107 protein-coding genes and 1 pseudogene (1 of these 108 running past the window's edge) are annotated in these 111,852 nt (G+C 68.6%); 41 read left to right on the forward strand and 67 right to left on the reverse strand.

All coding sequences use genetic code 11. The features are described 5' to 3' along the window. Nucleotides 1-134 precede the first annotated feature (134 nt). Nucleotides 135-1,265 carry a PilT/PilU family type 4a pilus ATPase gene (locus ACFOM9_RS01825; RefSeq protein ID WP_386705617.1) on the forward strand — a complete coding sequence of 377 codons (1,131 nt, stop codon included), beginning with the start codon at nucleotides 135-137 and terminating at the stop codon, nucleotides 1,263-1,265. A 115-nt stretch (nucleotides 1,266-1,380) separates the two neighbouring features. Then, nucleotides 1,381-2,007: a superoxide dismutase gene (locus ACFOM9_RS01830; protein WP_386705619.1), complete on the forward strand. Its 627-nt coding sequence runs from the start codon at nucleotides 1,381-1,383 to the stop codon at nucleotides 2,005-2,007. Nucleotides 2,008-2,901: 894 nt separating this feature from the next. Here the strand turns inward: ACFOM9_RS01830 and ACFOM9_RS01835 are convergent. Next, entirely contained in the window at nucleotides 2,902-3,453 is a 552-nt protein-coding gene (locus ACFOM9_RS01835) for a DNA-3-methyladenine glycosylase I (protein WP_386705621.1), read from the reverse strand. A 102-nt stretch (nucleotides 3,454-3,555) separates the two neighbouring features. On the opposite strand from ACFOM9_RS01835, the gene ACFOM9_RS01840 reads away from it, so the two are divergent. The 4 genes from ACFOM9_RS01840 (at nucleotide 3,556) to ACFOM9_RS01855 (ending at nucleotide 6,161) form a co-directional block, all read left to right on the forward strand. Next, the gene (locus tag ACFOM9_RS01840) at nucleotides 3,556-4,014 is read left to right on the forward strand and encodes an FKBP-type peptidyl-prolyl cis-trans isomerase (protein ID WP_386705623.1); all 459 of its coding nucleotides are present in this window, start codon (nucleotides 3,556-3,558) and stop codon (nucleotides 4,012-4,014) included. A gap of 41 nt (nucleotides 4,015-4,055) precedes the next feature. Continuing rightward, nucleotides 4,056-4,622, forward strand: a complete 567-nt coding sequence (locus ACFOM9_RS01845; RefSeq protein ID WP_386705625.1) for a YqgE/AlgH family protein — start codon at nucleotides 4,056-4,058, stop codon at nucleotides 4,620-4,622. Next, nucleotides 4,619-5,086, forward strand: a complete 468-nt coding sequence (gene ruvX / locus ACFOM9_RS01850) for a Holliday junction resolvase RuvX (protein WP_386705627.1) — start codon at nucleotides 4,619-4,621, stop codon at nucleotides 5,084-5,086. The genes ACFOM9_RS01845 and ruvX overlap by 4 nt, the downstream gene beginning before the upstream one ends. 145 nt (nucleotides 5,087-5,231) lie before the next feature. Then, nucleotides 5,232-6,161: an aspartate carbamoyltransferase catalytic subunit gene (locus ACFOM9_RS01855; RefSeq protein WP_386705629.1), complete on the forward strand. Its 930-nt coding sequence runs from the start codon at nucleotides 5,232-5,234 to the stop codon at nucleotides 6,159-6,161. A 54-nt stretch (nucleotides 6,162-6,215) separates the two neighbouring features. On the opposite strand, the gene ACFOM9_RS01860 is transcribed toward ACFOM9_RS01855, so the two are convergent. From ACFOM9_RS01860 to ACFOM9_RS01945, 18 genes are all read right to left on the reverse strand, one after another. Then, complete coding sequence (locus ACFOM9_RS01860) at nucleotides 6,216-7,019, reverse strand: carboxylesterase family protein (protein WP_386705631.1); 804 nt, start codon at nucleotides 7,017-7,019, stop codon at nucleotides 6,216-6,218. Between the two features lie 4 nt (nucleotides 7,020-7,023). Then, nucleotides 7,024-7,482: a hypothetical protein gene (locus tag ACFOM9_RS01865; protein ID WP_386705633.1), complete on the reverse strand. Its 459-nt coding sequence runs from the start codon at nucleotides 7,480-7,482 to the stop codon at nucleotides 7,024-7,026. An 88-nt stretch (nucleotides 7,483-7,570) separates the two neighbouring features. After that, complete coding sequence (gene mgtE / locus ACFOM9_RS01870; RefSeq protein ID WP_386705635.1) at nucleotides 7,571-8,932, reverse strand: magnesium transporter; 1,362 nt, start codon at nucleotides 8,930-8,932, stop codon at nucleotides 7,571-7,573. Nucleotides 8,933-8,978: 46 nt separating this feature from the next. Then, entirely contained in the window at nucleotides 8,979-9,113 is a 135-nt protein-coding gene (locus ACFOM9_RS01875; protein WP_386705637.1) for a hypothetical protein, read from the reverse strand. Nucleotides 9,114-9,140: 27 nt separating this feature from the next. Continuing rightward, entirely contained in the window at nucleotides 9,141-10,865 is a 1,725-nt protein-coding gene (ptsP, locus tag ACFOM9_RS01880) for a phosphoenolpyruvate--protein phosphotransferase (RefSeq protein ID WP_386705639.1), read from the reverse strand. Then, entirely contained in the window at nucleotides 10,865-11,134 is a 270-nt protein-coding gene (locus ACFOM9_RS01885; RefSeq protein WP_386705641.1) for an HPr family phosphocarrier protein, read from the reverse strand. The genes ptsP and ACFOM9_RS01885 overlap by 1 nt, the downstream gene beginning before the upstream one ends. Nucleotides 11,135-11,233: 99 nt before the next feature. Further along, nucleotides 11,234-11,626, reverse strand: coding sequence for a PTS sugar transporter subunit IIA (locus tag ACFOM9_RS01890; RefSeq protein ID WP_386705643.1), 393 nt, complete (start codon nucleotides 11,624-11,626; stop codon nucleotides 11,234-11,236). Nucleotides 11,627-11,731: 105 nt separating this feature from the next. Further along, nucleotides 11,732-13,729 (reverse strand): S1 family peptidase, encoded by a 1,998-nt coding sequence (locus tag ACFOM9_RS01895; protein ID WP_386705645.1) that lies wholly within the window; start codon nucleotides 13,727-13,729, stop codon nucleotides 11,732-11,734. A 97-nt stretch (nucleotides 13,730-13,826) separates the two neighbouring features. Beyond that, nucleotides 13,827-14,759, reverse strand: a complete 933-nt coding sequence (gene rapZ, locus ACFOM9_RS01900; protein ID WP_386705647.1) for an RNase adapter RapZ — start codon at nucleotides 14,757-14,759, stop codon at nucleotides 13,827-13,829. Further along, complete coding sequence (gene hprK, locus ACFOM9_RS01905; RefSeq protein WP_386705650.1) at nucleotides 14,756-15,715, reverse strand: HPr(Ser) kinase/phosphatase; 960 nt, start codon at nucleotides 15,713-15,715, stop codon at nucleotides 14,756-14,758. The genes rapZ and hprK overlap by 4 nt, the downstream gene beginning before the upstream one ends. Next, entirely contained in the window at nucleotides 15,712-16,185 is a 474-nt protein-coding gene (locus ACFOM9_RS01910) for a PTS sugar transporter subunit IIA (protein ID WP_386705652.1), read from the reverse strand. The genes hprK and ACFOM9_RS01910 overlap by 4 nt, the downstream gene beginning before the upstream one ends. 19 nt (nucleotides 16,186-16,204) lie before the next feature. Continuing rightward, nucleotides 16,205-16,534, reverse strand: coding sequence for a ribosome hibernation-promoting factor, HPF/YfiA family (hpf, locus tag ACFOM9_RS01915; RefSeq protein WP_386705655.1), 330 nt, complete (start codon nucleotides 16,532-16,534; stop codon nucleotides 16,205-16,207). 128 nt (nucleotides 16,535-16,662) lie between these two features. Beyond that, nucleotides 16,663-18,084: an RNA polymerase factor sigma-54 gene (locus ACFOM9_RS01920; RefSeq protein ID WP_386705658.1), complete on the reverse strand. Its 1,422-nt coding sequence runs from the start codon at nucleotides 18,082-18,084 to the stop codon at nucleotides 16,663-16,665. Between the two features lie 42 nt (nucleotides 18,085-18,126). After that, a complete protein-coding gene (gene lptB, locus ACFOM9_RS01925; protein ID WP_386705660.1) occupies nucleotides 18,127-18,846 on the reverse strand; it encodes an LPS export ABC transporter ATP-binding protein in 720 nt (239 codons plus the stop codon). Next, nucleotides 18,846-19,436 carry a lipopolysaccharide transport periplasmic protein LptA gene (gene lptA, locus ACFOM9_RS01930; RefSeq protein WP_386705663.1) on the reverse strand — a complete coding sequence of 197 codons (591 nt, stop codon included), beginning with the start codon at nucleotides 19,434-19,436 and terminating at the stop codon, nucleotides 18,846-18,848. Before lptA ends, lptB begins: the two co-directional genes overlap by 1 nt. Continuing rightward, on the reverse strand, nucleotides 19,417-19,971 hold the full coding sequence (lptC, locus tag ACFOM9_RS01935; RefSeq protein WP_386705665.1) for an LPS export ABC transporter periplasmic protein LptC: 555 nt from the start codon (nucleotides 19,969-19,971) through the stop codon (nucleotides 19,417-19,419). The genes lptA and lptC overlap by 20 nt, the downstream gene beginning before the upstream one ends. Then, complete coding sequence (locus ACFOM9_RS01940; RefSeq protein WP_386705667.1) at nucleotides 19,968-20,510, reverse strand: KdsC family phosphatase; 543 nt, start codon at nucleotides 20,508-20,510, stop codon at nucleotides 19,968-19,970. The genes lptC and ACFOM9_RS01940 overlap by 4 nt, the downstream gene beginning before the upstream one ends. Nucleotides 20,511-20,629: 119 nt before the next feature. Next, nucleotides 20,630-21,640 (reverse strand): KpsF/GutQ family sugar-phosphate isomerase, encoded by a 1,011-nt coding sequence (locus ACFOM9_RS01945; RefSeq protein ID WP_386705669.1) that lies wholly within the window; start codon nucleotides 21,638-21,640, stop codon nucleotides 20,630-20,632. Between the two features lie 121 nt (nucleotides 21,641-21,761). Between ACFOM9_RS01945 and ACFOM9_RS01950 the strand changes: the two genes are divergently transcribed. The 3 genes from ACFOM9_RS01950 to ACFOM9_RS01960 all read left to right on the forward strand — a co-directional run bounded on the left by ACFOM9_RS01950 (nucleotide 21,762) and on the right by ACFOM9_RS01960 (nucleotide 23,687). Beyond that, the gene (locus tag ACFOM9_RS01950; RefSeq protein WP_386705671.1) at nucleotides 21,762-21,998 is read left to right on the forward strand and encodes a BolA family protein; all 237 of its coding nucleotides are present in this window, start codon (nucleotides 21,762-21,764) and stop codon (nucleotides 21,996-21,998) included. A 110-nt stretch (nucleotides 21,999-22,108) separates the two neighbouring features. Beyond that, the gene (gene murA / locus ACFOM9_RS01955; protein ID WP_386705673.1) at nucleotides 22,109-23,365 is read left to right on the forward strand and encodes a UDP-N-acetylglucosamine 1-carboxyvinyltransferase; all 1,257 of its coding nucleotides are present in this window, start codon (nucleotides 22,109-22,111) and stop codon (nucleotides 23,363-23,365) included. 1 nt (nucleotide 23,366) lies between these two features. Beyond that, entirely contained in the window at nucleotides 23,367-23,687 is a 321-nt protein-coding gene (locus ACFOM9_RS01960; protein WP_386705675.1) for an EF-hand domain-containing protein, read from the forward strand. 54 nt (nucleotides 23,688-23,741) lie between these two features. On the opposite strand, the gene ACFOM9_RS01965 is transcribed toward ACFOM9_RS01960, so the two are convergent. From ACFOM9_RS01965 to purM, 4 genes are read right to left on the reverse strand one after another with little or no spacing between them, the layout of a single operon-like run. After that, nucleotides 23,742-24,431 (reverse strand): DUF3108 domain-containing protein, encoded by a 690-nt coding sequence (locus ACFOM9_RS01965; protein WP_386705677.1) that lies wholly within the window; start codon nucleotides 24,429-24,431, stop codon nucleotides 23,742-23,744. Next, nucleotides 24,431-25,213, reverse strand: coding sequence for a DUF3108 domain-containing protein (locus ACFOM9_RS01970; protein WP_386705679.1), 783 nt, complete (start codon nucleotides 25,211-25,213; stop codon nucleotides 24,431-24,433). Before ACFOM9_RS01970 ends, ACFOM9_RS01965 begins: the two co-directional genes overlap by 1 nt. Before the next feature lie 10 nt (nucleotides 25,214-25,223). Further along, nucleotides 25,224-25,895 carry a phosphoribosylglycinamide formyltransferase gene (gene purN, locus ACFOM9_RS01975; protein WP_386707243.1) on the reverse strand — a complete coding sequence of 224 codons (672 nt, stop codon included), beginning with the start codon at nucleotides 25,893-25,895 and terminating at the stop codon, nucleotides 25,224-25,226. Nucleotides 25,896-25,914: 19 nt separating this feature from the next. Next, on the reverse strand, nucleotides 25,915-26,973 hold the full coding sequence (gene purM, locus ACFOM9_RS01980) for a phosphoribosylformylglycinamidine cyclo-ligase (RefSeq protein ID WP_386705681.1): 1,059 nt from the start codon (nucleotides 26,971-26,973) through the stop codon (nucleotides 25,915-25,917). Nucleotides 26,974-27,154: 181 nt separating this feature from the next. On the opposite strand from purM, the gene ACFOM9_RS01985 reads away from it, so the two are divergent. Genes ACFOM9_RS01985 through hda form a run of 3 tightly spaced genes read left to right on the forward strand, consistent with a single transcriptional unit; the run spans nucleotide 27,155 to nucleotide 30,218 of the window. Further along, nucleotides 27,155-28,291 carry a DUF2066 domain-containing protein gene (locus ACFOM9_RS01985; protein ID WP_386705683.1) on the forward strand — a complete coding sequence of 379 codons (1,137 nt, stop codon included), beginning with the start codon at nucleotides 27,155-27,157 and terminating at the stop codon, nucleotides 28,289-28,291. A gap of 11 nt (nucleotides 28,292-28,302) precedes the next feature. Then, entirely contained in the window at nucleotides 28,303-29,490 is a 1,188-nt protein-coding gene (locus tag ACFOM9_RS01990) for an AI-2E family transporter (protein WP_386705684.1), read from the forward strand. Then, entirely contained in the window at nucleotides 29,487-30,218 is a 732-nt protein-coding gene (gene hda / locus ACFOM9_RS01995) for a DnaA regulatory inactivator Hda (RefSeq protein WP_386705686.1), read from the forward strand. The genes ACFOM9_RS01990 and hda overlap by 4 nt, the downstream gene beginning before the upstream one ends. 60 nt (nucleotides 30,219-30,278) lie before the next feature. Here the strand turns inward: hda and ACFOM9_RS02000 are convergent, their stop codons facing one another. The 7 genes from ACFOM9_RS02000 to ACFOM9_RS02030 all read right to left on the reverse strand — a co-directional run bounded on the left by ACFOM9_RS02000 (nucleotide 30,279) and on the right by ACFOM9_RS02030 (nucleotide 35,657). After that, the gene (locus tag ACFOM9_RS02000; protein ID WP_386705688.1) at nucleotides 30,279-31,004 is read right to left on the reverse strand and encodes a sel1 repeat family protein; all 726 of its coding nucleotides are present in this window, start codon (nucleotides 31,002-31,004) and stop codon (nucleotides 30,279-30,281) included. Between the two features lie 169 nt (nucleotides 31,005-31,173). Next, on the reverse strand, nucleotides 31,174-31,929 hold the full coding sequence (locus tag ACFOM9_RS02005) for a hypothetical protein (protein ID WP_386705690.1): 756 nt from the start codon (nucleotides 31,927-31,929) through the stop codon (nucleotides 31,174-31,176). Between the two features lie 109 nt (nucleotides 31,930-32,038). Then, entirely contained in the window at nucleotides 32,039-32,917 is an 879-nt protein-coding gene (locus ACFOM9_RS02010) for a PDZ domain-containing protein (protein WP_386705692.1), read from the reverse strand. Nucleotides 32,918-32,931: 14 nt separating this feature from the next. Next, a complete protein-coding gene (locus tag ACFOM9_RS02015) occupies nucleotides 32,932-33,339 on the reverse strand; it encodes a hypothetical protein (protein ID WP_386705693.1) in 408 nt (135 codons plus the stop codon). After that, entirely contained in the window at nucleotides 33,329-33,874 is a 546-nt protein-coding gene (locus ACFOM9_RS02020) for an RNA polymerase sigma factor (protein WP_386705695.1), read from the reverse strand. Before ACFOM9_RS02020 ends, ACFOM9_RS02015 begins: the two co-directional genes overlap by 11 nt. Before the next feature lie 68 nt (nucleotides 33,875-33,942). Beyond that, the gene (gene murU / locus ACFOM9_RS02025; RefSeq protein ID WP_386705697.1) at nucleotides 33,943-34,650 is read right to left on the reverse strand and encodes an N-acetylmuramate alpha-1-phosphate uridylyltransferase MurU; all 708 of its coding nucleotides are present in this window, start codon (nucleotides 34,648-34,650) and stop codon (nucleotides 33,943-33,945) included. Beyond that, a complete protein-coding gene (locus ACFOM9_RS02030) occupies nucleotides 34,647-35,657 on the reverse strand; it encodes an aminoglycoside phosphotransferase family protein (protein WP_386705699.1) in 1,011 nt (336 codons plus the stop codon). The genes murU and ACFOM9_RS02030 overlap by 4 nt, the downstream gene beginning before the upstream one ends. A gap of 71 nt (nucleotides 35,658-35,728) precedes the next feature. Between ACFOM9_RS02030 and ACFOM9_RS02035 the strand changes: the two genes are divergently transcribed. The 3 genes from ACFOM9_RS02035 (at nucleotide 35,729) to cysC (ending at nucleotide 40,190) form a co-directional block, all read left to right on the forward strand. Further along, nucleotides 35,729-37,159: a mannose-1-phosphate guanylyltransferase/mannose-6-phosphate isomerase gene (locus ACFOM9_RS02035; protein WP_386705701.1), complete on the forward strand. Its 1,431-nt coding sequence runs from the start codon at nucleotides 35,729-35,731 to the stop codon at nucleotides 37,157-37,159. 164 nt (nucleotides 37,160-37,323) lie between these two features. Continuing rightward, on the forward strand, nucleotides 37,324-38,235 hold the full coding sequence (gene cysD / locus ACFOM9_RS02040) for a sulfate adenylyltransferase subunit CysD (RefSeq protein ID WP_386705703.1): 912 nt from the start codon (nucleotides 37,324-37,326) through the stop codon (nucleotides 38,233-38,235). A gap of 80 nt (nucleotides 38,236-38,315) precedes the next feature. Beyond that, on the forward strand, nucleotides 38,316-40,190 hold the full coding sequence (cysC, locus tag ACFOM9_RS02045; RefSeq protein WP_386707246.1) for an adenylyl-sulfate kinase: 1,875 nt from the start codon (nucleotides 38,316-38,318) through the stop codon (nucleotides 40,188-40,190). A 180-nt stretch (nucleotides 40,191-40,370) separates the two neighbouring features. Here the strand turns inward: cysC and ACFOM9_RS02050 are convergent, their stop codons facing one another. Both ACFOM9_RS02050 and ACFOM9_RS02055 read right to left on the reverse strand, forming a co-directional pair. Next, nucleotides 40,371-40,658 (reverse strand): GlsB/YeaQ/YmgE family stress response membrane protein, encoded by a 288-nt coding sequence (locus ACFOM9_RS02050; protein WP_386705705.1) that lies wholly within the window; start codon nucleotides 40,656-40,658, stop codon nucleotides 40,371-40,373. Nucleotides 40,659-40,727: 69 nt separating this feature from the next. Next, the gene (locus tag ACFOM9_RS02055) at nucleotides 40,728-42,245 is read right to left on the reverse strand and encodes a M20 family metallopeptidase (RefSeq protein WP_386705707.1); all 1,518 of its coding nucleotides are present in this window, start codon (nucleotides 42,243-42,245) and stop codon (nucleotides 40,728-40,730) included. A gap of 200 nt (nucleotides 42,246-42,445) precedes the next feature. Here ACFOM9_RS02055 and ACFOM9_RS02060 point away from each other — a divergent pair, with 200 nt between their 5' ends. Continuing rightward, a complete protein-coding gene (locus ACFOM9_RS02060) occupies nucleotides 42,446-42,778 on the forward strand; it encodes a ComEA family DNA-binding protein (protein WP_386705709.1) in 333 nt (110 codons plus the stop codon). Nucleotides 42,779-43,162: 384 nt separating this feature from the next. After that, entirely contained in the window at nucleotides 43,163-43,771 is a 609-nt protein-coding gene (locus tag ACFOM9_RS02065; RefSeq protein WP_386705711.1) for a HutD/Ves family protein, read from the forward strand. Between the two features lie 130 nt (nucleotides 43,772-43,901). Here ACFOM9_RS02065 and ACFOM9_RS02070 read toward each other — a convergent pair whose 3' ends face one another. The 16 genes from ACFOM9_RS02070 to ACFOM9_RS02145 form a co-directional block, all read right to left on the reverse strand. Continuing rightward, the gene (locus ACFOM9_RS02070) at nucleotides 43,902-45,536 is read right to left on the reverse strand and encodes a flavodoxin domain-containing protein (protein WP_386705713.1); all 1,635 of its coding nucleotides are present in this window, start codon (nucleotides 45,534-45,536) and stop codon (nucleotides 43,902-43,904) included. Then, the gene (locus tag ACFOM9_RS02075) at nucleotides 45,533-46,447 is read right to left on the reverse strand and encodes an FAD:protein FMN transferase (protein WP_386707249.1); all 915 of its coding nucleotides are present in this window, start codon (nucleotides 46,445-46,447) and stop codon (nucleotides 45,533-45,535) included. Before ACFOM9_RS02075 ends, ACFOM9_RS02070 begins: the two co-directional genes overlap by 4 nt. A 104-nt stretch (nucleotides 46,448-46,551) precedes the next feature. Next, the gene (locus ACFOM9_RS02080) at nucleotides 46,552-47,370 is read right to left on the reverse strand and encodes a DUF4198 domain-containing protein (RefSeq protein ID WP_386705715.1); all 819 of its coding nucleotides are present in this window, start codon (nucleotides 47,368-47,370) and stop codon (nucleotides 46,552-46,554) included. 41 nt (nucleotides 47,371-47,411) lie between these two features. After that, nucleotides 47,412-47,927, reverse strand: coding sequence for a DUF2271 domain-containing protein (locus ACFOM9_RS02085; protein ID WP_386705717.1), 516 nt, complete (start codon nucleotides 47,925-47,927; stop codon nucleotides 47,412-47,414). A 23-nt stretch (nucleotides 47,928-47,950) separates the two neighbouring features. Beyond that, entirely contained in the window at nucleotides 47,951-48,595 is a 645-nt protein-coding gene (locus tag ACFOM9_RS02090) for a PepSY-associated TM helix domain-containing protein (protein WP_386705719.1), read from the reverse strand. 136 nt (nucleotides 48,596-48,731) lie between these two features. Then, complete coding sequence (locus tag ACFOM9_RS02095; protein WP_386705721.1) at nucleotides 48,732-49,421, reverse strand: Fe2+-dependent dioxygenase; 690 nt, start codon at nucleotides 49,419-49,421, stop codon at nucleotides 48,732-48,734. A 23-nt stretch (nucleotides 49,422-49,444) separates the two neighbouring features. After that, complete coding sequence (locus ACFOM9_RS02100) at nucleotides 49,445-51,790, reverse strand: catecholate siderophore receptor Fiu (protein WP_386705723.1); 2,346 nt, start codon at nucleotides 51,788-51,790, stop codon at nucleotides 49,445-49,447. Between the two features lie 449 nt (nucleotides 51,791-52,239). After that, nucleotides 52,240-52,560: a non-heme iron oxygenase ferredoxin subunit gene (locus tag ACFOM9_RS02105; protein WP_386705725.1), complete on the reverse strand. Its 321-nt coding sequence runs from the start codon at nucleotides 52,558-52,560 to the stop codon at nucleotides 52,240-52,242. Between the two features lie 119 nt (nucleotides 52,561-52,679). Further along, nucleotides 52,680-53,228, reverse strand: a complete 549-nt coding sequence (locus tag ACFOM9_RS02110) for a GNAT family N-acetyltransferase (protein WP_386705727.1) — start codon at nucleotides 53,226-53,228, stop codon at nucleotides 52,680-52,682. 238 nt (nucleotides 53,229-53,466) lie between these two features. Beyond that, nucleotides 53,467-54,726: a cysteine desulfurase gene (locus tag ACFOM9_RS02115; protein ID WP_386705729.1), complete on the reverse strand. Its 1,260-nt coding sequence runs from the start codon at nucleotides 54,724-54,726 to the stop codon at nucleotides 53,467-53,469. Beyond that, nucleotides 54,723-55,979 (reverse strand): Fe-S cluster assembly protein SufD, encoded by a 1,257-nt coding sequence (sufD, locus tag ACFOM9_RS02120; RefSeq protein WP_386705731.1) that lies wholly within the window; start codon nucleotides 55,977-55,979, stop codon nucleotides 54,723-54,725. The genes ACFOM9_RS02115 and sufD overlap by 4 nt, the downstream gene beginning before the upstream one ends. Before the next feature lie 217 nt (nucleotides 55,980-56,196). Then, nucleotides 56,197-56,961, reverse strand: a complete 765-nt coding sequence (gene sufC / locus ACFOM9_RS02125) for a Fe-S cluster assembly ATPase SufC (RefSeq protein WP_386705733.1) — start codon at nucleotides 56,959-56,961, stop codon at nucleotides 56,197-56,199. Nucleotides 56,962-57,016: 55 nt separating this feature from the next. After that, complete coding sequence (locus tag ACFOM9_RS02130; RefSeq protein WP_386705735.1) at nucleotides 57,017-57,430, reverse strand: lysozyme inhibitor LprI family protein; 414 nt, start codon at nucleotides 57,428-57,430, stop codon at nucleotides 57,017-57,019. Beyond that, entirely contained in the window at nucleotides 57,427-58,866 is a 1,440-nt protein-coding gene (sufB, locus tag ACFOM9_RS02135; protein WP_386705737.1) for a Fe-S cluster assembly protein SufB, read from the reverse strand. Before sufB ends, ACFOM9_RS02130 begins: the two co-directional genes overlap by 4 nt. 30 nt (nucleotides 58,867-58,896) lie before the next feature. After that, on the reverse strand, nucleotides 58,897-59,364 hold the full coding sequence (locus tag ACFOM9_RS02140) for an SUF system Fe-S cluster assembly regulator (protein ID WP_386705739.1): 468 nt from the start codon (nucleotides 59,362-59,364) through the stop codon (nucleotides 58,897-58,899). Nucleotides 59,365-59,476: 112 nt separating this feature from the next. After that, entirely contained in the window at nucleotides 59,477-60,007 is a 531-nt protein-coding gene (locus ACFOM9_RS02145; RefSeq protein ID WP_386705741.1) for a cytochrome C, read from the reverse strand. Between the two features lie 133 nt (nucleotides 60,008-60,140). Here ACFOM9_RS02145 and ACFOM9_RS02150 point away from each other — a divergent pair, with 133 nt between their 5' ends. Both ACFOM9_RS02150 and ACFOM9_RS02155 read left to right on the forward strand, forming a co-directional pair. Then, a complete protein-coding gene (locus tag ACFOM9_RS02150) occupies nucleotides 60,141-60,611 on the forward strand; it encodes an SET domain-containing protein (protein WP_386705743.1) in 471 nt (156 codons plus the stop codon). A 198-nt stretch (nucleotides 60,612-60,809) separates the two neighbouring features. Then, nucleotides 60,810-63,038 (forward strand): DUF5916 domain-containing protein, encoded by a 2,229-nt coding sequence (locus ACFOM9_RS02155; RefSeq protein WP_386705745.1) that lies wholly within the window; start codon nucleotides 60,810-60,812, stop codon nucleotides 63,036-63,038. A 51-nt stretch (nucleotides 63,039-63,089) separates the two neighbouring features. On the opposite strand, the gene ACFOM9_RS02160 is transcribed toward ACFOM9_RS02155, so the two are convergent. The 7 genes and pseudogenes from ACFOM9_RS02160 to ACFOM9_RS02190 all read right to left on the reverse strand — a co-directional run bounded on the left by ACFOM9_RS02160 (nucleotide 63,090) and on the right by ACFOM9_RS02190 (nucleotide 67,422). Next, nucleotides 63,090-63,791 carry a hypothetical protein gene (locus tag ACFOM9_RS02160; protein WP_386705747.1) on the reverse strand — a complete coding sequence of 234 codons (702 nt, stop codon included), beginning with the start codon at nucleotides 63,789-63,791 and terminating at the stop codon, nucleotides 63,090-63,092. Between the two features lie 8 nt (nucleotides 63,792-63,799). Then, complete coding sequence (locus ACFOM9_RS02165; protein WP_386705749.1) at nucleotides 63,800-64,360, reverse strand: DUF1439 domain-containing protein; 561 nt, start codon at nucleotides 64,358-64,360, stop codon at nucleotides 63,800-63,802. Between the two features lie 185 nt (nucleotides 64,361-64,545). Then, the gene (locus ACFOM9_RS02170; protein WP_386705751.1) at nucleotides 64,546-64,977 is read right to left on the reverse strand and encodes a hypothetical protein; all 432 of its coding nucleotides are present in this window, start codon (nucleotides 64,975-64,977) and stop codon (nucleotides 64,546-64,548) included. A gap of 178 nt (nucleotides 64,978-65,155) precedes the next feature. Next, entirely contained in the window at nucleotides 65,156-65,788 is a 633-nt protein-coding gene (locus ACFOM9_RS02175; protein WP_386705753.1) for a M23 family metallopeptidase, read from the reverse strand. A gap of 50 nt (nucleotides 65,789-65,838) precedes the next feature. Next, on the reverse strand, nucleotides 65,839-66,132 hold the full coding sequence (locus tag ACFOM9_RS02180; protein WP_386705755.1) for a helix-hairpin-helix domain-containing protein: 294 nt from the start codon (nucleotides 66,130-66,132) through the stop codon (nucleotides 65,839-65,841). A gap of 1 nt (nucleotide 66,133) precedes the next feature. Beyond that, nucleotides 66,134-66,639: pseudogene (locus ACFOM9_RS02185) on the reverse strand (LysE family translocator). Between the two features lie 393 nt (nucleotides 66,640-67,032). Next, entirely contained in the window at nucleotides 67,033-67,422 is a 390-nt protein-coding gene (locus ACFOM9_RS02190; RefSeq protein WP_386705757.1) for an HU family DNA-binding protein, read from the reverse strand. A gap of 519 nt (nucleotides 67,423-67,941) precedes the next feature. Between ACFOM9_RS02190 and ACFOM9_RS02195 the strand changes: the two genes are divergently transcribed. Beyond that, nucleotides 67,942-68,406 (forward strand): type IV pilin protein, encoded by a 465-nt coding sequence (locus ACFOM9_RS02195; RefSeq protein ID WP_386705759.1) that lies wholly within the window; start codon nucleotides 67,942-67,944, stop codon nucleotides 68,404-68,406. Nucleotides 68,407-68,411: 5 nt separating this feature from the next. Beyond that, nucleotides 68,412-71,141 (forward strand): putative bifunctional diguanylate cyclase/phosphodiesterase, encoded by a 2,730-nt coding sequence (locus tag ACFOM9_RS02200; protein ID WP_386705761.1) that lies wholly within the window; start codon nucleotides 68,412-68,414, stop codon nucleotides 71,139-71,141. 193 nt (nucleotides 71,142-71,334) lie between these two features. On the opposite strand, the gene fusA is transcribed toward ACFOM9_RS02200, so the two are convergent. Further along, nucleotides 71,335-73,413, reverse strand: a complete 2,079-nt coding sequence (gene fusA, locus ACFOM9_RS02205; protein WP_386705763.1) for an elongation factor G — start codon at nucleotides 73,411-73,413, stop codon at nucleotides 71,335-71,337. A gap of 304 nt (nucleotides 73,414-73,717) precedes the next feature. Between fusA and ACFOM9_RS02210 the strand changes: the two genes are divergently transcribed. From ACFOM9_RS02210 to ACFOM9_RS02220, 3 genes are all read left to right on the forward strand, one after another. Further along, nucleotides 73,718-74,167, forward strand: a complete 450-nt coding sequence (locus tag ACFOM9_RS02210) for an OsmC family protein (protein ID WP_386705765.1) — start codon at nucleotides 73,718-73,720, stop codon at nucleotides 74,165-74,167. 167 nt (nucleotides 74,168-74,334) lie between these two features. Continuing rightward, nucleotides 74,335-75,105 carry a glycine zipper 2TM domain-containing protein gene (locus ACFOM9_RS02215; protein WP_386705767.1) on the forward strand — a complete coding sequence of 257 codons (771 nt, stop codon included), beginning with the start codon at nucleotides 74,335-74,337 and terminating at the stop codon, nucleotides 75,103-75,105. Between the two features lie 338 nt (nucleotides 75,106-75,443). Continuing rightward, nucleotides 75,444-77,132 (forward strand): amidohydrolase, encoded by a 1,689-nt coding sequence (locus ACFOM9_RS02220; protein WP_386705769.1) that lies wholly within the window; start codon nucleotides 75,444-75,446, stop codon nucleotides 77,130-77,132. Between the two features lie 296 nt (nucleotides 77,133-77,428). Here ACFOM9_RS02220 and ACFOM9_RS02225 read toward each other — a convergent pair whose 3' ends face one another. After that, nucleotides 77,429-78,304, reverse strand: a complete 876-nt coding sequence (locus ACFOM9_RS02225; RefSeq protein WP_386705771.1) for a PhzF family phenazine biosynthesis protein — start codon at nucleotides 78,302-78,304, stop codon at nucleotides 77,429-77,431. A 276-nt stretch (nucleotides 78,305-78,580) separates the two neighbouring features. Between ACFOM9_RS02225 and ACFOM9_RS02230 the strand changes: the two genes are divergently transcribed. From ACFOM9_RS02230 to ACFOM9_RS02250, 5 genes are all read left to right on the forward strand, one after another. After that, nucleotides 78,581-81,175, forward strand: a complete 2,595-nt coding sequence (locus ACFOM9_RS02230) for a bifunctional aspartate kinase/diaminopimelate decarboxylase (RefSeq protein ID WP_386705773.1) — start codon at nucleotides 78,581-78,583, stop codon at nucleotides 81,173-81,175. Continuing rightward, nucleotides 81,172-81,678, forward strand: a complete 507-nt coding sequence (locus ACFOM9_RS02235) for a hypothetical protein (RefSeq protein ID WP_386705775.1) — start codon at nucleotides 81,172-81,174, stop codon at nucleotides 81,676-81,678. The genes ACFOM9_RS02230 and ACFOM9_RS02235 overlap by 4 nt, the downstream gene beginning before the upstream one ends. Next, nucleotides 81,675-83,165, forward strand: coding sequence for a UDP-N-acetyl-alpha-D-muramoyl-L-alanyl-L-glutamate epimerase (gene murL / locus ACFOM9_RS02240; protein ID WP_386705777.1), 1,491 nt, complete (start codon nucleotides 81,675-81,677; stop codon nucleotides 83,163-83,165). The genes ACFOM9_RS02235 and murL overlap by 4 nt, the downstream gene beginning before the upstream one ends. After that, nucleotides 83,146-84,585, forward strand: a complete 1,440-nt coding sequence (gene murD, locus ACFOM9_RS02245) for a UDP-N-acetylmuramoyl-L-alanine--D-glutamate ligase (protein ID WP_386705779.1) — start codon at nucleotides 83,146-83,148, stop codon at nucleotides 84,583-84,585. The genes murL and murD overlap by 20 nt, the downstream gene beginning before the upstream one ends. A 243-nt stretch (nucleotides 84,586-84,828) precedes the next feature. Beyond that, nucleotides 84,829-85,635: a dienelactone hydrolase family protein gene (locus ACFOM9_RS02250; protein ID WP_386705781.1), complete on the forward strand. Its 807-nt coding sequence runs from the start codon at nucleotides 84,829-84,831 to the stop codon at nucleotides 85,633-85,635. Between the two features lie 225 nt (nucleotides 85,636-85,860). Here ACFOM9_RS02250 and ACFOM9_RS02255 read toward each other — a convergent pair whose 3' ends face one another. Next, on the reverse strand, nucleotides 85,861-86,856 hold the full coding sequence (locus ACFOM9_RS02255) for a polyprenyl synthetase family protein (RefSeq protein ID WP_386705783.1): 996 nt from the start codon (nucleotides 86,854-86,856) through the stop codon (nucleotides 85,861-85,863). 69 nt (nucleotides 86,857-86,925) lie between these two features. After that, entirely contained in the window at nucleotides 86,926-87,510 is a 585-nt protein-coding gene (mntP, locus tag ACFOM9_RS02260; protein WP_386705785.1) for a manganese efflux pump MntP, read from the reverse strand. A 397-nt stretch (nucleotides 87,511-87,907) separates the two neighbouring features. Between mntP and ssb the strand changes: the two genes are divergently transcribed. From ssb to ACFOM9_RS02290, 6 genes are all read left to right on the forward strand, one after another. Further along, nucleotides 87,908-88,384: a single-stranded DNA-binding protein gene (ssb, locus tag ACFOM9_RS02265; protein WP_386705787.1), complete on the forward strand. Its 477-nt coding sequence runs from the start codon at nucleotides 87,908-87,910 to the stop codon at nucleotides 88,382-88,384. A 164-nt stretch (nucleotides 88,385-88,548) separates the two neighbouring features. After that, nucleotides 88,549-89,604 carry a dTDP-glucose 4,6-dehydratase gene (gene rfbB, locus ACFOM9_RS02270; protein ID WP_386705789.1) on the forward strand — a complete coding sequence of 352 codons (1,056 nt, stop codon included), beginning with the start codon at nucleotides 88,549-88,551 and terminating at the stop codon, nucleotides 89,602-89,604. Then, nucleotides 89,601-90,488 (forward strand): glucose-1-phosphate thymidylyltransferase RfbA, encoded by an 888-nt coding sequence (gene rfbA, locus ACFOM9_RS02275; RefSeq protein ID WP_386705791.1) that lies wholly within the window; start codon nucleotides 89,601-89,603, stop codon nucleotides 90,486-90,488. The genes rfbB and rfbA overlap by 4 nt, the downstream gene beginning before the upstream one ends. Next, a complete protein-coding gene (gene rfbC / locus ACFOM9_RS02280; protein ID WP_386705793.1) occupies nucleotides 90,485-91,042 on the forward strand; it encodes a dTDP-4-dehydrorhamnose 3,5-epimerase in 558 nt (185 codons plus the stop codon). Before rfbA ends, rfbC begins: the two co-directional genes overlap by 4 nt. After that, nucleotides 91,039-91,947 carry a dTDP-4-dehydrorhamnose reductase gene (rfbD, locus tag ACFOM9_RS02285; RefSeq protein WP_386705795.1) on the forward strand — a complete coding sequence of 303 codons (909 nt, stop codon included), beginning with the start codon at nucleotides 91,039-91,041 and terminating at the stop codon, nucleotides 91,945-91,947. Before rfbC ends, rfbD begins: the two co-directional genes overlap by 4 nt. A gap of 217 nt (nucleotides 91,948-92,164) precedes the next feature. Beyond that, nucleotides 92,165-94,132 carry an alpha/beta hydrolase family protein gene (locus tag ACFOM9_RS02290; protein WP_386707252.1) on the forward strand — a complete coding sequence of 656 codons (1,968 nt, stop codon included), beginning with the start codon at nucleotides 92,165-92,167 and terminating at the stop codon, nucleotides 94,130-94,132. Nucleotides 94,133-94,173: 41 nt separating this feature from the next. Here the strand turns inward: ACFOM9_RS02290 and ACFOM9_RS02295 are convergent, their stop codons facing one another. Further along, nucleotides 94,174-95,940, reverse strand: coding sequence for a peptide MFS transporter (locus tag ACFOM9_RS02295; protein WP_386705797.1), 1,767 nt, complete (start codon nucleotides 95,938-95,940; stop codon nucleotides 94,174-94,176). A 98-nt stretch (nucleotides 95,941-96,038) separates the two neighbouring features. Between ACFOM9_RS02295 and ACFOM9_RS02300 the strand changes: the two genes are divergently transcribed. From ACFOM9_RS02300 to ACFOM9_RS02310, 3 genes are all read left to right on the forward strand, one after another. After that, nucleotides 96,039-97,994 (forward strand): OPT family oligopeptide transporter, encoded by a 1,956-nt coding sequence (locus ACFOM9_RS02300; protein WP_386705799.1) that lies wholly within the window; start codon nucleotides 96,039-96,041, stop codon nucleotides 97,992-97,994. Nucleotides 97,995-98,212: 218 nt separating this feature from the next. Next, nucleotides 98,213-100,306 carry a prolyl oligopeptidase family serine peptidase gene (locus ACFOM9_RS02305; RefSeq protein WP_386705800.1) on the forward strand — a complete coding sequence of 698 codons (2,094 nt, stop codon included), beginning with the start codon at nucleotides 98,213-98,215 and terminating at the stop codon, nucleotides 100,304-100,306. 172 nt (nucleotides 100,307-100,478) lie between these two features. Beyond that, the gene (locus ACFOM9_RS02310) at nucleotides 100,479-101,732 is read left to right on the forward strand and encodes a DUF819 family protein (protein WP_386705801.1); all 1,254 of its coding nucleotides are present in this window, start codon (nucleotides 100,479-100,481) and stop codon (nucleotides 101,730-101,732) included. Between the two features lie 96 nt (nucleotides 101,733-101,828). On the opposite strand, the gene ACFOM9_RS02315 is transcribed toward ACFOM9_RS02310, so the two are convergent. The 7 genes from ACFOM9_RS02315 to nirK all read right to left on the reverse strand — a co-directional run bounded on the left by ACFOM9_RS02315 (nucleotide 101,829) and on the right by nirK (nucleotide 109,668). Next, nucleotides 101,829-103,058: an XVIPCD domain-containing protein gene (locus tag ACFOM9_RS02315; RefSeq protein WP_386705802.1), complete on the reverse strand. Its 1,230-nt coding sequence runs from the start codon at nucleotides 103,056-103,058 to the stop codon at nucleotides 101,829-101,831. 75 nt (nucleotides 103,059-103,133) lie between these two features. Then, on the reverse strand, nucleotides 103,134-103,889 hold the full coding sequence (locus ACFOM9_RS02320; RefSeq protein WP_386705803.1) for an ankyrin repeat domain-containing protein: 756 nt from the start codon (nucleotides 103,887-103,889) through the stop codon (nucleotides 103,134-103,136). Between the two features lie 351 nt (nucleotides 103,890-104,240). After that, entirely contained in the window at nucleotides 104,241-104,465 is a 225-nt protein-coding gene (locus tag ACFOM9_RS02325) for a YbdD/YjiX family protein (RefSeq protein ID WP_386705804.1), read from the reverse strand. After that, on the reverse strand, nucleotides 104,465-106,543 hold the full coding sequence (locus ACFOM9_RS02330; RefSeq protein WP_386705805.1) for a carbon starvation CstA family protein: 2,079 nt from the start codon (nucleotides 106,541-106,543) through the stop codon (nucleotides 104,465-104,467). The genes ACFOM9_RS02325 and ACFOM9_RS02330 overlap by 1 nt, the downstream gene beginning before the upstream one ends. Before the next feature lie 245 nt (nucleotides 106,544-106,788). Further along, the gene (locus ACFOM9_RS02335; protein ID WP_386705806.1) at nucleotides 106,789-107,379 is read right to left on the reverse strand and encodes an SCO family protein; all 591 of its coding nucleotides are present in this window, start codon (nucleotides 107,377-107,379) and stop codon (nucleotides 106,789-106,791) included. Next, nucleotides 107,376-108,143, reverse strand: a complete 768-nt coding sequence (locus tag ACFOM9_RS02340) for a formylglycine-generating enzyme family protein (protein WP_386705808.1) — start codon at nucleotides 108,141-108,143, stop codon at nucleotides 107,376-107,378. Before ACFOM9_RS02340 ends, ACFOM9_RS02335 begins: the two co-directional genes overlap by 4 nt. 10 nt (nucleotides 108,144-108,153) lie before the next feature. Further along, complete coding sequence (nirK, locus tag ACFOM9_RS02345; RefSeq protein WP_386705810.1) at nucleotides 108,154-109,668, reverse strand: copper-containing nitrite reductase; 1,515 nt, start codon at nucleotides 109,666-109,668, stop codon at nucleotides 108,154-108,156. 370 nt (nucleotides 109,669-110,038) lie between these two features. On the opposite strand from nirK, the gene ACFOM9_RS02350 reads away from it, so the two are divergent. The 3 genes from ACFOM9_RS02350 to fabB all read left to right on the forward strand — a co-directional run. After that, the gene (locus ACFOM9_RS02350) at nucleotides 110,039-110,173 is read left to right on the forward strand and encodes a hypothetical protein (RefSeq protein ID WP_386705812.1); all 135 of its coding nucleotides are present in this window, start codon (nucleotides 110,039-110,041) and stop codon (nucleotides 110,171-110,173) included. 117 nt (nucleotides 110,174-110,290) lie between these two features. Beyond that, nucleotides 110,291-110,806, forward strand: coding sequence for a 3-hydroxyacyl-[acyl-carrier-protein] dehydratase FabA (gene fabA, locus ACFOM9_RS02355; protein WP_386705814.1), 516 nt, complete (start codon nucleotides 110,291-110,293; stop codon nucleotides 110,804-110,806). Next, nucleotides 110,806-111,852 carry the 5' portion of a beta-ketoacyl-ACP synthase I gene (gene fabB / locus ACFOM9_RS02360; protein ID WP_386705816.1) on the forward strand. 180 nt of this gene lie beyond the right edge of the window, so 1,047 of the gene's 1,227 nt are visible here — the first part of the coding sequence; the start codon lies at nucleotides 110,806-110,808; its stop codon lies off the right edge, out of view. The genes fabA and fabB overlap by 1 nt, the downstream gene beginning before the upstream one ends.

Consider the following 111,852-nt stretch of genomic DNA (forward strand, 5'->3'; position numbering starts at 1 on the left):
GCCAAGGACAAGCGCTTGTTCGAGTAAGAGCGTCATCCCCGGCGAGGCGAGGCATCTCGCCCTGCCGGGCATCCTCCGGGACAGGCGCCTCGCCGCGCCCGGAATGACACCTCCAGAGGTCGCCGGAGTTCCACATGAGCAGCATAGATTTCACCTCGTTCCTCAAGCTGATGGCGCACCAGAAGGCGTCGGACCTGTTCATCACCGCGGGCATGCCGCCGTCGATGAAGGTCAACGGCAAGATCTCGCCGATCACCCAGAACCCGCTGACGCCGCAGCAGGCGCGCGAGCTGGTGCTCAACGTGATGTCGCCGCCGCAGCGCGAGGAGTTCGAGCGCACCCACGAGTGCAACTTCGCCATCGGCGTGTCGGGCGTGGGCCGCTTCCGCGTCTCGTGCTTCTACCAGCGCAACCAGGTGGGCATGGTGCTGCGCCGGATCGAGACCCGGATCCCGACGATCGAGGAGCTCAACCTGCCGGCGATCATCAAGACGCTGGCGATGACCAAGCGCGGCATCATCATCTTCGTCGGCGCCACCGGCACGGGTAAATCCACCTCGCTGGCGTCGATGATCGGCTATCGCAACCAGAACTCGACCGGCCACATCATCACCATCGAGGACCCGATCGAATTCGTGCACAAGCACGAAGGCTGCATCATCACCCAGCGCGAGGTCGGCATCGACACCGACAGCTGGGACGCGGCGCTGAAGAACACCCTGCGCCAGGCGCCCGACGTGATCATGATCGGCGAGGTGCGCACGCGCGAGGGCATGGACCACGCCATCGCCTTTGCCGAAACCGGCCACCTGGTGCTGTGCACGCTGCACGCCAACAACGCCAACCAGGCGATGGACCGGATCATCAACTTCTTCCCCGAGGACCGTCGCGGCCAGCTGCTGATGGACCTGTCGCTCAACCTCAAGGGCGTGGTGGCGCAGCAGCTGATCCCGACGCCCGACGGCAAGAGCCGCCGCGTGGCGATGGAAATCATGCTCGGCACGCCGCTGGTGCAGGACTACATCCGCGACGGCGAGATCCACAAGCTCAAGGAAATCATGAAGGAGTCGACCAACCTCGGCATGAAAACCTTCGACCAGAGCCTGTTCGAGCTCTACCAGGCCGGCGAGATCAGCTACGAGGACGCCCTGCGCTACGCCGACTCGGCCAACGAGGTGCGGCTGCGGATCAAACTGGCGCAGGGCGGCGATGCGCGCACCCTGTCCCAGGGGCTGGACGGGGTCGAGGTGGCCGAGGCCAACTGAAACGCTGCGTTGTCGGCAACGCACGCGAAAGGGCGCTTCGGCGCCCTTTCCTTTTCGACTTCTTTACCCGCGTCGTAGGACAATGCCTGTTCAGCTTCCCAGACAGGAGATCGACGTGGCCCATACCCTTCCCCAGCTCCCCTACGCCTACGACGCGCTCGAGCCGCATATCGACGCGCAGACCATGGAGATCCACCACACCAAGCACCACCAGGCCTACATCAACAACCTGGACAAGGCGATCGAGGGCACCGAGTTCGCCGACAAGCCGGCCGAGGAGTTGATCCGCGACCTCGACGCGCTGCCCGAAAAGATCCGCGGCGCGGTGCGCAACAACGGTGGCGGCCACGCCAACCATTCGCTGTTCTGGACCGTCATGTCGCCCAAGGGCGGCGGCCAGCCGAACGGCGACGTCGCCAAGCACATCGACAGCGACCTGGGCGGCTTCGACAAGTTCAAGGAAGCCTTCACCCAGGCCGCACTGACCCGCTTCGGCAGCGGCTGGGCGTGGCTGAGCGTGGACAAGTCCGGCAAGCTCGCGGTGGAAAGCAGCGCCAACCAGGACAACCCGCTGATGAAGGGGATTGGCTCGGGCAACACCCCGATCCTGGGCCTGGACGTCTGGGAACACGCCTATTACCTGAAGTACCAGAACCGCCGCCCGGACTACATCGGCGCGTTCTACAACGTGGTCGACTGGAACGAAGTCGAGCGTCGCTACCAGGATGCCGTCAAGGGCTGAGCGCGACGCGGCCCGTCGGATCGGGCGGCGTAATGATTGGAAGAGGCCCGGCGAAAGCCGGGCTTTTTCGTTGGCGACTCGTGTCGCCCCGGGGCTGCCACCTTGCCGTTGCCGTTGCCGTTGCTGTTGCTGTTGCTGTTGCCGTTGCGGTCGTGTTTGCCTTGCCTTGCCTTGCCTCGCCCTGCCCTTGCCCTAGCCCTAGCCCTAGCCCTAGCCCTAGCCCTCGCCGCTGCCTTGCTAATAAATCACCGACATCGTGGGCAGACCCGAAGGGCGCCGCACAAGGATGTGCGGCGTTTTTCTATGAGGCAGGAGGCCGATTAGAAAAATCCCTGCGTTACTCAACGCCGCTGCGGGAGGTGTGTACGGGGAAAGCGTTTTCTTTGGTTCGTTTCTTTGGCGCTTATCAAAGAAATGAACTCGCCCGCTCAGCGGGCGAAACGCTCTTGATCCTTGCTCTCGCTCCGGGATGTACGCACATCGAAACCGGTGCTGAGGTCAATGGCAAAGTCAGAAGCTTCCGCCTTCGGCGGCTTCATTTCTTTTGATAAGCGTCACTGCGCACGCAGGAGCGGGCGCGAACAGCGAAGCTGGCCCCGAAGGGGCGAGCGCCATGGATGGCGCGAGTCAAAGAGACCGAAGCAAAGAAAAACCCTTTCCCGTACAGAGCTAACCGGGTGAGTCGCTGACGCAAGGATTTTTCTAATCGGCTTCCTGCCTCATAGAAAAAACGTCGCACATCAATGTGCGCCGCCCTCCGGGTCTGCGGAGTTGCGATGTGATTGGTTGTCTAAGCAAAGTCAAAGGGACTAGCAAAAGCACAAGAAAAAGCACAAGAAGCAGCCACCAGAACGAGCACAAGCAGGGGGCACCCATGGGCAGAATCGATGCGCGTCAGATGACGACCGCCTTGCGCGCCTCGGCAATGCCTTCGAGGGCAGGGCAGTCCGCACGGTGCGCGCCTGGCAGGTAGTCCAGGCTCATCAGGAACTCGCCGGTGATCTCGCCGCCGGTAAAACGGAAGGTGCGCTTGAAAAGTTTCACCCAGGACGCCTTGTCCCGCGGCGTGCCGCCTTCGCGCGCATGGGCGTCGAGCCATTGCGCGAAACCGCCGTGCGTGTCGCGCAGGCCGCGGATCACCCCGGCGTTGTGGATGGCCGCGTCGACCTTCAGCCGGTTGCGGATGATGCCGGCATCCGCGAGCAGGCGCAGGCGGTCGGGTTCGTCGTAATCGGCGACCGTGTCCACGTCGAAACCGTCGTACGCGCGGCGGAAACCCTCGCGCTTGCGCAGGATCGTTTCCCAGCTCAGGCCGGCCTGGTTGATCTCCAGCACCAGGCGCTCGAAGAGCACCTGCTCATCCCGCTGCGGGAAGCCGTATTCGTGGTCGTGGTAAGGCCCGTGCAGCGGATGGCCGGGTGCGATGTCGCAATAGCAGCTGCCCATGTTGGGAGTCTAGCGAATGAGTGTCGCAGCGGCCCGCCCGGGCTTGCGCCGGGATTCGCCGCTGCGCGACCATGCCGACATCCCCGAAACGACAGGTCCGCCATGGAAATCGCCGATCGGCGCGTCGCCACCGTCCACTTCACCCTGCTCGACCAGCAGGGCGGGCAGGTCACCACTACGCACGGCCATGACCCGCTGGTCTATGTGCACGGCACCGGCGGCATCGTGCGCGGGCTGGAGGAGGCGCTGTCGGGCAAGAAGGCGGGCGACCGGTTCGAGGTGGAAGTCGCGCCTGAACAGGGGTTCGGCAAGCGCCACGAGGGGCTGGTGCAGACGCTGCCGCGCAGCCTGCTGGGCGCGGACGGCCCGCTGCAGGTCGGGACACGGCTGAAGGCGCAGACCGAGCGCGGCCCGCTGGACGTGGTGGTGATCGCGGTCGACGCCGATACGATCACGGTCGACGGCAACCATCCGCTGGCCGGGCGCCCTTTCCGGGCCCAGGTCGAAGTCGTCGACGTCCGCCTGGCTTCACCCGAAGAGCTCCAGTTCGGCGTCGGCTGAGAAGCGGCACGCGCCCCGACCCGCCCCGGTAGAATGCGCCCATGCCTGCCACGTCCACACCGCTGGCCAACCAGCTCCTGATTGCGCTGCCCTCGCTGGCCGACCCGAATTTCGCGCGCTCGGTGGCGCTGATCTGCCAGCACGACGAGGATGGCGCGATGGGCGTGGTGGTGAACCGCCCCTCGGAATACACGCTCGGCGACGTGTTCGAGCAGATGGGAATCGAAACCGGCGACGCCGCACTGGTCGGACAGCCGGTGCTCGCCGGCGGGCCGGTCCATCCCGAACGCGGTTTCGTCCTGCACGACGGCAAACGCGAGTGGGATTCGAGTCTGGCGATCGGCGACGGCCTGTTCGTCACCACCTCGCGCGACGTGCTCGAAGCGATCGCCCGCGGGGAAGGGCCGGCACGCGCGACCGTTGCGCTCGGCTGCGCCGGCTGGGGCGCCGGCCAGCTCGAATACGAACTGACCGAGAACAGCTGGCTGACCGTGCCCGCCGACGCCGAACTGCTGTTCGCGACGCCGCTGGACGCGCGCTGGCAGGCGGCCGCCGGGCGCATCGGCGTCGACATGGCGCGGATGACCGACTACAGCGGTCACGCGTGAACGCGCCGGCGATCAGGACCGACGGCACGGTGCTTGGCTTCGACGTCGGCGTGCGCCGGATCGGGGTCGCGGTCGGCAGTACCTTCGGCCACGGCGCGCGCGCGCTTGCCGTGATCGACGTGCATTCCGGCCATATCGACTGGCCGGTGATCGATCGCCTGCACAAGGAATGGCGACCCGATGGCCTGGTGGTCGGCGACCCGATGACTCTCGATGGCGGCGACCAGCCGATCCGCGAGCGTGCCCATGCCTTCGCGCGCGAACTCCGGTCGCGCTACCAGCTTCCGGTGGTGCTGATGGACGAGCGTTCCAGCTCGGTCGAGGCGGCGCAGCGCTTCGCGCTCGACCGTTCCGCGGGCAGGCGGCGCCGTCGCGACGCCGCGGCGCTCGATGCGGTGGCGGCGGCGGTGATCGTCGAACGCTGGATCGCCGCACCCGGCGACGCCACGACCCTCCCGGCGTGATGTCCGGCATTTGTCTGCACGTGAGCTCCGTCTCGCAGCTGCGCGCGGCCGAACGCGATGCGGTGCGTGTCGCTGCGCTGCGCGAGGCACGAATTGAGTGGCAGCGGTCGGGACGCGCCCAAGAATCGATGCACACGGGAATCACATGACACCGCAACTCGACGCCAGCGACCGCCTGCGCCACCTGCTGACCCTCGAAGAGCTGCCCCGCGAACGGTTGGTCGCGCTGCTCGACCGCGCGCAGGCGTTCGCCGATGGCGCAGCCGGCCGGCCGCTCGCCGGCACCGCCGTGTGCACGCTGTTCTTCGAGCCATCGACGCGCACGCGGCTGAGCTTCCAGCGCGCCGCCCAGCGGCTCGGCGCCGACGTGCTCAACTTCGACGCCTCCACCTCGTCGACCAGCAAGGGCGAGACCGCGCTCGACACGATGAAAAACATCGAGGCAATGGGTGTGCGCGGGTTCGTCGTGCGCCATTCCGAGGATGGCGGCGTCGCCGCGCTGGCGGCGCGGGCGCAGCCAGGGACCGCGCTGCTCAACGCCGGCGACGGCCGCAGTGCGCATCCCACCCAGGGGCTGCTCGACATGCTCACCCTGCGCCAGGCCAAGGGCGTGGATTTTTCCCGGCTCAAGGTGCTGATCGTGGGTGACATCCGCCATTCGCGCGTCGCCCGCTCCGACCTGCAGGCACTGCGCACGCTCGGCGTGGGCGAGATCCGGATCTGCGGACCGCGATCGCTGCTGCCCGACGACGAGACGCTGGATGGCTGCCGGATCGAAGACGACTTCGACGCGGCGCTCGAGGGCGTCGACGCGGTGATGATGCTGCGTCTGCAGCGCGAACGCATGGCCGAAGGACTGGTGTCGTCGCTCGAGGACTATCACCGCGACTACGGCCTGACGGCGCAGCGTTTGCGCCTTGCCGCGCCCGATGCGGTGGTGATGCATCCCGGGCCCATGAACCGCGGCGTCGAGATCGACGACGACGTGGCCGACGGCCCGCAGTCTTTGGTGCTGCGGCAGGTCGCCAACGGCGTGGCGGTGCGGATGGCGGCGCTGGAGGCGCTGCTGGGCTGACGCTGCAGCGGTCGCAGGGCGGCGAGGGGATCGGAACCAGCGCGGAAGCCGTGCTCAGCGACGTTTCTGGGAGAACAGCCAGGGCCAGAGGTCCGGGGTGCGCGCGTAGGCCGGATCCCAGGCGTTGTGGTCCGCGTCCGGGAACTCGGTGTACCGGGCATCGCGTGCATCGACGCGGCGGAACGCCGCGATCAGCCGGCGGTCGTCGTCCGGCGGCACCACGTCGTCCTTTGCTCCGTGGAAGATCCACACCGGAACGTCGCGCAGCGCTTTGGCGATGGTGGCGTAAGGATCGGGATCGCCGGCGACCTGGGTGACGTACAGCGCGCGTTCGTCGCTGATCCGCCGGACGGCCCCACATACCGGCACCAGTGCGGCGAAGCGCTCCGACTGCGCCAGCGCCAGCTCCCAAGTGCCGTAGCCGCCCATCGACATGCCGGTGAGGTAGGTGCGATCGCGATCGCCGTTGAACTCGGCGGTTGCCGCGTCCAGCGCCGCGAAGGCGACGTCCGCGCTGGCGCCTTGCCACTCGCCGTTCTCCGGCACCTGCGGGAACACCACGATGGCCGGGAAACTGTCCGGGTTGGCGCGGACGTGGGGGCCGAGCCCGGCCAGCGTCGGCTTCACCCCGTCGTCGCCGCGCTCGCCCGAGCCGTGCAGGAACAGGATGACCGGCGGGGTCGCGCCGGCGGCGGACGAGGGCACGAAGACCTGGTAACGATGCGCCCGGCCATCGACGACGACCTCGCGCTGCGCGAACCCGGCCTCGCGTGGTGCCGTCTCGCCGGCGGGCGGCAGCGATCCGCACCCTGCCAGCCCGATCATTGCAACGGTGGCCAGCAGGGTCGGTCGCCGCATCGGCCTACTCCATGAAATGCCTGCGCACGAAGTCGATCGCGTCGGCTTCTTCGACGCAGGGCGTGCAGAATGTGCCGCGGCCGTCGATCGGGCCATCGTACTGCCACTGGAAGGTCTTGCTGTAGTTGCCTTTGCGGTCGCTGACCTGCAGCGCGTCGCCTTTTGGCACGATGTCCAGCACCAGGCCGTTGGGAAAGCGCACCGCGAAGCCCTGGCCGTCGGAGCCCGGGCCGATGTTGCGCAGGCGCACGCGATCGTGCTTGAGGCCGTACTCGTAGTTGATGACCTTGCCGTTGGGGCCGCTCCAGAACGACAGGCTTTCGAACCCGGCGGAACTGTAGTCGTGGCCGGGCAGGGCGAAGTTGGCGACCTTGCCGTCGGTGTACACGCTGGGGGCCCTGTCCTGCGCGTGGGCAACGCCCGCCATCGCGAGCAGGCCGGCCAGCACGCGGGCGGTTGTCATGGTCTTCATCCTTGCATCCTCCGATTCGCCCGCGCGCGGGCCCCGGGAAAATCTAGGTAAACGGCCATGAACCCCGGCTTCACGCGCCTCAGCGCAGCAGGATCAGCGTCGCGAGGCCCAGGAAACTCAGGAAGCCCATCACGTCGGTGATCGTGGTGAGGATCACGCCGCCGGCCAGCGCCGGATCGAAGCCCATGCGCTTGAGCGCGAGCGGCACCAGGACGCCGCCGAGCGCGGCCGACGCAAGGTTGATCGTCAGCGCCGAGGTGATCACCAGCGAAAGCTCGACGTCGCGGTACCAGACCCAGACGATCAGCCCGAGCAGGGTGCCCAGCGTGAGCCCGTTCATCAGCGCCACGCGCACTTCCTTCCACAGCAACGTGCGCGAGTTGGAGCTGCCGATCTGGCCGAGCGCCAGGCCGCGCACCATCAGCGTCAACACCTGGGTGCCGGCGTTGCCGCCCATGCCGGCAACAATGGGCATCAGGACCGCGAGCGCGACGATCTGCTGGATCGTGCCCTCGAAGCGGCCCACCACGCTGGCGGCGAGGAACGCGGTGCACAGGTTCACGCCCAGCCATACCACGCGGCGGCGAAACGCGCGCGGCACCGGGCTGAACATGTCCTCGTCCTCGTCGAGGCCGGCGGCGCTCAGCGCCTGGTGTTCGGCCTGGTCGCGGATGATGTCGACTACGTCGTCGATGGTGATGCGGCCGAGCAGGATGTTGCCGTCGTCGACCACCGGCGCGCTGATCCAGTCGTGGTCGGAGAACTTGCGCGCGACCTCGTCCCCGGATTCGACCACGTCGATCGCCGGTTGCTCGTCGTCGATCAGCTGGTTGATCGGCGTGTTGGCCTCATGCGTCAGCAGCACCTGCAGCGCGATCCGGCCCAGGTACTGGTGGCGTCGGCTGACGACGTAAAGATGATCGGTGTGTTCCGGCAGCTCGCCGCGCAGGCGCAGGTAGCGCAGCACAACGTCCACCGTGGTGTCGGCGCGCACCGTCACCACGTCCGGGTTCATCAGGCGGCCGGCGGTGTCTTCCTGGTAGGACAGCACCTGTTCGAGGCGCTCGCGGTTCTCGCGGTCCATCGACTTGAGCACTTCGTCGATGACCGTGTCCGGCAGGTCCTCGACCAGGTCGGCGAGGTCGTCGATGTCGAGGTCCTCGACCGCGGCGACGATCTCGTCAGGATCCATGTCCGCGAGCAGGCTCTCGCGCACCTCGTCGCCAACGTGGACCAGGACCTCGCCGTCGTCCTCGGGATCGACCAGTCCCCACACCACCTGGCGCTTGGCCGGCGGCAGCGATTCGAGCAGGTTGCCGATCTCGGCGGGCGCAAGGGTATTGACCAGCCGCCGCACGGGCCCGAGGCGACCGCTGTCGAGCGCGTCGGAAAGCAGACGCAGCTGGCGCGCGGTCTTGTCGTGGCGGACGGCTTCTGCCATGCGGTAACTTCCGAGGCTGCGTCGCGACGTGCTTGCGCGACAGGGATCAGGCGTTCATGCGCGCATTATCGCCCGCGCAGCCCGGCTCTGCCCACCCGTCGATCTTGTCTTCCGTGGGAGCGGCTTCAGCCGCGAGCTCTTCCACGAAAATCAGATGACCAGTCAAAAGCTCGCGGCTCAAGCCGCTCCCACAACAGCTGAGGGCGGCCTAGGTATCGGCCGGCGTGTTGGCGCGCAACCATTTCTCGATACCGGCGCGGTCGCGAGCGCGCAGCAGGGCGGGCGCCCGGGCGCGAAGGATTCCCAGGTCGCAGGCGCGGATCGCATGGCGCAGTTCCAGCAGCGTGCCCGGGTGCAGGCTGAACTCTTCCAGGCCCAGCGCCAGCAGCAGCGGCGCGAAACGGGCGTCGCCGGCCATCTCGCCGCACACGGCCACCGGCCTGCCGCGGCGCCTGGCGATGCGGATCACGCTTTCGAGCAGGCGCAGCAGCGCGGGATGCAGCGGGGTGTAGAGCTCGCCCAGGGCCTCGTTGTTGCGATCAGCGGCCAGCAGGTACTGGATCAGGTCGTTGGTGCCGACGGACAGGAAGTCGACCGCATCGATGAAGCCCGGTAGCGCGATCGCCGCCGCCGGCACCTCGATCATCGCCCCCAGCGGGATGTGCTCGGCGATCTCGTGGCCCTCGCTCACCAGGTCGCGGCGCACGCGCCTGAGCAGCGCGGCCACGGCGACGACCTCGTCGCGGCTGCTGACCATCGGGACCAGCACGCGGATCGGGCCGTAGCCAGAAGCACGCACGATCGCCCGCATCTGGGCTTCGAAGATGCCCGCGCGCGCCAGCGACAGGCGTACGCCGCGCAGGCCGAGGGCGGGGTTGGGTTCGTCGCTCAGCGCCAGGCCGGTGCGATCGGCCTTGTCGGCGCCGATGTCAAGCGTGCGGATCGTCACGGTGCGGCCGGTCATCCCGAGCGCCACGTCGCGGTAGGCGCGGAACTGGGCGTCCTCGTCCGGCAGTTGCGGACCCATGAACAGGAACTCGGTGCGGTACAGGCCGACGCCGGCCGCGCCCAGCGCGTGCGCCTCGGCGACGTCCGCGCGCGATTCGGCATTGGCATAGACGCGGATGTCGACGCCGTCGAGCGTGCGCGAGGGCTCGCGCCGCAGCCGATGCAGCTGCTTGCGTTCGCGCTTTTCCTCGCGCACGCGGGTCCGGTACGCGCGCAGGTCCGCCGCGCCGGGTTCGACCACCACCTGGCCGCCGCTGCCGTCGACCGCCAGCACGTCGCCGTCGTTCACCAGTTGCAGGGCCTGCGCCGCGCCCACCACCAGCGGCAGGTGCAGGCTGCGCGCGAGGATGGCGCTGTGCGAAAGCGCGCTGCCGCCGGTGGTGACGATCGCGACCACTCCCTGGGACTGCAGCTGCGCCAGCTCCGATGGCGCGACGTTGTCGGTGACCAGGACCTCGCCGGCGACGCCGCGCATGGCCACGTCGCGCTTGTGCAAGGCGGCGTGCAGCCGGCCGATGACGTGGTCGATGTCGTCGATGCGGTTGCGGAAATAGGCGTCGTCCATGTCCGCGAACAGGGTCGCAAGGCGATCGCGCTGCAGGCGCAGGGCGTAGTTGGCGCCGTACAGGCCCTTGCGGATCAGCTCCTCGATGCCGCGCAGCAGCTCGGGGTCGTCGAGCAGCAGCGTGTGCATGTCGATGAACTCGCCGACTTCATGCGCGAGCGCGCCGTGCAGGCGGTCGCGCAGGGCCAGCATCTCCGAGCGCACGGTGGCCACCGCCGCGTGCAGGCGCGCGAGTTCTGCATCCACCGCGGCCGCGTCGATCCGGTCTTCGGCCACGTCCAGCACGTGCGGCAGCCGCAGGCGGGCCTGACCCAGCGCATTGCCCTTGGAGGCGCCATGACCGGACAGGACCAGGCGCATCAGCTCTCCTCGTCGAACCGTCGCTCGAACAGCGCCGAGACGGCCTGTGCGGCGGCGGACTCGTCCTCGCCATCGACCCGCAGCACCACCGGCGTGCCGTGCCCGGCCGCCAGCAGCATCACCCCCATGATGCTCTTGGCGTTGACCTCGCGGCCCTTGGCGGTGAGGGTGGCGTTGCAGCGATACGGCGCCAGCGCCTGCACCAGCTTCGCGGTAGCGCGCGCGTGCAGGCCGAGCTTGTTGTCGACCAGGAGTTGGCGTTCGATCATCGTGATGTCTCCGCCTGCGCGTCGCATCGACGTGCAGGCGCGGGGAAGGGTGGGTATGGCAAGGCGGGGCGCGCGTCCGCCCCAACGGCGGCGCGGGACTCAGGCATCGTCGAGCACCACGCCGTTGCGGGCACCGGCGGTCGCCACCGCGGGCAGTTCGTCGAGCGCAAGCTCGGGATAGTTCAGCACCCGCAGCAGCATCGGCAGGTTCAGCGCCGACACGCGGCGCACCGGCGTGCCCAGGTGCGCAAGCTTCGCTGCCAGGTTGCTGGGGGTGGCGCCGTACAGGTCGGTGAGCACCAGCACGCCGGCGCCGGAATCGAGCCTGCGCAACGCCGCGCTGGCCTGGGGCAGCAGCGTCTCGGGATCGCCGTCGAAAGGCACCTCGAAGGCACCGACCTCGAGCGGCAGGTTGCGCAGCAGCGACGACGCCACCGCAACCAGCGCGCTGCCAATGCCGATGTGGGTGACGAGGAGGATGCCGACGGCCATGCCGGCAAACTTAGCAGACGCGGGCGACTGCCTGATAGCGCGTCGGCCGGCGCGGGCCGAAACCCGACGCCCGGCTTGCGCCGGCGCGTCCCCGGCCGACCCTGCTCAGTGCTCCCGGACCTCAAGCCCCTTGAGCAGCAGCTCGAGCTTTGCCTTCATCGCCTCCGGAGACTGCTTGCCTTCTTCGACGTAATGGGCCGTGTAGAGCACGGAAGGCGCCTGGTCCGCCGGCGCGCCGACCACCGCGGTGATCCGTGTGCGATCGTCGCCGTCGCGCGCAATGGCATCGTTGGGGTGGCGGCGGTGCAGGACGCGATCCCAGTCCTCGCGAACGTCGTCGTCCATGGAGGAAGTCGCGGCTTGGGCGCGGATCGCCATCACGTAGTTCTGGTCGTTCCGCGTGGCGGACAGCCACAGCTCGGCCACGTCCCACACCACCTTGTTGCCGTCAGGGAAGAACATGAAACCCAGCGTGAGCACGCTGTCGGGCTGGATTGACTGCAGCTCGGGCGTGAAGGATAGCTCCATCCGCTGCGAGGCATAGCGGAACCGCTTGCCGTAGTCGAATTCGATGTCCACCCCGGCGAGCGCGGACGGCCGCAGGTCCTTGCGCGCCAGGTAGTCGCGCCACTGCGCCAGGTTGCCATCGAGGTTGACGTAGGCGAAGTCGGTGAGCGCCTTCAGGTTGATCAGCTGGTCGTGCTCCTGCATCGCCATCGCGTAGCGCGAGATGCCGACGTAGCCATCGGGGACCGGCAGCGCCATCGTCATCAGCCTGGCATTGGCGTAGGGGATCGGCCATATCCAGACCTGCCAGCGACGGCCCCAGGCGTCGACGTGGACGGCATCCACCGTCGGCTTGCCGAGCGACTTGACGGTGACGTTCTCCGTGCCGACCGTGCGCTTGAGCGAGCCGGTTCGCAGCAGCAGGTCCATCGGCACCGTCGGATCGTCGTACAGCTTGTCGGCGGGTACGTCATCGGGCCTGCGGAGATGGAACAGCATGTTCTTGCCGAACGAGCCGGGCGTGATGTACCCGTTAGCCGACAACCGCGTGTCGTTTTCCTGCTTGCCGGCCAGCACCCAGGTGCCATTGCCGTCGCGCGCGACGATCCGCGGCAGGTCGCCCATGTCGGCGATCTCGTGCAGCAGCCGCTGCGAGCCCTCGCCGTTGGGAAACAGCCGCTCCGACTGGCCGTCCAGCAGCGCTTTGAGCTGGCCGTCGTAGAAGGCATTCAGGCGCGACATGTAAGTCGCGTAGAACGCGTCGAGTGCCAGCGGCAGCGCAAAGCGCTCGCGGAAGTTGCCGCTGACCGTGCTGTCGAACACGTCGAACTGGTAACCGCCGCGCACGTCGATGTCGGCCTGCCCCTCGGGTGCGTCGAGCAGCATGCGGATCGGCAGCGCGTAGTTGAGGTTCTCGTTGGGGGACTTGGCCAGGACCACGCCGACGACCTTGCCCTCCTGGTCCACCAGCGGACCGCCGCTGTTGCCCGGTGAGGCCGCGGCCGAGAAGCGCATCCATTTCCAGCGACCGTCCTGCTGTTCCGGCGTGTCGGAGGTATACAAGCCGTCGCGGATCACGACGCCGGTGCCGTAGGCATTGCCGACCGAGTACACGGCTTGGCCCGCCGCGGCCGAGGTGTTGACCGGCAGCGCGGATGCGCCCGGCTGCTGCTTCAGGGTGAAGACGGCGAAGTCCTGCTGCAACGAGAACTTCACGACCTTGTCGATCGCGTAGACCTTCCCGCCATTGTCGCGCAGCGCAGGTACTCCCCAGAGGCTGTCCGCGCCCGCCATCAGGACGTGCGCCGCGGTGGCGTAGCGCCCATCGCCGATCGCGAAGGCGGTGCCGATAGAGTAATAGGTGTCGTTGCGTTCCTGGAATGGCAGCAAGTCGAGCGGCAGCGGCTTCTCGTAAGTCAGCGGATCCTGCGCGGGCTTTGCGGCAACTACCTCGAAGGTCGTCGCCTGGATGGCCGGCAGTTGCTCGGGCGCCAGGCTCACGGCCCATGTCGTGGACGAGACCGTCAGGCAGGCAAGCGCGATCAGGCACTTCCAGCCGGTCCATCGGCCGGCCGGCCGGGAATTGCGATACGCCATGTGGTTCCCCTGTGGTTCTGTTGCGATGCCGCCCGGGCTTTCCCCTCCCGGCGTCGCAATCATGTTCGCACGCGACGCGTGCCAGCGGCGAGCTGCCTCAGTCCAGTTCGCGGTGGTAGGTCGCCACGTCGGGCCACCCCTGGGCGCGCGCATGTTCGGCCAGGGTTTCGGTCAGGTAGACCGAGCGGTGGCGCCCGCCGGTGCAGCCGATCGCGACGGTGACATAGCTGCGCGTGTCCGACCGCATCCGCGGCAGCCAGTGATCGAGGAAGCCGGTCACCTGGGCCACGTAGTCGCGTACGTCGTTCTGCGCGGCGAGGTATTCGGCCACTTCGCGGTCGCGGCCCGACAGCGGCCGCAACCTGGGATCCCAGTGCGGGTTGGGCAGCACCCGCGCATCGAACACGAAATCCGCATCCGACGGCACGCCGCGACGATAGGCGAACGATTCGAAAAGCAGCGACAGCGACGAATCCAGGCCGAGGTTGAGGTCGGTGGTGACCCGGCGCCGCAGCTGGTGGACGTTGAGGTCGCTGGTGTCGATGATCACATCTGCCAGCGCGCGCAGCGGCTTGAGCACCTGCCGCTCCAGCGCGATGGCGTCGGCGAGCGCGAGGCCGAGATGGCTCAGCGGATGGCGCCGGCGCGTGTCGGCGTAGCGCTTGAGCAGGACCTCGTCGCGGGTGTCGAAGAACACCAGCTTCGGATCGAGTCCCATCGCGCCCACTTCGGACAGCCACTGCGGCAGGCTGGCCAGATCACCGTGGCGGTTGCGCACGTCGATCCCGACCGCGAGCTTGCGCGGCGCGCTGTCGCCTTCGGTGACGCTGCGCACGAAGCTGGCCAACAGTTCGGCCGGCAGGTTGTCGACGCAGTAGAACTCGAGGTCCTCGAAGGTCTTGAGCGCGACCGACTTGCCGCTGCCCGACAGCCCGCTGACGACCAGCAGGACCGGCTTGTTGTCGCCCGCGATCGCGTCGCCCGCGGGGCCGCGGGATTGATTCGTGCCGTCGTTCGTATCGTCGTTCATGGCACGCCGCGCTCGAGGAAATGCGAATGCCGGGCCATGAACGCCGCCGCCGGATCGACGCCTTTTGCCCGCAGGATGTGCATGCGGGTGGCGGCCTCGGTCAGCACCGCGAGGTTCCGGCCCGGCATCACTTCGAGCGTGATCAGCGGCACGTCCAGGTCGAGCACGCGGCGCAGGCCGAGGTCGCCGGTGAGCCGCTCCATGCCGTCGCTGCTGCTGGGCCGCGGCTCCAGCTGCGGCCGGGTCAGGTGGACGACCAGGCGCAGGTACTTGTTCCGCTTGACCGCGGTGTCGCCGAACATCTCGCGGATGTTGAGCACGCCCAGGCCGCGCAGCTCCAGCAGGTCCTGCAGCAATTCCGGGCAGGTGCCGTCGAGCACGTCGGGGGCGATCTGGGTGAACTCGGGCGCGTCGTCCGCCACCAGGCGGTGGCCGCGCGAGAGCAGTTCGAGCGCGAGCTCGCTCTTGCCCGAGCCCGATTCGCCGGTGATCAGCACCCCGATCGAATAGATCTCCATGAACACCCCGTGCAGGGTGATCCGCGGCGCCAGCTTGCGGGCGAGGTGGTATTGCAGGTGGTTGAGCAGTTCATGGCCGCGCCGCGGCGAGCCCCACAGCGGGGTTTCCGATTCCTCGGCCGCCTCGGCCAGGTCGTCGGGGCAGCGCTGGTCCTTGCTGATCACCAGCGCCAGCGGCCGGTAGCGCATCAGCTTTTCGATGATCTCCCAGCGCAGCCGCGAATCCAGCGAATCGAGCCAGGCCAATTCCTCGGTGCCCAGGATCTGTACCTTGTTGGGATAGATCGTGTTGAGGTAGCCGGCGAGCGAAGGCCTGCGCGCGACGGTGTCGCCCGCTTCGAGGACGCGCGCCTCGCCGCTCTGGCCGGCGATCCAGTGCAGATCCAGGCGTTCGCGCATCTGTTCGAACAGGTCAGCGGCGGTGATGCTCGCGTTCAATGCATGATCGCCATGGTGGGCTGCGGCAGGCCGAGCAGCACGGCGTGGAGCGCGCGGACGTCGCGGGCATCGCGCAGCGCGTCGCGGAATCCCGCATCGGAGAAGCGCTCGGCCAGTTCGGCCAGGGTCGCGAGGTGCTCCTGCGAGGCATGTTCCGGCACGCTCATGGCGAACACGAGGTCGACCTTGGCGTGGTCGCGGGCGCCGAAGTCGACCGCGCGCGCGAGCCGCATGAAGGCGCCGCGCGCGACGCTGGATGCCTTGCTGCGGGCGTGCGGGATGGCCACGCCGTGGCCGATGGCCGTGCTGCCCAACGCCTCGCGTTCGCGCAGCGCGGCGCGGATGACCGGGGTCATGGCCGGCAAGGCGTCGGCCAGCAGCCGGGCGGCGGCATCGAGCACCTCGTCGCGATCGGCCGCCTCGGTCAGCACCACGATGCGTCCAGCGGTGAGCAGGTCGGCGATCGGCATGGGATGGGTGTCGGGCAGGTCAGGTGAATTCACCGCTGCGCGCGATGCTCTCGCCGCGGCGGTAGTTGTCCACCATCTTCTGCTTGTGCTTGAGCAGCAGGCGGTCGAGCTTGTCGGCCAGCAGATCGATCGCAGCGTACATGTCGATGGCGCTGGCGTCGGCGTGCAGGTTCTGGCCCGACAGGTTGATCGTGGCCTCGGCGCAGTGGTTGGGCTTGTCGAGGCTGAGCTGCGTGCGGATCTCGAAGGGTTGCTCGAAATGGCGCCCGAGGCGCTCGAACTTGCTTTCGACGTATTCGCGCAGCGCCGAGGTCACCTTGATCTCATGGCCGTGGATATCGATACGCATTCGCCACCTCCTGGTTTTCCGGCCGGACTGGCCGGGGATCCAGCATCGCCCGAAGCGGGCGCGCAAGGGATAAAAACAGGTTAACCCAGCGTGCCGGTGGCGGGAAGGTTCAGGCGCAGGCTGCGGGCTCACGCGACCCGGATGCGCTCGTGCGAGGACGGGATGTTGAGCAGTTCGCGGTACTTGGCCACGGTGCGCCGCGCCACGGGTACGCCGGTGGCCTTCAGCGTTTCGGCCAGGCGCGCGTCGGACAGCGGCTTGCGCGGGTTTTCCGCTTCGACCAGGCGTTTGATCATTTCCTGGATGGCGATGCTGGATGCCTCGCCGCCGCCCTCGGTGCCGATGCCGGACGCAAAGAAGGCCCGCAGCGGGATCGTGCCGCGCGGCGTGCGCACGTACTTGCGCGAGATCGAGCGTGAAATCGTCGATTCGTGCAGCCCGACTTCCGCCGCGACCTCGCGCAGCGTCAGCGGGCGCAAGGCCTGCGGGCCGAATTCGAGGAAGCCGGATTGCTCGCGCACCAGGCACTGCACCACCTTGAGCAGGGTCTCGCCGCGCTGCGCCAGGTTCTTCAGCAGCCAGCGCGCTTCTTGCAGGCGGCCGCGCAGGTAGCCGGCATCGCTGCTGCCGGCGTGCTGGATCATCTGCTCATAGCCGCGGTGGATGGTGAGGCGCGGCTGGCGCTCGTTGGCCAGCGTCACCCGCCACATGCCCTGCTGGCGGGTGATGACGCAATCGGGGGTGACGTAGGTATTGGCCGGCAGGTCGCCGATCTGCGCGCCAGGGCGGGGATCGAGCGAGCGCAGCAGCGCCAGCGCCTGCTCGGCCTCTTCCAGCTTGCAGCCCAGTTCGGCGGCCACGCCTTCGATGCCGATCCTGGGCAGGCGGTCGATCGGGCCCGTGGCGATGCGTCGCGCCAGTGCGCGGCCGGGCGTGTCCTCGGGCAGGTTGTCGAGCTGCAGCACCAGGCATTCGCCGAGGTCGCGCGCGCCCACGCCGACCGGATCGAGGCGCTGCACCTGGCGCAGCACCACCAGGATTTCGTCGGGCGTGCACTGGATCTCGGGCAGCAGCGATTGCGCGATCGCGTCCAGCGGTTCGCGCAGGTAGCCGTCGTCGTCGATCGCGTCGACCAGCATCAGCCCGATGCGCCGGTCGCGTTCGGACATCTGGCCCAGGTGCAGCTGCCAGGAGAGGTGGTCCTGCAGCGAATCGGTCTGCACGATGCGATCAGCCGGGTCGCCGTCGTCGTCGCCCTGCCAGCCGCGCGATTCCTGCCAGGCCTCGCCGGACTGGCCCCAGTCGTCGTCGCGGAATTCGTTCTTCGCGTCGCCGTCGCCCTTGGCCTCGGTCGATGGCGCGTCGCCGCGGTCGTCGCCCACGCGCAGCGGTTCGGACTCATCCCAGTCGAGCAGCGGGTTGCTCTCGACCGCGGCGTTGATCTCGGCCTCGAGCTCCAGCGCCGAAAGCTGCAACAGGTGCAGCGCCTGGCGCAGCTGCGGCGTCAGGACGAGGTGTTGCCCCAGCGATGTCTGGAGACGTGGTTTCATCTTCCCCTGCAAGCATTCCGCGCCGTTGGCGACGGCGCGCGGCTACAGGCGGAAGGATTCGCCCAGGTAGACGCGACGCACGTCCGGATTGGCCAGCAGCGCGTCCGGAGCCCCCTGCGCGAGCACGCTGCCTTCGCTGAGGATATACGCCCGGTCGCAAATGCCCAAGGTCTCGCGGACGTTGTGGTCGGTGATCAGCACCCCGATGCCGCGGTTCTTGAGATGGCGGACAATGCGCTGGATCTCGCCGACCGAAATCGGGTCGACGCCGGCGAAAGGCTCGTCGAGCAGCATCAGCCGCGGATTGGCGGCCAGCGCGCGCGCGATCTCGACCCGCCGCCGCTCGCCGCCGGAGAGGCTGGCGCCCGCCTGCTCGGCTACGTGGCCGACCTGGAGTTCGTCCATCAGGCTGGCCAGCTCGCGCTCGCGCGCGGCGCGGTCCAGGTCGTCGCGCAGCTCAAGCACCAGCCGGATGTTGTCGGCGACGCTGAGCTTGCGGAATACCGACGGCTCCTGCGGCAGGTAGCCGACGCCGAGGCGGGCGCGGGTGTACATTGGCTCGGCGGTGATGTCGCGGCCGTCGAGCACGATCTCGCCCTCGTCGGCCGGGACCAGGCCCACGATCATGTAGAAACAGGTGGTCTTGCCGGCGCCGTTGGGGCCAAGCAGGCCCACGACCTCGCCCGCGTCCAGGGTCAGGCCGAAGTCGCGCACGACCTCGCGCGACCGGTAACGCTTGCGCAGTCCCTTGGCGACGAGCACTAGTTCTCGTCCTGCTTCGGCGGCTCGGCCTTGGGCGCGGTGCCCGCGTCCTTGGCCGGGACCTTGTTCTTCGGTTCGAAGGTCATGTTGACCCGGCCGCCGGTGTCGCCGGCCGCCGCGCCGCTCTGCACCTGGCTGGTGCGCATGTTGTAGATGATGCGTTCGCCGGAAATGCTGCCGCGGCCAGGCTGGTTGACGACGGCGTTGCCGCTGAGCACCACCGTGTCCTTGGTCAGGTCGTAGTCGATCTGCGCCGCGCTCGCGTTCACCCAGCCGCCGTCGTCGTTCTGCTGCTTGAGCTTCACGGTGCCGCCGCTGAGCTTGACGCTCTGGATCTCGCCATTGGCACGGCGCAGGTCCGCCTTGCCGGCGCTGATGTCCAGCGTGCCCTGGTTGATGCGCACGTCGCCGGAGAAGATGCAGGGGCCGGAATCCTCGAGCGAGCAATCATTGCTGGCAGCGCTGATCCTGGTCTGCTGGTTGCGGTCCGAGGTCTTGGCCGACGCGGTGCCGGGCGCGAGCCAGGACACCAGCGCGACGGCGAGAATCGCGATGGAACTGCTCTTGAAACTAGCGGCGTTTGGGGTCATGGGTCATCCGTGCCTTTGAAAGTTGGATGCGCTTGCTCGCCAGATCGGCATGCATGGTATCGCCGTTCATTGTAGAACCCGGCGTGGTTACGACCACGGGGACAGGCGAGACGGCCTTGTTCGTGTCGGGGAATACGTTCAGTTGCGCGGTCTTCATCGTCGCCGGGGTGCCGGCAGGCGGGCTGGTTGCCTTCACGTCGCCGCGCAGCCGGATCTCGCTGTTGTCGGCGGCCACCCAGCCGGTCTTCGAACGCACTTCCCAGCGCTGGCCTTCCCTGTCGGGGATCAGGAACAGCGGGGTGGCGATCGTCAGGGTGCGGTCGTCGGGATTGCGCGACAGCTCGGGGGCGCGCAGCAGGAAGGCTTCCTTGCCCTGTTTGTCCAGCGCGATCAGCTCGAAATCGTGCAGGACGTAGTCGGGCCGCGCGTCGGCAACCGCCGCCACCGGCTCGGCCGCGCGCTGGCGCCACACCGCCCAGCCGGTCGCCAGGGCAGCGACCAGCAGGACAAGGGTGAGTACGCCCCGCCAGCTCACGGCGTGTCCACCGCTGCCAGCAGCGCTTCCACGCGATGCTGGGCCGTGAGCAGCAGGTCGCACAGTTCGCGCGCCGCGCCTTCGCCGCCACGCGCGGAGGTGCACCAGTGCGCGCGCTCTCGGGTCCAGGCGTGGGCGCTGGCCGGGGCCACGGACAGGCCGACGGCGCGCATGATCCGGATGTCCGGCAGGTCGTCGCCCATGAACGACACCTGTTCCAGCGCAATGCCCAGCTCGCTGGCGAGTCCTTCGACGCAGGCGAACTTGTCGCCGACGCCCACGCACGAGCGAACGCCCAGGTCGCGGGCGCGGTGCGCCGCGGCCGCGCTGTTGCGCGCGGTGACGAACGCGACCTCTATGCCGGACTTGCGCAGCAGTGCCAGGCCCTGGCCGTCGAGCACGCTGAAGGCCTTGGATTCGCGCCCGTCGGCATCGAACCACAGCCGGCCGTCAGTCAGTGTGCCGTCGACGTCAAAGCACGCCAGACGGATGTTCGCCGCGCGCTGCTGGATGTCGACGGGGACTGCTAGGTTGGGCATTGGGGGTCCAGGAAACGAGGGAGCGTATCGCGTGCCCGCAATACGGGGCATGAAAGCGAGCTGAGGGACGCCGGGTTGAAGTTGCGCGTGCAGCAGTGACGGACCGGCAGTGCCGGCCCTTAAACCACCCGCGCCCGCAACAGGTCGTGAATATTCAGCGCACCGACCACGCGGCGCCCCGAGTCGAGCACCACCAGCATCGTGATCTTGCGATCTTCCATGAGGCGGGCGGCTTCGCTGGCCAGGGCATCGGCATCGATCGCCACCGGCGAGCGCGTCATCACATCGGCGATCCGCGCGCGATGCACGTCGATGGCCGGATCGGCCAGCGTGCGGCGCAGGTCGCCGTCCGTGTACATGCCGAGCAGGCGGCCATCGGCATCGACGATCGCGGTCATGCCCAGGCGCTTGCGGCTCATCTCCATCAGCGCGTCGGCCAGCGAGGCCTCTGCGGAAACCATCGGCACTTCGTCGTCGGCGTGCATCACGTCGCGGATATGCAGCAGCAGGCGTCGGCCGAGCGCGCCGGCCGGATGCGAGCGGGCGAAGTCGTCGGCGGTGAACCCGCGCGCCTCCAGCAGCGCCACCGCCAGCGCGTCGCCCATCGCCATCGACGCCGTGGTGCTGGATGTCGGCGCCAGGTGCAGCGGGCACGCTTCGGCGGGGACGCTCACGTCCAGGTGCACGTCGGCTTCCCGCGCGAGCGTCGATTGCGTGCGGCCGGTCATCGCCAGCAGCGGGTTTCCCTGGCGCTTGAGCACGGGCAGCAGCGTGAGGATCTCGTCGGACTCGCCCGAATAAGACAGCGCCAGCACCGCGTCGGCGTCGGTGATCATGCCCAGGTCCCCGTGGCCCGCCTCGCCGGGGTGGACATAGAACGCCGGCGTGCCGGTGGAGGCGAGGGTGGCGGCGATCTTGCGCGCCACGTGCCCGGACTTGCCCATTCCGATGCAGACCACGCGGCCGCGGCAGGCCAGCAACAGCCGGCACGCGCGGGAAAAGTCGCCGTTGATCCGGTCGCTGACCGCCTCCAGCCCGCGGGCCTCGGTGGCGAGGACCCGCCGGCCGCTGGCAGCCAGCGTTGCATCGTCGATGGACGGTGTTGCGGGGAACGCCGTGTTGTCGGCCATATCGAAGCCGGGGCCTTTCCGTTAGGCTAATCGGTTCATTTTATGCGCTTCGCGGCCCAAAAGCCCGCTTGCCCGGCTGCGGAACGCGTCCTGCTCATGCGGGCTTCACGAGGATCCCAGCTTGGACACGAACACCATTCGCCAGTTGATCGAACAGGGCCTGCCCGGAGCGCAAGTCGCGGTGCAGGGCGACGACGGCGTGCACTTCGAGGCGCTGGTGGTGTCCGACGCGTTCCAGGGCAAGCTCCCGCTGGCGCGGCACCGCCTGGTCTATGCCACGCTCGGCACGCTGATGGGCGGGGAGATCCACGCCCTGGCGCTGCGTACGATGACTCCGGCCGAGCACGCGGCGCAGTAGCCGGGCGGCTGCGCGACTGCGCCGCCACACGTCCACGCATACACTTTCCCACTTCCTGTCGCGCGCGCCCCGGCGCCGCCGCGGCCGTCAACGAGCCAGCAGGCCCCCGAATGCAGAAGATCATCGTCAGCGGCGGCATCGCGCTCAACGGCGAGGTGGCCATCTCGGGCGCCAAGAACGCCGTGCTGCCGATCCTGTGCGCCACCTTGCTGGCCGACGAGCCGGTCTCGATCGGCAACGTGCCCGACCTGCACGACGTCAAGACCACGCTGCGCCTGCTGGCCGAACTGGGCGCCGGCGTGATCGTCCAGGACGGCGCCGACCTGCAGATCGATCCGCGCACCGTGCGCAGCCACGTCGCCCCGTACGAGCTGGTCAAGACCATGCGCGCCTCGGTGCTGGTGCTCGGCCCGCTGCTGGCGAAGCACGGCGCGGCGGAAGTCTCGCTGCCCGGCGGCTGCGCGATCGGCTCGCGGCCGGTCGACCTGCACATCAAGGCGCTGGAGGCGCTCGGCGCGCGGATCACGCTCGAACACGGTTTCATCAAGGCCAGCGCCGCGCGGCTGCGTGGCGGCAAGGTGGCGTTCGACATCGTCAGCGTGGGCGCGACCGAGAACGTGCTGATGGCCGCGACGCTCGCCGATGGCACCACGGTGATCGACAACGCGGCGAAGGAGCCGGAGATCGTCGACCTGGCCGACTGCCTGGTGGCGATGGGCGCCGACATCGAAGGCGCGGGCACCGACCGCATCGTGGTGCGCGGGGTCGAACGGCTGCACGGCGGCAGCCACCGCGTTGTCGCTGACCGCATCGAGACCGGCACTTTCCTGGTGGCCGCGGCGATGACCGGCGGCTGCGTCACCGCGACCCATGCGCGCCCCGGCACGCTCGACACGGTGCTCGACAAGCTGGTCGAAGCCGGCGCCGACGTCGGCACCCGCGGCGACGCCATCACCGTCGACATGCGCGGGCGCAGGCCGAAGGCGGTCGACCTCGTGACGGCGCCGCATCCGGGCTTTCCCACCGACATGCAGGCGCAGTTCATGGCGATGAACTGCATCGCCGAGGGCGTCGGCACCATCGACGAGACGATCTTCGAGAACCGCTTCATGCACGTGCAGGAACTGGTGCGGCTGGGCGCCGAGATCCATATCGAGGGCAACCGCGCCACCGTGACCGGCGTGCCGAAACTCAGCGGCGCCCCGGTGATGGCAACCGACCTGCGCGCCTCGGCCTCGCTGATCCTGGCCGGCCTGGTCGCGGAAGGCGACACCACCATCGACCGCATCTACCACCTCGACCGCGGCTACGAGAACATCGAGCGCAAGCTTTCGGGGCTGGGCGCGAAGATCCGGCGAGTCGACTGACATGTCCCGCGTCACTCGCCAGTCGGGCATTCCCCTGAGGCGCAAGCTGCTGTTCGGCGCGCTGGCGCTGCTGCTGCTGTATTCGGGCTACGCCTGGCATACAGGCCTGGCGTTCACCGCGGGCATCGCGACCCAGGACATGGACTGGAACGGGGACGGGACGGTTTCCACCGCCGAAACCCTGCAATCGTGGTACGCGGTGACCGTGCGCAGCACGCGCGAGGGCAGGCGCGAGTGCCACAGTTACTACTGGCGGGGCAGGGAAGACGGGCAGCCGATCCGGGTGGACTGCAAAACGACGTTGTCCGAAAAGGACGACTGACGCGCGATTGCGTCGATTCGGGGCGGGGGCTTGTCGCCCGCGCGAAACCAGCGGCTATTGGACCGACTGGATCCGCAGGTCGATCTCGTCCTTGCCGTCCTTGCGCTGCAGGATGCGCGCCGGGACCGGCAGGCCGTCAACCACCCACGCCACGGTTTCCTTGTTGCCGCTGGCGTAGGAAACCTTGGTCGCAGGACGCGACTTGCCGCCCACGGTGACCTGGTCCTTGCCGACCACTTTGTAAGTCATCTGCTTGACGCGACCGTCCTCGACCATCCGGTACGAGAGAGGCTTGCCCGCGGGCACGTCGCGCGCGAGCTCGAGGTTGAGCAGAAGCGCGTCGACGTCGCCGGCCTTCAACTTCACCGGTCCCGCGCGTTCGGACTTCACGTCGCCGCTCCACGTGGCCACGCCCTTGTCCCAGTCGTACGTCGCCTGCTTGTCGGTCTTCTTGATCAGCAGCAACGACGAGTCGGTGCCCGAGATCGGGCGCCACTTGCCATCGTGGTCCTCGAACACCGTGCTCTGGTCGAGCTTGATGCCACCGCTGCCGATGCTGAGCGTGTACTTCCATCGGTCGTTGCCCTGCGGCTCCAGGGTCATCCTGCCGTTGCCCTGCAGGCCCATGTAGTTGGCCTGGTAGCTGGCGGCGAAGGGCTCGATCGCCAGTGCGGGCACGCTCGACAGGAGCAGCAGCGCGGCGATGGAAAGGGCGGGCGTCTTGTTCGCGCGGAGATGCTTCATCATTGGATTCCCTGGTATTCGGTCAGGCGCAGGTCGATGCCGTCGCGGCCATCTTCCCGCTGCAGCATGCGCACCGGAGTCGGCACGCCATTGACGACCCAGAAGATCGTCTCATCGTTGCCGCCGTTGACGCGTGAAACCCGCATCGCGTTGTAGCTCAGCTCGCCGACCTTGATCGTTTCGGTCTCGTCGGCGACCTGGTAGATGTGGTCGCGCACGCGCCCGCCGTCGACGAAGCGGTACTGCAGGCGCGCACCCGGGCGCGCGTCGCGGATCACGGCGAGATTGATCAGCAAGCCGCTCATGTCGCCATCGCGCAGCGCGATCGGTTTGCTGCGTTCATCCTTGATGCTGCCCTGCCAGCGCGCGCTGCGGGTGTTCCAGTCGTAGACACCGTTGATCTTCTTGCCCAGGAACAGGCCCTTGCGGATCGTGCTCTGGGTCAGCGGACGGAACTGGCCGCCAATGTCATCGAACACCGTGCTCTGCTGGATGTTGAGCCCGAGGATCCCCGCGAAGCCGCGATTGCCCCGGATGCCCAGGTCCACGCGCCACTGCGCGCCGCCGTTGTGCACGACCTTCATGGTTGCGTTGCCGGCCAGTTCGCCCTTGTTGTACGCCTCGTAGGTGGCGACGAACGGTTCGAGCGCCGGCGACGGCGCTTCTACAGACGTCGCGGCGGATGCCGCGGGCGCGGGCGTGCCTTGCGCGGGCGTGTCCTGGGCGATCGCGGGCAGCCCCGCGAGCGAGGCCAGCAGCACAAGGATGGGAAGTGGCTTCATGGGGCCGACATCATGCAAATCGCTGGTTGGCTGCAAGCTGAAGCGGCGCCCGCGGACGCCCGTCGACATGAACAACGTCTTCAGCCAGGGCGATGCGCCCCGCCGCGAGCCAGCGCACGGTCTCGACCAGCAGCGGGTGCTCCCGCTCCAGCACGCGCGCGGCGAGGGTGTCGGCATCGTCGTTCGCATGCACCGGCACGCGCGCCTGCGCGATCACCGGGCCACCATCGAGGTCGGGCGTGACGAAATGCACGCTCGCGCCATGTTCTCCTGCTGCCGCGTCCAGCGCCTGCTGGTGGGTGCGCAGGCCCTTGAAGGCTGGCAGCAGCGACGGATGGATGTTGATGATCCGGCCCTGCCGGGCGTCCGCTGCGGCGCCGCCGATCAGGCGCATGTAGCCGGCGCAGACGATCAGGTCCGGCTGCACCTCGTCCACGGCCGCGAACAGCGCGGCGTCGAACTCCGCACGGGTGGCGAATGCCTTCGGGCGCAGCGACCTGGCAGGGATTCCGGCATCGCGGGCGCGCTGCAGCGCCACGGCGGACGGTCGGTCGGAGAACACCCCGACGATCGCGGCCGCCAGGCTGCCATCGGCGATCGCATCGAGCAGCGCCTGCAGGTTGCTGCCGCGCCCTGAGGCGAGCACTGCGATGCGGTATGGCCGGGATTGCGGTTCGGGGATGGGCGGTCGGGAAGCGCGGTCAGCCGATCCGGACACGATCGCCACCGTTGGCATTGACCACCTTGCCGATGCGCCGATGCGACAGGTCGACGCGGTCGAGCTCGCCTTCAACCGCCGCCACGGCCCCCGCGGGCACGACCAGCACGAAGCCGATGCCGCAGTTGAAGGTGCGCCACATTTCCTGGTCGGCGACCGCGCCTTCGCGCTGCAGCCAGTCGAACACCGGCGGCAGCACGATGGTTGAGGCTTCGATGTCCAGCCCGAGGTGGTCGGGAACCACGCGGATGATGTTTTCGGTGAGTCCGCCGCCGGTGATGTGGGCCATGGCATGGATGGACGCACCCTGGTCGCCGCGCAGCAGCTGCATGATGGGCTTCACATAGAGCGTGGTCGGCGCCATCAGTGCGTCCTCGAGGCGCACGCCGCCAAGGTCGAGGTTGCCGGGGCGCCCGGCGCGGTCGAAGATGCGCCGGATCAGCGAATAGCCGTTTGAATGCGGTCCGCTGGAGGCGAGGCCCAGGAGGATGTCGCCGGCCTCGACCCGGCTGCCGTCGCGCAGCTCGGACTTCTCGACCGCCCCGACGGTGAAACCCGCCAGGTCGTAATCGCCGGGCGCGTACATGTCCGGCATTTCCGCCGTCTCGCCGCCGATCAGCGCGCAGCCGGCGAATTCGCAGCCCTTCGCGATGCCGCCGACGACCGCCACGGTGGTGTCGATGTCCAGCTTGCCGGTGGCGAAGTAGTCGAGGAAGAACAGCGGCTCGGCGCCCTGGACCAGCACGTCGTTGACGCACATGCCGACCAGGTCGATGCCGATGCTGTCGTGGCGGCCGAGCTGCTGGGCGAGCTTGAGCTTGGTGCCGACGCCGTCCGTGCCGGACACCAGGACCGGCTCGCGGTATTTGCCCGACAGGTCGAACAACGCGCCGAATCCGCCCAGTCCGCCCATCACCTCGGGGCGGAAGCTGCGCTTGACCAGCGGCTTGATGCGTTCGACGACCTGGTTGCCCGCGTCGATGTCGACGCCGGCCTCGCGATAGGTCATCGGCGTGGGTGCGGAGGGGTTCGGACCGGTCACGATGGCTCGCTGCGCGGGAAAGCGGCGATTTTAGCAGCCGGGCAGCCCTGGGCCGCGTCTGTCGGCGGGCGCAATGTTCAGCGGCCAGGCGCGCCGGCCGCTGGCATCGACCCTTCCGTCGCGAAATCCGCAGGGCGCCTTTGTGGCACCATTTCCATTGGCGTGCAGGCAGGTAGCGACGATGCAGGGATCAAACCGCAAGCGGTGGGCGTGGGCGACCGCGCTGTGGCTGGGCACGCTGCTGGCTGCCACCGGCGCCCAGGCGCAGCGCGTGGAGGGCGATCGCGCTGTCGCACAGGGGCTCTATGCCGCCGAAGTCCCGGTCAACAGCCAGAACGAAGCCGCGCGCAACGCCGGCTTCTCGCGCGCGCTGGCCGAGGTGCTGGCGAAGCTGTCGGGCGACGGCGCGGCGGCATCCCGACCGGGCGTGGGCAGGGAACTGCGTCGCGCCAAGGAGTACGTGGACGGGTACGACTACCGGCAGGACGAAGGCGTGTCGGCCAGCGGTGCGCCCAGCTTCAGCACCAAGCTGGTGGTCCGTTTCCGCGAAGAGGACGTCGACGGCCTCGCGGCCGCGCTGGGATTGCCGGTGTGGCCGGCGCCGCGCCCCAAGCCGGTGCTGTGGCTGGCGATCGACGACGGCTCCGGCCCGCGCCTGGTGGCGCTCGCACAGAACAACGTCGCCCGCTCGGTGCTGCAGCGGGCCAAGCAGCGCGGTTTCAGCCTTGGGCTGCCGTCGGGCAGCGCCGCCGAGCAGGCCGCCGTCGGCGCGATCTGGCGGGGCGACGTCGCCGCCATCGCGCGGCTGTCCTCGCGCTACAGCCCGCCCATGCAGCTGATCGGCAAGCTCTACCGCAGCAAGGGCGGCTGGACCGCCGACTGGACCTTCGTCGACAACGGCCGGGTCCTGTCCAAGTGGAGCGGCAGCGAGGTCGATGCGCGCCGCGCGATGGCCACCGGCGCCGATGGCGCCGCCGATGCGCTCACCAAGCGCTACGCCAGGCATAGCCCGGCCGGACCGCCCGGCAAGTATCGCGTGACCTTCACCGGCATCGACGATGGCAGCGACTACGTCCGCCTGTCCGCACTGCTGCAGGGCATGTCGGTGGTGCGCGGGATGACGCCGCTGCGGGCCACGCCCGAGGGGCTCGAGGTCGACCTCGAACTGCTGACCGGGCTGCCGGGTTTCCGCCGCATGGTGGACGACGCGGTGTTGCTGGAAGTCGGTGCCACGGGCGGCATCGCGCCAGACGGATCGGTGCCGCGCGAAGCCGCACCGGGCGACGTGGTCGCCCCCGTCGTGTTCCGCCTGCTTTGAGGCCTCCGCCGATGGACGAGACCCCCGCGGGCGACATCTCCCGGTTCCTCAAGCGCCTGCAGTGGGCGCTGGTCGCACTCGCCGCCGGCTGGCTGGTGTGGCTGCTGGGACCGATCCTGACGCCGTTCGTGGTCGCGGCGCTGCTCGGCTGGCTGGGCGATCCGCTGGTCGATCGCCTCGAGCGCGCCGGGCGCTCCCGCAACACCGCGGTGATCCTGGTGTTCACCCTGATGGCGCTGCTGCTCGCACTGGCGCTGCTGATCCTGGTGCCAACGCTGCAACGCCAGGTCATCACCCTGGTCGAATCGCTCCCGCACTACCGCGACTGGTTCGTCGGCACCGCGGTGCCGTGGCTGGAACAGCGCACGCGACTGCAGCTTTCGACATGGCTGGATCCGGAATACATGATCGAGCAGCTGCGCGTGCACTGGGAGCGTGCCGGCGGCATCGCCACCACCGCGCTCGGCTACCTGTCGCGTTCGGGGTTCGCGGTGTTCGCGATGATCGCCAACGTCGTGCTGATCCCGGTGCTGACGTTTTTCTTCCTGCGCGACTGGGACGTGTTCGTCGAACGCGCCGCGTCGCTGGTGCCGCGCGACCACCTGGCCATCGCCTCGCAGCTGGCGAAGGAATCCAGCGAGATGCTCGGCGGCTTCCTGCGCGGACAGTTCACGGTGATGCTGATCCTCGGGGCGATGTACGGCATCGGCCTGTGGGCGATCGGCCTGGACCTGGGCCTGCTGATCGGCATCGTCGCCGGCCTGCTGACGTTCGTGCCCTACCTGGGTCCGACCAGCGGCGTGGTGTTCGGCGTCATCGCCGCGCTGGTGCAGCATGGCGACTGGAAGCACGTGGCCGGGGTGCTGGCGGTGTTCGGCGTGGGGCAGGTGATCGAAAGCTACTGGCTGACGCCCAAGCTGGTCGGCGATCGCATCGGCCTGCATCCCGTGGCGGTGATCTTCGCGGTGCTGGCTGGCGGCCAGTTATTCGGCTTCCTCGGCATGCTGCTGGCGCTGCCGGTGGCGGCGGTGGCCAACGTTCTGCTGCGCTACGCGCACGCCCGCTACACCCACAGCCGGCTGTATGCCGGCCAGGCCCCGGCGATCGTGATCCCCGACCAGCGCGTCAGCGAGGGCGGCATCATCATGCCGGGCAATGACGGCGACGCCGAAGAAGGCGAAGGCGAAGGCCGGGCGTGACCCAGCCGGGGGCCCGGGCGGCCGGGCAACTGCCGCTGGCGCTGCGCTATCCGCCCGACCAGCGTTTCGAGGGTTTCGTGGCGGCGCCAAGCGGCGCGCTGGCGCAGATCGAAGCGCTGGCTTCGGGCGAGGCCGGCGACTGGCTGTACCTCGTGGGCGCGCCCGGCTCCGGCAAGACCCACCTCGCGCTGGCTGCCTGCGCTGCCGCCGAATCGCGCGGACGTCGCAGCGCCTACCTGCCGCTTGCCGCGACCGCGGGGCGGATGCGCGAGGCGCTTGAAGCGCTGCACGACAATCCGTTCATCGCGCTCGACGGGCTGGACCTCGTCGCCGGCCGGAGGGAGGACGAGGTCGCCCTTTTCGATTTCCACAATCGCGCGCGCGATGCCGGGACCGCGGTGATGTACGCCGCGCGCGCGACGCCGGACGCACTGCCGCTGAAGCTGCCGGACCTGCGCTCACGGCTGTCGCAATGCACGCGCATCGCGCTCTCGCCGCTGGACGACGACGGTCGCCGCGAGGTCCTGTCGCTGCGCGCGCGCAGCCGGGGACTGGCGATTGACGCCGCTGCGATCGACTGGCTGCTGCGTCGCGTGGACCGCGACCTGTCGAGCCTGGCAAAACTGCTCGACCAGCTCGATCACGCCTCGCTTGCCGAGCAGCGGCGCATCACGGTGCCGTTCCTGCGCCAGATCCTGGGTGGCGAAGCGGGGCAGGGAGCGCAATAGCCGGCCGGCGCGGCAGTCGTGTCGCTTCGATCACCCGGGCATCGGCGCCGCGGCGCCGGCTCAGGGATCGGGCGTCGGCTCCGGGTGCGGGGTTGCCTTCTGCGCCGGCGCCACGTTTTCGAGCTCGCCGACATCGACCTGCCCGTGTTTCGGCGAACCCCACTCGGCGTCCTGCGCGGTGAAGTAGTGCTGCGGATCCCAGAACTCGTCCGCGTAATATTCCTCCGCCGACATCGTCACCCCGGTGCCGGCCAGCGGTCCGGTCATCGGCGTGATCTTCAGGCCGCCGCCGGCATACCCCAGGTGGCTGCCGGTGGTTTCGCGCCGGGCGCGCTGCATCAGCTTGGCCAGCCGCGGCTTGGCCACGTCGTCGCCGTATTCGGCAAGCAGCTGCTGGCCGCGTTCGATGGCGTTGCGCTGCTGCGCGGCGTCGAGCATCTGCCAGTAGCGCTCGCGCTTGATCACGAAGTTGGGGTACATGCGCTCGGCGGCCAGATCCATCCACGCGTAGCCGAGTTCTCGGTCCTGCGGGACGCCCAGGCCCTTCCAGTACATCTCGGCGATCATCGCCTGCGAAGGCTTGTCGGCGTAGCGCGCTGCGCGCGTGAACTGGTCCAGCGCCAGTTCGTACTCCTTGCGGTTATAGGAATACGAGGCTTCACGCCGCCAGCGGATGTCGGGATGCGCCGACAGGAACCCGGAGGTGAGCATTTCCGGCGGGATGCCGGGCTCGCCGATGTAGTTGCCGACCACGGCGCGTTCGGGTGGCGGCTGCGCGGTCAGCACGCGCGGGTGTGCCGGCTCCTGCGCGCCTGCGGCGAACGACAGGCACAGCAGGATCGACGCCGTCCCGCCTGCGATCGCGCCACGCTGAAACCAATGGAAAAAAGCGGCGCATGCTCGTTCGCCGCTGCGCGGGCTTCCGGAGCGGGCGGTGCCTCTGCGACCCACGGTCTCATTGTCCATTCTTCATTCCCTTGTCGATGCCATCGGCCGGCGGAGTTGACGACTGGTTCGTCGCGGGCTGCGGACTGCGCCAGTACTTTTCATCGTAATAGTCCGGCCCGGACAGCGAAGTGCCGGAAGTATCGCGCGCGCCATTGGTCGCGGTGACCTCCAGCGCACCGGCGTAGCCGAGCCGGCTGCCGGTTGCCTCGTGTCGCGCCGTGCGGATGCTCCGTCGCAACCTCGGCAAGGCGCGCTCGTCGCCATATTCGGCCCGCAGTGCCGCCAGGTCGGCGTCGGCCTTCGCGCGTTGTGCTTCGTCCAGCTGCCGCCGGTAGCGGTCGCGCAGTTGAACGTAGGCGGCGTCGCCGCGCTCGGCGGCGAGCGCCATCCAGGCAAAAGCCAGCGCAGGATCGCGCTCGGCGCCTTCGCCGTCGTGGTGCATGCGTGCCAGGATCGATTGCGCCTGCTTGTCGCCATAACGCGCGGCGCGCCGGAAGCGCCGGTAGGCGTCCTCATTGCGGCCATGGGCGCGGGCTTGTTCACCCGCGATGCGCCAGCGGATGTCGGGACGCGCCGCGAGCAGGCCCTGGGTCTGCGTGGCCAGTACGTCGTCAGTCGAATCCCGCAGCATCATCCGGCCTGTCACCGGCGTCGCCGGCGCGCTGAACGACGCCATCGGGGGCCGCTTCTTCGCCTCCTGCGGCGCCCCCCACGCGAGCGACGGCAGCCAAACGAGGACGATCAGGGCGACTCCCACTTTCATGTGCATGCTCCTGCATTGCTTCCGGCGATTCGCGACGGTTGGTGGACGTCTTGCCGGCCGCAAGGCGCCGACATCGTCGACCGTCCTTCGTGTGAGTCCACGGCTTTGCTCACCGGCACCGGATCGAACGCTGTGCCCACACCACCGGCTCCCAGTACTCGTTGGCGCGGATGCTGGCGCGATCCAGCTTGCCCTTGTGCAGGCGTGCGGCGACCCGGTAATCGGTGTCCGGCTTGACGTCGACGACCAGCGACTTGTAGGCCCGCATCATCGATTGACGCTGCATCAGCCTGCGCTGCAGGTTCTGCGACGCGCTCAGGCGATGCTCGGGGACGAGCTCCTGCAGCGTGAGCACGTGGCGCCCGGCGGGTACGCGCAGGAGGTTGATCCGCGGGGGCGTGCTGCGGCCGTCGATCCTGGTGATGAGCGTTTCGAACAGTCCCTGGCTGCCTGGAGGCGTCGCGGAGTACGACACGTAGCCACAGCCACCCCCGGCGGCGGGCGCGGCTTCGCCGATGGTGAGCCTGTAAGCCGGCACCGCGGCGGCATCGGCCTGCCCGGCGAGTTCCATCCGCGACTTGCCGCGCGTCGTCAGCAGTTGCACCGCGCCATGGCCATCGCGCACCGCATCGAGCAGCAGGGACGCGGGCGCGCCGTTGCCATCGAGGCGTCGCCCGTTGATCGCCACCAGCCTGTCGCCGGCTTTCAGGCCCATGCGCGCCGCCGCGCCGCCGGGGGTGATGGCGAGCACTTCGAGGCCGCGCGGATCGGGTTTGCGCACGTCCACCACCGCGCCCAGTTCGTAGCGCACCTGCGCAGGCCGGGAAATGGTGAGTGGTTGGTCGAAGCGGCCCAGCGCGCCGCGCTCGGCCAGATGCAGCAGGGCGGCATCCACCCCGGCTTCGACTTGGTCTGCGCCGTTGCCGGCAAACAGAAGGCTGGGGGCGGCGAGGCAGGCGAGCAGGAGGATGGCGCGGATGACGTTCATGGGAGATCCTCGGATCAGATGCGCAGGCCGCGCCGCCGCGGGGTATCGGGGTCGGCGTCGCCGCCGGCCAGCAGTCGCCGGCGCTGGGCCCACAGCGGTTCGAGCTCCGCGTCGCTGGCGTTGCGGGCGTAGCCGGCCTGCAATGTGCGATCGAGCGCGCGCAGTTCGGTGTCGGCGTCGACGTGGAGGTGCGGGGACGGAGTTGCTGCCAGGGTGGGCGCAGCTTTCCGGGCTACGGGCATCGGCTGCATCAGCGGCAACAGCACGACGACCGCGGCCAACGCCAGCGTGCTCGCTGCGATGCCGATGCGCCGCTTCTGCCCGTACCGGCGTGCGCGATCGACGCGCCGCCACAGGTCGGGCGGCAGCGGCGCGTCCTGCAGCTGTTGCAGGTGTGCTTGCAGGATGTCGTCAGGGGTCATCATGGGGCTCGGGTTGGTCCAGTTCGTGCCGCAGCCGCGACAAGGTGCGCGAGACGATCGACTTCGACCAGCTTTCGCTGCGCCCGAAGCGCCGGCCGAGTTCAGGGTGCGACCAGCCTTCCATCGCGTGCAGCCATACCACGGTACGTTCGACGGGGCCCAACCGTCGCAACACGCCGAGCGATTCGGCATGGAGCAGAGGATCGGATCCGTGCCCGGGATGCGCCTCTTCTTCCTCGATGGCGACGAGGCGCCGGTCGCGGCGGAGGCGGTCAATCGCGGCGTTGGCCGCCACCCGCTTCAGCCACGGCCGCAGCGGCGTGTCGTCGCGGAAGCCGCCGAGGAACTGCAGCATCTTGAGGAAGCATTCCTGGGTGATGTCCTCGGCGGTCGACGGGTTGCCGGTCAGGCGCAGCGCGAGCGCATGGATGGCGCGCGCATGGCGGCGATAGAGTTCGGCGAATGCCGCTTGCTGTCCCCAGCGAGCGCGGCGGACCAGTTGCGCTTCGTCATCCGTGTCGAGGGGACTGGGCATTGGCTCAAGGTACGTGCGAGCGCGCGCAACCGTCGCAGCGGGGGCGTGGACGCTGCGCGGGAGGGGGGTCAGGGGAGCGTTGCGTCGAGCTCCGCCAGGCGAGCCGGTGTGCCGACATCGGTCCAGCGCCCGCCGTGACGCTCGCCGCCGACCCGTCCCCGCGCCATCGCCGCGCGCAGCAGCGGAGCCAGTTTGAAGCGGGGCGGTGAGGCATCGGCGCCCGGCGCATCGCCGATCACCTGGCGCCAGTCTTCGAACAGCGTCGGACGATAGACGCCGATGCCTGCGAAGGTCAGGCGTTCGTTGCCATCGCTGTCGACATGCCCGTTCGCGGCGAGCGCGAAGTCGCCACGCGGGTTGTGCGACGGATTGTCGACCAGCACCAGGTGCGCGTCGCCCGCGGGCTCGCGCGGCAGGCGGGTGAAGTCGTAGTCGGTCCAGATGTCGCCGTTGATGGCGATGAACGGCGCGCTGGTATCGCCGCACAGCAACGGCAGGGCGTAATGCATGCCGCCGCCGGTTTCCAGCGGTACCGGACCCTCGTGCGAATAGGCGATGCGCAGGCCCCAGCGCGCGCCGTCTCCCAGCACCTGCGGGAACCGGTCCGCCAGCCACGAGATGTTGACCACCACGTCGCGCACGCCGGAGGCTGCGAGCTTTTCCAGGTGCCACGCGATCAGCGGCTTGCCGCCGGCTTCCAGCAGCGGCTTGGGCGTGGTGTTCGTCAGCGGCCGCATGCGCTCTCCAAGGCCGGCGGCGAAAATCAGCGCCTTCATGCCGCGGCCAGCGCCTGCATCGCCGGCTTCACCCGCTGTTCGAGGAGTTCGGCCAGCGGCCGCAACTGCGGATGCCGCGGCAGCACGTCGTCGAGATAGCCGATGAAGCGCGGTGCGTCGGCAAGATAGTGCGACTTGCCGTCGCGATGATGCAGGCGGGCGAAGATGCCGAGGATCTTGAGGTGGCGCTGCACGCCCATCCAGTCGGCATCGCGCAGGAACGCGTCCAGCGGCGGAACCGGCAGCCGGGCAGCGGATGCGCGCTGGTGGTAGCGCTGCAGCCAGCCGTCGACGCGGGCCAGAGGCCAGCCGAGGAACGCATCCTTGAACAGGCTGGCCGGATCGTATGCGATCGGCCCGCGCACGCAGTCCTGGAAATCGAGCACCGCCGGGCCGGGCGCCGTCGGCATCAGGTTGCGTGGCATGAAATCGCGGTGCGCCAGGACCTTGGGTTGCGACAGCGCGTTGTCCATCAGCCGGCGCTGCGCGAGTTCGAGGCGTTCGAGGTCGTCGCAATCGAGTTGCAGGCCCAGGTGCCGGCGCAGGAACCACTCCTCGAACAGCCCGGCGTCGCGCTGCAGCAACGTCTCGCCGAACGTGCCCAGGTCCTGCGGCGGCGTAATCGACTGCAGGCGCAGCAGCTGTCCGATCGCAGCGTCGAAGTGCGCATCGGCATTGTCGTCGTCGATCACCTGCGCCAGGGTCGGGCCGCCGAGGTCCTCGATCAGCAGGAAGCCCTGGTCGAGGTCGCGTGCCAGCACCTGCGGCACGCGCACGCCGCCGGATTCGAGCAGGTCGCGCATGCGCAGCCACGGGCCGGTGTCCTCGAGATCGGGCGGCGCGTCCATGACGATGCGCGACGGGTCCTCGCCCACGGTGCGCCAGTAGCTGCGGAAGCCGGCATCGACCGACGCGCGCTGCAGCTCCAGTCCGGGATGGCCGCTCGCACGGCGCGCCCATTGCAGGCGCTGCGCCTCGCGTGGCGGGGATGTGGCGGGCGCTGGCATCGCGTCTCCTGACAACGGAAGCGGTCGGGGCACAGGGTAAACTGCCGACGCCCTCCCCACGAGCCCTGACGATGTCCGACCAAGCCGCGCGCCTGCAACCGGTCCTGCTCTCGGGCGGGTCGGGGACGCGGCTGTGGCCGCTCTCGCGCGAGGCGTACCCGAAGCAGTTCCTGGCGCTCGCCGGCGAGCGCACGATGCTGCAGGACACCTGGCTGCGGGTTGCGACGCTGGCCGAAGGTGCCGCACCGATCGTGGTCGCCAACGAGGAACACCGTTTCCTCGCGGCCGAGCAGCTGCGCCAGGTCGGCATGGAGCACGCCGCGATCGTGCTCGAGCCGGTTGGCCGCAACACCGCGCCGGCGATCGCCGCGGCGGCGCTGCAGGCGGCGGCGCAGGGCGACGACCCGCTGCTGCTGGTGCTGCCCTCCGACCACGTCGTCCGCGACGTGGCAGCCTTCCAGGCCGCCGTGCGCGCGGCCATTCCGTCGGCGCTGGACGGCGCGCTGGTGACTTTCGGCATCGTGCCCGAATCGGCCGAAACCGGCTTCGGCTACATCCAGTCCGAGGCCGGCCAGTCTGGCGAGCGAGGCGTGCGCCGGGTGCTGCGCTTCGTCGAGAAGCCCGACGCAGCCACCGCGCAGCGCTACCTCGATGCAGGCGATCATTACTGGAACAGCGGCATGTTCCTGTTCCGTGCGTCGCGCTACCTGGCCGAGCTGGAGCGCTTCCGCCCGGACATCCTGGCCGCGGTGCGCGCGGCCCTGGCAGCCGCGCAGCGCGACGGTGATTTCATCCGCCTGGACAAGGCCGCGTTTGCCGCCAGCCCGTCGGATTCGATCGACTACGCGGTGATGGAAAAGACCGACCGGGCGATGGTCCTGCCGGTCGACATCGGCTGGAACGACGTCGGTTCCTGGTCGGCGCTGTGGGACGTCAGCGAGCAGGACGCCGAAGGCAACGCCCGCCACGGAGACGTGATCGCCATCGACAGCCACAACAGCTATGCCTACGCGCGGCGGCTGGTGGCGCTGGTGGGCGTGGACGACCTGGTCGTGGTCGAGACCGACGACGCGGTGCTGGTGGCGCACAAGGACAAGGTGCAGCAGGTCAAGGAGGTGGTCGCCCGGCTCAAGGCCGAGCAGCGCAGCCACGCCATCCTGCATCGCGAGGTGCATCGCCCCTGGGGCAGCTACGATTCGGTCGACCAGGACGACGGTTTCCAGGTCAAGCGGATCAAGGTCAAGCCCGGCGCGCGACTGTCGCTGCAATCGCACCGGCATCGCGCCGAACACTGGATCGTCGTGCGCGGCATCGCGAGGGTGACCCGGGACAACGATGTCTTCGACCTGCATGCCAACCAGTCGACCTACATTCCGCTGGGCGCCAGGCACCGGCTGGAGAATCCGGGCACGGAGATGCTCGAGCTGATCGAGGTGCAGTCCGGCGATTACCTCGGCGAGGACGACATCGTCCGCTACGAAGACGTCTACGGCCGTTCGTAGCCGCCGTCACCTGATCGGCACCTGTAGGAGCGGCTTCAGCCGCGAGCTCTTGCTGGCCGTCGAGGATGCCGCTGGAAAAGCTCGCGGCTGAAGCCGCTCCTGCCAGGGCTGCCGCTCTCCCGATCCGCCAGGATTTCGCGGCCGGGCTGGCTACAATGTCGCCGATGAGCGCCCCGGAATCCGACAGCGACCTCGACCGCCTCGAGGCCGAAAGCCTGCATGTCCTGCGCGAGGTCGCCGCGCAGTGCCGCAACCCGGTGCTGCTGTATTCGATCGGCAAGGACAGCTCGGTGCTGCTGCACCTGCTGCTCAAGGCGTTCGCCCCGGCGCGGCCGCCGATTCCGCTGCTGCACGTCGATACGACCTGGAAGTTCCGCGAGATGATCGCGTTCCGTGACCGCCGCGCCGCGGAAACCGGGGTGGAGCTGCGCGTGCACGTCAACCAGGACGGCGTGCGCGATGGCGTCGGGCCGCAGACCCACGGCGCCAGCGTGCATACCGAAATCATGAAGACGCTTGCGCTCAAGCAGGCGCTCGACGCGGGCGGCTTCGATGCCGCGATCGGCGGCGCGCGCCGTGACGAGGAAAAGTCGCGTGCCAAGGAACGCGTGTTCTCGTTCCGCGACGCGCGCCACCGGTGGGATCCGCGCAGGCAGCGGCCCGAACTGTGGGACGTGTACAACGCGCGCGTCGGCGCCGGCGAGAGCGTACGCGTGTTCCCGCTCTCGAACTGGACCGAGCTCGATGTCTGGCGCTACGTCCGCCGCGAAGCGATTCCGGTGGTGCCGCTTTACTTCGCCGCGCGCCGCCCGGTGGTCGAACGCGATGGCGCGCTGATCATGGTCGACGACGACCGCTTCGGTCTCGAGCCGGGCGAGTCGCCGACCATGCGCATGGTCCGCTTCCGCACGCTGGGCTGCTATCCGCTGACCGGCGCGGTGGAATCGGACGCCGCCGACCTCGACGCGATCATCGCCGAGATGGAGGCCGGGACGCAGTCCGAGCGCGCCGGGCGCCTGATCGACCATGCCGACGGCGATTCGATGGAGAAGAAGAAGCGCGAGGGATATTTTTGAACGCCGGAACCCGGTTCCCGGTCGCGTTGGATTGACGGAGGATGCGGTCCATGGCTAGCGCTGCAGACAATCTGACGACGATGGACGAAGCCGCGTTCGCTGCTCCCGACTCCGCGATCCCCGAGCCGCAATCCCGGCTCCTGCGCCTGGTCGCCTGCGGCAGCGTCGACGATGGCAAGAGCACGCTGATCGGGCGGCTGCTGTTCGAGGCCGGGCGCGTTCCCGACGACGAACGCGCGGGGCTCGTGCGTGCAAGTGCCGTGCACGGCACGCGTGGCGGGGAGATCGACTACGCGCTGCTGCTCGACGGCCTGGAAGCCGAGCGCGAACAGGGCATCACCATCGACGTGGCCTGGCGCCACCTGCAGACGCCGCGGCGGAGGTTCCTGATCGCCGACTGCCCCGGACACGCCCAGTACACCCGCAACATGGCCACCGGCGCCTCGCTCGCCGACCTGGCTATCGTGCTCGTCGACGCGACCCGCGGCCTGCTGCCGCAGACCTTCCGCCACACCGCGATCGCCGCGTTGTTCGGCGTGCGCCACGTGCTGCTGGCGGTGAACAAGATGGACTGCGCCGGATACGATCACGCGGTGTTCGAAGGCATCGCCGACGCGTACCGCGCGCATGCCGCGCGCCTGGGCATCGAGCACGTGGTTGCGATTCCGGTGGCCGCGGCAACCGGCGAGAATGTCACCGCGGCATCGCCCAACCTGCCGTGGTACGAAGGCGCCGACGTGCTACGGCATCTCGAAACGGTGCGGATCGCGCCGCGCGCGCAGTCGCTGCCGGCGCGGCTGCCGGTGCAGATGCTGCTGCGCGACGGGGACGGCAGCCGCTGGCTGGCGGGCACGCTGGTCTCCGGCGCGCTCGCGACCGGGGCTTCGATCCGGGTCGAACCCGCGGGGGTGGAAACCGCGATCGCCGCGCTGACCGTCGCGGGCAAGGCGGCCGACCGCGCCCACGCCGGGGACGCGATCGCGGTGCGCCTGGCCGATGAAGTCGACGCCGGCCGCGGCGACGTACTCGTCGACGTGCGCGCGCCGCTGGCGGCTAGCGATCAGTTCGCCGCGGACCTGCTGTGGTTCGACGAGGCGTCCCTGCTGCCAGGGCGACGCTACCAGCTCAGGCTTGGGACGCGCCAGGTCGGTGCGCGGATCAGCGAGCTCAGGCATCGCCTCGACCCGGCCAGCCTGCAGCCGCTGGCCGCACGCCACCTGGACGCCAACGACATCGGCGAAGTCACGCTGTCGCTGGATGCCGCCGTGGCGTTCGCCCCATATCGCGAGGAACCGGCGCTCGGCGGCTTCATCCTGGTCGATCCGCTGTCGCGCGCGACCGTGGGCTGCGGCATGATCCGTCACGGGTTGCGCCGGGCCGACAATATCCATTGGCAGACGCTGGACGTGGACCGCACCGCGCGCGCCGCGATCAAGGGCCAGCGGCCGCGCTGCGTGTGGTTCACCGGCCTGTCCGGAGCCGGCAAGTCGACGATCGCCAACCTGGTCGAGCGCGGCCTGCTGGCGCGCGGCTGTCACACCTACCTGCTCGACGGCGACAACGTGCGCCACGGCCTGAACCGCGACCTTGGATTCACCGACGAGGATCGGGTCGAGAACATGCGCCGGGTCGCCGAAGTGGCGAAGCTGATGACCGATGCCGGCCTGATCGTGCTGGTGAGTTTCATTTCGCCGTTCCGCGCCGAACGCGCCGCCGCGCGCGCACTGTTCGCCGAAGGCGATTTCCTCGAGGTGTTCGTCGATACGCCGCTGGCCGAAGCCGAACGGCGCGACGTGAAGGGGCTCTACGCCAAGGCGCGGCGCGGCGACCTCCCCAACTTCACCGGCATCGATTCGCCCTACGAAGTTCCGGAGCAGCCGGAGATGGTGCTCGACACGACGGCGGAGTCGTCGGAGCGCCTTGCAGAGCGCGTGGTGGGGCGCCTGCTGGATTGATCCACGCAGGCGACGACCCGCCCGCGGCGCAGGAGCGGCTTCAACCGCGAGCTCTGCCGGAGGGGCGGTGCATGGAGAATCTCGCGGCTGAAGCCGCTCCGGCGGGTTTCCTGGCGGGTGCGGCCAGCATGCAGTGCAAAAAGAAGCCGGGCATCGCCCGGCTTCTTTGCTTCGTCGCGCTCAGCGCGGAGGCAGCGTGGTGCGCTTGCGCCGGAACAGGCTCACGACGATCAGGATCACGATCGCGCCGGCCAGCGCGGCGAGGAAACCCGCCGGTTCGCCCGCTTCGTAGTATCCGGTCGCCTGCCCGATCCAGCCCGCCAGCAGGGCGCCGGCGATGCCCAGCAGGGTGGTCAGGATGATGCCCATGCTGTCCTTGCCGGGCTTGAGCAGGCGCGCCAGCACGCCGACGATGAATCCGATGAGGATGATGTAGAGCCAGTTGTTGCTGCCGAACAGACCTTCCATTCCAGAACCTCTTCGCGGTGGAGGACCGGCCGAAGCTTAGCAGCCAGCGGCCGGGTCTCGCTTCGACGGTCAGCAGCAGCCGTGGTTGCCGTTGCGCGATCCGCTGTCGGCGGCGACGGCCGCGCCCGTGGTCTCGCCGCGCAGGCTGGCGGCGTGGTGCGCCGCGATCACACGGGCCACCGAGGCGGTGACCTTCTTGCCCATTGGGATGTGCAGGAACTCGTTGGGCCCATGCGCATTGGAATGCGGGCCGAGGACGCCGGTGATCATGAACTGCGCGCCGGGAAACTTCTCGCCGAGCATGCCCATGAAGGGAATCGAACCGCCTTCGCCCATGTACATCGCCGGCCGGCCGTAGAACTCCTGGCTGGCGTCGTCGATCGCCTTCTCCAGCCAGGACGACATCGCCGGGGCGTTCCAGCCGGTGGACGCCTTTTCCAGTTCGAGCGTGACGTGCGCGCCGTTGGGCGGATCGCGCAGCAGCGCTTCCTTGAGCAGGTCGCCGGCGACCTTGCCGTCCAGGGTTGGTGGCAGCCGCAGCGAAAGCTTCACCGCGGTGTGCGGGCGCAGCACGTTGCCGGCGGAGGCGAGCGGCGGCATGCCGTCCACGCCGGTCACCGACAGGGCCGGGCGCCAGGTCCGGTTGAGCACGAGCTCGGTGAGGTCTTCGGCCATCGGCGTCATGCCGGGCAGGAACGGGAACTTGTCGAACACCGCGGTGTCCAGCACCTCGGCGCACCGTTTCGCCTGCGCCAGCCGGTCGGCGGGCACCTCCGCGTGCAGGCCTTCGAGCAGGATCCGGCCGCTGTCGGCGTCCTCGATGCGCGAGAGCAGCTGGCGCAGCAGGCGGAAGCTCGACGGCACCACGCCGGAGGCGTCGCCCGAGTGCACGCCTTCCTCCAGCACTTTGACGGTGAAGTTGCCGCCGGCCAGGCCGCGCAGCGACGTGGTGCACCACAGCTGCTCGTAGTTGCCGCAGCCCGAGTCCAGGCACACCACCAGCGAAGGCTTGCCGATGCGATCGGCGAGGTGGTCGACGTAGGCCGGCAGGTCGTAGCTGCCCGACTCCTCGCAGGCCTCGATCAGCACCACGCAGCGCGCGTGCGGCGCGCCCTGGTCCTGCAGCGCCTGGATCGCCGCCAGCGAACCGAAGATCGCGTAGCCATCGTCGGCGCCGCCGCGTCCATACAGCTTGTCGCCGCGCAGTACCGGCTTCCACGGGCCGAGGTCGTCGTCCCAGCCGGTCATCTCCGGCTGCTTGTCGAGGTGGCCGTAGAGCAGCACGCAGTCCTCGCCGTGCGCGCCCGAGGCCTGCGCATCGTCGCGTCCGCCCGAAGCCGGGATGTCGATGAAGATCAGGGGCGTGCGGCCTTCCAGCCGCACCACCTCGAGCGCCATGCCCGGGATCGACTGCGCGCGGGCCCAGGCCTCCATCAGCCTGACCGCATCGTCCATGTAGCCGTTCTTCACCCAGTTCGCGTCGAACATCGGCGACTTGTTGGGAATGCGGATGTATTCGACGAGCTGGGGAACGATTTCGTCGTCCCACTTCGCGGCGACGAAGCGTTCGATCTTGCTGGCATCCATGGAAGGGCCTCGCTGGTGTGAATGCCCACGATTCTACGCTCCCGCCCGTGTAGGAATTTTCCTACGCCCGGCCGCGGTGAATCCCTGCGCCACGCTGCGGCCTGCGGCGATGGGCGGAGCCCGGAGGGCGGGCGAGACTGTTTCCACCGGGGCAATCGGCTGCCGGGGAACGGAATCCACCTACTACAAGGAGTTGGGACATGACATCCATCAGGACCATCGTCGCCTCGCTGCTGCTGTCGCTGCTGCTGGCCGGAGGCGCGCTCGCCGCCGAGCGCATCAACATCAACACGGCCGACGCGGCCACCATCGACCGCGTGCTGGTCAACGTCGGGCCGGCAAAGGCGGAAGCCATCGTCGCCTACCGCAAGCAGCACGGCGCCTTCAAGAGCACCGAGCAGCTGGCGATGGTGAAAGGCATCGGCCTGAAGACGGTCGAGAAGAATCGCGAACGGATTTCCTTCGGCGCGGAAAGAAAGACCAAGCCGGCCAAGTCGGTGGCAGGGGCGAACATGGGCGCCGCGAACCGCTGACGCGTCGATCGTCACCGGTCCCGCCAAGGACGGCGGACATCGGCGGCGGGAGCACGGAAGCTCCGCTGGAACGGGCAAGAAGCCCAACAGGGACGTTTGCCACCCGGACGTGCGGAGTTGCATGATCCGGGTGGCTTTTTTTCTCCTGACTTGATTGGAACTGCGTCGGTCGCGAGTCCCTGGCTTTGGAGGAGCTGCGTCAGCCGCGAGCCGCTGACCTGTAGGAGCGGCTTCAGCCGCGAGCTCCTGGCTTTGAAGGAGCAGCTTCCAGTACCGAGTTCCTGACTCTGTGGGAGCGGCTTCAGCCGCGAGCTCCCAGCGCGAGTGCCATGGCGCCCCCAGCGCGCCGTCCAGCATCCCCCGGCCGCCCGCTACACTCGCCGCATGCCTTCCACGCAGCCCTCGCGGGTGATCCCCGCCAACGAATACCGCCGCGAACGCTGGCGCAACGGCTTCGGCTGGACCCGCGAGATCCATGCCGAGCGCCCCGAACCTGCCGCGGAATGGACGTGGCGGCTGTCGATCGCCGAAATCGAGCAGGACGCGCCGTTCTCCGCGTTTCCCGGGGTCGACCGGGAGCTGCTGCTGCTGCGCGGCAATGGCCTGCGCTTGCGCTTCGATGATGGCGATGCGCACCTGCTGGAACCACCGCACGGCCGGCTGCGTTTCGCGGGAGAACGGGCGCTGGTCGGCGAGCTGGTTGACGGGCCCACGCACGATTTCAACCTGATGTGGCGGCGCGATGCGATCGTCGCCGAACTGCTGCACCGGCCCCTGGTCGGGCCGATGGTGTTCTTCGCCGGGCCCGGGACAACGTGGGCGCTGCACCTGCTCGCGGGCGAGGCGCGCTTCGACGCCGCCTCCTCGCTCCCGCCGCTGCGGGCGGGCGATACGGCGCTGCTGGCGGAGCCGCAGCGCACTCGGCACCTGCTCGACGGCGGTGGCGAACTGCTGGTGATCCGCCTGGAACCGAGCGGCGGCGCCCGCGACTGACAAGCCCTCGCCGCGCGACGGATCGCGGAATGCGACTGCCCAGGTCGAATCCAGCTGGCCGATGGATACCAGCCTCGCGACACCGGTCTGCGCCCAGGCCGCCATCTGCATCGCCAACACGCCAATCCGTTCAGTACACGTCGCGCCGGTAGCGGCCCTCGCGCAGCAGTTGCTCGATCGTCGCGTCGCCCAGGACGTCCCGCAGCACCGCGTCCACGTCCGGCGCCATGCCCTGCAGGCTGCCGCAGACGTGGATCGCAGCGCCTTCGCGGACCCAGGTGCGCAGCGTGTCGGCCGCATCGCGCAGCGCGTCCTGCACGTAACGGCGTCGCGCACCGTCGCGCGAGAAAGCGAGGTCCAGGCGCTCGACGAAGCCGTCGGACTGCCAGCGCTCGATGTCGGCGCGGTAGTGGAAGTCGCGATCGCCGTTGCGTTCGCCGAACAGGAGCCAGTTGCGGCGCGCACCGGCGTCGGTGCGCGCGGCCAGGTGCGCGCGGAGGCCGGCGATGCCGGTGCCGTTGCCGACCAGCACCAGCGGTCGCTCCGGGGCGGGCGGGTGGAAGTTGGCGTTGCTGCGGATGCGCAGGTCGATGGTTGCCCCGGGCGCCGCGTGTTCGCACAGCCACCCGCTGCCCAGGCCGCTGCGGCCATCGGGTCGGCGCATGTGCCGGATCAGCAGCTGCAATATGCCTTCGCGCGGTATCGAGGCGATCGAGTATTCGCGATGCGGCAGGGGCTTGAGGACATCGGCAAGCGCCTGCGCGTCCAGGCCGGCTACTGCGGCGGGATCGGGCAGGTGCGCGCGCGACAGCGCGTCGCCGAGCGTGAGCGGCCTGCCTTCGAAGCGCACCTGCGTTTCGGTCGCCAAGGCGAGCGTGGAGACCAGCGCGTCGACCGCCGCAGGCGCATTGCGCGGGCCGATCTCCGCGATGTCGCCGGCCTGCCAGGCTGGCTGCATGCCCGCCGGCGGCGCGAGGGCGAGTTGGAACACAGGCTCACCCGCGCTGCCGGCATTGAGCTCGGCGCGCTCGCGCAGTTGCCACGGTTCGTAGGCCACCGGCGACCAGTCGGGCAGCTCCGGCGCCTGCGCGAGCAGGCCCAGGTGATGCTGCCAGTGACGCAGTGCGCCGGGGTCGCCGTCGTCGACTTCGACCAGGTCGAACAGCGGCGTCGCACCCGCCTGGCGCAACCACTGGTCGAGGCGATGGCCAAAGCCGCAGAACTCGTCGTATTCGCGGTCGCCGAGCGCCAGCAGCGCAAACCGGAGCGCGGGAAGCGTGCCCCGCGTGGCGAGCACGTCGCGGACGAACCCCAGCGCGGAGTAGGGCGGATCGCCTTCGCCGGTGGTGCTGACCACGAACAGGGCGCGCGTGGTCGCCGACAGCGTCGCGGCGTCGACGTCGAGCAGTTCGCGCAGCTCCACGTCCATGCCGGCTTCGACGAGCGTCGCGGCGGTGCGTTCGGCGAGCTGCTGGGCGAAGCCCGTCTGGCTGGCCCAGGCGACCAGCACTCGCGCGCTGCCGGTCGCGGCCCGAGGTGCGCGGCGCGGGCGCGAGCGCCACAGCAGCCAACCGCTGAAAGCCGCGTAGGACGCAATCGCGGACGCTGCCCAGGCCCATCGCGCGCGCTGCGGCGACGCCGGCCACCAGGCATCGTCGTGCAGCGGAAGCAAGGCCAAGGCCAGCGCGAGCAGGCCCAGCAGCGCAAGGCCATTGCCAAGCGTCGCAAGCGGAACGCCCCGGGCGCTGCGCGGAGCGGTGCTCATGATGCGAGCCGGTCGAGGAAGGCGGGAGTCATACGGATCCCGGCACCGAGCGCTTCCGCGGGGACGAAGCGCGCAGCCAGCCCGCGCGCGCGGGCGAAGGCGAAACCGTCGTCGAATCCCATCACCGTCAGCGCCGTGGCCCAGCCGTCGGCGCGCATCGCGTCGTCGGCGATCACCGTTACCGCGGCCGGCGCGTTTTCGACCGGCGCGCCGCTGCGCGGGTCCAGCGTGTGCGCGTAGGTACGGCCGTCGCGTTCGAATCGATGCCAGTGCACGCCGGAGGTGGCGACCGCGAAGCCGCCAAGCGACAGCACGCAGGGCGTCGCGTCATCGGCGCCCGGCGCGCTTTCGACCAGCACCCGCCACGGTGACCCATCGGGCTTGTGGCCGTAGCCGAGCAGTTCGCCGCCGACCTCCACCAGCGCATCGGCGATCCCGCGTTCGCGCAGGCACGCGGCCACCGCATCCACGCCATGCCCCTTGGCGATCGCCGACAGATCAAGCGCGGCGCCGCCGGGCTGCAGCACCGCGGACGGCGCGTCACGCAGCGCGATCCGCTGCCAGCCGATGCGTGCGCGGGCAGTGTCGATTTCGCCGGGATCGGGTATCCGCGGGGCGTTGCGGTCGGCGCCGAATCCCCACAGGTCCACCAGCGGTCCCACTGTCGGGTCATACGCGCCGCCGCTGGCCGAGGCGATCTCGAGGGCGCAGCGCAGCACGTCGTCGAACGGCTGCGGCAACGCCTGCCAGCTGCCGGCTTCGGCGCGGTTGTAGCGGCGGATGTCCGAGTCGGGTTCCCAGGTGCTCATCTGCGACACGACGCGGTCAAGCGTCGCCTGCACCGCGTCGTGCAGCGGCCGCAGCGCCAGGCGCGCATCGCCGGCCACGCACACGCGCCAGCGCGTGCCCATGGTGTCGCCATGGAGCGTGTGGACGACGCGGTCGCGGACGATGGTCTGGTTCAAGGCGTGGTGGCGCGCCGCGCACGACGATGCGCGGCGCGACGATCGGGGATCTACTGCGGCAGCACTTCCAGCGTGGCCACGTAGCCCAGCCGGCGCTGCTTGGCTTGCGGCATCGAAACCTTGTCGTCTTCGGTGGACGCATCGAGCCAGTACATGCCGGCCTCCGGCCAGGTGACGCTGAATTCGCCATTGGCGTCGGTGGTGACCTTGATCTCGTCCTGCGCGTTGCGGTAGCGCGTGCCGCCGCGGGTGATCTCCACCGCCAGGCCCGCGGCCGGCTTGCCGTCGACCTGGAAACGGAATGTCGCTTCCTCGCCCGCGAACAGGTCGTTGGGATGCGTCACCGGCACCAGTTCGAGCCCCACGCCGCTGGGCTTGAGCGCGACGTCGTTCGGCGATCCGTTGGTGACGAAGGTTTCCACCCGGCTGACCGATTCGCCGACTTCAAGATTCTTCGCGTCCTTCGGCACTTCGCTGGCGAAGGTGTCCGCCGTACCGCGCCAGCGCCGGGGCTTGCCGTCCTGTTCCCAGCGGCCGGTGAGGGAGTGGTTCGCCACCGCGATCCTGTACGTGCCCTGCTGCGCGAGTTCGACGTCGAACACGCTGCGGTACTTGCCGGTCGCGCCGTTCTGGGTTTCCACCTTGCTGCCGTCGGGTGCGATGACGGCGATGTTGTCCAGCCGCAGCGGCACGTGGTTGAAGTAGAACAGGTCGTTGGACACCGCCGCGTCGACCGTGATCCACGGATCCTCGCCGGCGACGACGGTCTGCGACGGCATCAGCCAGGCCTTGTGCGCGGACGCGGTGATCGGCAGCGCGGCGGCCAGGGCGAGCGCAAGCGCGAATGCGGGGGCGAGGGAACGCTTCATGGTGTGCTCCGGAATGCGGAAGGGAAGAGGGATGTGGCCGCTCAGGGCTTGATCGACAGCGCCACGGCGCCGAGTTCGGTCTTGCCCTGCGCCTTGCCGGACTGCGGCGTCGTCGCTGGCCAGGTGAAGGGGATCTTCAGCAGCTCGCGGCCGCCGACCTCGCGCACCGCCTCGACCACCAGCGTGTAGCTGCCGGGTGCGAGCTTCGCCAGCCGCGGGTCGGCGGTGTCGAAATCCAGCGCGTGCTTGCCGGCCGGCCGGGTCGGTCCGGTAACGCCATCGACCGGCAGGTCCAGGGTGCGGCCGGACCGGCGCCACCACTGCCGCAGGTCGGGCAGCCACTTGGTGCCGTGGCCTTCCTTGGTGTCCTTGTCCTGGTACCAGACCGCGAGATCGGCGACGGACTTGTTGCCGGCGCCTTCGATCCAGACCGCAACGTAGGGCCGGTGGTATTCGGCGACCCTGAGCTGCGGGATCTGGACGTCGACTTCGAACTGCGCGGCGTAGGCCGGCATGGCGAGCAGGCCGCTGAGGGCGATGGTGAGCGTAACGCGCATGAATACCTCGTCGGTCTTGTCGGTCAGTGGATGAACAGCAGTGCGAGCAGCAGCGGCACCAGCAGCCCGAGCCCGACGTAGGGCCAGGTCATGCGGCGCTGGCGCGCGTGCATCTGCAGCAGGAACAGTCCGGTCACCGTGAACATCACGCAGGCGATGGCGAACACGTCGATGAACCAGCCCCACGCCGGCCCGGCATTGCGGCCCTTGTGCAGGTCGTTGAAATAGGAAATCCAGCCGCGCTCGGTGCGCTCGTACTCGATCGCGCCGTCCGCGCGCTGGATGCTGAGCCAGGCGTCGGCGCCTGGGCTTGGCATCGACAGGTAGACCTCGTCTTCCGACCACTCGGCGTCGCGCTTGCCGATCGCCGTGTCGAGTTCGCGGTCCAGCCAGTCGGCGATCCGTCCCGGCAGCGGCGCATGGCCTTCGACGCGATCGCCGAGCGATCGCAGCAGCGGCCCAGGGAGCGCGAGCGTCCGGGTGTCGACCTGCGGACTGCCCTCGATCTTCGCCGCATGGTTGAGGGTGATGCCGGTCATCGCGAACAGCAGCATCCCCACCAGGCACACGGCCGAACTGATCCAGTGCCACTGGTGCAGCGTGCGCAGCCAGAAGCCGCGGCGGTGCTGGTGGGTGCCTGGGTCGGTGCTCTGGGTGGTCGAAGGCAAGGTGTCGGATTCAAGGCACGGAAAGCGCGCAGTATAAGGTATGGATGAGAATCATTCTCACGAATGATGAGCCGCAGCGCCCGTGGCCATCACTGAAGAAGGCACTGGTCCAGTCGATCACGAGACGCCGCTGTCCTCAGGTCTCCGCCCAGCGCCGCAGCAGGTTGTGATACACGCCCGTCAGCTGCAGCAGCGCGGCGCGGTCGGCGCCGGACCGGGTCAGGCTCTGGATCGAGGCGTCGAGTTCGAACAGCATCCGCCGCTGGCTGTCGTCGCGGATCAGGCTCTGCACCCAGAAGAACGAGGCCAGGCGCGCGCCACGCGTGACGGGCTCGACGCGGTGCAGGCTGCTCGACGGATACAGGATCAGGTCCCCAGCCGGCAGCTTGACCTCGTGTTCGCCGTAGGTGTCGTGGACGACCAGTTCGCCCCCGTCGTATTCCTCCGGCTCGCACAGGAACAGCGTGCACGACACGTCGGTGCGCAACGTTCCGGCCGCTTGCCCCGGCATCGCGACGTGCATCACCGAACCATCGACGTGCAGCCCGTACTGGCCGCCGCCCTGGTAGCGGTTGAAGCGCGGCGGCAGCGTGCGCAGCGGCAGTGCGGCGGCGTGATAGAGCGGGCTGGCCGACAGCGCGGCGAGCACGGCGGCGCCCAGTTCACGCGCCAGCGGCGAGTTGTCGGCCAGCTGCTGGTTGCGCTTGACCTGCGCACCCTGCGCGCCGACCGTGGCCTTGCCGTCGATCCACTCGCCGCCGTCGAGCACCGCGCGGAAATGCGCGACCTGCGCGGCATCAAGGATGGCGGGAACGTGCAGCAACATGGCGTCGGGTCCTTCGGTACCGGTCAGAAGCGGATGTCGGCGCTGAGCATGAAGGTGCGCGGCGCGCCGGGCGTGTAGCGATAGCCGCTCTTGTTGATCGCGGCCACGTACTGCTTGTCGAACAGGTTGTAGCCATTCAGGCGCAGGCTGACGCTGTCATTGACCGCGTACGAGACCATCGCGTCGTACACCGTCCAGGACTTGGTCGATTGCGGCGTGCCCACCGCGCCATCGGTGCCCTTGTGCAGGCCGGCGGTATAGCGAACGCCGCCGCCCACCGTCAGGCCGAACGGGAACTGGTAGGTCGTCCAGCTGGTGACGGCCTCGTCCGGCGTGTAGGTCAGGTTGCGGCTGCCGTCCTCGGCCAGGCTTGCGCCCTCGGTGACCGTGGCGTCCTGGTGGAGGTAGCCCAGCGACAGGTTCCAGTGGTCGGTGATGTTGCCGATCGCGGACACCTCGACGCCCTGCACCCGCTTCTCGCCCGTCTGCGAATAGCCACCAGGCGCGCCCGTGTCGGCGACGATCTCGTTGCTCACGTTGGTCTGGAACAGGGCCAGGTTCAGCGCCAGCCCGTTCTCCGGCAATACCCACTTGGTGCCGACCTCGTAGGTCCGGGCCTTCTGCGGATCGTTGTTGATGTTGTCGGCGCTGTTGGCCGCCTCGCTGAGGCTGAAGTTGGCGCCGCCCGGCGGCTGCTGCGACAGCGCGGCGTTGGCGTAGAGGCTGACCGCCTCGGTCGGCTTGTAGACCGCTCCGAGTTTGTAGTTGAGCAGGGTGTCGGACGATTCGAGATCGGCGGTGGGGATGATGCTGCCGTCGGCGACGCCGCTGGGGCAGGCGATGCCGCGTCGCGGCAGGGGCACCACCGTGGTGCAGATGCCGGTGGCGTCGTAATCGGTGGTGTAGCGGTCGGCGCGCACGCCGGCGGTCAGCAGGAAGCGCTCGCCGAACTTCAGGGTGTCGAACACATACAGCGCGGCGGTGTCGGTCCTGCCGTTGGCGACCGTGCCATTGCGCCCGTACGCCAGCGTGCCGGCGTCGCGCCAGTCCGGGTCGTAGAGGCTGATCGGATCCAGGCTGCCGCTGACGGCAATGCCGTGCGCGGACTGCTCTTCGCGGGTCAGTTCCAGGCCGGTGCTGAGGAAATGCTCGACCGCCCCGGTGCTGAAGTCCGCGCGCAGGTTCAGCTGGTCGGTGAGGATTGTGTTCTCCTGGTCCCGGCTGCTGAACGTGCCGCGCACCAGGGTGTACGTCGACAGGTCATCCTTGTCCGTCCAGCGGATGTTGCCGGCCTGCTCGTCCTCGTCGGTGCCGCCGGTGGTCATCAGCGAGGTGATCAGGTACTCCTGCCCGGTCTTGCCCCAGCGCAGCGTGTTGCTGAGCTTCAGCGTGTCGGAGACGTCATGCTCGAGCCGCAGCGTGGCCATCTGCGCGGTCACGTCGTCGTGGTCGAGCGGGCTGCCATAGAAGTTCTCCCGATCGACCGGATGGCCTGAAAGCTGCTCCAGGCCAGGCTGCGGCATCCAGCTCGGCAGTCCGATGGTCGGCACGAACCCGTCCGGCACGTTGTCCTGGCGCACGTAAAGCAGGTTGAGGAACACGCGGGTGTCGGTGCCGAGCCCGAATCCCAGCGACGGCGCGATGCCCCAGCGCGCATTGTTGACCGGCCCGCGGCCGGCGACATCGCTGTCCTGCCACATCGCGTTCAGGCGCAGCGCGCTGGTGTCGCCCAGGCGGGTGTTCCAGTCGGCGGTGGCCCGCTGCTGGCCTTCGTTGCCGGCGGAGAGGCTGGCGGATGTCGCGCCGCGCAGGTTGGCCTGCTTCGACACCATGTTGATCGCGCCGGTCGGCGCGGAGCGGCCGGTGTCGGTGCCGGCGGGGCCTTTCACCACCTCCACCTGGTCGATGTTGAACAGGTCGCGCGAGACCGCGCCGAGGTCGCGCGCGCCATCGACGAAGATGCTGCTGGAACTGTCGAAGCCGCGCATGTACAGCGTGTCGCCGGTGGTGGTGTTGCCGTTCTCGCCTGCATAGAACGTGCCCACGCCGGGGCTGTTGCGCAGCGCTTCTGCCAGGGTGGTGGCGCCCTGCTGCTGGAGAAGTTCCTTGCCGAGCACCTCGATGGTCTGAGGCGTGTCCTGCAGGGTCTGGGTGAATTTGGGCGAGACCACGAAACTGTTCAGGCCATGCACTTCCACCGCGTCGAGAGTCGTGGCCTGCGGTTCGGCCGCGGGCCCGGAGGGAGCGTCCTGCGCGACCGCGCTGGCCGGCAGGCCGAGCGCCAGGCTGGTCAGCAGGGTGGCGGCGGTCAGCGGCTGGGACGGTTTCGATGCCGGGGTGGCGTGCTTGCGACTGGTGATGTGGGCCATGGTGCCTCTGTTGAATGGGGGAGACGCCCGGCCGGACACGCGCGCGAGCGTGAGGCGTCGGGTGTCCGGACCTCGTGGCGGGCCTATGGCTGGCTGGGGGTGGCTTTGGCTTCGGCGCGGACTGCGGGCCGGCCCCGGTATCGCAGGGCCGGCGGCCGGAGAGCGCGGCGGGGTGCGGGTATTCAACCCCAAACGATAATGATTCGCAATGCTTTTCGCATTGGGGCAACATGGCGAGCGGCAAGCCAATGCCCGGCCGTAGGGCATGTTGCCCTTGAAGGAGTGGCTTGGGCCTGAGGTTTCCAGGCAGGCGGGCCGGCTCATTTCGAAAGGCCAGGGCGGGCTGCTGTCAGCCGAGCCGCGTGAAAAGCTCGCGCTGAAGCCGCTCCTACAGGTCTGGCTCTGGATGGGCGGTCGGAACGACGGCCACAGGCATCGGCGCTCGCGGGCTAGCGGTCGTCGCGCGTCCAGACCGCGCCGTCCTCGATCTTCACCGGGAACTTCGCCACCGGCGCGTACGCCGGTGCGCACAGTGCGCGCCCGTCGCGGACATCGAACTTCGCGCCATGCAGCGTGCATTCGATGGTCGCATCGCCGCCGTCGAAGCTGCCGGCCGACAGCTCGAAATCCTCATGGCTGCAGCGGTCCTCGAGCGCGTAGAAATCGCCGTCGACGTTGAACACGATGATCGGCGTGTCGCCGTCCCAGGCCACCGCGGTTTCGCCGGGAAGCAGTTTGGAAGTGGCGCAGACGCGGATCCAGTCGGACATGCAGGTTGCTCACGAAATTTGCCGACCATTGTAGGAGTGGCGGAAGCCGCGAGGGATGATGCCGCGCGGCGGCAACTTTCACCGTGGCGCCGGGACGGCGATTGCGGCTCCCGCCGCTCCTACAACATCTTTTCGAGGACCTCGAAGCGCAGGTCGTCGCGTTTGGGGATGCCGAAGCGCTCGTCCCCGTGCGGGAACGGCTTGTATACGCCGGTGCGGCGGTAGCCGCGGCGCTCGTAGAAGGCGATCAGCTCGTCGCGGATGTCGATCACGGTCATGCGCATGTCGGGCAGCTGCCAGTCCTGGCGCGCGATGCGTTCGCATTCGGCCAACAGCGACTTGCCGATGCCGCCGCCCTGCAGGCCCGGTACCACCGAGAACATGCCGAAATAGCCGTGGCCGCCTTCGTCGGCGACGTGCGCGCAGGCCAGCAGCCGGTGCGCCGGGCCTGATCCCGGGCCATTGCCGCGCTCGGCGAGCACCACGCGGCTGCGCGGACGCTCGATGTCCATGCGCAGGACGTCGGCGTCGATGCGGTTGCCGTCGAGGAAATCCGCTTCGGTAGTCCAGCCGGCGCGGCTGGCGTCGCCGCGGTAGGCGGAGGTCACCAGGGCGACGATGTCGTCGACGTCGGCGGTGGTGGCATTACGGAAGGCGAGTTCGATCATGATGGTCCCAATGTTTCCACGCTTCGCTCCGCCAGGAGCAAGCCGAACCGCGCGCTCGTTGCTTCCCCTCCGTCGCCGGCGCAGACAGCAGCGTTGGAGGGGGCTACAGGTTCGCTGGCTCCGGCTCCATCCTTCCCGACCTCCCTGACTCGACGGAAGGACGGACAGGCCAAAACAAGCTCGCGGCTTCCGCCGCTCCTGCAGATGTCACGGGGTCGCAGACTGGGTGGCCGGCGACTCAGGCCAGCAGGCCGCGCACCTTGCGCAGCGCGGCGACGAAGGCTTCGATTTCCTCGTGCGTATTGTAGAACGCCAGCGACGCGCGACAGGTGGCGCCGATGCCGAACCACTGCAAAAGCGGATGCGCGCAATGCTGGCCAGAGCGGATCGCCACGCCCTCGATGTCGAGCAGGGTGGCCAGGTCGTGCGCGTGCGCGCCTTCGACCAGGAACGACACCACCGCGGCCTTGCCCTTGGCCGTGCCGTAGATGCGCAGGCCCTCGACTCGCGCCAGTTCCTCGTTGAGGTGCGCAAGCAGCTCCTGTTCCCGCGCCTCCACGTTGGCCATGCCCAGTGCATCGAGATAATCCACTGCCGCGCCAAGGCCGGCGAAGCCGGCGATGTTGGGCGTCCCGGCTTCGAACTTGCGCGGCGCGTCGTTGAACACGGTGCCGTCGAAGCGCACCTCGCGGATCATCTCGCCGCCGCCGATGAACGGAGGCATCGCTTCCAGGTGCTCGCGGCGTGCCCACAGCGCGCCGGTGCCGGTCGGGCCGCACATCTTGTGGCCGGTGAGGGCGTAGAAATCGCAGCCAATGGCGGCGACGTCGACCGGGCGGTGCGGCAGCGCCTGCGAGCCGTCGACGACCGTGACGATGCCGCGGCGGCGCGCCTCGTGGCAGATCCCGCGCACCGGGTTCACCGTGCCGAGGACGTTGCTGACATGGGCGATGGCAAGCAGCTTCACGTCCGCGGTCATCTTCGCCCGCAGCATGTCCATGTCGAGCGAGCCGTCGGGAAGCAGCTCCACCACCTCGATGCGCGCGCCGGTGCGCTGCGCCACCAGCTGCCACGGCACGATGTTGGCGTGGTGCTCCATGCGCGTGAGCAGGATCGCATCGCCCCCCTGCAGCCGCGGCAGCGCCCAGGAGTACGCGACCAGGTTGATCGCGAAGGTCGTGCCGCTGCACAGCACCAGGTCGTCGGGCCGGACGTGGATGAAACGCGCCAGCTTCCTGCGCGCGTTTTCGTAAAGTTCGGTCGCCTCGCCACCGAGCGTGTGCACGGCGCGGCTGACGTTGGCGTTGTGCCGGCGATAGAAGTCGTCGACCGCCTCGATCACCGACGTCGGCTTCTGCCCGGTGTTGGCAGAGTCGAAGTAGATCAGAGGCTTGCCGTTGACCTCGCGCCGCAACAGCGGGAAGTCCGCGCGCACGCGCGACCAGTCGACTGCGTTGTCGCCCGCGGATGCGACCGTGGTGGCGGGCGAGGGGGTCACGCGTCGCCCACCAGCGACGACAGCGCGGCGTCGAGGCGTGCCTCCAGCGTCGCGCGCAGCGCGTCGGAGGCGACGACGCGCAGCGGTTCGCGCACGAAGGCCACGGTCAGCACGCGGCGCGCGTCCATTTCCGGCAGCCCGCGCGAGCGCAGGTAGAACATCGCGGTCGGATCGAGCTGGCCGACGGTCGCGCCATGCGCGGCCTTGACCTCGTCGGCGTGGATGACGAGCACCGGCTGGGTGTCGATCTCCGCGCCCTCCGACAGCAGCAGGTTCTTGTTCGACAGGTTGGCATCGCTGCCGTCGGCGCCCTCGTGGATGGTGATGCCGCCGTGGAAGACCGCGCGGCCGCGGCCGGCGCCGATCCCGCGCCAGGTCAGGTCGCAGGCGGTGTCGCGCGCGACGTGTTCGACGCCCAGCCGCGTGTCCAGATGACGTTTTCCGGTAGCCAGCAGCACGCCGTTGGCGACCAGGCGAGCGCGGTCGCCCTCAAGGCGCACGTTGAGTTCATGGCGCGAGAGCGCGGCGCCGAGTTCCAGGTCCAGGCGCCGGTACTCGGCGTCTTCGGCGAGTACCGCATCGGTGCGCAGGAAGCTGGTCGCGCCGGCGGCGGCGTCATGCACGCGCGCATGGCGCAGGCGCGCACGCGGCGCCAGGCGCAGCGACAGCGTCGCGGTGTCGAGGTGACGATGTTCGCCCGCCGCGATGTGGTGTTCGGCCAGCACCAGCGAGGCGCCTTCGCCCACCTCGATCGCGTGGCGCAGGTGCCAGGCGCGATCGGTGTCCGACGGTGCGCCGATGAACACCAGGTGCAGCGGGGTTTCGACGCTTGCGCCAGAGTCGACGCGCAACACCGCTCCGGCGTGCGCGAGCGCGGCGTTGAGGTTGGCGAATACGTCGTCGCTGTGGTTGCGCGTGTCGACGCCGGTGTCGCCGGCGGCCGCGCTGGCGCATTCCGCCGCCAGCGTGACGCCGATGGGCAGGCCTTGCAGGTCGGACTGCGCGGCATCGTGGACGCCGTTGACGAAGACCAGCCGGGGGGCGGGGACTCCGGCAAGCAGCGCCGGATCAAACGCGGCGATCGCATCGTCGACCGGTCCGAAGGTGCGCCGCTCCAGTGCACGCAGTGGCGTGTACTTCCACGCTTCGCTGCGCGGCCCGGGCAGCCCTTCGCGCACGACCGCGTCCAGCGCCGTCTTGCGGGCACCGCCGCCTTCGAAGCTGGCGGCAAGCGAGTCGAGGAGGGCGCTCATCGGGAGCCGCCGCCGCCGACGGCGCCACCGCGCATCGTCACTCCCGCGCAGGCGGGAAGCGCTCCACAACAGCCCGCAGGGCTGGTCATCCATGGACGCTGCTGTGCTTCCTGTGCCGACTGGGCCCCTGGGCGGCCTGCCATGCCGGCAGTCATTCGGCGCATCGCGCCGTCGCGAGTGCGTCGATCAAGAACGATGGTGTTCCGACGGCCGGCCATTACGCCACCGCGTCCGGCGTCACCCGGTCCTTGATCCACGCGTAGCCGTGGGCTTCGAGTTCCAGCGCCAGTTCGGGCCCGCCACTTTCGACGATGCGGCCATCGGCCAGCACATGCACGACGTCGGGCTTGATGTAATCCAGCAGGCGCTGGTAGTGGGTGATGACCAGGAACGCGCGATCCGGCGAGCGCAGGGCGTTGACGCCCTCGGCCACGGTCTTCAGCGCGTCGATGTCCAGGCCCGAGTCGGTCTCGTCGAGGATCGCCAGCTTGGGCTGCAGCACCGCGAGCTGGAAGATCTCGTTGCGCTTCTTCTCGCCGCCGGAAAATCCTTCGTTCACGCCGCGATGCAGCAGCTGGTCGTCCAGGTGCAGCACGGCGAGCTTCTCGCGCACGACCTTGAGGAACTGCATCGAATCCAGCTCCGCCTCGCCGCGCGCCTTGCGCTGGGCGTTGAGCGCGCTGCGCAGGAAGTAGGTGTTGTTCACGCCGGGGATTTCCACCGGGTACTGGAATGCCAGGAACACGCCGGCGGCGGCGCGTTCCTCCGGCGCGAGCTGCAGCAGGTCGCGGCCGTCGTAGGCCACGCTGCCCTGGGTGACCGTGTAGCCCTCGCGCCCCGCGAGGATGTTGCCCAGCGTGGACTTTCCGGCGCCGTTGGGCCCCATGATGGCGTGCACTTCGCCCGGCTTCACGTCGAGCGAGAGGCCCTTGAGGATGTCGCGGCCGGCGACGGAGGCGTGGAGGTTTTCGATCTTGAGCATTGCGATCTCGGTGTTCTTCTAGGAAAGCCGGATGATCCGTTCGAATCCGGCTGAATCAATGGATGGCGTCGTCGAGCCAGATCGAGCGCAGGTAACGCGTACGCTCGCGAGTGAACGCTGCCTTCGCGTCGGCAAGTTCCATCGGATGGATGGATCCGTATTGGGTGCGCTCGGTTTCGCCTTTTTCGAGTGGGAACCGGGCCTCCAGGTCCGCATCGCGCAGTTGGATCCACAGGCGCTGTGCGGCTTTCAGCTTCGCGATGGCGACAGGTCGGTTGCCGATCTTCGCCAGGACCTCGCGCCAGGTGGCATTGAGTTCGTCGTCCGCGGCGCTCAGCCTCAGCGCAGCGCAGGTGTTCAACTCCATTTGCGACCCCTGCGGATCGCACTGGATGGCGTCGACTTGCGGTGCGGCCTTAGCCGAAGCCATCCAGAGCAGTGCGAACGCGATCGCGGCGATGGATTTCATCCGACCGAGCCTTCCAGCGACACTTCGAGCAGCTTCTTGGCCTCCACGGCGAACTCCATCGGCAGCTCACGGAAGACCTGCTTGCAGAAGCCGTCGACGATCAGGCTCACCGCGTCTTCCTGCGAGATGCCCCGCGCGCGGCAATAGAACATCTGGTCGTCGGAGATCTTCGAGGTGGTGGCCTCGTGCTCGACGGTCGCGCCCGGGTTCTTCACTTCGATGTAGGGAAAGGTGTGCGCGCCGCACTTCTTGCCGATCAGCAGCGAGTCGCACTGGGTGTAGTTGCGCGCGCCGTCTGCGGAGGCGGCCACCTTGACCAGGCCTCGGTAGGTGTTCTGGCCGCGGCCGGCGCTGATGCCCTTGCTGACGATCTTGCTCTTGGTGCGCTTGCCGAGGTGGATCATCTTGGTGCCGGTGTCGGCCTGCTGGCGATGGTGGGTGAGCGCGACCGAATGGAACTCGCCCACCGAGTCGTCGCCCAGCAGCACGCACGAGGGATATTTCCAGGTGATTGCCGAACCGGTCTCGACCTGGGTCCAGGTGACCTTGCTCCGGTCGCCCCGGCATTCGGCGCGCTTGGTGACGAAGTTGTAGATGCCGCCAACGCCGTTCTCGTCGCCCGGATACCAGTTCTGCACCGTCGAATACTTGATCTCGGCGTCCTCCAGCGCGACCAGCTCCACCACCGCCGCGTGCAGCTGGTTCTCGTCGCGCATCGGCGCGGTGCAGCCTTCCAGGTAGGACACGTGGCTGCGGTCCTCGGCGATGATCAGCGTGCGTTCGAACTGGCCGGTATGCCCTGCGTTGATGCGGAAGTAGGTGGACAGCTCCATCGGGCACCGCACCCCTTTGGGAATGAACACGAACGAGCCGTCGGAGAACACCGCCGAGTTGAGCGCGGCGAAATAGTTGTCGCCCGTCGGCACCACGCTGCCGAGGTACTGCTTCACCAGCGCGGGATGATCCTTGATCGCCTCTGACATCGAACAGAAGATGATGCCCTTCTCGGCCAGTTCCTTGCGGAAGGTGGTGCCGACCGATACCGAGTCGAACACGGCATCCACCGCAACCCCGGCCAGCTTGGCCCGCTCATGCAGCGGCACCCCGAGCTTGTCGTAGGTGTCGAGCAGCTCCTTGGGCACGTCGTCGAGCGACTTGTACTTGGGGCCCTTGGGCGCGGAGTAGTAGCTGATCGACTCGAAATCGATCGGCGCGACCTTCAGCTTCGCCCAGTGCGGCACCGGCATCGTCAGCCAGTGTCGGTAGGCGGCCACGCGCCACTCGGCCATCCACTGCGGCTCTTCCTTCTTCGCCGACAGCGCGCGCACCACGTCCTCCGAAAGGCCGGGGGCGAAGCTGTCCGACTCGATGTCGGTGATGAACCCGGCCGAATAGCGGCGGCCGAGCTGTTCGACGATTTCTGCGTTCTTTTCCAAGGTGACTTCTACGGACATGGGGGTCTGGCCTCAGCTGGCGGTCAGGCGCGCTGGAATCGCGCGGCCACTGGACGGCTTGCCGGAAGTGGGAATGAACTGCGGCGACAGCATCTGCGCCAGCGACACGCCGCGCAGGGCATCGGCGACGACGTCGTTGATCCGGCGCCAGTTGGCGCGCACGTTGCACGAATCCTGGATCCCGCAGTTGCCGGCGTGGAGGCTGCATTCGGTCATGCCGAGTGGGCCCTCCATCGCCTCGACGACCTCGAACAGCGAGATCGCGGCGGCGGGGCGGGCCAGGCGGTAGCCGCCGTTGGCACCGCGGAAGGCTTCGACCAGGCCGGCCTGGGCCAGCGGCTTGAGCAGCTTGGCCACGGTGGGCGCTTCCAGCCCGGCGCGTTCGGCCAGGCCGGCGGCACTGGCGACGGCGTCGGGTTCGCTCGCCAGGACGGTGAGGACGACGGTCGCGTAGTCGGTGAGCTTGGTGACTCGGAGCATGGGCTCGGCTCGAAGGGCGCCGCGGGGCGCCGCCTTCTGGCTGGGAATCAATCAGGACCGAAATTGTACTGATTTGATGCCCGGCCGCCAAGTCCGGATGTGAGATCGGGCTTCAGTCGACGCCAGTCGAAGCCACGGGGGCTGCCGGCGGCAGCTTCAGTTCGAAGTAGGGCAGCGGCGGCTCCTGTCCCGGCGGCAGGTAGGCCGGGACCGGCGCGCCGGCCGGTCCCAGCGATCGCACGAATCGATAGAGGGCGCGCCGATCGTCTTCGCTCATCGCGCGCAGGGCGAAGTCCGGCATCAGCGGGCGCGTGCGCAGGGTGGCGCTGTACGCCAGCCACTGCGCTTCATCCATCTCCGCCAGTTTCAGGCGCAGGTTGGCGGCGTACGTCGTGCCCCAGGGGCCCTTGTAGCCGAGCGGCGATCCGGTCAGCCACTGCTGTTTGTCGAGCTTGCCGCCCTGTTCGGCGTATCCGGCGGTATGGCAGTCGTTGCAGCCGCTGGTGCGGACGATGTACTCGCCCCGCGCAAGGCCGGCGTCGTCGGGTACGGAGGGCGCGGCCATCGCGACGCCAACCGATGGCGATTGCGTGCAGCCCGCCGCGGCGAGCGCGACGATCAGGACGAGGGGGACCCGGGGCATGGCGGCACGCTCGCTGAGGAGGGAATGTCAGGCCATCGAACGGCGCATGCGGCCTCCGGCGGCCACGGCGGCGATAGCCCCGGCCAGTCGATTCGGGACACAATGCCGGTCACCCAGACCAACGCATGCACCCATGGCCAAGAAGAAGATCGCCGCCCGCCTGTCGCCCATCCACGGCAACGGCGTGTTCGCCACCGAGACCATCGAGAAGGGCGAGCGCATCGTCCGCTACCGGGGCACCCTGCGCAGCCACGACGAAGTGGACGAGGAATACGGCGAGCTCGAGGAGGACGGCCATACCTTCCTGTTCACGCTCAACGACGACTACGTGGTCGACGCCAACGCCGGCGGCAACATCGCGCGCTGGATCAACCACAGCTGCAAGCCCAACTGCGAAGCGGTGATCGAGGAAAACCAGAACGGCAAGCGCCACAAGGACAAGGTGTTCATCGAGGCGATCCGCAGGATCAAGCCGGGCGAGGAGCTGACCTACAACTACGGCATCACCCTCGACGAACCGCATACCGCCAAGCTCAAGAAGCTGTGGGCGTGCAAGTGCGGGTCGAAGAACTGCACCGGGACGATGCTGCAGCCCAAGCGCTGAGGCGTTGCGCGGGTCTGCGGGATGCGGGCCTGCGAAGTGAATCGCATTCATCGATGAGGAAGCCCGCCTCCGCGGGCTTCGCGTTGCCGATGCAGCCGGTGGTCGAAAGGTTGGCATGACTTGTGCCAGTCGGCCGCGGCGGAGGCTGGGGTTAACTTGCCGTGGCCGGGGACAAGCCCCACACGAGACGGAATTCCGATGCGAACTGCACGCCTGGCCCTTGCGCTGTCGACCGTGCTGTCCGCGCCCGCGTTCGCGGTGGAGATCGACGGCATCGTCGACCCGGCCGAGTGGCAGGGCGCGCGCCACGTTACCGATTTCCGCAAGGTCCAGCCGCTGTCCGGCGAGCCGGCCTCGCTGCCGACCGAAGCCTGGATCCTGGCCACGCCCGAGGGTCTGGCGGTCGCCTTCCGCAATGCCCAGCCGGCCTCGGTGACGCGCACCAGCCAGCGCGTGCAGCGCGACTTCGAGGAACAGGTCGACCGGGTGAACCTGATGGTGGATTTCGACGGCGACGGCCGCACCGGCTACAACTTCACCGTCAGCTCCACCGACGGCGTGTTCGACGCGGTGGTCACCAACGAGACCAAGTTCAACAAGGACTGGGACGGCAACTGGAAGCACGCCACCAGCAACGACGCCGACGGCTGGTCGGCCGAGATGCTCATCCCCTGGTACATCGCGCCGATGCGCGAGGGCAGCGACGGCAGGCGCACGCTCAAGGTCTACCTCGACCGCGTCATCGGCTCGACCGGCGAGCGCGCGGCGTGGCCGGCGGTGAGCTTCATGCAGTCGCGCTTCCTGTCGGGGTTCGCGCAGGTCGAGGTGCCGGTCTACAGCCAGTCGCTGCTGGCGGTCACGCCGTACGCATCGGGCCTGTACGACAACGTCGGCGGCGGCAGCGACTTCGACGGCGGCGCGGACATCTTCTGGAAGCCCAACGGCCAGTTCCAGCTGACCGCCACGCTCAACCCGGACTTCGGCCAGGTCGAGAGCGATGACCTGGTGGTCAACTTCGGCGCCACCGAGACCTTCGTCAGCGACAAGCGTCCGTTCTTCACCGAGAACCAGGGCCTGTTCGAATACACGACGCCATCGGACTACAGCCAGCTGCTTTACACGCGGCGCGTCGGCGGCCCGGCCGACGACGGTGACGGTTCCGGCGACATCACCGCGGCGGTCAAGCTCAACGGCAGTTTCGGCGCGACCAAGTACGGCGTGTTCGCCGCCGACGAATCGGGCAGCGCGGGCCGCACGTTCGGCGCGCTGCGGCTGGTGCGCGATTTCAGCAGCCAGAACGTGGGCCTGATGCTGACCCGCGTCGACCGGCCGTACCTGGACCGCGAAGCGACCGTGCTGGGCGTCGACCACAATTGGCGCCCGAGCCCGCGCTGGAACATCCGCACCCGGCTGTTCGGCAGCCAGATCCGCCAGCCGGGCGCGGATTCGGACGACCTGGGCGCCACCGTCTGGGCCGACTACGAGATGGACGGTGGCTGGCGCCAACAGTGGATCGCGATGCACTTCGGCGACGAACTGCAGATCAACGACCTGGGCTACCTGTCGCAGAACGACCTCAACTACGGCCACTGGGAAGTGTCGCGCCGCTTCACCGGGCTGCCGGACACCTCGCGCTACGCCTCGAAGGATTGGCGCTGGCGCATCAGCCGGGTCACCAACGATCATGGCGAACTGCTCCATGACCAGTTCCGGATGAGCAGGCGCAGCGAGCTGCGCAACGGCAGCAGCGAGTATGCGCAGGTCAACGTCAACAGCGCCGGCGTGGACGACCTGCTCACGCGCGGCAACGGCGTGGTGAACCTGCCGGCAAACTTCAACGCGGCGTTCGAATACGAGCGCCCGCGCAAGGGCGACTGGGCGTACGCGTTCGAAGTCGATGCGGTCACCGGCGGCCTGGCGGGCAATGATCGCGTCGGCTACGCGGTCGAGTTCGAGCCGACCTATTTCGTCAGTGACGCCTTCAGCCTCAATGCGGGCTTCTATGCCGATCGCACGCCGGACTGGCTGGTCTGGCAAGGCGGCAACCTGATCGGCAGCTTCGAGGGGCGCGAGTGGCATTTCAATGCCGGGCTTGACTGGAGCATCGGCGATCGCCAGGAACTGCGGGTGAAGCTGCAGACGCTGGCGATCGATGCGCGCGCGCTGCAGGCCTGGCGGGTGGACGGCGCGGGCAACGCGGTGCCCAGCAGCGAGCCGATCGAGGATTTCAGCGTGCGCAACCTGGGGTTCCAGATCCGCTATCGATACGAACTAGCGCCGCTGTCGTACCTGTACGTCGTCTATGGCCGCGGCGGCTATCGCGAGGACCGGTTCTCCGAAGATCCGTTCGACGGCCTGCGCGACAGCTTCGAGCTGCGCGACGACGAGCAGCTGCTGGTGAAGCTCAGCTACAGGTTCGAGATCTGAGCGATCGAGCCTGGGCTTCCTGCGGGCGGCTTGGCGGCGCGGGGTTCCACCCTACGGTTGCACTTCGCGCAGGTCGGCCGACGCGATGCGCCACGCACGCTGCTCGTCGCTGGCGCCGTCGACGACGGTGCGGTGCAGCGTGTAGGTGCCGGCGTAGCGGTGGACGCTGCCGTCGGCGCGGGTCGCGGTCAGTCCCACCGGTACCTGGATATAGCGCTGTCCGGCGCCGGCATCGGCGTTGATGGGGTCGCCGATCGTCGCGGCCACGTGCGCGGTGTCGGCGAAGCCGTCCGCGAACTGCTGCGGCGTCTGCCTGCTGGCCCTGCCGTTGTCGGACCACAGTGCGTAGGCGCGCGCATGGCTGCCGCTGTCGATCGCGGCGTAGTACTCGCGGATCACCGCGACGGCATCCTGCGCCGTGGGTTCGCCGGGCGCGCCGGCCGGCACGCCGGGGCCGGCAGGCTCGGTCGCGGCGCCCGGCAGCAGCCCGGTTTCGGGGTTGAGCAGGTCCACCTGGTCGGCCGGTTCGGCCGCCACCGGCGCCGGGGGCTCGCCGGACAGGGGCACTTCGCCCGGGCCGGGACGCGAGGACATGCCGGTGACCGAACCGCCAGGCTGGTCCGGTGCCGGCAGGGCGTCCGGCTGGCCGGCCGCCCTGCCGGCGCCGGTCGCGGAGCGATCGCTGCAAGCGGGCAGCGCGATCGCACAGGCCAGCACGCAGGCGAGAACAGGGAGTCTTGCGGTCCAGGACATGGGCGGCCTCAGCGATCCAGGTGGACGACGACGCCGCCGCGCTCGATGCCGACGTTGCCGATGCGCTTGCCCGCGGGCAGCTTGGCGAGCAGGTCGGGGTCGAGGCGATAGACCGGCTCGCTGCGGGCGTACTCGGCGAGCAGGCTGTTGACCACGCCACGCGCGCCGCCCTTGAGCAGGGTGCCGGAGCCGGGAAGATCGAACTGCTGCAGGTCGGGATCGACGAGGTGCAGGCCCTGCGTGGACGGGTCGTAGCGCAGGCTGCTGGCCAGCGCGAGATGGCCGGTCGGCGCGCCTTCGCCACCGAGCGCGCCCATGCCGACGTCGAACTCCAGCCGCAGCCGCGTATCGCCCGGCGGGATCGACAGCCGCGGATTGGCCAACGTCACCTCGACCAGTCCGCCGAGCTTGTCGAACGTGCGCGGGAAACGCTTGTCCAGCGAGTGCTGCAGCTGCGTCGGCGTGAACGCGACCTGGTCGTTGAGCCAGGCCGACAGCGCACCGATCGTCGAGCATGCGGCGAGCAGCGATACGGCGGCGGCAAGGAGCAGGTGGCGGGCGTTGCGCATGGGTCTTCCACGTGGCGGAGCGATGGCGCGCACCTTACTCGAACGCGGTGAACAGGGCATCAGGGCAGCGGGCGCCGGTGGATAGTTCGCGGCGAATGCGTTGATCGCGGACGCCGGTTACGCGGCAGGTTGCGCGGACGCAGGTCGCACCTGCACGCAGGGCGCGTGTGGAGCGGAACCGCGCCTCAGGGCAATTCGGCCAGCACCTTGCGCCGCGGCTGCAGCCAGGCGACCAGCAGCCCGAGCAGCAGCATGGTGGCGACGCCGGCCAGCAGCTGCTTGGCCACCAGCGACGCGGGCAGCGGCTGCACGGCGTAGTAGATCAGGTAGCCCGGGACCGTCGAGAACAGGGCCATCGCCAGGCCGAACCGCAGGCCCTGGAACAAGGCCGATCGACTGCCGGAGAAACCCTGTGCATAGAGCCAGGTCATCGCGAAGCCGACCAGCACGTGCGCGAGCACCATCCAGTGCGCGTACTGGCGGCTGTCGGCGTCGCTGCGGAACATCGCGCCCAGCGCGGCGTAGTCAGGTGCCAGCAACACACCGTGGACGATGAAGCCGAGCAGCAGCGCGGCGATCGACATGACCAGTCCGCAGACCCAGAACCGCTTGTCCATGGCGTGCTCCCTCGCAGGCAACGCATCGCGCGGGCCGCGCCGATGTCGCGGCGATGCTACTCCGCGCGCCCGGTGGCGTCGATGCGTGCCGGACGCATGTTCTACCTGCAATGGCGCGCACCTTCGATACCGGTCGCGACAGGGCGATCGCGTGCCGCGAATCGCGATTCGGGTTTGGTCAGTGCTTTTCCGGCGCGGCGGGCGGCATGTCGCGGTGGTCGCTCGCTGTGTGGCCGTCGCGCGCACCTGCGCGCAGCAGCGGCAGCGGATCGCGTGCGCCTTGCCCGCCGTAGATGCCGAGATGCAGGTGCGTGGGCGTGCCGCGGGCATTGCCGCTGTCGCCGACCCCACCGATCCGGTCGCCGGCACGGACGATGTCGCCCGCCTGCAGGCCGGGCGTCCAGTCGTCCAGGTGCGCGTAGTAGTAGCGCTCGCGACCCGGACCCAGGATCCAGACCTGGCGACCGCCGAGGCCGGATTCGCGGATCGAAGCCACGATGCCGAGCGTCGCGCTGCGCACCGGCGTGCCGCGTGCGGCGAAGATGTCGACGCCGGCGTGGCGCCGGTCGCGTCCGCGGGGCGCGCCAAAGGTGTCCGCGATCCCGCGCGCACGGACGCCATCGACCGGGACCGGAAGCGCGGTGGCTGGCGGCATGCGCGACAGCTCCCAGCCGATGCGCCACCGCGCCGCGAATGGCTGCCGCCAGGCCCAGTGCGTCAGCGCCGCGAGGGCCATGATCACGACGATCGCCGTCACCCAGCGCCGCGCGGCGGGTGCGTCGTCATGTCGGGGGCGGATTTCGTCAGCCATGGCGCGAAGCTGCACGCAGCATGGAGAAGGTGGCGTGCAAGCCGGCCGGATCAGCGCCGGGCAGCGGCCAGATGGCGCTTGCGTTCCGGCGTGTAGTGCCACCAGGGATGCGGAGGCGCGCCTTCCATGAAACGTACCGCGCTGATGAAGGTATCGATGACGCAGGGATCGTGGCGCACGCCGGTGACCGTGCACAGGCGTTCGTACAGCACGTACGGATCCTTGCCTGCCAGCTGCGCGGGCCGCTCGATGCCGAGGTTGCGGAAATCCTCGACCATCGCCGGGCCGATGTTGGGGATGTCGGCCAGTTGCAGGGCTTCGCCCGCGATGCGTGCCTTGGTCATGTCAGCCCCGTGGCTGCAGCGCGAGGCGCAGGCCGATGCCAAGGAATACGGTGCCGATCGCCCGTTGCCGCCAGCGTGCCAGGCGCGGACTGGCCGACAGCCGCCGGCCGAACCGGCCGATCACGAAGGCCAGGGTCGCGCTGTTGGCGAAGCCGATCGTCGACGGCAGCGCACCCAGCACCAGGAACTGCAGCCACGCCATGCCGCGTTCGGGGTGCACGAACTGCGGCAGGAAAGCCAGGAAGAACAGCGCCACCTTCGGGTTGAGCACGCCGGCGACGACCGAGCGGCGGTAGACGTGAGCCTTCGCCGGCGGCGCAGCAACTGCCGCGGGTAGCTCGGCCTTGTGGCGCCAGGCCACGATGCCAGCCAGACCAGATAGGCGGTGCCCGCGTACTTCAGCAGTTCGAACGCCAGCGCGGAAGTGGCCAGCAGCGCCGAAAGACCGAACCCGGCCGCGGTGGCATGGATCGACGTTGCGGTTTCCAGCCCGAGGCCCGCCTGCAATCCGCGGCGCGTTCCGCCCCGCGACCGTTTGCGCGACGATCCAGGCAGCCCCTGGCCCGGGGATCAGCACCAGCACGGTTGCGGCGGCGAGATAGGAGAGCCGGGTCGTTGGATCGAACAATGACGTCACGTATTGCTCCAGGGGGTAGGTCGGGGAAGGCAAGCCAGCGTCGCGTAGCGGGCCGTCACGGCTGTTTCCGTCACTCCGGCTTAGGAAGAAGCGGGAGCCTGGATCGGCATCCATCCCCGTGATCAGGGATGCGCAGACGCAGCGTTCCAGGCCTGGACGACGGGAAAGAAAAAGGCCGGAGCATTTCCCGAAGGAAAGGCATCCGGCCCGGTTTCCGCAGGTGGAGCGACGTGCCGCCGCCCACCATCACGCGCTTGCCTGGATCAGGCAGCGGCGTCCTTGAGCTTCTTCAGCGGGCGCACCTTGACCTTGACCGAGGCGGGCTTGGCGGCGAACCACTGCTCTTCCTTGGTGAACGGGTTGATGCCCTTGCGCTTCGGCTTGGCCGGCACGTTGACGGCGGTGATCTTCAGCAGGCCGGGCAGGGTGAACGAACCGGCGCCCTTCTTGCTGACCGAACCGTGCACCGCCCCTTCCAGCGCGGACATCACGGCACGCACGTCCTTGGCGGCAACGCCGGTGGAGGTGGCGATGTGGGCGACCAGGCCCGACTTGCTCAGGGCTTCCTTGATCGGCTTCGGCGCGGCCGGCTTCGCAGCGGCGGCCTTCTTCGGTGCAGCCTTCTTGACTGCCTTTTTCGCTTTCTTCGCCATGTGTGTGTGTTTCCGTATTCGTTGGTTGATTGAAGGGCCGAACCCGTCGGCAAGCGCAATGTAGGGCAAGAAAACCCCTACGCCAAGTATTTTCAGCGGGAAAGCCGGTGTTTTTTCGCGTCGGAGCGACCCGTGATCGCCCCCGGTTGGAGGCAGCGAACGCCGCCACCGGACTGGCACTGCGCGACCAGGGCGGGCGAAGTGGACCGGGAAAATTTCTCGGTCCGGACCCGAGCCCGCAAGGCGTCCAACCCGCCGGACAGGAAGGCGGGGAGCGCAATGCGGGCGAACAACCCGCGGTATCAGTCCTCACGTCTCCGTGACCGCTTTCCGGCATGCTGTCCACCGCCGCCGCCTGCGCCCGAAGTCCGGCCGGGGAAACGCTTGGCCAGCGCTAAAGCAAGCGGCTTTGCAGACGATAACGCGGTGGGACGCGAACCGGAGACGCTTCTAATGGATGGCCAGTTCCCGACCGCTTCGCGGAGGGCAGCAGCACGACGTGTGGCGTCGTGGCGCGGCGTGCGTGCGATCGGAGATCGGGCGCGGCGCGGCTTCACCCTGCTCGAGCTGATGATCGCGGTCGCCATCGTCGCGATCCTGGCCGTGGTCGCCTCGGGCCAGTACAACGGCTATATCGACCGGATGAAGGTCGACCAGGCCAAGGCGGACATCCACATGATCGACCTGGCCATCCAGCGGTTCTACAGCAACAGCTTCACCTATCCGCCCGACCTGGCGGCGGTCGGTTACGCCGGCAAGCTCGACCCGTGGGAGCGGCCCTACCACTACACGGAACTCAGCGGCAAAGGCAGCAAGGGCAAGGCGCGCAAGGACCACAAGTTGAATCCGCTCAACTCGGACTTCGATCTGTTCAGCGCGGGCAAGGACGGCGTGTTCAAGACCCAGGTCGACCAGAAGTCCAGCCTGGACGACGTCATCCGCGCGCGCGATGGTGGCTTCGTCGACCTCGCCGAAAAATTCTAGGTGCGATGGCTACCAGCCTGAGGCCGCGGGGCGCCATCCTCGCCAGTCGCTTCGGACGCCGCATCTTCGCGATGTTCTGCCTGGCTGCGCTGCTGCCCGCGGTGACGGTGCTCGTCATCGGCGACCGGATCGCGAGCCGCCAGGCGGAGCAGGCCAGCGAACGGGTGCTGCGGGCGGATGCGAAGGATTTCGCCATCTCGGTCTACTCGCGCCTGGAACTGGCCGCCGCCGCGCTAGCTTCGGTGCCCATCGATGGCACGAGCGGACGGAACCTAGCTGTCTATTTCGACGAAGTCGCTCGACTCGATGGCGAGGACGCGCGCCCGGCGGCGTCCCGTCTGGACCCGCGATCGCAGCGGGCGCTGCGCGCGCTGCCCGAGAGCGTGAGGCTGGCGGTCGTGCCTGCGACGCAGGGGGCCGGGCGCAGCATCGTCCTCCTGCGCCGCCTGCCGGGCGACGGCGCGCTGCTGGCGGCGACGCTCAAACCGGATTTCCTGTGGGGCGGACCGGACGACCTGCGCAGCTACGTCAGGCTATGTGCGAACGACGGGGCGCAGCGCCTGTTCTGCGGCGGCGCAGCTGCGTTTCCGGCGAACGGGGAGCGCACCCGGACTGCGGAATGGCAGCTGTTCCTGAAGCCGACCTTCGGCATCGGCGGCTGGACCTTCAGCGCCGAGGGGCTCGCGCCGCAGCGCCCACGCGCCTATACCGGCCTGCTGCTGCCCGTCGCGATCGGGGTGCTGTTGCTGGCGGTGCTGCTGAGTTCCATGCAGATCCGCCGCGTGCTGGTGCCGCTGGACAGCCTGCTGCACAGGATCCGCGCGTTCGGCGGGGTGCCTGTCGCCGCCTCGGAGGTCCGGGGCAAGGACGAGTTCGAGATGCTGTCGCACACGTTCGAGGGCATGGGGGCGCGGATCGGCCAGCAGATGGAAGCCCTGCGCATGCTGGCCATGATCGACCGGCAGATCCTCGCGCGCGAACCGCTGGAAAGCGTCATCGAGTCGGTGCTTTCGCACGTGCAGCGCATTGCCGGCGCCACGGTGGCGATCGTCGTCGTCCGTGACGCCGGTGTCGAATGCCATGGCCGGTCGCGCAATGGAGGCGACACCGTCGTCTTCCGGCTGGGGGACATGCCGGACGTCAAGGGCGACGGTGATGCAGCCGGAGACGTCTGCGTGCCGCTGCAGGCGCTGCCGCCCGGCCGGCTGCGCGACTGGTTCGAACGCTGTGGCGACAGCCACGTGCGAGTGTTGTCGATCGAGCACGCAGCCTCGACGCCCGCGCCGCTGTGGGTGTTCTTGGGCACGGCGCTGGGCGCGGACATCGTGTCCGGCGCGCTGGCGAGTGCCGGAGACCTGGCCGAACGGATCGCGGTCGCGCTCGTGTTCGAACGCCATGAGCGCCGGCTCGTGCAGCAGGCGCGGCTGGACTCGCTGACCGGGCTGCCCAACCGGCTCGCCGCCTACGAAGCGCTCGGGACCCACATCGCAGCCGCCGCCACGAGCGGCACCGGGTTCGCCACGGCGTTCCTGGACCTCGACCGGTTCAAGTCGATCAACGACGGGCTGGGCCACGCCTTCGGCGATGACCTGCTGGTCGAGATCGCGCGCCGCATACGGGGCGCGGTCGCCGCGGGCGTTTTCGTTGCGCGCCTGGGCGGCGACGAGTTTTTCCTCATCCTGCCGGACGTGACCGGACAGGCGGACGCCACCCGGGCGGTGCAGCGGCTCGAACGTGCCTTCGACCGCCCGATTGTCGTTGGCCAGCGCGAATTCCAGCAGCGGTTCAGCGTCGGCATCGCCTTCCATCCGGCCGATGGCGCGGATGCGGCGACCCTGATCCGCGCCGCCGACATGGCGATGTATCGGGTGAAGAAAGCCGGCGGAAGCGGCAGCGCGTTCTTCGACGCGGCGATGGACACGGCGGCCCAGGAGCGGCTGCAGATGGAGAACGACCTGCGCACCGCCATCCACGAACGTCGCATTGCGCTGTACTACCAGCCGCGCGTGGACAGCCGCAGCGGCCGGGTGATCGGCCTGGAAGCGCTGGTGCGCTGGATCGAGCCCGACGGCCGCGTGATCCCGCCGACCGAGTTCATTGGTCTGGCCGAGGAATGCGGACTGATCGACGAACTGGGCGCGCTGGTCATGGACGAAGCCTGTCGCCAGCTGTCCATCTGGAAGGCGATGGACCTGCATCCGCCGCGCGTTGGCGTGAATGTCTCCGGCCACCAGCTGGATTCAGGCGCGCTGGTGCCCACGCTATCGGCCACGATGGCGCGCTGGGCGATCGAACCGGGGTGCGTGGAGATCGAAGTGACCGAAACCGCGCTGGTGCGCGACAGCGAGTCCGGCAGCCGCCAGCTCGAAGCGGTCCGGGCGCTGGGCGTGCAGGTGGCGATCGACGACTTCGGCACCGGCTACTCTTCGCTGGCCTATCTCACCCGGCTGCCCAGCGATACGCTGAAGATCGATCGCGCCTTCGTGGTCGACCTCGCGCGCGGCGATCGGGCGGCCGAAGCGGTCGTGCGTTCCATCATCGGCATTGCGCGGGATCTCGGGAAAGGCGTGGTCGCCGAAGGCGTCGAATCCATCGAGCAGGTACGCGCGCTCGATGGCTGGGGCTGCCACACCATCCAGGGCTTCATCTACGCGCGCCCGCTGCCGGCCGAAGCGGCGACGCGCCTGCTGGCCGAGGGCGGCATCCTGCGACCGTCCGGGCCCGGGACGGGCTAGAACCGGCGCCTACGGGGCTCGTATTCCGACTGTGACGAGGGGCGCAGCCGGAGGCGCGCACCCGCAGGGCCCACGCCTTCGTCGTGCTTTGCGGGGCTGATCCCCACGCGCAGCGCAAGCAAGCTCTGTCGAGTCCTGCCGTGGTCCGGCGCCGCCGATGCACGACGCCGATGCCCCGAAGATGGACGCGCGCCTACTCGTCTTCGTGCTTCGGCTTCCAGGCCTCCGCCAGCTTCTGTTGCACCTGCGCCGGCACCGGCTCGTAGTGGCTGAAATCGAGCGAATAGCGGCCCCGTCCGGCGGTGGCCGACTTCAGCTCCGCGGCATAGCCTTCGAGTTCCGACAGCGGCACCTGCGCCTTCACCACGATTTCGCCGCCGCGCACCGAATCGGTGCCGTTGATGCGCGCGCGCTTGCCGGCCAGGCCGCCGCTGATGTCGCCCATGTGCTGCTCGGGCACGTTCACGTCGAGATCCACGATCGGCTCGAGCACCTGCGGCCGCGCCTTGGCAATGGCGTCGAGGAAAGCCTTCTTGCCGGCGGCCACGAACGCGACCTCCTTGCTGTCGACCGGATGGTGCTTGCCGTCGTAGACGATCACGCGCACGTCCTGCATCGGATAGCCGGCGATGGCGCCGCCGTCCAGGACCTGGCGCACGCCCTTTTCCACCGCCGGCAGGAACTGGCCGGGAATCGTGCCGCCCTTGACCTCGTCGACGAACTCGAAGCCCGCGCCGCGCGGCAGCGGCTCGATGCGCAGGAACACCTCGCCGAACTGGCCGGCGCCGCCGGTCTGCTTCTTGTGCCGGTGGTGGCCTTCGGCCTTGCCCGAAACGGTCTCGCGGTAGGCGATCCGCGGCGGGCGGGTGTTCACCTCGACGCCATAGCGTTCCTTCAGCCGGTCCAGGTGGATACGCAGGTGCAGGTCGGACAGACCGCGGATCACGGTCTCGTTGGTATCGGCCAGGTGCTCGACCTGGAAACAGGGATCCTCCTCGGCCAGCTTGTGCAGCGCGGTCGCGAGCTTCTGCTCCTGGCCGCGGCTGCCGGCCTCGATGGCGAGGCCGAACATCGGCTTCGGGAAGTCCAGCGGCGCCAGGTGGATGTGGTCGTCGGCGTGCGAGTCGTGCAGCACCGCGTCGAAATGCAGCTCGTTGACCTTGGCCACCGCCGCGATGTCGCCGGGAATCGCCTGCGCGACCTCGACGTGGTCCTTGCCCTGCAGCCGGAACAGGTGCGCGACCTTGAACGGCTTCCTGCCGTCATCGACGAACAGCTGCGAATCCCGACATATCGTGCCCTGGTAGACGCGGAACACGCCAAGCTTGCCGACGAACGGATCGTTGACGATGCGGAACACGTCGGCGATCACGTGCGCATCCGGATCCGGCCGTGCCTCGACCGGCTGCGCGTCGGGCCCGCTGCCTTTCAGGAAGGGCGGCGGGTTCGCCTCGCCCGGATGCGGGAACAGGCGCGCGGCGATGTCGAGCAACGCCCGCACCCCGACCCCGCTCTTCGCCGAGACGAAGCACACCGGAACCAGGTGGCCCTCGCGCAGGCACTGTTCGAACGCATCGTGGAGTTCGTCGCCGGCCAGGCCGCTCTCGCCGAGTTCGAGGTAGCGGTCCATCACCGTCTCGTTGACCTCGACCACCTGGTCGACGATTTTCCGGTGCCAGTCCGCCACCGGCCCGAGGTCGCTGTTTCCGTCCGGGCCGTTCGAAGGCGCCGGCGCGAAGCAGTCGACGACCGCGTTGCCGGCGTCGGCCGGCAGGTTCAGCGGCAGTACCTCGTTGCCGAATTCGCTGCGCAATTCCCCGAGCACGCGCGCGCAGTCGGCGGCATCGTGGTCGATCTTGTTGACGACGACGACGCGGCACAGCCCGCGCTGCCTCGCGCGGGCCATCATCCGGCGGGTGCCGTATTCGACGCCCTTGTCGGCGTCGACCACGATCGCCACCGTTTCCACCGCCGCCAGCGCGGACAGGGTGGGGCCGCGGAAGTCGGGATATCCCGGCGTATCGACGAGGTTGACGTGGATCGGGCGGTTCCCTGCGGCCGCGTAGTCGATGCTCGCGACCGCGGCGTCGATGGAGTGGCCGCGCTCGCGTTCCATCGGATCGAAATCGGACACGGTGTTGCCGCGCTCGATCGTGCCTGCCGCCTGAAGGGCGCCGCCGGCATGCAGCAGGGCTTCGAACAGCGTGGTCTTGCCGGCGCCAGGGTGGCCTGCGAGGGCCACGTTGCGGATGTCCGGAGTCGAGTACGGCATGAGCCAGTTCCTCCCGTCGTGCTGCTGGGAGAGTCCGGCCGCGGCCGGGCTCCCATGGAGGGATCCCTCGCGATTCCGGTGGCACGACCGGCCCGTCGCGAGGCATCCGCGTACGACGTCATGGCTGTCCGCGGGGAAAGCGCGTGGACCGGGCGGCGCGCTCGGCAGGCGGTCATGGCGGGACGGCGACCATAGCGCGATGGGAAACACAGCGTCCCGTTGCAGCGCAACAAAGCGAACGTCGCCGTAACGGGCCGGTGGGCTAACCTGCCAACTCCCCCCCAGCAGCACTGGAGACAGGTCCATGGCCACCACCCGTCACGCCACCGCCCACTGGTCCGGCGACCTCAAGACCGGAAGCGGCTCGATCAGCACGCCGCAGAGCGGGCTGATGGCCGACACCGCCTACGGCTTCAACACCCGCTTCGGCGAAGGCAATCCCGACGCCAAGCGCGGCACCAACCCCGAAGAGTTGATCGCCGCCGCGCACGCTTCGTGCTTCACCATGGCGCTGTCGCACGCACTGGCGCAGGCCGGGCACGCGCCCGACGCGGTGGACACGCGCGCCGAAGTGGACCTGTCGATGGACGGCGGCCCCACCATCAGCGCGATCCGGCTGGAGACCAAAGCCAAGGTGCCGGGCATCGACGAGGCCGGGTTCCGCGCGATCGCCGACGACGCCAAGCAGAACTGCCCGGTTTCCAAGGCGCTGTCGGCGGTGCCGATCACGCTGAAGGCGGAACTGCTGGGCTGAGGCAGGCGCGTCCGCGCCGTCGTTCCCGCCGCGTCGAGCCGGCGCGGCTGTCGGCGCGCTAAACGGGAGCGACCAAACGCGCTGCGGGCCGGTTCGATTCAGGCGTGCGTTATCGCCCCGGCGCTAGCGTGTGCCTCGCGCCCGGCCCGGGTGCCCGGGAGCCCCTCATGCATCGTATCGCCGCCCCCCTGCTGGTCCTCGGACTGGCGGCCTCCGCCGGCAGCGCCTTCGCGCAGTCCGCTTACCCGGCACAGCCGTATCTTCCAGACCGCGACGACAGCGCGTACGCGACGACGTCCGGTGCGCAATACGACCAGGCGCGCGTGGTCCGCGTCGATCCGGTGATCGTGTCCGGCTACGCGGACGACCGCTATGGCTCGACGGCGCAGCGCTGTCGCTCGCGGCGCGACGATGGCTACGTCGGGGATGACGATCGCGATGGTTATCGCGATCCGTACGCGGGCGGATATCGCGGCGACGGGTACGCCGGCGACGGCGATCGCGACGGGGATTACGGCGATGACCGCTATCGGGAAGACGGCTACCAGAACGGCGGCTATCGCAACGACGGCTACCGCAGCGCGGGCAGCGAAACCGGTCGCAACGTTGCCACCGTGCTCGGCGGCGTGGTCGGCGCCGTCCTCGGCAGCAAGGTCGGTGGCGGCTCCGCGCGCTACGCGACCGCCGCCGTCGGGTCGATGGTCGGCGGCATGGCCGGACGGCAGGTGTACGAGCGCAGCCACCGCGCGGAGCGCGATCGCGTGGTCACCGTCTGCGACCCGGTGCCGGCAAGCGGTAACGGCTACACCGTCGACGACAACCGCGTGGGCGCGTACGACGTGACGTACGAATATGCCGGCCGCACCTACACCACCCGCACCAACCACCATCCCGGCGACACGATCCGCGTGCGCGTCGACGTGCAGGCGGCGGAATAGTCTCAAGGCGGTTCGGGACTCGCGAAACAACGCGAGTCCTGCTGGTCGTGGAATTGCCGTCGATTCTCGCGCCTGCGGGCGGACGCGAGAGCCGGTCGGTGCAGTGACGCCTAGCGGGAGCTCCCCCAGCGACCCTGACGCGCGCGGAGCAGAGCGGGGCGATCGACGCGGCCCTTGTCGGTTGATGCAGCGCCTGGGATTTCCGTAGGAGCGCACCGGGCGAGCCGCTTGCAGCCCGCTCAAGATTCCAGGCACGCACCTCGCTGTGCCGTCGTGCGCACGTTGCCGTGGCCCGGGCACGGCGGCATAGTGCGGGGATTCCCTACGGAGTCGCCTGCATGCGCCGCATCACCTGGATCGCCACGCTGTGCTGCCTTGCCGCCACCGCGCAGGCGGCCGACGTACACTTGCTGACCGCTGCACGCATCCACACGTCCGATCCCGCGCAGCCGCAGGTGCAGGCGATGGCATGGGACGCGTCCGGGCGCGTGCTGGCCGTGGGTGACGCGAAGGCGTTGCTGGCGCGCTATCCGGACGCGGAGCGCGTCGATGCCGGGACGGCGACCGTCGTGCCGGGACTGATCGACGCCCATGGGCACCTGATGGGCCTGGGCTACGCCTTGATGCAAGCCGATCTGTTCGGCGCCGGCGACAAGGCCGAGGTCATCACGCGGCTCAAGGCATTCGAAGAGAAGGAAAGGCTGCCCGATGGCGCCTGGCTGATCGGCAACGGCTGGGACCAGAACGACTGGCCGGAGAAGACGTTCCCGACGGCCGCCGACCTGGACGCGGCGTTTCCTGACCGACCGGTGTGGCTGGAGCGCGTCGACGGGCATGCCGGCTGGGCCAACAGCGCGGCGATGAAGCTCGTCGACCAGGCGGCGCCCGACCGTCCCCTGGCCGGCGATTGGCAGCCCGACGGCGGGCGCATCCTGCGCGAGGACGACAAAGCCACCGGCGTGTTCGTCGACGAGGCCATGAACCTCGTGCGGGCGCAGATGCCCCAGCCCGACGACGCCTATCGCGCGCAGGCGCTGGCACGCGCGCTTGCGACGGCGGCCCGCGACGGCCTGACCGGCGTGCACGACATGGGCGTGTCGCGCGAGGAACTGGCGCTCTACAAGCGCTTCGCCGACGACGGCAAGCTGACCTTGCGCATCGACGCGTACGCCAACGGCGACAGCGACGCGCTCGCGGACCTGTGCGCGAATGGCGCGTACCGGCATCCGGGCGGACGGCTGGAGATGCGCGGCGTCAAGCTGTATATCGATGGCGCGCTCGGCAGCCGCGGTGCCGCCCTGCTCGGCGATTACAGCGACGAGGCCGGCAACCGCGGCCTGCTGGTCACCGACCCCGCCACCTACGAAGGCATCGTGCGCAAGGCCAAGGACTGCGACGTGCAGGTCGCCACGCATGCGATCGGTGATCGCGGCAACCGCATCGTGCTCGATACCTATGAGCGCGTGCTGGGGGACGACGCGAAGGCCGACCATCGCTGGCGCGTCGAGCACGCGCAGATCGTGTCGCGCGAAGACATCCCGCGCTTCGCGCCCCTGGGCGTGATCGCCTCGATGCAGCCGACGCACGCCACGTCCGACATGCCGTGGGCGGAGGAGCGGCTGGGCAAGGAGCGGCTGTTCGGCGCCTACGCCTGGCAGCGCTTCCTGCACAGCGGCGCGCACCTGGCGCTGGGGTCTGATTTTCCGGTCGAATCGCCCGATCCGCGCCTGGGCCTCTACGCGGCAGTGACGCGCCAGGACCGCGACGGCCACCCACCGGGCGGCTGGCTCTCCGACCAGCGCCTGAGCGCGGCCGAAGCGCTGCGCGGGTTCACCTCCGATGCCGCGTATGCCGGTTTCGACGAGGAGCAGGTCGGCAAGCTGGCGCCGGGAATGCGCGCGGACTTCGTGATCCTCGGCGGCGATCCACTGTCCGTTCCCGTAGCGCAGCTTGACGACCTGCAGATCGAATCCACCTGGGTCGACGGCAAGCCGGTGTACGAAGCGGACAAGCCTGCAAAGCCGTAGCAGCAGACCTTGGCGGCGCTTTGGCGATGCTCTTGTGGGAGCGGCTTCAGCCGCGAGCTTTTCGCAATATCCCGAAGATCAAGAGCTCGCGGCTGAAGCCGCTCCCACACGTCCAAGGGGACCGTCGCGGCGGTTGCCAGCGTCAAACGATCGCGCTGAAGCCGCAAAACATTCGACGGTCGCCCGCTGCCCTCCTTGGCGCCACCTCGTCGACTACGGAGAACCCGGCCCGCCCAACCGTGGCTGGGCGTTCACCGGCGCAGCCGATGCCGACGGGGCATCGGTTGACCGCGCGCTCACCAGTCAATCTGCCCGCTCACCACCGTCTGCACGCGTCCGCCCGACCACACCTCGCCATCGGCGTCGACGAACAGCTCGATGATCGCGTCGTGGCCGACCTCGCGGCCCTGGCTGATGCGGTAGTGGCCGTCGGGGCTGGGCAAGGCATCGCGCGAGGCCAGCCACGCCGCCAGCGTTGCGTTCGCCGCGCCCGATGCGGCGTCTTCGAACTGCCCCGGCGCACCGACGAACGCCCGTACCGCGAGGTAGTAGACCGGATCATCGCTGCGCGCGAACACGCACAGCCCCATGCTGTCGGTGGCTTGCGCGAGCCTGCCGATCGCCTCCCAGTCCGGCTGCGCCGAGCGCAGCGTCGCCTCGTCGCGCAGCTCGGCCAGCCACCAGCGGCGGCCGCCGTCCATCAGGGCCGGCGGCAGCGCGCCCAGCGGCAGCGCTGCGAGCGCGTCGCGCAGGCGTGGGTCGGCTGCGTCGGCAACCTCCGCCACGCGCGCCCGCGGCGTGCGCACCGCGATGGTCCGGGCATGCCCGGAGCCTGCCACCCGCAGCGGCAGGTTGCCGGCGATACCCTCCTGCACCAGCAGGCCTTCGCGTGGCGTCGCCAGCGCCGCTTCCAGCACCGCGTGCGCGGTGCCGACGCTGGGGTGGCCGGCGAACGGCACCTCCCGCCGCGGGCTGAAGATGCGCAGCCGGTAGTCGGCGTCGGGCGTCGTGGCGGGGAACACGAACGTGGTTTCGGGCAGGCGCGTCCAGCGTGCGATCGCCTGCATGGCGTCGTCGTCCAGGCCCTGCGCTTCAAGCACCACCGCGAGGGGATTGCCGGCGCCCGGGCGGTCGGCGAAGACATCGAGCTGGAGATAGGGGCGGGAGGGCATGGGGGTCCGTGGGGAGGATGAAGGGTGTGCGGGCGGGAAGTGTAGGCGGCGGGGATCACTCGCGGGGCAAGAAGGGATCTTTGTGGGAGCGGCTTCAGCCGCGAGCTTTGTCCGGGCCGCGGCAGACTGTCGAAAAAGCGCGGCTGCAGCCGCTCCCACAGGATCGAGGGCTCGCGGCCAAAGACGCTTCTGCCACGTCACGCAGGGTGTGCGCCGGCGACATCAAGCCCTAGAATCGCGTGTTCATGCCCGACGCGCGGGCGCGCAGCGACTTCGATGCCCAACAATTCCTCTTCCGATCGCTGGATCGTGCTCAAGTTCGGCGGCACCTCGGTGTCGCGCCGTCATCGCTGGGACACCATCGGCCGGCTGGCGAAACAGCGCGCCGACGACGAAGGCGCGCGCGTGCTGGTGGTGGTGTCCGCGCTGTCGGGCGTCACCAACGAACTGCAGGCGATCGCCGAGGGCGCGCAGGATAGCGCGGCCCGGATTGCCGCGCTGGTCGATCGGCACGAGGCGTTCGCGCGCGAACTCGACCTCGATCCGGCCATCGTCCTCGGCGAGCGCCTGGCCGGCCTGCGGGCGCTGGGCCACGACCCGCGCGCCGCCGCGCGCACGCTCGACTGGCAGGCCGAACTGCTGGGGCAGGGCGAACTGCTGTCGTCCTCGCTGGGCGCGGCCTACCTGCGCGCGCAGGGCCACGATTTCGGCTGGTGCGATGCGCGCGAGTGGCTCGACGCCGTTGCGCTGCCGAACCAGAACGCCTGGTCCACGCGCCTGTCGGTGTCGTGCCGGCGCGAGCCGGCCGACGGTTTCCACCAGCGGTTCCGCGAGCAGCCCGCGCGCATGTTGCTCACCCAGGGCTTCATCGCGCGGCACGCCGATGGCGGCACCGCGATCCTGGGTCGCGGCGGCTCCGATACCTCCGCTGCCTATTTCGGAGCGTTGCTGGGCGCGCAGCGGGTCGAGATCTGGACCGACGTGCCCGGACTGTTCAGCGCCAACCCGCGGGTCGTGCCGGACGCGCGCCTGTTGACGCGGCTGGACTATGCCGAGGCGCAGGAAATCGCCACCACCGGCGCCAAGGTGCTGCATCCGCGTTCGATCAAGCCCTGCCGCGACGCCGGCGTGCCGATGGCGATCCTCGATACCGAGCATCCGGAACGGCCGGGAACCCGCATCGACGGCGATGGCATCACCGTGCCGGGCGTCAAGGTCGTCAGCCGCCGCAACGGCATCGTCCTAGTGTCGATGGAAAGCGTCGGCATGTGGCAGCAGGTCGGTTTCCTCGCCGAGATCTTCGAGCTGTTCCGTCGCCATGGCCTCTCGGTCGACCTGATCGGGTCTTCGGAAACCAACGTCACCGTGTCGCTCGATCCGAGCGAGAACCTGGTGACCACCGACGTGCTCGCGGAGCTCTCCGAGGACCTGGCGAAGGTGTGCCGGGTGAAGGTCATCGCGCCGTGTGCGGCGATCACCCTGGTCGGGCGCGGCATGCGCTCGCTGCTGCACAAGCTCTCGGATGTGTGGGCGACGTTCGGCCAGGAGCGCGTGCACCTGATCTCGCAGTCGTCCAACGACCTCAACCTCACCTTCGTGATCGACGAGGCCGATGCCGACGGCCTGCTGCCGGTGCTGCATGCGGAGCTGATCGAAAGCGAGGCCATGCCGGTGCGCGACGCCAGCGTGTTCGGCCCCAGCTGGCAGGAGATCGAACACGGCCGCCCGGCGCGCGCGGTGCCGTGGTGGCGCGGCGAACGCGAGCGACTGCTCGAGTGCGCCGCCGAGGGCACGCCGGTGTACGCCTACCACCTGCCGACCCTGCGCGAGCGCGCGCGTTCGCTGCTCGACGTCGAGGCGATCGACCGCCGCTATTTCGCGATCAAGGCCAATCCGCATCCGGCGCTGCTGCGCGCGCTGGTGGCCGAGGGCTTCGGTCTGGAGTGCGTGTCGCTGGGCGAGCTCGAGCACGTGTTCGCGGTGTTGCCGGAGCTCGATCCGGCGCGGGTACTGTTCACCCCGAGCTTTGCGCCGCGTGGCGAGTACGAGGCCGCGTTCGCGTTCGGTGTCACGGTGACGCTGGACAACGTCGAGGCGCTGCGCAACTGGCCGGACACCTTCCGCGGCCGCGCGCTGTGGTTGCGGATCGACCTCGGCCGCGGCGATGGCCACCATGCCAAGGTGGTCACCGGCGGCGCGGCGTCGAAGTTCGGGCTGCCGCTGGGGGCTTTCGATGCCTTCGTGGCGGAAGCGCGCATGCTCGACGTGCGCATCGGCGGCATCCATGCCCACCTGGGCAGCGGCATCGTGACCCCGGCGCACTGGCGCGAGGTCTACGCCGAACTGGCCGGTTTCGCCGACAGCGTCGGCACGGTCGACACCATCGACATTGGCGGCGGCCTGCCGATCCCGTACAAGCCCGACGCGCATCCGTTCGACATCGCGGCCTGGGCGGCGGGCCTTGCCGAGATCAAGGCCGCCTATCCGCGCTATGCGCTGGCGGTCGAGCCGGGGCGCTATCTCGTCGCCGAGTGCGGCGTATTGCTGGCGCACGTGACCCAGGTGGTGGCGAAGCAGGGCATCCGCCGCGTCGGCCTGGATGCGGGCATGAACGCGTTGATGCGCCCGGCGCTGTACGAGGCTTACCACGGCATCCACAACCTGTCGCGGCTCGACGAGGAGGCGGACACCACGTTCGACGTGGTCGGGCCGATCTGCGAATCGGGCGACGTGCTCGGCGCGCAGCGCATGCTGCCGGCCGCGACGCGCGAAGGCGATGCGGTGCTGGTCGCCGATGCTGGCGCCTACGGGTTCGTCATGGCCAACCGCTACAACCTGCGCGCGCTGCCGCGCGAGGACGTGCTCGAATGACGCCGCGCAAGCGCCTGGCGTGGATCAGCGCGGCCGTGGCGGCTTCGCTGGCGCTGTTCGCCTACATCGCCATCGGGATGCTCAGCGGCGCCGGGCTGGCGTCCTGGCACCAGAACGCCCGCGCGTCGCTGAGCGTGGCGCCCGCCGCGGCGATGGCGGCCGGACTGGCGTCATGGTGGATCACCGCGTGGTGGCACAACGTCGACCGTGACGCGCGCAAGTGGACCGCGTTCGGACTGGCGCTGCGCACGGTGGCGCTCGCGTTCCTGATGTTCGCGCCGTTGGCGACGCTCTGGATGGGGCTGGTCGAAGGCGTGGCGCATCTGGCTTCGGGCGCCGCGGGCGACGTTCGCGCGGCATTGTCCTGGGTGCCGGCGATCGCGGTGTACGCGGTGCTGTTCGGACTGTTGCTGGGCGCAATGCCGGCGCTGTGCATCGAGTATTTCCTGTGCCGCCGCTTCCTGCGGCAGGCACGCGGCCTGGGTTTGGAGGGGGCGCGATGACGCCGTTCGACAGGGAGGCGGTACGCAGTTTCCGCTTCGTGCGCTGCGGGTTCGACGCTGGTACCGGCGTGGCGGAGCTGGTGTACGCGTTCGACGACGGCCCGGAAATGATCGAGGCGATCACCGTGCCCGGCGCGCCATTCGCGCTCGACGAGGCGCGTGCGCCGGCCGCGGAACAGGCGCTGCGGCTGCTGCACCTGATCGCTGGCGTGAGCTATTACAAGGCGGCGGTGCCGGAAGACATCCGGATCGATTCGTACGCGATCGATGCGGAGACCGCGGCGCTGCTGGAGGAGATCTATCTCAACGGGCTGGGCGAGTTCGCGTACCGCAACGGGTTCGACCTGCACGGCAGGATCCGCTTCCCGGCTTCGGACGCGCCTGCTTCAACGGATGCCGCTTCAAAGCCCTTCTCTTCGCTGGAAGAGCAGGGTGGGGATGGGGGTACTCACGGCTCGGGCGCATCCAACCCCAACCCTTCCTACGATGCGAACGGAGCCGGCACGCGCCACCACGCCCTTGTCGCCATCGGCGGCGGCAAGGACTCGCTGGTGTCGATCGAGGCCCTGCGCGCGGCGGGGGTCGAGCAGACCGTCACCTGGGTCGGCGGCTCGCAGCTGATCCGCGCCTGCGCGGAGCGCACCGGGCTGCCGACGCTCAACATCGGCCGCCAGTTGGCGCCAGAACTGTTCGAGTACAACCGCCAGGGCGCGTGGAACGGCCACATCCCGGTCACCGCGATCAATTCGGCGATCATGGTCTTCGCCGCGGTGCTGCTCGGCGCCGACCAGGTGGTGTTCTCCAACGAGCGGTCGGCCAGCTACGGCAGCCTGATCGTGTCGGATGATGGCCAGGACACCCGCGAGGTGAACCACCAGTGGTCGAAGGGCTGGGCGTTCGAGCGCGACTTCGGCGCCTACGTGCAGCGCAGGATCGCAGCCGACGCCGGATCGGGTTCGGGGCAGGTCCTGCACTACTACTCGCTGCTGCGCCCGCTCAGCGAGCTGGCGGTGGCGCGACAGTTCGCCCGGATCGATCGTTACGACGCCCATTTTTCCAGCTGCAACCGCAATTTCCACCTGCTCGGCGAACGTCCGGTCGGTCGCTGGTGCGGCGTCTGCCCGAAATGCCATTTCGTGTTCCTGGCGCTGGCGCCGTTCATGCCCAAGCCGCGACTGGTGGGCATCTTCGGCCGCAACCTGCTGGACGACCCGGAGCAGGTCGCCGGCTTCGACGCGCTGCTCGAGTACCAGGACCACAAGCCCTTCGAATGCGTTGGCGAAGGCCGCGAGTCGCGCGCGGCGATGGCCGCGCTGGCGCAGCGCCCGGAGTGGCGCGAAGACGCGATCGTGAAGCGCTTCGCGCGCGAGATCCTGCCGCAGCTGGACGCGTCGGAACTCGACATCGCGCCGCTGCTGGTGATCGACGACCAGCATCGGATCCCGGCGAAACTGTGGGAACGGCTGCGTGCGCATTTCGCAGCTTGAGGGCAAGAGCGTCGCGCTGTGGGGCTGGGGCCGCGAGGGGCGCGCGGCGTATCGCGCGCTGCGCGCTGGAAGCCCGAAGCCTGCGGCGGGCAGCCATCCAGCTGTCGAGCACCCGGATGCGCAGGCGCGGGCGACACTGCCGCTGACGTTGTTCTGCAGCGAGGGCGAGGTCGATCAGGCCAAGGCGCTTGGCGATCCGGCGCTGCGTGTGGAAACCGAAGCTTCCGCCGAACGCCTGGCGGCCTTCGACGTGGTGGTCAAGTCGCCGGGCATCAGCCCTTACCGGCCCGAAGCGGTGGCCGCGCGCGAACGGGGCACGGTCTTCATCGGCGGCACCGCGCTATGGTTCGCCGAGCGGTCCGAGGCGCGCACCGTGTGCGTCACCGGCACCAAGGGCAAGAGCACCACTACCGCGCTGCTGGCGCACCTGCTGCGCGCCGGCGGACACCGCACCGCGCTGTGCGGAAACATCGGCCTGCCGCTGCTGGAACTGCTCGACGACGACGCCGAGCTGTGGGCGATCGAGTTGTCGAGCTACCAGACACGCGACGTGGCGGCCAGCGGTGTGCGTCCGCACATCGCGGTGGTGACCAACGTGTTCCCTGAGCACCTGGACTGGCACGGCAGCGAGCAGCGCTACGTCGAGGACAAGCTGGCGTTGCTCACCGACGCCCGGCCGCGCATCGCCGTGCTCAATGCCGGGGATCCGCGGCTGGCCGCGCTTTCGCTGCCCGAAAGCGACGTGCGCTGGTTCGGCCGCGGCGATGGCTGGCACATGCGCGGCGACGCGCTGCATCGCGGCGATGCTTTGGTGCTCGACACCCGCGACGTTCCCGTCCCGGGCCGCCACAACCGCGGCAACCTGTGCGCAGTGCTGACAGCGATCGATGCGCTCGGCTTCGATGGCGCGGCGCTGGCGATGCACGCGGCCTCGTTTCGGCCGCTGCCGCATCGGCTGCAGTCGCTGGGCACGCGGGACGGCATCACTTACGTCAACGATTCGATCAGCACCACGCCGCATGCGAGCCTGGCCGCGCTCGACGTGTTCCGTGACCGCCGCGTCGCCCTGCTTGCCGGCGGGCATGATCGCGGGCTGGACTGGTCGGGATTCGCCGAGGCGATGAAACGCCGCGCCCCGCTCGCGATCGTGACGATGGGTCAGAACGGCAGGCGGATCCATGAGCTGATGGCGCCTGTCGCCCGCACGGCGGGTTTCGCGCTGACCGAGGCGACGGACCTGGGCAGCGCGATCGACCAGGCGCGCGCGGAACTGGGCGATGACGGCGTGGTCCTGCTCTCACCCGGCGCGCCGAGCTTCGGCCCGTATCGCGACTACACCGAGCGCGGGCGACACTTCGCTGAACTGGCGGGATTCGACCCGGCCCAGATCAGTGGCATTCCGGGGCTTGGGATCGCCTGAGCCATCGTGCGGGAACGCTTTTCCCGCGGACGCGTCAGCCGTGAGCTCTGCCCGGCTCTTTGCGTTGGGGTTGGGAGGTCGGAAGACATGCCCACGTTTCGAATGACCCCGCAGCTCTCCTCGACCCACTCCCGCGTCCGCAGGAGAGGAGAAAATCCTGCGATTCTGCCGAACGCTGGCCCGTTCACCGCGACCGGCTGCCGCCGGCGTAGGCTTGCGGGCACCCCTCCACCGGAGAGCGCCATGACACCGTTTCGTTCCCGCATTCCGCGTCGCGTCGCCCTGCTGCTGGCGCTGTTGCCGCTGTCCGCATCCGTCCTCGCCGCGATGCAGTCCAGGCCGGTGGAATGGAGCGTCGGCGACCAGGCGTTCAGCGGCGTGCTGGTGTACGACGATGCCTCGTCGGATCCGCGTCCGGGACTGGTGATGGTGCCGGACTGGATGGGCGTGACGGACGCTGCGGTCGCGCAGGCCCACGACGTGGCGGGCGACGACTACGTGATCCTCGTCGCCGACATGTATGGCAAAGGCGTGCGGCCGCGCAACAGCGACGAGGCACAGGCGCAGGTAAAGACGCTCTATGCCGACCCCGCCGCGATGCGCGCGCGCGCTGCGAAAGCGGTGGAAGTCTTGAAGGCGCAGGCCGGCAAGTCGCCGCTCGATGCGAGCCGGATCGGCGCGTTCGGCTACTGCTTCGGCGGCTCTTCGGTACTTGAACTGGCGCGCAGCGGCGCACAGCTGGCCGGCATCGTCACCTTCCATGGCGGGCTGTCGACGACGACGCCGGCGAAACCCGACGCGGTGCAAACCCCGCTGCTGGTGCTCAACGGAGCCGACGATCGTGGCACCGCACCGGATATCGCGGGCTTCGAGAAGGAAATGGACGCCGCCGGCGCCGACTGGACCTTCGTCAACTTCAGCGGCGCGGTGCACTGCTTCGCGTTGAAGGCGGCCAATCGTCCGCCGGGCTGCGTCTACGACCCGCGCGCGGCGAAGCGCGCCTACCGGATGATGGAAGGCTTCTTCGAAGAGCGTTTCGGCGAGGATTGAACGGCGCCTTCACTGGCCAGGCCTCTGGAAAGGCACGGCACCCGTGATGCAGGCTCGTGGGAACGCGCTGGCCGCGACGGATGTCAGCGGCGTCGAACGCCGATGCAGCGCGCTGGTCGACGTCACCGGTATCCCGCGTCCCAATGCCAGCATGTTCGACCGACCAACCGGCACGCCGGCTGACCGACCGACAACGATACCGGCCGGCCGGCGAACTGCGATCCCTCAGTGGTCGCGCTCGATGGCGTAGCGCGCCAGGCCGCGCAGCGCGGCCACCGCTTCGTTGTCTTCAAGGCCGTCCAGCGCGCGTTCCGCAGCTTCGGCGTATTCGACGGCGCGCGCGCGGCTGTAGTCGAGGCTGCCCTGGGCGCGAATCGCGGCGATCGCCTCGGGAAGCGCATCGATGTCGCCCTGTTCGATGATCGCCCGCAGCCGCTGCCGGGTGGCGGCATCGGAGTGCGCCATCGCGTGGATCAGCGGCAGCGTGGCCTTGCCCTCGGCGAGGTCGTCGCCCAGGTGCTTGCCGAGCGCGGCCTCGTCGGCGCTGTAGTCGAGCACGTCGTCGGCGATCTGGAAGGCGTGGCCCAGGGCGAGGCCGTAGTCCTCCATCCGCTGCCGGGTCGCGGCGTCGGCGCCGGCGAGCAGGGCGCCGAGCTGGGTGGCTGCAGCGAACAGCACCGCGGTCTTGCGCTCGATCACGCGCAGGTAGGCCGCTTCGTCCACGTCCGGGTTGCGCACGTGCAGCAGCTGCAGGACCTCGCCCTCGGCGATGCGGTTGGTGGTGTCGGCGAGGATCCGCTGCACGTCCATCGAGTCGAGTTCGACCATCAGCTGGAAGCTGCGCGAGTACAGGAAATCGCCGACCAGCACGCTGGCCGCGTTGCCCCACACCGCGTTGGCGGTCTGGCGGCCGCGGCGCAGGTCGGATTCGTCGACCACGTCGTCGTGGAGCAGGGTGGAGGTATGGATGAACTCGACCACGGCGGCGAGCTGGTGGGCATCCGCGCCCTGGTGCCCGAGCGCGCGCGCGGCCAGCAGCAGCAGCATCGGACGCAGCCGCTTGCCGCCCGCGGCGACGATGTGCTCGGCGACCTGGTTGATCAGCACCACGTCCGAAGCCAGCCGGCGGCGGATCAGCGCGTCGACGGACGCCATGTCGGCGGACGCGAAGTGCTGGATGGCGGGCAGGGCGGGGATTTGCAGGCTTGCGGGAGCAGACATGCCGGGTCCGGCGTGGGAAAGGCGCGATTATAGGGAGCAATGGCTGTACGCAGATGTCGCCGCGTCGCGCTACATGCCGGGGATGCCGGCCGCGCCGCCCAGGTGTTCGTACAGGATCGCCAGCCCGATCAGGATCAGCAGCACGCCGCCACCGAGTTCCGCCCGCTTGCCCGCCAGCCGTCCGAGGCTGCGACCGAGCATGATGCCCAGCGTCACCATCACCAGCGTGGTGAGGCCGATCACGACCGCGACGACCGCGATTTCCGCGTCCAGGAACGCGAGTCCCACGCCGACCGCCATCGCATCGATGCTGGTGGCCAGGCCCGTCGTGGCCAGCGCCCAGAATCCATGGCGCCGCGGCGCGTCTTCATCGTCGTCGTGCGGTCGCAGCCCGGCGTGGATCATGTGCGCGCCGAGCGCGGCCAGCAGTGCGAATGCGATCCAGTGGTCCCAGGCGGTGATGTAACGCGAAGCCGCGCTGCCCAGCGCCCAGCCGACGACCGGGGTCAGCCCTTCGATGGTGCCGAAGATCAGGCCGGCGCGCAGCGCTTCGGGCAGGCGCGGGTTGCGCATCGCCGCGCCCTTGCCGACCGCGGCGGCAAACGCGTCCGTCGACATGGCGATGCCGATCAGGAAAATCGAAAAGGGGGACATCGGGACTCGGGATCGGGCTTGGCGACGACGGCACGCCGGCGCGCCCAACCTTCGTGGCGCCGGAAGCCGATGGTCTCGCCAACCAGTCATGGCTGCCCGCGCCACGGCACGTTGCGGTGCCGAGCATGTTGACGCGGGCGCTTCCGGCGGGGCCGGAGGCAGGCTACTCCCCAAGGGGGCGGCGAGGATAACACGTCAGCGGGCCACGGCCGTCGGGGTTTCCTGACCGCATTTTCAGGTTGCCCGCGCCCTGGCGTGGACCGTACGGTGGCTGCGGGCGCGGCGATCGGGCCGGCCCGGTATCATGCACGGGCAATCATTCGGCGCCCGCCCACGGACCTGCGCAGGGGCGCAGGCGACGGCGCAGATCCCCATACAGAACCCAACGAGGTCATCCATGGCACGCGGCATCAACAAGGCCATCCTGGTCGGCAATCTCGGCAACGACCCGGAAATCAAGTACACCCAGGGTGGCATGGCCATTACCAAGGTCAGCCTGGCGACGACCAGCGTCCGCAAGGATCGCGACGGCAACCAGCAGGAAAGCACCCAGTGGCACCGGGTGACCTTCTTCGGCAAGCTCGGCGAGATCGCCGGCGAATACCTGCGCAAGGGTTCGCAGGTGTATGTCGAAGGCGAGATCCGCTACAGCGAACACACCGGCGACGACGGCCAGAAGCGCTACTACACCGACATCATCGCCAACGAGATGCAGATGCTCGGCGGCCGTGGTGAAGGTGGCGGTGGCGGCGGCGGCGAACGCATGTCGCGCCCGCGCCAGGAATCGTCCGCCCCGCCGCAGCGGCAGGCTCCGCAGCGCCAGTCGGCGCCGCCGCCGGCGGACGATTTTTCGGATGACGACATTCCGTTCTGAGAATGGCGAATTGGCCGTTGGTGCCCGCTGTGCGCGGGGATGCCGCTCTCGACGGCCAGCGCCGCGGCTCTGCCAACCTCTAGTTCCGTCGGCCAGACCATCGCGGCGCGGTTCGGCCGATATCATTTCATTTACCAGCTATCCCATCCCGAGGAGTCTCTGACGTGCCAACCTGGCTTGTTACCGGCGGAGCCGGCTTCATTGGCGGCAATTTCGTGCTGCAGGCTGCCGCAAACGGTGTGCGCATCGTCAATCTCGATGCGCTGACCTATGCCGGCAACCTCGACACGCTGTCTTCGCTGCAGGGCAACGCCGGCCACGTCTTCGTCCATGGCGACATCGGCGACCGCAAGCTGGTCGACAGGCTTCTGGCCGAGCACCGACCCGAAGCGGTGGTCAACTTCGCCGCCGAGAGCCATGTCGACCGCTCGATCGATGGACCGGGCGAGTTCATCCAGACCAACGTCGTGGGCACGCTAGCGCTGCTGGAGGCTTCCCGCGATTACTGGAAGGCGCTCGAGGGCGATGCGAAGGAAGCCTTCCGCTTCCTGCACGTCTCCACCGACGAGGTCTACGGGTCGCTCGGCGAGACCGGCAAGTTCGTCGAAACCACGCCATACGCACCCAATTCGCCCTATTCGGCATCGAAGGCGGCATCGGACCACCTGGTGCGCGCCTTCCACCACACCTACGGGTTGCCGGTGCTGACCACCAACTGCTCGAACAACTATGGCCCGTACCAGTTCCCCGAGAAGCTCATCCCGCTGGTGATCGCCAAGGCGATCGCAGGCGAGCCGTTGCCGATCTATGGTGACGGCATGAACGTGCGCGACTGGCTCTACGTGGGCGACCACTGCGCCGCGATCCGCGCCGTGCTCGAGCGTGGCCGCGTTGGTGAAACCTACAACGTCGGCGGCGACGCCGAGCGCCCGAACATCGAGGTGGTGAACACCATCTGCGCGCTGCTCGACGAGCGGCGCCCGCGAACGGACGGCGAGCCGCGCAATTCCCAGATCACCTATGTCCGGGATCGCCCCGGTCACGACCGCCGCTATGCGATCGACGCGTCGAAGCTGAAATCGGAGCTCGGCTGGTCGCCCGCGCACAGCTTCGAGCAGGGCATCGCCGACACTGTGGACTGGTATCTGGACAACCAGCCCTGGGTGCAGCGCGTGCTCGATGGCAGCTACCGGTTGGAACGCATCGGGAGCGCGACATGACCGCGCGCCGCGGTATCATCCTGGCCGGTGGTTCGGGCACGCGCCTGTATCCCATCACCCAGTCGATCAGCAAGCAGCTGCTGCCGGTCTACGACAAGCCGATGATCTATTACCCGCTCAGCGTGCTGATGCTCGCGGGCATTCGCGAAGTGCTGATCATCAACACGCCGCACGAGCAGGCGCTGTTCAAGGATTTGCTGGGCGATGGTTCGCAATGGGGCATGCGGATCGAGTATGCGATACAACCGAGTCCAGACGGGCTGGCCCAGGCCTACCTGATCGGCCGCGAATTCGTCGATGGCAAACCGAGTTGCCTGGTGCTGGGAGACAACATCTTTCACGGCCCGGGCCTTACCGCGCTGCTCAAGCGCGCCGACCAGCGCGAAGAAGGCGCGACGGTGTTCGGCTATTGGGTCCGCGATCCGGAGCGCTATGGCGTAGCCGAGTTCGACGACAGCGGCAAGGTGGTGGGTCTCGAAGAAAAGCCGATGGAACCGCGTTCGAACTATGCCGTTACCGGGCTGTACTTCTACGATGGGCGGGCCAGCGACTTCGCCGCCGGGCTCAAGCCGTCGGCGCGCGGCGAACTCGAGATCACCGACCTCAATCGTTGCTATCTGGAGGGGGGCAACCTGCATCTGGAGCAACTGGGGCGCGGTTACGCCTGGCTCGATACCGGCACGCACCGCTCGCTGCTGGAAGCGTCGAACTACATCGAAACCATCGAGGCACGCCAGGGCCTGCGCGTGTGTTGCCCCGAGGAGATCGCGTTCCACAGCGGCTGGATCGACGCCGCACAGCTGCGGGCCTTGGCCAAGCCGCTGATCAAGAATGGTTATGGGCAATACCTGCTGGACCTGATCGATCGCGGATACGTGCCATGAAGCTGACCGAGACCAGGTTGCCAGGCTGCGTGGTGATCGAGCCGCAGGTGTTTGGCGATTCACGCGGCCAGTTCTTCGAATCCTTCAATTGCGACAAGCTCGCCGCGCATGGTCTCACGCCGAATTTCGTCCAGGGCAACGTGTCCACCTCGACGCGCGGCGTGCTCCGCGGGCTGCACTACCAATGGCCGAAGCCGCAAGGCAAGTATGTATCGGTGCTCGACGGCGAGGTCTGGGATGTCGCAGTCGACATTCGCCGCGGCTCGCCGACCTACGGGAAATGGGAGGCCGTGCTGCTGAGCGGCGAGAACCGGCTGCACTTCTGGATTCCGGAAGGTTTTGCGCACGGTTTCGCGGTGCTCAGCGAGCGGGCGACCTTCACCTACCTGTGCACGCAGACCTACGACCGCGACGCCGATGCGGGCATTCGCTGGAACGATCCGGCGCTGGCGATCGACTGGCCGGTCGCCGAGCCGATACTGTCGGACAAGGACATGCGCGCGCCGCTGCTTGCCGACATCGCCGACGACCGGTTGCCGGTTTACGCGGCTTGAAGATCCTGCTGCTCGGTGGCAACGGCCAGGTCGGCGTTGAGCTGCGTCGCAGCCTTGCGCCGCTTGGCGAGCTCGTGGTCGCAACGCGCAACGGGCTGCTCGAGGACGGCTCCGCGTGCGAGACCGCAAACTTCGATCGTCCGCAGGAGGCCGCGACCCTTGTCGATCTCGTGGCACCCGACGTGGTCGTCAATGCCGCTGCCTACACAGCGGTGGACCGCGCGGAAACAGAGCCTGACGCAGCGCTGCGTGCCAACGCACTGGCGCCTACCGCCATCGCCGCGGCTTGCGCAGCGCGCGATGCACTGCTCGTCCATTATTCGACAGACTACGTCTTCGACGGCAGCTCGACGCGGCCCTATCGCGAAGACGATCCAACTTCGCCGCTGGGCGTCTACGGCGCAACCAAGCTGGCAGGCGAAGCGGCGATCCGCGACAGCGGCGCACGCTACATGATCTTCCGCACGTCGTGGGTCTATGCCGCGCATGGCCGTAATTTCGTGCTGACGATGCTGCGCCTCGCCGCCGAACGCGACGAGTTGCGCGTGGTCGCAGACCAGGTCGGCAGCCCGACGTCGGCGGCGCATATCGCCGACACCACGGCGGCGATCCTGGCGCGGCACGGGCGCTCCACCGGCCTGTGGCACCTGACCTGTACCGGCCAGACCAGCTGGCACGGCTTCGCCGAAGCGATCATGGCCGGCGCGGTCGAGCGCGGGTTGCTCCACAAGGCGCCGCGGGTAATGCCGATTTCCACCAGCGATTACCCCACGCCTGCCGTGCGCCCCGCATTCTCGGTCCTGGACAACGCTCGCGTGAAGCGCGATTTCGGCCTGCACGGGGTCCATTGGGCGGATGCGCTCGCGCGGGTGCTGGATACGCTGGCCGCTGACGTCGGCGCCTGATTGGCGGCAGGCCAGTTGCGGCATGCCGCAAATTGCGGCCGTAAGGCGAGGCGAGGCGGAACATTCTCGCCAATGTGGTGTCGTCCGGTATCATCGAAAGACGCGTCGCAGTTGGATCGCGGCGCGAACGCAGGACCGGGCAATCCGGCTTGCGAAATCCGATGGCGGGTCGCTGGGGAGCGGTCCGCGGGTATCGACACAGACGGGCAGGGAACACATGGGGAAGGCAAGCTGGCTGGTGCTGCTGTTCGCGTGGGCGACCACCGTGTCCGCGCAGGTCGACGTCGGGCCGTATGTCAGGAAGGACAATTTCCAGACCATCGAGATCTCTCCTGATGGCAGGTATCTCGCGGCGACGGTGCCGAAGGAAGACCGGACCGGTGTCGTGGTCCTCCAGCGCAGCGACCTGAAAGTCACCGCGAGCTTCGCGCTTGGCAAGAACAGCCATATCGACCGCGTCTGGTGGGTGAACCCGGAGCGCCTGCTGATCGCCATGTCCGAGAAGATGGGCCTGTTGGCGATGCCGCAGCCCACCGGAGAGCTCTATGCCCTGAATGCCGATGGCAGCGATCCGGAGATCCTCGTGGGCCAGCGCGTGGTCGGCGAGGAGACGGGAAGCCTGATCAGCAGCAAGAAGCGCGAGAAGGTCGCCGCGTTCATGGTGGACAGCCTGCGCGACGACGACCGCGGTGCCATCGTTTCGGTCTGGCCATTCAACTCGGACCAGTACACGCGCGCAGAACGGCTGGATGTCTACTCGGGTCGACGCACGGTGATGGTGCGCGCGCCGGTGCAGAACGCGGATTTCGTCACCGATGCCACGGGCGAAGTCCGCTTTACCCACGGCGCCGGAAATGACAACGCCAACAAGCTGTACTACCGCGACGGGCGTGGCGGCGAATGGCGGCTCGTCAACGACGAAAACGCGACCCATCGCCGCGAGTGGCCGCTGGGCTTTTCCAGCGACGGAAAGCTGGCCTACCTGCAGTCCGAACAGGAGCAGGGACCGGATGCGGTGGTCGTGTTCGATCCTGAAAGCGGCGAGCGCAAGCCGGTGCTGCGCGACGAGGTCGTGGACCCATCGTCCGTGCTCTACGCCGTCGATGCCAGCTCGCCGATCGGGGTGGTGTACCGCGGCGCGCGCAGTCGCACGGCTTTCTTCGACGAGCAATCCGCCGATGCGTTGCTGCACCGCAAGCTCGAGGCGGCATTCCCGGGGCAGGCCGTCTTCATCACCTCGCGTACCAGCGACGGAGGCTTGGCGCTGGTCGAAGTTTCCAGCGACCGCAACCCGGGCGACTTCTATGTCTTCGACACGCGCGCTGGTACGGCCGCCTATCTGCTCAGCCGCGGCGACTGGTTCGACCGGGCCAAGATGGCGCCAACGCGTGGCATCGAGCTCGTCGCGCGCGACGGCCTCCGGCTGCACGGCGTCCTGACCACGCCCGCGGGCGCCGAACCCAAGGCGCTGCCGATGGTCGTCCTGCCGCACGGCGGCCCCTTCGGGATCTTCGAGACCAACGCCTTCGATACCGAGGGGCAGTTGCTGGCCAAGGCCGGCTACGCGGTCCTTCGGCTCGACTTCCGCGGTTCGGGAAACCATGGGCGCGCGTTCCAGCAGGCCGGCGCGCTCGAATGGGGCGCCAAGATGCAGGACGACCTGACCGACGCCACGCGTTGGGCGATCGCCCAGGGCATCGCCGACCCGGACCGAATCTGCATCTACGGTGCGAGCTACGGTGGGTACGCGGCACTGATGGGCGCGGCGAGGGAGCCGGCTCTGTATCGCTGCGCGGCGGGCTACGTGGGTGTCTACGACTTGCCTTTGATGACGTCCACCAATCGCCGCAAGGGAAAGTCGGTGGCCACCTTCAGCGACGAATGGGTGGGCACGGATGCGGCCGCCCTGGCGGCTACCTCGCCCAGCCGGCTGGCGGACAGGATCGACGTGCCGGTGTTCCTCGCCGCCGGAGGCGAGGACGAAATCGCACCGATCGAACACAGCCGCAAGATGGAAGCGGCACTCAAGGCCGCGGGCACGCCGGTCGAGTCGCTCTACTACCCGGAGGAGGGGCATGGGTTTTACATCCAGGCCCATCGGGCGGAGTTCTACCAGCGCCTGCTGGCGTTCCTGGATCGGAACATCGGAAGCGGTCGTGTGCCGCCGCGGGCAGCAGTCGACTGAGGTGACGGAGCAGCGGACACATCGCCGCCTCCACTGCGCGCCTATTTCACCCCGTGCATCATCCGTCTCAGTAACGGCGCGGCGATGAACGCGACCACCGCGCAGCCCAGGCCGATCCACATCATCAGCCAGAACAGGTGGGCGTACTTGGCCGACGCTGCGGCGATGTCCATGACTTCGCCCTCCGGCACGTCGATCGCGGCGAGCTTGCCGAACAGCGCGGCCAGCGTTTCCGAGAACGCGGTGGCGAGGAACCAGGTGCCCATCATCAGGCTCACCACGCGGGGGACTGCGAGCTGGGTGACCGCGGACAGTCCCACGGGCGACAGGCACATCTCGCCGATCTCGAGCACGAGGTAGGCAAGCACCAGCCACCACACGCTGGCCATCTGCCCGGTCATGCCGACCTGCTGCGCCGCCCATGCCAGCGGGATGAACGACAACCCGGCGAACACCAGCCCCCACGCCGATTTCACCGGCTTCGACGGATCCAGCCCGCGGCGGTCCAGCCAGGCCCATAAAGCGGCGAAGATCGGCGCCAGCAGCACCAGGAACAGGGCACCGAGATAGGTCAGCGAGCCGGCGGTCTGCGGCAGGACCACGCAGTCGCGTACCAGCAGCACCAGCATCAGCGCGACCACCGCAATGAACAGGGTGCGCGGCGCATTCGATGCCGCGTCGCGGTCCGACATCCGCGCAGCCACCACGAACGACAGCGGTGCTAGAAGCAAGGACGCGATCGACCACGGCAGCGGCGTGCCCCCGGTAATGACCAGCGATGGCGCAACGTCCTTGGTCAGCATCCGGTCGGTGAAGGTCACCCACGAGCCATACGTCTGCTCGTACAGGGTGAAGAACACCAGCGCCATGAAGATCAGCACCATCAGCGCGATCATCTGCTGCCGCTGCACAGGTGGGCAGCGGGTGCCGGTGAACCAGGCGAACCACAGCAACACCACGCCCAGCACCACGATCATCAGCATCAGCGCCAGTGACACCTCGCCGCCGAGCGCGAACGCCCCCGAACCGGCGGCCCACATCAGCCAGGCGACCGGTAGCACGCCGGCGATGGCGAGCGCGTAGATCAGCCATTCGCGCGGCACGCCCGCGACCCGCTCGCGCAGGGTATGCGGCGCCGACGGTTCGGCGTGGCCGTGCAGGTACTTCTGCCCCCACAGGAACATGCCAAGGCCCACCAGCATGCCGATGCCCGCGGCGCCGAAGCCGTACTTCCAGCCGTAGACCTCGCCCAGGAAGCCGCACACCAGCGAGGCGAACAGCGCGCCCAGGTTGATGCCGGCATAGAACAGCGAAAAGCCCGAGTCGCGGCGCGGATCGTTGTCGGCGTACAGCTTGCCGACGATGGTGGAGATGTTCGGCTTGAGGAAGCCGACGCCCATGATGATCAGCGCCAGCGACAGGTAGGTGATGCGCAACGCACCTTCGTCGCGCACGACCTGGCCGCCGACGTTCACCGCCGCGTGGCCTTCGAACGCCATCCCCAGATGGCCCAGGCACAGCAGGATGCCGCCGAACACCACCGCCTTGCGCATGCCCAGCCAGCGGTCGGCGAGCACGCCGCCGATCACCGGGATGCAGTAGACCAGGCCGCCGTAGGCGCCGAGCAGGTCGAGCCCGGGACCGTCGCCGAACAGGTGGTACTTGGTCAGGTACAGCAGCAGCAGCGCCTTCATTCCGTAGAACGAGAAGCGCTCCCACATCTCGGTGAAGAAGCAGACGTAGACGCCCTTGGGGTGGCCGAGGAAGTCCCCGCCGGCCGGGATCGGGCTCGCGATGCTGGCGGTCACGTGCTGCTCCGTATGGAATGCGCGCGAGTATAGCGGCGCACTGGACTTGCCCCGGGGCAGCGATTAGCGTGTGGGGCTTTCGTGCACAGGGGTCGAAGATGAACAAGCCGGCGACACGGCAACTCACGGTGCGGGCGGTCCTGCTCGCGGTCATCCTGGCGATGATCCTGGCCGCGGCCAATGCCTACCTCGGCCTGTTCGCCGGCCTGACCATCGCCACTGCGATCCCGGCGGCGGTCGTGTCGATGGGCGTGCTGCGCCTGCTCGGCGGCGGCACGATCCTGGAAAACAACATCGTGCAGACCGGCGCCTCGGCCGGCTCGTCGATCGCCGCGGGCGTCATCTTCACCATCCCGGCGCTGATCATTCTGGGCTACTGGCAGGACTTCCGCTATTCATGGGTGCTGGCGATCGCCGGCCTCGGCGGCCTGCTTGGCGTGCTGTTCTCGGTGCCGCTGCGGCGCACGATGATCGTCGAGGACCCGCTGCCGTTCCCCGAAGGCAAGGCTGCGGCCGAAGTGCTCAAGGCCGGCGACAATCCCGGTCCCGGGCTGAAGATCCTGGCGCTGTCGGGCGTGATCGGTGCGGTGGTCAAGCTGGCGGCCGCCAGCGGGCTGCGCATGATCCCCGATGCCGCGATCGGCGGCGGCTTCATTGGCAAGTACCTGGGCTACATGGGCACCGGGCTGTCGCCGGCGCTGCTGGGCGTGGGCTACATCGTCGGCCTCAACGTCGGCATCGTGGTGGTGTCGGGCAGCATCCTGTCGTTCAACATCGCGATCCCGATCTACCACGCGTTCTTCCTCGGCAGCGATCCGGCGCTTGCCGCTTCGATCGCCGGCGCCAGCGCGGTGGACGCCGCGGGCGCGATCTGGTCGGCGAAGATCCGCTACCTCGGCGTCGGCACGATGCTGATCGGCGGCGTGTGGACGCTGTTCTCCCTGCGCAAGTCGCTCGCCTCGGGCATCAAGAGCGGTTTTGCCGCGGCGCGCAAAGGCACCGGCAAGATCGTCGCCGAGACCGAGCGCGACCTGCCGATGAAGTGGATGCTGGTGGCGCTGGTGGCCTTCGTGGTGCCGCTGGGCCTGCTGTACCAGGCGATCGTCGACCAGTGGATGGTCAGCATTCCGATGACGATCATCATGATCGTCGCCGGCTTCCTGTTCGTGTCGGTGTCGGCCTATCTCGCCGGCCTCGTGGGTTCGTCCAACAATCCCGTGTCCGGCATCACCATCGCCACCATCCTGTTCGCCTCGGTGGTGCTGGTCCTGCTGCTCGGTGGCGACTCGAAGATCGGTGCGGTCGCCGCGATCATGATCGGCGCGGTGGTGTGCTGCGCGGCGGCGGTCGGCGGCGACAACCTGCAGGACCTGAAGGCCGGCTACATCGTCGGCGCCACGCCGTGGAAACAGCAGCTGATGCTGGCGATCGGCGCCTTCTCGTGCGCATTGATCATGGCGCCGGTGCTGAACCTGCTGGCGCAGGCCTACGGCATCGGTGCGCCGACGGCCGAACACCCCAATCCACTCTCCGCGCCGCAGGCCACGCTGATGGCTTCGGTGGCCAACGGCATGTTCGGCGGCAAGCTCCCGTGGACCATGATCGCGATCGGTGCCGGCATTGGCGCGGTGGTGATCGCGCTGGACGAGTGGCTGAAGTCGCGCAAGTCGAGCTTCCGCGTGCCGGTCCTCGCGGCCGCCATCGGCATCTACCTGCCGCTGGAGCTGATGGTCCCGATCTTCCTGGGCGGCCTGCTGTCGTACTTCGTGGAGCGCCGCAAGCAGCTCAAGGCCGGCGACGAAGACATGCGCGACCGCATCCACCGCCCGGGCACGCTGTTCTCGGCGGGCCTGATCACCGGCGAGGCGCTGATGGGCATCGCGATCGCGGTGCCGATCGTGGTGAGCGAGCGCGCCGACGTGCTCGCATTGCCGGAACAGCTCCAGTTCGGCCAGCTGGTCGGGCTGGCGGTGCTGGTGGTGGTGGGCTGGCTGCTTTATCGCAGCGGCGCGAAATCCAACGCGCTGGGCGACGCCGAACCCGGCCCGATGTAAGCCGTCTTCAAGCCACTCCATTGGAGGAGCTGCCGGGTGTCAGGAAGCTATGCCTGGGAAACCGCGCCCCTGGTGGAAGGGGCTTCGCCGGGATCCAGGCAGATCCCACCTCCAGTCCTTTCCGCGAGGGAAGGAGACAGCAACCGCCTTGCCCGCTGCGAAAGCGGGCACGCACACGAACCGATCTTCGCCGCACCGCCGCAATTCCAGGAGTCGCCATGAAATCCCGCTACCTCGTCCTGCCCATCGCCCTGTTGATCGCCATGCCTTCGCTGGCCGCCACGCGCGGGTTCGAGGTTCGCGACATGGTCAAGCTCGACCGCTACTCCTCCCCGACCTTGTCGCCGGATGGCCGGAAGCTGGTGTTCGCCAAGCGCGTGCTCGACGACAAGAGCGGCAAGGCCAGCACTTCGCTGTGGATCGAGGACCTGTTCGCGCGCGACGCCGCGCCGCCGCAGCGGCTCACGCCCGAGGGCTGGAACGTCAACAGCCCGACGTTCTCGCCGGACGGCGCCACCGTCTATTTCCTCAGTGCGAAGGGCGACTCCTCGCAGCTGTACGCGATGCCGGCGGCGGGCGGCAAGCCGGTGCAGGTGACCGCGTTTCCGGTCGACGTCGATTCGTTCAAGCTTTCGCCGGACGGCAAACGCGTTGCGTTCAGCGCCGGCGCGTTTCCCGACTGCAAGGCCGACGCGGGGCAGGGCGTGCTGGCCTGCACCAAGGCCAGGCTGGACGAGGCAGCCAAGGGCAAGGCGACGGGCATGGTCTTCGACCGCATGTTCGTCCGCCACTGGGATACCTGGAACGACGGCCGCCTCAATCGGCTGTTCGTCGCTGAGCTGCCGGCGGCGAAAGCCAAGGCGGTGGCCGCCGCCCGGCTGCTCGGGAGCGACGTGATTGGCGACGTTCCTTCGAAGCCTTTCGGCGACAGCGGCGAGTACGCCTGGGCACCGGACGGAAACTCGCTGGTGCTCAGCGCGCGCAAGTCAGACCGCAGCGAGCCGTGGTCGACCAACTTCGATCTCTACCAGGTCAGCGCAGACGGCAGCGGCGCCGCGAAGAACCTGACCGCGGCCAACCAGGCCTGGGACACCGGGCCGGTGTTCGGCGACGACGGCAAGACGCTGTACTACCGCGCGATGAAGCGCCCCGGCTTCGAGGCTGACCGCTTCGCGATCATGGCGATGGACCTTGCCAGCGGCGCTGTCCGCGAAATCGCGCCGAAGTGGGATCGGTCGGCCGACGGCATCGTCGTGTCCGAGGACGGCAAGACGCTGTACACGACCGCGCAGGACATGGGCGAACATCCGCTGTTCGCGATCGATAAGGCCACGGGCGAAGTGAAGAAGGTGGTTGGCGACGGCACGATCTCCTCGTTCGAGATCGCAGGGCCGACGCTTGCGTTCTCGCGCAACACCATGAAGACCGGCGACCAGCTGTTCACCACCGGTATCGACGGCGCGCAGCTGCGCGCGATCACGCCCAGCGCCGGCGAGATGTTGCCCGATGCCGCGTTCGCCGATTTCGAGCAATTCAGCTTCAAGGGCTGGAACAACGACACCGTGCACGGCTACGTGGTCAAGCCGTGGAACTACGAGGAAGGCAAGAAGTATCCCGTGGCGTTCCTGATCCACGGCGGGCCGCAGGGCAGCTTCGGAAACGGCTGGAGCTATCGCTGGAATCCGCAGACCTACGCCGGCCAGGGCTACGCGGTGGTGATGATCGATTTCCACGGTTCCACCGGCTACGGCCAGGAATTCACCGACGCGATCAGCCAGCACTGGGGCGACCGCCCGCTCGAGGACCTGCAGAAGGGCTGGGCGGCGGCGCAGCAGCAGTACGCATTCCTCGACGGCGCCAACGCCTGCGCGCTCGGCGCCAGCTACGGCGGTTACATGGTGTACTGGATGGCCGGCAACTGGCATACGCCGAAGTCCGGCGCATGGAAGTGCCTGGTCGACCATGACGGCGTGTTCGACAACCGCATCATGGGCTACGCCACCGAGGAACTCTGGTTCAGCGAATGGGAGAACGGCGGCACGCCGTACGACAATCCGAAGGCCTACGAGAAGTTCAACCCGGTCAACCACGTCAAGGACTGGCGCGTGCCCATGCTGGTGATCCACGGCGAGCTCGACTATCGCATTCCGGTTTCGCAGGGCATCGGTGCGTTCACCGCCCTGCAGCGCCAGGGCATCGAATCCAAGTTCCTGTATTTCCCCGACGAGAACCACTGGGTACTGAAGCCTGCCAACAGCATTCTCTGGCACGACACGGTCAACGGCTGGCTCAAGCAGCATCTCGGCCAGTAGGACCGCCTGGTGCGCCGCCTTCTCCGTGCGGGAGGAGGTGGCGCGCAGCGCCGGACGAGGGCAGGAGCGTCAGGAATGACGTCTGCCGGCGAACCGGGCCGCCATCCCCCATCGGCCTTCGGCACCGTCTCCCGCAGGGAGGGGGAACAACGAAGCAAACCGCGGAAACGACATGCCAGAAGCCGTAGCCAGCCACGCCCTGATCACCAACGACATCGTCGTCCTCGGCCTGATCGCCGCCACCCTCGGCGTGATCTTCTGGACCGAGTCGCGCGAGACGGGGATGTGGAAGAAGTTCTACACCTACGTGCCGGCGCTGCTGCTGTGCTATTTCATCCCCGGCATCTACAACAGCGTCGGCCTGATCGACGGCAACAACACCAGCCTCTACAACCCGGTCGCCAGCCGGGTGCTGCTGCCGGCGGCGCTGGTGCTGCTCACGCTCACGATCGACATCAAGGGCATTCTCAGGCTCGGGCCCAAGCTGCTGCTGATGTACGCCGCATCGTCGATCAGCGTGATGATCGGCGCGGTGGCCGCCTTCGCGCTGTTCGCGGCGCTGCATCCGGCAACGGTGGCCGGCGACACCTGGGCCGGCATGACGGCGCTCGCGGGCAGCTGGATCGGCGGCGGCGCCAACATGATGGCGATGAAGGAGGTCTTCGAGGTCGATGCCACCACGTTCGGCCAGTTCGCCGTCGTTGACGTAGGGGTGGGCTACGTGTGGATGGCGATCCTGATCTTCCTCGCCGGTCGCGCCGAGGCGATCGACAAGCGCAGCGGCGCCGATACCCGCGCGCTGGACGACCTCAAGCGGCGCATGGCCAGCTTCCAGGCGCAGCACGCGCGCATCGCCAGCCTTGCCGACCTGATGATCATCATCGGCATCGCCTTCGGCGCGGTCGGCCTGGCGCATGCGGTCGCCGGGCCATTGTCGACCTGGTTCGGGGCCAATGTGTCCTGGGCGAAGACGGTCAGCCTCCACGAACCGTTCGTCTGGGTGGTGGCGCTGTCGACTTTCATCGGCCTGGCGCTGAGCTTCACCCGCGCGCGCACCTATGAAGGCGCCGGCGCGTCGAAGATCGGCACGCTGCTGCTGTACTTCCTGATCGCCTGCATCGGCATGCAGATGGACATCATGGCGCTGCTGCAGCGGCCGGAGCTGTTCCTGCTCGGCGTGGTCTGGATCGTGATCCACATCGGCCTGCTGTGGGTGGCAGGCAAGCTGCTGCGGGTGCCGTTCTTCTACTTTGCGATCGGCTCGCAGAGCAACATCGGCGGCCCGGCGTCGGCGCCCGTGGTGGCGTCGGTGTTCCATCCTTCGCTGGCGCCGGTGGGCGCGCTGCTGGGCACCCTGGGCTACGCGACCGGAACCGGGCTGGCGTACCTGCTCGGGATCATCCTCAGGTCGATGGCCGGCGGCTAGCGCGTGGCTGCGTGATGCGAGATGCGGTCCGCGGGTGATTCGCCAGCGCCGCGATGTCGACCGCGCTTGAGCGATTCCTGATCCGGAGGCGACGGGCTAGTACGCCATCGCCGCGCGCAGCTGGCGTTCCTCTGTTTGTTGCGCATGCCCCTGCTGCCGGACGTCTTCTTCGCGCAGCAGTGCAGCGCTTTGCCGCGCCGGCACGTGGCTGGCCTGCTCGACATCGACCTGGCTGCGACGATGAGCGGGATCTTGGATGGCGCCCTGTACCGCAAACACGCGTCCGCCGTCGCCCGAAGCCACGACATGGTCGATGCGCTCCAAGCCGTCGATTCGGGCACGGACGGCCACGCTGGCGGCGGCGTTGAAGAAGCGCTCGTTGTCGCCGAGGTCCAGCTGCCGGCGCTGCGGGGCAAGACCGCCTACCGCGTCGTCCAGCAGGCGGTTGGAGGTGCTGCCGCCGGCACCGATGGTGGATGGCGCGACGCCCTGGGCACGCTCGCGCTCGCGCAGCTGCGCCAGATCCTGCGCCTGCATGACCGCCTCGATGAAGTGCAGGTCGACGCGGTGCATCAGCATCTTGCCCGGGACCAGACGCTCGAAGAACGACAGCGGGTCCGGATCCGCCAGCACGATCTCGTGCCCCGGCGCGTCGGGCATGGCCCATTTCAGCGGAATGCTGTCTTCCTGCAGGTGGGTCAGGATCTCGTTCTCGACGCGGTAGCTGCGGATCAGACCCTGCTCCGCTTCGCGCTTCAGCGCTTCCGCGTCGAAGCCCTGGCGTTCGAGTGTCTTGCCGTGCACGCCGGCGGCGTTGAAGGTGACAGCGGGCGCATCGACGACCATCGCAGCTGCAGCCGCCAGCCCGCCACCTAGCGAATGTCCCGAGAAGACCACGTTGTTGCCAAGCTTCTCCTTGGCCCTTCGGCCGAGCACGATGGCCTGGTTGTATTGCCGGTCGTCGAGGCCGAGGCCTTGGCCGAAGTTGTGCTTCCAGTCTCGTCCTTCGTCGGTGCCGGTGAAGGCGAGCACCACGCGTCCCGAGGCGTCCCTATAAAACGAAGCATCGAAACCGGAGCGAGCGTTGTGCAACAACGTCGGGTTGATGCCGATCGCCCGCACGTCGCCGTCGTTCAGGCGCATCCAGCTACCCGGCAATTCAATGGCGCTCGCCTGCGTGCCTCGCCGCATGTCAGCGGTCGCGTAACTGTCCTGGAGCAGGATGGGCAGTTCCAGGTCGATAGGCAGTGGCTGCCGGCCGCGAACCAGCGCGGCGAAGTCGCTGGCCGGCGCAACCGGCAAAAGGGTGTCGTCGAGATCGCTCATTCGCAACTCCGTGCGTGGCGCCCTAGCTGCCTGTTCGCCATGTAGGCGCAGGCTCGGGACCTTCCGTGGATAAATTTACTGTTGTGGAACGCCGTGGGCCCTCAGCCATTCACGCACCTTCTGGCGATCGGCTTTCCCCTGCGCGTTGAGACGGGCGTCGGATCCCGCGAAGAGACTCGCCTGGAACGTCAAACCGCTATCGTTGGTTTGGCGCGGATCGACGCCGGCTTCGAGCAGCTGCAACACCCGGTGCGCATCGTTGATGTTCGCAGCCAGGTGCAGCAGCGAATCGCCCATCGAGTCAGTGCGATGAAGATCCACACCTGCGGCGACGAGCATGTCGACCTGGGCGTTTCGTCCACTTTCCACGGCGCGAAAGATGGGCGTCCAACCCAGGCCCGGACGTGGGATGTCGACCGGAGCGCCGTGCGCGATCAGCACCTGCAGGTACTGCGCGTCGTTCACCATCGCGGCCATGTGGGCAACGGTTTCGTTGTCCATGCCAAGCACTGCGGCGTCGGCGCCGGCGTCGAGCAGGGCCGAGAGCGACGTGGGTTTCTCGTTCCAGATCGCCCATTCGAGCAGGGTGACCTCGTCTTCGCCGCGCGCCGACAGATCGGTCGACGGGGCAAGGGCGCGGATGCGTGCGGTGTCGCCTCGCGCGACCGCATCGGCCATTGGCACGATCGCGGGGTCGTGGAAAGGGACGGCGGAGTCCTTGGTCGCTGCTGACATGCGGGCTTGCTCCCTTGCACCGGCCGGATCGGCAGCGCATGAAACCATCAGGATGGATGTCGCGAGTGCCGCCAGGACGGGGACGTGCTTGCGCATGAGTGGTTTCCTTTCCGGCTGCGTTGCGTTCGCGTCGCGCGGGTGTCCTTGGGCGCGACTCGCAGCGATCCTAGCATCGCGCCGACGGGCATGCAGCCGCGATTCCGTGATCGCGACCGGGGTTTTCGCAACCCGATATCACGGCGACTTCGCCAAAAGGCAACGTCGATCTGCGCTGGGTGGCTGCCGATCCGCCGCGTCACGACTCGCGGCGAGGACCGCGCGGACACGCGGAAGTGGCCCTGCACGAGCCATCGAAAGCCCCAGCGGCCCCGAGTCGTCATGGCCCAGCACGAGCCGCAACCGAGCTTTTCCACCCTCGCCGGACGTCCCGCTTACAGCCGGACCGGCTCAGCAGCAGCGGAACCCGCCCTTGCCACCGAAGCGCGCTTCCTGGCGCTCGCGGAAGAAGGTCTTGTAGTCCATCGGCTCCCGGTCCGGATGCTTCTCGAGCACGTGGCGGACGTAGTTGTCGTAATCCGGCACGCCGCAGCACAGGCGCGCGGTCTGCACCAGCCGCCGCCAGGCGCGCTTGTGCGCCTGGTGGTGGCCGAGCGGGACGAGCGCGGTGCCCATCAGGGTTGCGCCGCCTGCTGTTCGGGCGTGAGCGCGACGTAGGGCTGCTCGCGATCGGTGCGCGCCGCATTCGCGCGCGCCCTGGCGATCGCCTTGATCGAGTAGAACAGCACCGCGAAGACGACGAACAGGAACAGCGCGGTGAGCCCGGCATTGACGTAGTTGTTGATCATGATCTGCTGCATGCCGCCGAAGTCCTTGGACGGGGCGATCAGGTTGCCGGCCGCGATCGCGTCGCGGTACTTGTTGGCCTGGGCCAGGAAGCCCACGCCCGGGTCCGCGTCGAAGATCTTGATCCAGCCGGCCGCGGTGGTGCATACCAGCAGCCACACCGTTGGCACGATCGAAACCCAGGCGTAGCGATCCTTCTTCATCTTGAACAGCACCACCGTGCACAGCAGCAGCGCGATGCCGGCAAGCATCTGGTTGGCGATGCCGAACAGCGGCCACAGCATGTTGATGCCGCCCAGCGGGTCGGTCACGCCCTGGTAGAGGAAGTAGCCCCACAGCGCCACGCAGCCGCCGGTGGCGATCAGGTTCGGGGCCCACGCCTCGGTGCGACGCATCACCGGCACGAAGTTGCCGAGCAGGTCCTGCAGCATGAAGCGGCCCGCGCGCGTGCCCGCGTCGACCGCGGTGAGGATGAACAGCGCCTCGAACAGGATCGCGAAGTGGTACCAGAACGCCATCATGTTCGCGCTCGGGAGCGCGCTGTGCAGGATCTGCGCGATGCCGACCGCCAGCGTCGGCGCGCCGCCTGCGCGCGACAGGATGCTGCTTTCGCCGATCTCCTTCGCGGTCGCAGTAAGCAGGTCGGGCGAAACCGTGAAGCCCCAGCTCGACACGGTCTGCGCGACGGTCGCCGCGTCGGTGCCGATGATCGCGGCCGGCGCGTTCATCGCAAAGTAGACGCCCGGGTCGATGATCGACGCGGCCACCATCGCCATGATCGCCACGAACGATTCCATCAGCATCCCGCCGTAGCCGATGTAGCGCGCATCCCGCTCGTTGGCGAGCAGCTTGGGCGTGGTGCCCGATGCGATCAGCGCGTGGAAGCCCGACACCGCGCCGCAGGCGATGGTGATGAACAGGAACGGGAACATGCTGCCCTTCCACACCGGGCCGGTGCCATCGGTGAACTGGGTCAACGCCGGCATGCGCAGTTCCGGCATCACGATCACGATGCCGATCGCGAGCGCAACGATCGTGCCGATCTTCAGGAACGTGGACAGGTAGTCGCGCGGCGCCAGCAGCAGCCACACCGGCAGCACCGCGGCGATGAAGCCGTAGACGATCAGCATCCAGGTGATCTGGGTCCCGGTGAAGGTGAACGCCGGGCCCCAGGTCGGGCTCGCGGCGACTTGGCCGCCGTACCAGATCGCGGCCAGCAGCAGCACCAGGCCGATGACCGAGATTTCACCGATCTTCCCGGGGCGGATGTAACGCATGTAGATGCCCATGAACAGCGCGATCGGAATCGTCGCGATCACCGTGAACATGCCCCACGGGCTGCCCTGCAGCGCCTTCACCACGATCATCGCCAGCACCGCGAGGATGATGATCATGATCAGGAAGGCGCCGAACAGTGCGATCGTGCCCGGTGTCTGGCCCATCTCCTCGCGCACCAGGTCGCCGAGCGAACGCCCGTCGCGGCGGCTGGAAATCACCAGCACCATGAAGTCCTGGACGGCGCCCGCGAGCACCACACCGGCGATCAGCCAAAGCGTGCCGGGCAGGTAACCCATCTGCGCCGCCAGGACCGGACCGACGAGCGGACCGGCGCCGGCAATCGCGGCGAAGTGGTGGCCGAACAGCACGTGCCGGTTGGTGGGCACGAAGTCGAGGCCGTCGTTGTTGAGCACCGCCGGCGTGGCGCGCGTCCCGTCCAGGCCCATCACCTTGTCGGCGATGAACTTGCCATAGAAGCGGTAGGCGACCAGGTAGATCGAAACCGCTGCGGCGACGATCCACAGCGCATTGATCGTCTCACCACGCCGCAGCGCGATGGTCCCGAGGCAGAAGGCGCCCAGTATCGCCAGCGCTCCCCATGCGATCTTCCCCACGAGTCCACCGTTCATGCGCGCATCCTCCGACAGGAGTCGGCAGGGTCGCGCCTGCGCCGTGGGCGGTCAATGCGGAAACGATGTTGCGATGCGGAATTGGCCTACGACATTGGTCGTAGGCCTACGGCGTGTGAGGGCAGAGCGGCGTCTCGAGCAGCGGCGCAGCCGCGTGCCCGATCCCTGTCTGGCTTTGCCTTGTGCGGATGCGGGGAACGCTCGCGGCTCAAGCAGCTTCCGCTGGATCGGGGGCTTGCGGGCGCTCAGGGCGCCAGCAGGCGGCGCACTTCGGCGATGAATTCCGGGTCGACCTGGCTGCCGATCTGCTCGGTGCGGGCCACGACCCGCCCGTCGCGGTCGAGCAACACCAGGGCGCTGGTGTGGTTGAACTCGCCGTCGGCCAGCTGCCGGTAGCGCACGCCGAGCACGCCAGCGACGCCGCGGACGTTGCCCGGCGCGGGGCTGGCCAGCGACCAGCGGGCAGTGTCGAGCTTGCGCTTGCGCGCCACCGACATCAGCGCCGCGGGGTTGTCACGAGCCGGATCCATGCTGATCAGCAGGATGCCCAGCTTCGCCCTCTCCTGTGGCGGCAGTGCGTGTTCGACCGCTTTGCCGCTGTCGACGATGAGCGGGCAGATGTACTGGCAAGAGGTGTAGAACATCGCGACCACCTGCGGCGTGCCGCGCTTGCTGCGCCAGTCCCAGGCCTTGCCGGCCTGGTCGGTCAGCGTCGCCGGCAGCTGGTAAACCGAATCCCGTGGCAACGGCGCCTGCTTCGGCGCCGCCACCGCGCCGGCTGCCATCAGCAGCAGGGCCAGCGGCAGCCAGGATCCGAATTTTCCGAAGCGGTTCATTGCACGTCCCTCGCGCAGCGGAATCCGAGATTGGCGGTGGTGCCCTGCGCTTCGAGCGACGACAGCATCGCCACCCGCATCAGGACCGCGTAGTTCTCGCGGTCGTCCATCGACAGCGCACCCGCGCCGCAGAACTTGAACTTGTCGGCGTCGCCCTGCATGCGGTTGTCGCCGGAGACGAGCAGCGACGAGAAGTCGTCGGTCCACTCCCATACCAGCCCGTGCATGTCCTGTACGCCCCATGCGTTGGGCGCCTGCAAGCCGGCGCGCGGCAGCGCCGCGCTCGAGGGCTTTGAGTACCAGGCCAGGATGCGTTCCCGCCAGGCGGGATCGCTGCGCGCATCGCGCCGCGTTTCGTCTGCCGCGGCGGCGTATTCCCATTCCGACCACGTCGGCAAGCGCCCGCCCTGCGCTTCGCAATAGGCGGATGCCGCAAACCAGCTCACCTGCACGACGGGCTGCCCGGGCAGCGCATCGCCCAGCTTGTCCGGCCCGGCCCAGTGCGAGAGATAGCGCTTTTCAGCCAGGACCGACGCCACCTTGTCGCGCCGCCATTGCGGGTGCGACTGGACGAAGGCCAGGAACTCGCCGTTGGTCACCGGACGCTTCTGCAGCTCGAACGGGGCCAGTTTCACAGTGCGCGCGTCCTCGTACTTGAGGGCGGAGCGGAAGCTGCCGCCCGGCAGTTTCACCCATGCCGTGCCGCCGGCCGCGATGGCGACGGCGGCGGGCAGCAGGCAGAGCATGACGGCGATGCGACGCATGACGATGGCCTCAGTGACCTTCGGACGCGTTGGCGGGCTTGACCTTGCGGATCTGCGCGGCCTCTTCCTTGGTCACGCGCCCGCCGGGATTGCCCCAGCTGTTGAGCACGTAGGTGGCGATGTTGGCGACCTCGTCGTCGGTCAGCTGGTTCATCGGCGGCATGATCGAGTTGTAGTCGGTGCCGTTGACCTTCACCGGTCCCTGCAGGCCGTGCAGGATCACCGTCGGCACGTGCTTGGGGTCGGCGGCAATGTAGTCGGACTTCGCCAGCGGCGGGAAGACGCCCGGCATGCCTTCGCCGTTGGCCTGGTGGCAGGTGGAGCAGGTGCCGGTGAACAGGGCCTTGCCGGCTTCGACCTGGTCCTCAACCGTCAATTCGCCGGTCTTGGCCGCCGCGGCCGCGACGCCAACCGCCTGCATGTTGGCGTTGGCCTGGTCGCCGATGTACATCGCATCGACTTCCTTGCCCGAGTAGATCTCCGGCCGCTCGGCGCCCTCGGCCTTGAGGATCGCCAGTGCGCCCTTGTTGAAGGCGCGGAAGATCGAATGGTCGACCAGCACGTAGCTGCCGGGCACCTCGACGTGGAAGTCCATGATCGCAGCGCCGCCCGACGGGATGAGCGTGGTCTGCACGTTCTCGTTGTAGCGCGTGCCGCCCTCGAACCACACCTTGTCGAAGATCTCGCCGATCACGTGGAAGCTCGACACCAGGTTCGGGCCGCCGTTGCCGACGTACAGGCGCACGTTCTCGCCGGTGTTGGCCGTCAGCGCCTTGTCACCGGTCAGCGAGCCCTCGCTGCCGTTGAACAGGACATAAGTCGGGTTCTCGTCGATGCCCTTCTGCATGTCGAAGTCCTGGTGGCCCTTCTCGCGGTACTTGCCCGACGTGTAGAAGTCGCCTTGCATCACGTAGTACTCCTTGTCCACCGGCGGCATGCCTGCCGGCGGCTCGACCAGGATCAGCCCGTACATGCCGTTGGCGATATGCATGCCCACCGGCGCGGTCGCGCAGTGATAGACGAACAGGCCGGCATTGAGCGCCTTGAAGGTGAAGCGCGAAACGTGGCCCGGCGCGGTGAAGCTCGACGCGGCCCCGCCGCCGGGACCGGTCACGCCGTGCAGGTCGATGTTGTGCGGCATCTTGCTGTCGGGCATGTTGCGCAGGTGGAACTGCACCGTGTCGCCCTGGCGCACGCGGATGAAGCTGCCGGGTACGGTGCCGCCGAAGGTCCAGAAGGTGTAGCTCGTGCCTTCCGAGATCTGCATTTCCTTCTCGACCACGTCGAGCTCGACGATGACCTTGGCGGGGTAGTCGCGCCCGGTCGGCGGCGGCACGTGCGGCGGCGAGGTCAGGATCGCGTCGATCGGCTTGCCCTGCGGCGGGCCGAAGTCGCCCTTCACGGAGCCGCCGGAATCGGCGGTCGCGGTGGCCTGCTTGGCGGGCGCCTCGGGCCCCGCGTCCTTCTTGCAGCCGGCCGCAGCCAGCAGGGTGGCGATCGCAATACAGGCGATGAGCTGTTTCATGGTCTGTGTCCTTCTTCCCGTCAGGGAATCAGCGTTTCATGGCGAGAGTGATGGAGCGGTGCCCTTGCGGGCGGCGGCACGGTGCTGCAATGGAATTCGGGAGGATGCGTCCGTATTTCAGTGGTACGGGACGTACGCGTTCATGTTGAAGCCGTCGAATACGATCCATGGGCGTATGGTGCATTCCCGGCGGCAAATGTCCTATGACTTGCGTCAAGCTCCTGCCAGCAGCCGGCGCTGGCGTAGGTCCTAGGGTAATCCCCGCCCGGGATTGTCCGTGAAGCAGCGGTGGCGCGCTTGATCCGGATCAATGCGGGCCGAAGGGCCGACTGGCCTCATGGCATCCAGGATTTCGCGCCGGGAACGGACCATGTGCACTGAATTCGAATGGGTGGATTTCGCGCTGCAAGCGCCCAACGCCATGGCCGAATCGCTGGTTGCGGCCGGCATCGAATGCGGCGTCCCATGCCACGGGCGCGACCACGACGAGCCGCCGCGCGGCTGAGCGGCGCGCCCCGCGCCCGGCGCGGAACCGGCTTGGCGGCATGGCGGATGCGAAGTGCACGCGTGGCTTCACCGCGCTGCTGACATAATTCGCCCTTACCCAGACCGGATCGGAGCAATGACGAGACCTTCCTCGCTGGATCGCGAACAGCTGCTCGCCTGTGGGAGGGGCGAGATGTTCGGTCCCGGCAACGCGCGACTGCCCTTGCCGCCGATGCTGATGTTCGATCGCATCACGCAGATCCAGAGCGAAGGCGGTGCGTTCGGCAAGGGCCTGATCCGCGCCGAGCTCGACATCCGTCCGGACCTTTGGTTCTTCAGCTGCCACTTCGAGGGTGATCCGGTGATGCCCGGCTGCCTGGGCATGGATGCGATGTGGCAGCTCACCGGTTTCTACCTACCGTGGCTGGGCGAGCCGGGACGCGGCCGCGCGCTGGGCGTGGGCCAGGTGAAGTTCAGCGGCCAGGTGCTGCCGGACGCGAAGCTGGTCAGCTACGAAATCGACATCCGCCGGGTCATGCGCGGCAAGCTGGCGCTGGTGATCGCCGACGGTCGCACGCTGGTCGATGGCAACGAGATCTATGTCGCAGAGGGTCTGCGGGTGGGCCTGTTCCGCAGTACGGAGGGCTTCTGATGAATGGTCCCGAGGGCAACCGCCGCGTCGTCGTCACCGGCATGGGCATCGTGTCGTGCCTGGGCAACGACCAGGCAAGCGTCGCGACTTCGCTGCGCGAACTGAAGGCCGGCATCCGCTTCATGCCCGAATATGCCGAGCTGGGCCTGCGCAGCCAGGTCGCCGGCGAGCCAGAGATCGACCTCGACGCGCAGATCGACCGCAAGCTCAAGCGTTTCATGGGCGACGCGGCGGCTTACGCCCATGTGTCGATGCGCGATGCGATCGCCGACGCCGGGCTCGCGGACGAACACGTGCGCGATCCGCGCACCGGCCTGATCGCAGGCTCCGGCGGCGGCTCGCCGCAGTGGCAGATCGAGACCGGCGACCTGTTGCGCAATCGCGGCGTGCGCAAGGTCGGGCCGTACATGGTGCCGCGCACGATGGGCTCGACCGTGTCGGCGGCGCTGTCGACCGCGTTCGGCATCCGCGGCATCAGCTATTCGATTTCCGCCGCCTGCGCGACGTCCGCGCACTGCATCGGCGCGGCGGCCAACATGATCCGCCACGGCGCCAAGGACGTGATGTTCGCCGGCGGCGGGGAGGAGCTGCACTGGGGCATGACCGCGCAGTTCGATGCGATGGGCGCGCTGTCCACCCACCACAACGACACGCCCGAAAGCGCCTCGCGTCCCTACGACACCGGCCGCGACGGCTTCGTCATCGCCGGCGGCGGCGGCATGCTGGTGCTGGAGGACTACGAGCACGCCAAGGCGCGCGGCGCGCGCATCCACGCCGAACTGGTCGGCTATGGCGTGACCTCCGACGGCGTCGACATGGTCGCCCCGTCGGGCGAGGGCGCGGTGCGTTGCATGCGCATGGCGATGGAAGGCATCGACACGCCGATCGACTACCTCAACACCCACGGTACTTCGACGCCGCTCGGCGACATCGTCGAGCTCGAGGCCGTGCGCCAGGCATTCGACGACAAGGTGCCGCCGCTGTCCTCGACCAAGGCGCTGTCGGGCCATTCGCTTGGCGCGGCCAGCGTGCACGAGGCGATCTAC

It is taken from the genome of Luteimonas notoginsengisoli, assembly GCF_042648885.1.
Lineage (GTDB): Bacteria > Pseudomonadota > Gammaproteobacteria > Xanthomonadales > Xanthomonadaceae > Luteimonas > Luteimonas notoginsengisoli.

Coding starts and splice junctions, on each gene's coding strand:
- ACFOM9_RS01825 (WP_386705617.1), top strand. CDS start 135: ATGAGCAGCATAGATTTCACCTCGTTCCTCAAGCTGATGGCGCACCAG.
- ACFOM9_RS01835 (WP_386705621.1), bottom strand. CDS start 3,453: ATGGGCAGCTGCTATTGCGACATCGCACCCGGCCATCCGCTGCACGGG.
- ACFOM9_RS01840 (WP_386705623.1), top strand. CDS start 3,556: ATGGAAATCGCCGATCGGCGCGTCGCCACCGTCCACTTCACCCTGCTC.
- ACFOM9_RS01845 (WP_386705625.1), top strand. CDS start 4,056: ATGCCTGCCACGTCCACACCGCTGGCCAACCAGCTCCTGATTGCGCTG.
- ACFOM9_RS01855 (WP_386705629.1), top strand. CDS start 5,232: ATGACACCGCAACTCGACGCCAGCGACCGCCTGCGCCACCTGCTGACC.
- ACFOM9_RS01860 (WP_386705631.1), bottom strand. CDS start 7,019: ATGCGGCGACCGACCCTGCTGGCCACCGTTGCAATGATCGGGCTGGCA.
- ACFOM9_RS01865 (WP_386705633.1), bottom strand. CDS start 7,482: ATGACAACCGCCCGCGTGCTGGCCGGCCTGCTCGCGATGGCGGGCGTT.
- mgtE (WP_386705635.1), bottom strand. CDS start 8,932: ATGGCAGAAGCCGTCCGCCACGACAAGACCGCGCGCCAGCTGCGTCTG.
- ptsP (WP_386705639.1), bottom strand. CDS start 10,865: ATGCGCCTGGTCCTGTCCGGTCATGGCGCCTCCAAGGGCAATGCGCTG.
- ACFOM9_RS01885 (WP_386705641.1), bottom strand. CDS start 11,134: ATGATCGAACGCCAACTCCTGGTCGACAACAAGCTCGGCCTGCACGCG.
- ACFOM9_RS01890 (WP_386705643.1), bottom strand. CDS start 11,626: ATGGCCGTCGGCATCCTCCTCGTCACCCACATCGGCATTGGCAGCGCG.
- ACFOM9_RS01895 (WP_386705645.1), bottom strand. CDS start 13,729: ATGGCGTATCGCAATTCCCGGCCGGCCGGCCGATGGACCGGCTGGAAG.
- rapZ (WP_386705647.1), bottom strand. CDS start 14,759: ATGAACGACGATACGAACGACGGCACGAATCAATCCCGCGGCCCCGCG.
- ACFOM9_RS01910 (WP_386705652.1), bottom strand. CDS start 16,185: ATGCCGATCGCCGACCTGCTCACCGCTGGACGCATCGTGGTGCTGACC.
- hpf (WP_386705655.1), bottom strand. CDS start 16,534: ATGCGTATCGATATCCACGGCCATGAGATCAAGGTGACCTCGGCGCTG.
- ACFOM9_RS01920 (WP_386705658.1), bottom strand. CDS start 18,084: ATGAAACCACGTCTCCAGACATCGCTGGGGCAACACCTCGTCCTGACG.
- lptA (WP_386705663.1), bottom strand. CDS start 19,436: ATGACCCCAAACGCCGCTAGTTTCAAGAGCAGTTCCATCGCGATTCTC.
- ACFOM9_RS01940 (WP_386705667.1), bottom strand. CDS start 20,510: ATGCCCAACCTAGCAGTCCCCGTCGACATCCAGCAGCGCGCGGCGAAC.
- ACFOM9_RS01945 (WP_386705669.1), bottom strand. CDS start 21,640: ATGGCCGACAACACGGCGTTCCCCGCAACACCGTCCATCGACGATGCA.
- murA (WP_386705673.1), top strand. CDS start 22,109: ATGCAGAAGATCATCGTCAGCGGCGGCATCGCGCTCAACGGCGAGGTG.
- ACFOM9_RS01960 (WP_386705675.1), top strand. CDS start 23,367: ATGTCCCGCGTCACTCGCCAGTCGGGCATTCCCCTGAGGCGCAAGCTG.
- ACFOM9_RS01965 (WP_386705677.1), bottom strand. CDS start 24,431: ATGAAGCATCTCCGCGCGAACAAGACGCCCGCCCTTTCCATCGCCGCG.
- ACFOM9_RS01970 (WP_386705679.1), bottom strand. CDS start 25,213: ATGAAGCCACTTCCCATCCTTGTGCTGCTGGCCTCGCTCGCGGGGCTG.
- ACFOM9_RS01985 (WP_386705683.1), top strand. CDS start 27,155: ATGCAGGGATCAAACCGCAAGCGGTGGGCGTGGGCGACCGCGCTGTGG.
- ACFOM9_RS01990 (WP_386705684.1), top strand. CDS start 28,303: ATGGACGAGACCCCCGCGGGCGACATCTCCCGGTTCCTCAAGCGCCTG.
- ACFOM9_RS02005 (WP_386705690.1), bottom strand. CDS start 31,929: ATGAAAGTGGGAGTCGCCCTGATCGTCCTCGTTTGGCTGCCGTCGCTC.
- ACFOM9_RS02010 (WP_386705692.1), bottom strand. CDS start 32,917: ATGAACGTCATCCGCGCCATCCTCCTGCTCGCCTGCCTCGCCGCCCCC.
- ACFOM9_RS02015 (WP_386705693.1), bottom strand. CDS start 33,339: ATGACCCCTGACGACATCCTGCAAGCACACCTGCAACAGCTGCAGGAC.
- ACFOM9_RS02020 (WP_386705695.1), bottom strand. CDS start 33,874: ATGCCCAGTCCCCTCGACACGGATGACGAAGCGCAACTGGTCCGCCGC.
- murU (WP_386705697.1), bottom strand. CDS start 34,650: ATGAAGGCGCTGATTTTCGCCGCCGGCCTTGGAGAGCGCATGCGGCCG.
- ACFOM9_RS02030 (WP_386705699.1), bottom strand. CDS start 35,657: ATGCCAGCGCCCGCCACATCCCCGCCACGCGAGGCGCAGCGCCTGCAA.
- ACFOM9_RS02035 (WP_386705701.1), top strand. CDS start 35,729: ATGTCCGACCAAGCCGCGCGCCTGCAACCGGTCCTGCTCTCGGGCGGG.
- cysD (WP_386705703.1), top strand. CDS start 37,324: ATGAGCGCCCCGGAATCCGACAGCGACCTCGACCGCCTCGAGGCCGAA.
- cysC (WP_386707246.1), top strand. CDS start 38,316: ATGGACGAAGCCGCGTTCGCTGCTCCCGACTCCGCGATCCCCGAGCCG.
- ACFOM9_RS02050 (WP_386705705.1), bottom strand. CDS start 40,658: ATGGAAGGTCTGTTCGGCAGCAACAACTGGCTCTACATCATCCTCATC.
- ACFOM9_RS02055 (WP_386705707.1), bottom strand. CDS start 42,245: ATGGATGCCAGCAAGATCGAACGCTTCGTCGCCGCGAAGTGGGACGAC.
- ACFOM9_RS02060 (WP_386705709.1), top strand. CDS start 42,446: ATGACATCCATCAGGACCATCGTCGCCTCGCTGCTGCTGTCGCTGCTG.
- ACFOM9_RS02065 (WP_386705711.1), top strand. CDS start 43,163: ATGCCTTCCACGCAGCCCTCGCGGGTGATCCCCGCCAACGAATACCGC.
- ACFOM9_RS02070 (WP_386705713.1), bottom strand. CDS start 45,536: ATGAGCACCGCTCCGCGCAGCGCCCGGGGCGTTCCGCTTGCGACGCTT.
- ACFOM9_RS02075 (WP_386707249.1), bottom strand. CDS start 46,447: ATGGGCACGCGCTGGCGCGTGTGCGTGGCCGGCGATGCGCGCCTGGCG.
- ACFOM9_RS02080 (WP_386705715.1), bottom strand. CDS start 47,370: ATGAAGCGTTCCCTCGCCCCCGCATTCGCGCTTGCGCTCGCCCTGGCC.
- ACFOM9_RS02085 (WP_386705717.1), bottom strand. CDS start 47,927: ATGCGCGTTACGCTCACCATCGCCCTCAGCGGCCTGCTCGCCATGCCG.
- ACFOM9_RS02095 (WP_386705721.1), bottom strand. CDS start 49,421: ATGTTGCTGCACGTTCCCGCCATCCTTGATGCCGCGCAGGTCGCGCAT.
- ACFOM9_RS02100 (WP_386705723.1), bottom strand. CDS start 51,790: ATGGCCCACATCACCAGTCGCAAGCACGCCACCCCGGCATCGAAACCG.
- ACFOM9_RS02105 (WP_386705725.1), bottom strand. CDS start 52,560: ATGTCCGACTGGATCCGCGTCTGCGCCACTTCCAAACTGCTTCCCGGC.
- ACFOM9_RS02110 (WP_386705727.1), bottom strand. CDS start 53,228: ATGATCGAACTCGCCTTCCGTAATGCCACCACCGCCGACGTCGACGAC.
- sufD (WP_386705731.1), bottom strand. CDS start 55,979: ATGAGCGCCCTCCTCGACTCGCTTGCCGCCAGCTTCGAAGGCGGCGGT.
- sufC (WP_386705733.1), bottom strand. CDS start 56,961: ATGCTCAAGATCGAAAACCTCCACGCCTCCGTCGCCGGCCGCGACATC.
- ACFOM9_RS02130 (WP_386705735.1), bottom strand. CDS start 57,430: ATGAAATCCATCGCCGCGATCGCGTTCGCACTGCTCTGGATGGCTTCG.
- ACFOM9_RS02140 (WP_386705739.1), bottom strand. CDS start 59,364: ATGCTCCGAGTCACCAAGCTCACCGACTACGCGACCGTCGTCCTCACC.
- ACFOM9_RS02145 (WP_386705741.1), bottom strand. CDS start 60,007: ATGCCCCGGGTCCCCCTCGTCCTGATCGTCGCGCTCGCCGCGGCGGGC.
- ACFOM9_RS02150 (WP_386705743.1), top strand. CDS start 60,141: ATGGCCAAGAAGAAGATCGCCGCCCGCCTGTCGCCCATCCACGGCAAC.
- ACFOM9_RS02155 (WP_386705745.1), top strand. CDS start 60,810: ATGCGAACTGCACGCCTGGCCCTTGCGCTGTCGACCGTGCTGTCCGCG.
- ACFOM9_RS02160 (WP_386705747.1), bottom strand. CDS start 63,791: ATGTCCTGGACCGCAAGACTCCCTGTTCTCGCCTGCGTGCTGGCCTGT.
- ACFOM9_RS02165 (WP_386705749.1), bottom strand. CDS start 64,360: ATGCGCAACGCCCGCCACCTGCTCCTTGCCGCCGCCGTATCGCTGCTC.
- ACFOM9_RS02170 (WP_386705751.1), bottom strand. CDS start 64,977: ATGGACAAGCGGTTCTGGGTCTGCGGACTGGTCATGTCGATCGCCGCG.
- ACFOM9_RS02175 (WP_386705753.1), bottom strand. CDS start 65,788: ATGGCTGACGAAATCCGCCCCCGACATGACGACGCACCCGCCGCGCGG.
- ACFOM9_RS02180 (WP_386705755.1), bottom strand. CDS start 66,132: ATGACCAAGGCACGCATCGCGGGCGAAGCCCTGCAACTGGCCGACATC.
- ACFOM9_RS02190 (WP_386705757.1), bottom strand. CDS start 67,422: ATGGCGAAGAAAGCGAAAAAGGCAGTCAAGAAGGCTGCACCGAAGAAG.
- ACFOM9_RS02200 (WP_386705761.1), top strand. CDS start 68,412: ATGGCTACCAGCCTGAGGCCGCGGGGCGCCATCCTCGCCAGTCGCTTC.
- fusA (WP_386705763.1), bottom strand. CDS start 73,413: ATGCCGTACTCGACTCCGGACATCCGCAACGTGGCCCTCGCAGGCCAC.
- ACFOM9_RS02210 (WP_386705765.1), top strand. CDS start 73,718: ATGGCCACCACCCGTCACGCCACCGCCCACTGGTCCGGCGACCTCAAG.
- ACFOM9_RS02215 (WP_386705767.1), top strand. CDS start 74,335: ATGCATCGTATCGCCGCCCCCCTGCTGGTCCTCGGACTGGCGGCCTCC.
- ACFOM9_RS02220 (WP_386705769.1), top strand. CDS start 75,444: ATGCGCCGCATCACCTGGATCGCCACGCTGTGCTGCCTTGCCGCCACC.
- ACFOM9_RS02225 (WP_386705771.1), bottom strand. CDS start 78,304: ATGCCCTCCCGCCCCTATCTCCAGCTCGATGTCTTCGCCGACCGCCCG.
- ACFOM9_RS02230 (WP_386705773.1), top strand. CDS start 78,581: ATGCCCAACAATTCCTCTTCCGATCGCTGGATCGTGCTCAAGTTCGGC.
- ACFOM9_RS02235 (WP_386705775.1), top strand. CDS start 81,172: ATGACGCCGCGCAAGCGCCTGGCGTGGATCAGCGCGGCCGTGGCGGCT.
- murL (WP_386705777.1), top strand. CDS start 81,675: ATGACGCCGTTCGACAGGGAGGCGGTACGCAGTTTCCGCTTCGTGCGC.
- ACFOM9_RS02250 (WP_386705781.1), top strand. CDS start 84,829: ATGACACCGTTTCGTTCCCGCATTCCGCGTCGCGTCGCCCTGCTGCTG.
- ACFOM9_RS02255 (WP_386705783.1), bottom strand. CDS start 86,856: ATGTCTGCTCCCGCAAGCCTGCAAATCCCCGCCCTGCCCGCCATCCAG.
- mntP (WP_386705785.1), bottom strand. CDS start 87,510: ATGTCCCCCTTTTCGATTTTCCTGATCGGCATCGCCATGTCGACGGAC.
- ssb (WP_386705787.1), top strand. CDS start 87,908: ATGGCACGCGGCATCAACAAGGCCATCCTGGTCGGCAATCTCGGCAAC.
- rfbA (WP_386705791.1), top strand. CDS start 89,601: ATGACCGCGCGCCGCGGTATCATCCTGGCCGGTGGTTCGGGCACGCGC.
- rfbC (WP_386705793.1), top strand. CDS start 90,485: ATGAAGCTGACCGAGACCAGGTTGCCAGGCTGCGTGGTGATCGAGCCG.
- ACFOM9_RS02290 (WP_386707252.1), top strand. CDS start 92,165: ATGGGGAAGGCAAGCTGGCTGGTGCTGCTGTTCGCGTGGGCGACCACC.
- ACFOM9_RS02300 (WP_386705799.1), top strand. CDS start 96,039: ATGAACAAGCCGGCGACACGGCAACTCACGGTGCGGGCGGTCCTGCTC.
- ACFOM9_RS02305 (WP_386705800.1), top strand. CDS start 98,213: ATGAAATCCCGCTACCTCGTCCTGCCCATCGCCCTGTTGATCGCCATG.
- ACFOM9_RS02310 (WP_386705801.1), top strand. CDS start 100,479: ATGCCAGAAGCCGTAGCCAGCCACGCCCTGATCACCAACGACATCGTC.
- ACFOM9_RS02315 (WP_386705802.1), bottom strand. CDS start 103,058: ATGAGCGATCTCGACGACACCCTTTTGCCGGTTGCGCCGGCCAGCGAC.
- ACFOM9_RS02320 (WP_386705803.1), bottom strand. CDS start 103,889: ATGCGCAAGCACGTCCCCGTCCTGGCGGCACTCGCGACATCCATCCTG.
- ACFOM9_RS02325 (WP_386705804.1), bottom strand. CDS start 104,465: ATGGGCACCGCGCTCGTCCCGCTCGGCCACCACCAGGCGCACAAGCGC.
- ACFOM9_RS02330 (WP_386705805.1), bottom strand. CDS start 106,543: ATGAACGGTGGACTCGTGGGGAAGATCGCATGGGGAGCGCTGGCGATA.
- ACFOM9_RS02335 (WP_386705806.1), bottom strand. CDS start 107,379: ATGAACCGCTTCGGAAAATTCGGATCCTGGCTGCCGCTGGCCCTGCTG.
- ACFOM9_RS02340 (WP_386705808.1), bottom strand. CDS start 108,143: ATGCGTCGCATCGCCGTCATGCTCTGCCTGCTGCCCGCCGCCGTCGCC.
- nirK (WP_386705810.1), bottom strand. CDS start 109,668: ATGAAACAGCTCATCGCCTGTATTGCGATCGCCACCCTGCTGGCTGCG.
- ACFOM9_RS02350 (WP_386705812.1), top strand. CDS start 110,039: ATGTGCACTGAATTCGAATGGGTGGATTTCGCGCTGCAAGCGCCCAAC.
- fabA (WP_386705814.1), top strand. CDS start 110,291: ATGACGAGACCTTCCTCGCTGGATCGCGAACAGCTGCTCGCCTGTGGG.